Below are 115343 nucleotides of genomic sequence, written 5' to 3'. Positions count from 1 at the left end.
ACCCGCAACGGCCTGTACGGCATCTACGCGTTCTCCGCCCAGAACGGTGTCATCGAGCACTCGTACGCGTCGGGAGGCGCCGACTCGGGGATCTACGTCGGCCAGTGCAAGCCCTGCACCATCGTGGTACGGGACAACGTCGCCGAACTCAACGCGGTCGGTTACGAAGGCACCAACGCCAGCGAGGACATGTACGTGGTCGGCAACCGCCTGGCCGGCAACCGGGTCGGACTCACCACCAACTCCGACCACCAGGAGAAACTGCTCCCGCAGAAGGGCTCCGTCGTCGCGGGCAACCTGATCGCCGCCAACCAGCAGACGGCCACCCCGGAGCAGGCCGACGGCGGATGGGGCACCGGCGCCGGCATCGACGGCGGCAGCGGCAACCGGTTCGTCCGCAACCGCATCGCCGGCAACAGCACCGCCGGGCTGGTGATCACCGCGACCGCCGACATCCCTCCGGTCGGCAACCAGATCGTCGACAACACGTTCACCGGCAACGGCGTCGACGTCGGCTGGACGTTCCCCACCGCCACGCGGGGACGCGGCAACTGCCTGCGGGGCAACGAGCTGCGCACCACCGTGCCCGCCCGGCTCGCGACGAGCGCGGCCTGCCCGGCACCGGCCGCGTCGTCCTCGCCGGCCGGCAGGTGGGCGGCGCCGACGGCACCCGGTGGCATCCCCTTCACCGAGGTCGCGCCGCCCGCTCCGCAGCCGCAGTTCCCCGACGCCGCCACCGCGGGCGCCACCGTCGTCCCGCCCGTCCCGGCTCTGCCGAGGACGGAGGACATCCGGGTGCCGCCGGCCGACCTGCTCGCCGCGAACGCCCGGGTGCGGACGTCCTGAACGGTCACCGGGCCGGGGTGATCCCGGGTACCGGCTCGACCGGAACGTACCGGTGGGTGCCGAACTCGATCACCACCGGCTCCGGCTGCGAACCCACCTTGACGCGGACCCGGTACATGGTGCCGTCGGAGCCGATCCAGTAGCGCACGTTGCCCGTCGTACCCGAACGGCCGGGCGCGGACGGCCCGGTCATGACGTCCACCCGGCGCCCGTCCACCTCTTCCCGCCCCCACCAGGCGGCACCGTTCTGCGGCAGCAGTTCGGCGTTGTCCGGCCGGTCGCCGCCGAGACCGAGCGTGATGGACAGGGAGGTGTCCAGCGTGCTGCCGGACGACAGCAGCGGACGGTCGTACCAGCCCGAACGGGGCGGCGACGCGGGTGCGTGCGCGGGGGCGTCCGGCATCGGGCGGACGTGCACCGAGGTGGGCGTCCACTGGATCAGCCCGTCGCTGGATCTGTCGCGCCCGGTGCCGTGCACCACGCCGTACCCCACCTTGCGCCGGTAGTCGACGGACCCGGTGACGGTCAGGCCGCCGGCCGTGCCCGGCACGGTGATCGTCACGGCGCGGCCCCGCGCCTGGTAGTTGCGGAATCGTGTGATCGCGAGCCGGCTCGCCTCATCCGTCGTCAGCGAGCGCGGACCGCCGGCGCCGGAGCCGCCGCCGGCGATCAGGAACGCGACCGCGGCGGCCACGGCGGCGGCCGCGATGCCCATCACGGCCGCTCCCCGGCGCGAGCGCGGCCATCGGCGCCCGTCGGCCGGACGGCCCGATGGAGCCGGCCGGGTCCTCACGTTCCGCACGCGGTTCGACGCTGACACTGTCCGGTTCATCCTTTCGCTCACCCACCATCGGGCCGTCGCGGGCTTGGGAGGGCACTCGGCAGTCCGGTGCGGACCACGCCAAGGCCGGCCCTCGCGGACCGGCCGAGACGTGTTCCGCTCGTCCGCGCCGTCCGGCTCGCGGACGGGCGGATCACCGTGGTGCGGTTTCGTTCAGTGGTGCCGGGCGCGACGGTTCCGGGTCACGAACGCGATGACCAGGCCCGCACCCACCAGCAGACCGACGATGCCGATCATCTCCGCCAGCCCGGTCGTACCGGTGTCCGCCATCGAACCTCCGCCTCCACCGGCCGGGGCCGGGTGGTTGGGCAAGGGCCCGGACGACGGCGGCGTGGAGGCCCCGGGCGGCGTCGGAGTCGGCGCCGGTGTGTGAGTCGGCGTCGATGTGGGAGTCGGGGTCGGCGTCGGGGTCGGCGTCTCCTTCGGGATGTACACCCCGGCGTCGATCGTGTGATCGACGCCGCCCGGCCTGTCCGGCGCCGTGACGGGCGCGTAGCCGTTGCACAGCGGTCCGGTGGTCGGCGGGGTCACGTTGGAGTCGTGCGCGCGGTCGGCACCGGCCCGCGGGAGCGTGAACCTCAGTGCGCTCGCCGGGGGCTGCTCGGGCACCTGGCTCGTGTCCGCGGTGCACACGTCGAACTGCACCGTGTACTTCGCGCCCGGCGTGAGCTCGTACGCGGCGCCGACACCACCGAAGTAGTACTCGCCGGCGGCATCGGTCCTGGTCGTGGCGACCTGTTTGCCGTCCGCGTCGAGCAGGTTGACCGTCGCCCCCGGCAGCAGCACGTGCCCCGGGTCCTGGATGCCGTTGTGGTCGCCGTCGAACCACACGACGTTGCCGATCTGGATCGGCGCGTTCGCCGCGGCGTACGCGATGTCACCGAGCCCGCCGGCCTTGCCGAAGCCGCCTTGCGCCTGGCTGACGAACTGGAAACCGTTGGCGGTCGGGTTGTTGCCCGGGCCTTCACCGGTCGTGATGTCGTGGTACCCGGTCCCCGAGGTCGCGACGTTGACGACCGGGTCGAACTCCGTGCTGACGACCCACTGCTGCTGCGGGATGTAGGCCACCGACCCGAGCGCGGTCTCCTGGTGCACGTTGGCGTAGGAGTCGCCCGGGAAGTATTCGACGACATCGGCGGGCTGACCGCCGTTGTTGCCGGGGGTGGCGTGGTTGGGGCAGCTCCCGGTGCCTTCCCACTGGTACTCACCGGTGGGGGTGGCGCAGACCATGGTGATGTCACCGCCGGACATGCCGTTCTCCGCCGTGTCGTTCCCCGGGCGGGGGTCCAGCCCGCCCCAGCTGAGGACGTCCATGAACCGGTCGCGGAAACCGAGGACCATCGAGCCGTCGCGGCCGAAGGCGAGGGAGGACAGCTCCGGCTGCGGATCGATGAAGACGTTGCCCGCCTTCCGGTCGTCCCACGTGTCCAGGCCGGTGTTCCACGGGTTCCAGTGGATGGCCTTGTCGCCGGAGGAACCGAAGACGCTGCCGCGTTCGTACGTGAGCGGGTGGCTCAGTACCGTGGTGAACCGCTTGCCGTCGTAGGTGGAGACGAAGACCTTCAGATCCGCGCGCTGCTGCGTGCTCTCCGCGCTGCACACGCCGCCCACGTACAGCGTGTTGTCGTGGAACTGGAGACCGAACGGCCGCCAGTCGTCGGGGCTCGCGCACCCCGGGTCCGGGATGGGGACCGTCGACTTGGGCGCCGCGGCGGTGGCCCCGGTGGCGTCGAAGCTCACCAGGCTGCGGGTCTTCAGGTTCACCGCGTACAGCGTGGAGCCGTCCTCCGACAGGGCGAGGCCACCGATGCTCTCCTTGCCCGGGGCGTCGGTGAACCCGGCGTCCTTGACCATGTTCGCGGTGTCGTGCCGCGTCACCGTGGCGTCGGGTACCCGCGCGAACAGCGCCGGCGCACCCGAGCCGTTGACGGACACCGTGTAGATCGCGCCTCCGCCCTGCGGCCCGTACGCGGCGTACCGGCGGGCGAACGCGCTCTGGAAGAGCCGGGCCCGCTGCGTGTCGTACGCCAGCCCGAACGTGGTGCCCACCTGGTCCTGCGTGGCGAGCGTGGCCGGGCACGCCACATCGGTGGGACACGTGCCCCGGGTCTTCGTCCCGAACGCCACCAACGCGCGGGTGTCGGTGCTGTTGGGGCCGCTGTGGACCGGCACGAAGTACCGCGTGTCCGGCAGCGCGTAGTCGGCCGGATCCCACACCCCGGTCACCACCGAGGCGTTCTTCCCGTCCGACACGTCCACGAACGAGGTGAAGCTGTCGAAGTGGTTCTCCGCCGTCGACGCGGGCGCCGCCCGCAGATGGCCGTCGTACGGCGCCGGGATGCCGACGTCGACGCGGTACCGGCCGCCGTCCAGCACGGTCGACGGTGACACCACGACCTTCCCGGTGGCGTCCGTGACGCCGGTGACCACGTGTCCCGCGGGGTCGGAGATCTCCACCTTCATGCCCCGCTGCGGCACGTCCATCGTCGTGTTGATCACGCCGGTGCCGAAGAAGTCGCGCAGCACCTCGACGGTGAGCGTGCCGTCGGCGTTCGAGGCGGCGGCGGGCCCGGCCGTTGCTCCCACGGCGCCGCCTGCCAGTAAGAGAACGGATAACGCGATACGCGCCGGCGGCTCCGCGAGCCTCCAGGGTAACCGGCGCGAATCTCTGCCGATTCGGTTCACGGCATCACACTCCACACTTCTCTCGTCGGAAAAACGAAGGGGACGGCGCGGAAGAAAAAGGGGCCCACTGCTGTCGCGTGGACCGCTTTGCGGTGATCACGCGGAGAGATTGTGGGTGAGTTGTGACCGCCGCGGACCAGGGAGCGCAAACACGCGTTCACGAACTCGGGCAGGGCGGCCCTGAGTTGCGCGTTCTCCCAGCTCGATCACGGTGCCTTCGCCCCCACCCCCCGACCCCTCCGACCGCCCTCCCGTGCGTCGCGCGATATCCTATCCCCGGAGTCTCGGGGCCACCAGCAGAACTCCGGAACCCCGCGCATCCACGGAGACCCGGCCTATTCTCCGAGCACTCGGTAAATCGCGGCCGGAAGAATGTGCGACAGCCACGTAAGGGCTGAAACAGGCCAGACGGCGCGATCCCCGCGCCCGGTGATTGCGGACGACGCACTTTCCCGCGGGCATCCGAATGCGGCCACCGGTACGACGGATCAGGTCATGGAGTGTCGCCGGCCCAGTCGAGGCGGTCCGGGTCGCCGGGACGCGGGTCGTACAGCGCTCGGCCACCGGCGCCGAACTGCCCCAGCTCGGTGGCCAGCGCGACGCCGGCGCCGATTTCCTTGCGCGTCCAGCCGGTGATGTCGAGCAGCAGGCCGTCCAGCGGTCCACCGACCAGTTCGGCGTAGCGCCGGTCCGGCCGCGGGCCCGGCTGGTCGGGGTCGGCGCCGTAGACCCGGCGACGTAGCAGCTGCTCCTCGTAACGGTCCATCCGCTCAGCCTCGCATCCGCCACTGACAGCGCGGGTGGCCGGCGTCGGCTGTGGCGGGACCACGGTTCCCGGCCGTCGCTCCGGGTCAGGGGCGGCAAGAGGCCGGGCGCGCGCTCATGCGGTGGTGTCGTCGCTGTGCATGACCAGCCTGCGCACGTACTCGCGGGTCCAGCCGGTGATGCGGACGACGGTGGCCTGCGCGCCGCGTTCGTCGGTCGTGCGCAGGTAGGCGACGGCTTCGGCCTGGAGGTCGGTGCGCGCCGCGTCGAGGGCGGCTTCGGCTTCCAGGTAGCGCTGAGCGGCGAGTTCCAGTTTGGCGGTGTCCATGGATACGCGTCTGCCCACAATCGGCCGGCCGATGAGACCGGGTCCCTTGACGTACCGATGCGGCGCCGTTCCCGTCTCCCGGCGGCCGGGCCGGTCTCAGCGCCGGCGGTCGGCCGCTGATGTGGCCAGTTCGGCCAGTTGGCCGGCGGCCGGCAGACCGGTGAGTTCGGCGCGTGCTCGTTCGGCGCGGTCGGTCGCCATCCGGGCGGCCTCGGTGAGAGCACCGGTGCGCGTCAGCACGGCGAGGAGGTCCCGGTGTGCGGTGACGGGGTCGGTCCCGCCGCGGAACACGGTGGTCAGGCGGTGCCGGCCGGCCTCGTCGGCGGCTTCGTAGGCGAGCAGGACGGGCAGGGTGGGCTGGAGGTTGGCGACGTCGCTGGTGGCCGTCTTGCCGGTGACCTGGTCCTCGGCGGTGTACGGGAGCAGGTCGTCACGGATCTGGAAGGCCATGCCGAGCTGTTCCCCGTACCTGCGCAGGGCCTGGTGCTGCCGCGGGGTCGCGCCGGCCAGGATCGCCCCGGCCTGGCACGCGGCACCGGTCAGCGCGGCGGTCTTCGCCTCCATGACGTTCAGGGCGGTCGGCACTCCGCAGGTCAGGTCGCCGCGGATCTCGGTCTCGCGCATGATGCCCCGGCACATGTGTCGCAGGGCCTGGACGGTGAGCCGAACCGCGTGCAGTACGCGGTCGGCGGGGCCGGAGCCGAGCAGGGCCGCGATTCCCGCCATCGACAGTCCGTCACCTGCCACGAGGGCTTCGGCGAGGCCGTACTGCTCGGCGGTGGAGGCCCTCCCGCGACGTACCGGATCCTGGTCGACGATGTCGTCGTGGACGAGGCTGGCGACGTGCAGGCACTCGATGCCGGCCGCGAAGGCCAGCACCTGTTCGGCGGTGCCGCCGACGGCCTTGGCCGACTCCATGCACAGGACGGGGCGCAGGAGCTTGCCCGTGGGGAACAGCGCGTCCAGGCAGGCCAGTTCCAGCATGCTGTCGCCGCTGCCCACCCAGCGCAGCAGTTCGGCTTCCAGGAGCGGGAGGTACGTGTCGCCGGTGGAGGTCACGGCAAGGGACATGACGCGTCCTTTCACAGGTCAGCAGGGGATCACGGCGCGCATGACGGGGCGCCAGACGTTGAGCAGCGTGCCCAGGGGCGGCTGCACCGGTCGGGTGAGGACGTCCCGGCCCGCGGCGAGCACCGCGGCGATGACCAGCGCCATGTGCTCATGGTGGGCGTGCCGGAGGGCGCTCACCGGGCCGTGGTCCACTTCGGCGGCCTTGTCCAGCTGCTCGGTGACCCGCCCCGCCTCGAAGGCGATGAGGTCGGCCACGGCCGGTGTCCAGCGTTTGGCCTTGAGGTCCTCGGCGCGCACGCCGAAGCGGTCGAGGTCCTCCAGCGGCAGGTAGAGGCGTCCGTCGTCGAGGTCTTCCGACAGGTCGCGCAGCGCGTCCGTCAGCTGTGCGCACACGGACAACGCGCGGATCGCCGGCTCGTCCGCCGGTCCGGTCACGGCGCCGGTCACCCGGTAGATCATGGCCAGCGAGCCGCCGGTCATCCGCACGCACCACCGGCGCAGTTCCTCGAAGGTGGCGAAGTCACGGAAGTCGAGGTCCCGCCGCATCGCGCCGAACATGTCCTCGACCACCGTCGGCGGCAGACCGAAGGCCCGGTAGGTGTGGACCGTGGCGTGCAGGACGGGGTCGGGGGAGCCGCCGGCGGCGAAGGCCGCCCAGGTGGCGTCCGCGAAGTCGGTGAAGCGGCGCCGGCGTTCTGCGACCGGTCCCCTGTCCACGCAGAGGTCGGCACGGTGGCCGTGCGCCAGCAGTGCCGCCGCGTGCGGTCGAGCGGCCGCGGGGGCGCTGCGCAGGCCGTGCCAGCGGGCGGTCCCTCCGTCCGCGCCGGCCAGCTCCCGTACGCACACCGTGTAGCAGTGCCTGAGGACGGGATCGGTGACACCCGCCGCGTCCAGCCATCGCCCTACCAGCATCTGTGCACTCTTTCTGCTCGACCGGCTCCCGCGGGGGGCCGGGACTCGCTCTGCGACGAGGGCGCGGGGTGTCCCCGTTGCGCGCTCGTGAGCTGTCGCACCGGGACGGTCTGTCAGCGGGACGTCGACGTGGCCCGGGTCGGGCGCACCGGCTGCCGGCGTCCGCGCGGCCAGGGCAGACGGGCGGCTGGTCTTGCGGTCAGGGCGTCCTTGGTGCGGCGGTGGAAGGCGAGCAGGCCCAGGAGGGCGGCGCCGGCGAACCACAGGATCTGGACGGCCAGTTCGCCGGGCAGGGGTGTGCGGGTGAAGCCCGCGGCGGTGGCGGCCTGCATGGTCCCGTAGGTGGGCAGGAGCCGTACGGCCGCGCTTCCGGTGCCGCCGCCGGCCAGGGGGCTTTGCAGTCCGACGTCGACGAGGCTGGTCATGACCAGGGCGAACATGCCCTCCACCTCCCGGCGCAGCAGGGAGCCGAAGACGACGCCCAGGGCCCCGTAGGTCAGGGCTCCGCAGAACAAGGCCGCGGCGAGTCGCACGGGCTGGCGCGGGCTCCAGGCGGTGCAGATCACCGCGGTGGCATAGGCGGCGATGGTGGCGGAGGCCAGGGTGAGCGAGGCGGTCTTGGCGAGGACGAGGTGGGCGCGGGGGTAGCCGGCCATGGCCAGGCGGCGGTCGAAGCGTCCGCCGTTGAACGTGACGGCGAACATCATGAACCCGGTGATCAGCGTGACGGCGTTGATGGCACCGGTGATCTGCGTGATCTGGTTGCCCGCGGGCTCGAGGAGCCGGCCGGTCGCGCGCAGCCTGAAGGGCACGGTCCTGCCGGGGATGACGGCGTGGGCCAGGCTGATCCAGGAGGGGATGAACAGGGCGACCAGGACGGTGGCGAGTCTGTTGCGGGCGTGCTCGATGAGGTCGAAGCGGGCTGCCGTGACGAACAGACGCAGGTGTCGCCTCACGCCGGCACCACCGTCCCGGGGTGCAGGACGCCGTCCTGCAGCCGCCACAGCTCGTCCAGGCGTTCGGCGTCGTAGGCCAGGTGCGAGACGACGAGGACGGAGCGGCCCGCGTCACGCAGGCGTGCCGCCAGGTCCCAGAAGCGCTGGTAGGTGTCCCAGTCGAAACCCTGGTAGGGCTCGTCCAGCAGCAGCACCTGCGGGTCGTGCATCAGGGCCAGGGTCAGGTTCAGCTTCTGCCGGGTCCCGCCGCTGAGCAGGCCGGCACGCTCGTCGGCGTACTCCGTCAGCCGCAGCGCGTCCATGACGTCCCCGGCATGCCGCAGGTCCGGCAGCCCCCGCGCGACGCGGAAGAACTCCAGGTGCTGGCGCACGGTGAGCGCATCGTTGATCACCACGTCCTGCGGGCAGTAGCCGAAGCGGCCTCCATGGCGGAGCGTGCCGTGCTGCGGGCGCAGTTCGCCGGACAGGATCTTCAGCAGCGTCGACTTGCCCGCACCGTTCTCCCCGACGATCCCGGCCAGCACGCCGGGCCGCAGCAGGAGGTCCACGCCTCGCAGGACCTCACGACGGCCGTACGCGTGCCGCACACCGCTGACCTCCACCGCACCCCCCAGCCCGCGGACCGTGCGACACACTCGCTGCCGACTCCCCGCTGTCACACCCAGGTTAGGCATCCCATATGGTCAAAAGCACAGCCAGGACGGCTGGTTAGCTCGCACGGGTGAACGCGTCGTCGTAAACGCGGCCACTGAGGGTCGCGGTCGCCGGGCGTCACCGCCCCGTCGGCAGGTCCTCGTCACGCGGTGGGTGCGGGCGGAGGGAGGGGAGCGTGAGCTGCCACCAGTCCGTCAGGCGGTCGGCGAGGACGGCCGTGCCTTCCAGCGCCTCGGTGAGGGCGCAGAGGCCGAAGAACGCGCGCACCAGGGTCCGGGCCGTGCGGGCGGGGCGGATGTGCGCGTGCAGGTGGCCGGCGAGCCGGGCCTGCGCGAGCAGTCGCGTGGCGGCGGCGGTCCACAGCGCGAAGGGGTCGGGAAGGGGGGCGCCGATGGTGGCGCGCTCGGCCCACAGGCGGGCGCCGGCCCGCGTCACCGGGTCCTCGGCGAGGGCACGGGCGATGTCGTAGCTGAGGGCGACGAGCCGTTCGACCGGGGGGACCGCCTCGTCCGCGTAGCGTGCGGAGAGCTGTGACCACGAGGCGAACCGGTCCTGGACGACGGCGACGGCGATGCCCTCCTTGCCTGCGTAGTGGAAGTAGACGGCGCCGCTGGTGCGGCCCGACCGGGCGCTCATGTCGTTGACGCTGGTGGCCGCGTACCCCTGTTCGGCGAAGAGCTGGGCAGCCGCTTCCAGCAGTGATCTACGGGTTGCCTTGGCCCGTTCCTGCAACGTACCGTCCGCCCTCGCTCGGTTTCTTCCGCCGGCCATGAATTTAGTGCGCCAGCGTACGCCTGGCGCAAAACAGGTCACACGCGTGCGGTAAATTCCGCATTTCTTTCGAGAGGGAATGCGGTCGAGTGGTAAAGGGCGCCGGTCCGTGCCGGGTGCGGCGCGGCCACGTGTGTGTGCCAACTGGTGCGCGGTGGAACCAGTGTTGACGCTCCCCGATCGCCGGCCGCACGCTGTCGCCGCCGCGCGGCCATACGCCGGGTTCCGGGTGCCGTCGAGTCACTGAATAGTGTCATTGCCCGAGATGACGTGACGGAAATAACGTAGCCGCCACTATCTTTCCCGTTTCCTGCGGATGGCCGTGAATGTCGTATGCCATGCGTACGGACGCGTAGGAGGCCCTCGTGAACACTACGGCCCACGATCTTCTCGAATGGTCACCCGAAGCCGTCGTCTTCGACTGTGACGGCACCCTGATGGACAGCGAGCGCCACTGGCGGGAGGCCCGCAACCGCGCCTTCCGGGAGTACGGGCTCCAGCCACCGCCCGGATTCGCGGAGCAGGCCGCGGGCCTGCACTACGAGGACTGCGGCCGGCTGATGGCGCGGTCGGTGCACAAGCCGGAACTGGCGGAAGGCCTGACGGCCGCGCTCCTCGACCACTTCCTGGAGCTCGTCACCGACGACCCGGTGACGATGCCGGGGGCAGTCCGGATCGTCCGGCTGCTCTCCGCCCGGCTGCCGCTGGCGGTGGCCAGCAACTGCCCGAGAGTGGTGGTGGAAGGCAGCCTGCAACGGGCCGGGCTGCGCACGCACTTCCGGCACATCGTCGCGCCAGACACCGGGGACCGCCTGCGTCCGAAGCCGCACCCGGACCTCTACGCCGAGGCGGCCCGGCTCTGCGGTGTCCGCCCGCACCGGGCGCTGGCCGTCGAGGACTCCCTGACCGGCGTGGAGGCGGCCCGCCGCGCCGGACTGCGGGTCCTGGGCGTCGGCCCCCGGCCACCGGGCGACGGCGCCGTCCGGGCCGACCTGTGGTTACCGGCACTGGACGCCCCCGAACTGCTGGCCTGGGCCCACTCCCCCGGCATCCCGGGTCCGGCGCCGGAGCCCTAGGGAGGGCGCCGCCGTGGGGATGGCCCTTCGTGCGCTTTGGGGTCAGTGACCGTGCACCGGGGAGCAATCTTTCCGGCCCGCTGCCGATTAGCCTGGCGAACACGTTTCCGAGTGTGGCAGGCGTCGGCACCGGAAGCTCCCCGTACCGCACATCGCGCCCGTCCTCAGGGCAGGAGAGGCCGCTCTCGATCATGGTGAACTCCGGTCACGCTTCCCAGGAATTAACCACGGTGGCACCCGACCACCGCACCGCGGAACGTTTCAGTGACATCTGCCGGTCGGTCTTCGTGCAGTCCGGCATCTGTATCGCCCATCTCGATCCACAACTGCGCATCGCGGCGGCGAACGGCCCGTTCTGCGGTCACATCGGCGCGTCACCCGCCGACGTCCTCGGCCGGGACGTCCTGGACTACCTGCACCCGGGTGTGCGGGAGAGGTTCCGCCGCGAGTTCGCCCGGCTCGCCGACGGACGGAGTGCGCGCTTCGCGGACGAGGTGATCGTCGTGGACGCCGGGGGCAAGCCGTTCCAGGCCGAGTTGACCGGCGTCGCCGTGCGCGGCAGCGCCAGCGATCGGGTGGAGGTCATCGTGGTACTCCTGCGGCCCGACGGCACCCGGAGACCCGACGTGGCCTCCGCGCGGCAGAAGCTGTTCAGCCCGGTGCACGCCCGTGTCCTCGAGGGCGTCGCCGCCGGCGATTCGACCGTCCAGCTGGCCGCGCGGCTCTTCCTCAGCCGCGGCGGCGTCGAGTACCACGTCGCGTCCCTCCTGCGGAAGATGAAGGTGTCCAACCGGCCCGCCCTCATCTCCAAGGGCTACGCCCTCGGAGTCTTCGCGGTCGGCGAGTGGCCCCCTCGCGTACAGCCCGAGTTCATCGCCTCCTGACCGCCCGGGGATACGGCCGGGCCCCCACGGGCCCGGCTCCACCGGTCCGGCTCCACGGGCCCGGCCCCACCGGCGAGGCGTGGTGGCGCGTCGCCCCGGTCGCCGGGCGAGGACCGGCCGGCCCGAAACGCACCGGTCCTCGTCTTCCGGCCGCCCTCGTCGTTCCGGCCCGCCCTCGTTGCTCCGGCCGTCCCCGGGGACGTGCCGGCCGGTCAGTCGCGCGTGCCGCCGCCGGCCGCCGGCCGCCCGGCGCCCAGCCGGTGCCGGATGCCCTCCAGCAGGGTGCGGGCGCGCAGGGACAGCAGGCTGAAGGAGCCGGCGTCGCCGAGTCCATGGGTGTTCTCGCACAGCCCGTTCAGGAACAGCGGCGGCAGCGCGCCGGCTCCCGGCCGGGGCGGCACGAAGTAGTCCCGCTCCACTCGCAGCACACCGGTGTCGTCCAGGGCCAGCCCGTCGGCCACCGGGCCGAGGATCTCCGGGTACGGCTCGTCGTGTTCGGCGGGGCCGAGGTCGCGGTAGCCGGTGGCGAGGACCACCAGGTCGGCCGTGACCTCCTTCACCTTTCGGGTGTGGCGCTCGCGCAGGGCCAGGCGGACCGGGCCCTCACCGGTCTCGACGCCGGTGACCTCGTGGTTGCGGTGGAGCACGATGCGCTCCTCGCCGTCGACAGCGTCCTCGTAGCGCCGTACGTAGAGGCTCTCCAGCACGTCCTGGTCGACGGAGGAGTAGTTGCTGGGGCGCAGTTGGGCGCTCAGGTCGGCCCTGGCCTCCCGGGAGGCGTTGAAGTAGTAGTCGGTGAACTCGGGGAAGTAAGCCTCCTCCGAGAAGGGGCTGGTGTCCTTCAGCCGGTAGCCGAAGCCGCGCATGACGGCGTGGACCCGGTCGCCCGAGGCGGCGGAGTGCAGGTCGAGCGCGATCTCCGCCGCGCTCTGGCTGGCCCCGACGACCGCGACGTCGAGCGGGCCGCCCTCGGCCGCCCGCCGCTTCTCCAGCCGCCAGGTGTACTCGCTGCTGTGGCAGACGCGGTCGCCGAGGTGGGGCCGGAAGTCCGCGGGGACGTACGGGGTCCGGCCGGTGCCGACGACCAGGGCGCGTCCCCGGTACGTCCGGCCGCACGCGGTGCCCACGACGTAGTGCGGGACCGGGTCGGACGCGATGGAGACGGTGGTGGCCCTGCGGTCGTACTCGACGGACGAGGACAGCTGTTCGGCCACCCAGCGCACGTAGCGGGCGTAGTCGCGGCGCAGCGGGAAGTGTGCCGGGACGTTGAGGAAGGCCAGCAGCCGGCCGGTCTCGTGCAGGTAGTTCAGGAAGGTGTAGCGGCTGCGCGGGTTGCGCAGGGTGGCGAGGTCGCGGCTGGGGTGGTGCTGGGTGTCTGAGCCGCGCAGCAGCATGCCCGGCTGCCAGGCGGCCTCACCGCGGCTCTCCAGGAAGAGGCAGTCGATGTCGGGTGCCTCCTCCTCCAGGGCGGCGGCCAGCGCGATGCCGCCCGGGCCGAACCCGACGCCGATGACGTCGTGGAGCGTGTCCTGCGCCGTGCGGCCGTTGTCGATGGTCACAGTTGGTCCTCGTCTGTGTCGTGTGCGTGCGTGGGGGGGTGACCGGCCGTCAGGCGGCCCGGTGGACGGCCGTGTCGACGGTCTTGACGACGACGTCGCCGATGGTGAGCGCCACCTCCTCCCAGTCGGCGACGGGCATCGTCAGCGGCGGCAGGAACTTCAGTACCCGCCCCTCCCCCGCGCTCTCGGCGATGATCCCGGCCTGGAACAGCGCGCGGCGCACGTCCTCGACCGGCTCGGGCCCGGTGAAGCGCAGCCCGCTCATCGCGCCGCGTCCGGCGACCTGGGCGGCGCCCTCGGGAAGCCGCGCGACGATGTCCCGGAGCGAGGCGCGGATCGCCTCCGTGAGCCGGGTCACCTGGCCGGTGAACCGCGGGTCGGACCAGTACTCCAGCGCCACCGTGCCCGCCACGAAGGCGAGGTTGTGACCGCGGAACGTGCCGTTGTGCTCGCCCGGTTCCCAGACGTCCTTGTCCCGGCTGATCAGCAGGGCCGCCATGGGCAGGCCCATCCCGCCGAGCGACTTCGACAGGCACACCAGGTCGGGCCGCAGCCCGGGGACGTGCTCGAAGCTGAAGAAGGTGCCGGTACGGCCGCAGCCGGCCTGGATGTCGTCGACGATGACGAGTGCGCCGGCGTCGTCCGCCAGTTCCCGCACCCGGGCCAGCCACGCGGGGCTCGCCACGTTCAGGCCGCCTTCGCCCTGCACGGTCTCCAGCAGCACGGCGGCCGGTGCCCGCGTGCCGGGGGCGGGCCGCAGCGCACGCTCCAGCGCGTCGAGGGAGGTCTGCCGGTCGCGCTCGTCGTCGCGGGGCAGGATCGTCACGTCGTGCAGCGTGGTGCCGGCCGCGGACCGCAGCAGCGGTGAGGAGGTGGCGGCCAGGGAGCCCAGGGAGACGCCGTGGAACCCGTCCCGGAAGGCGATGACCCGTGAGCGTCCGGTCACCTTGCGGGCCAGCTTCAGGGCCGCCTCGACGGCGAGGGTGCCCGCCGGGCCGGGGAACTGCACGACGTAGTCGTCCATACCGCGCGGTGCCAGTACCGACTCGGCGAGCCGGGTGAGGAACTCGGCCTTCGCGGTGGTGTGCAGGTCCAGGGACTGGACGGGTCCGCCGCCCGCGAGGTGGTCGATCACCCGGGCGACCATGTCCGGCGGGTTGTGACCGTAGTTGAGCGCGCCGGCGCCGCACAGCAGGTCGGTGTAGCGCCGTCCCTCGACGTCCCACAGGTGGTGCCCCGACGCGCGCTCGAACACGGCCGGGAAGCCGCGGCAGTAGCTGCGCACACGGGACTCGTGACGGGTGAACACGGTGGTCGGGTCGGGCTCGGTCATGCTCGGCACTCCCTGTCCTTCGCTTTCGTCGCTCACTTCACCAGCACGTTTCCGTCGGCCGGGCGGTGGTCCCGGGACCGGCGCAGATCGGTGAAGGCGAAGGTCCGCTGGAGCCAGCGGTCCCCTCCGTCGAAGCGCGGGACGAAGGAGGACCGGCCGTGCAGGGTGACGCGGTTGTCCACGACGGCCAGGTCCCCGGCGCGCAGCCGCACACCGTCGTAGCTGGTCCGGATCACCGCGCTCAGCTCCTGGAGCGCGGCGCGGCCGGCGGGGGTCAGGGCCCGGGTGGCCGACTCGTCGTAGCAGAGGTCGGGGTCCTGCGGGTCGCCGGTGAGGACACCGTGCAGGCTTCCGGTGCCGCCCCCGCCGAAGGAGGGCGGGGGGTCGGTGACGAACTCGGGGCGGGCCAGCGCCTCGCGGGTGCGGTCCGTCAGCCGGGGCAGCACCCGGCGCGAGCAGCAGGTGCGCAGTTCCGCCTGCCCCTCGTGGTCGGTGCGCAGGCAGAGCAGCAGGACGTAGTCCGGCCGGTGCGGGTGAAAGGCGTTCTCGGTGTGGAACGTCAGCTCCACCGAGCCCGCGTTGCCCTGGAACTCCTCCTGGCCGGGCACGGGGACGACGTCCTGCACCAGGGCGCCGTTCTTCTCCGCGGCGAACGAGGCGGGGTCGCCCAGTCCGTGGGCGAGCAGCAGGAGCAGCGCCGCGGGCAGCGCGGGGGTCCGCTGCGCCGAGCCCATGACCGTGGGGGTGCCGGGCAGCCGCTCGGGGCGGATCGGCAGTCCGCTGAGCAGCAGTCTGCCGTCGGCGCCCGAGTCCCGGCGGAACTCTCGTACGCGTCCGCGCAGCCGGCCGGGGGTCTCCTCCCAGGCGCGGCGGGCGTCGGCGACCCAGGCCGGGTCGTCGACCCGGTCCGGTGCCCGGTCCAGCAGGCTCTGTGCGATCCGCGCGAGGTCCGCCAGCTCGGGGCCGGTCAGCTCCGCCGCGCGCTGTTCGGTAGCCGTCACCTCGGTCCTCCCGCCCGGTGTCGACGCGCTGTCATGCGCCCATCGCCTCGATCAGGCTCTGGGGGCGCATGTCGGTCCACTCCCGCTCGATGTACGCGAGGCACTCCGTGCGGCCGTCGGGGCCGAACCGCGGCTCCCAGCCGTCGGGCACGGCCGCGAACTCGGGCCACAGCGAGTGCTGGCCCTCGTCGTTGACCAGGACCAGGTAGGTGGCGTCGGGGTCCTCGAAGGGGTTGGTCATGGGGGTGTCTCCTGTTCCGTGGGGAGGTGGTGCCGGGGTGGTGCGGTCGCCGGCCGGTGTGTGCGGTGCGGCCTGGGCGGCGGTCAGGCGACGAGCCGCACGGGCAGCGAGCTGAAGCCGCTGAGCATGGAGGAGTAGATGGGCTCGGGTCTTCCGGTGAGTTCGATCCGGGCGACCTGTTCGCGCAGGGCCCTGAGCAGGCCGGCGATCTCCGCCCGGCCGAGGTAGGCGCCGACGCAGTAGTGCGGTCCGTGTCCGAAGGACAGGTGCTTGTTGGGTGTGCGGGCGAGGTCGAAGCGGTCGGGTTCGGTGAAGGCCGCCTCGTCCCGGTTGGCCGACGCGTTCCACACGGTGACGATGTCGCCGGCGGCGATGGGGACGCCGTTCAGCCGGGTGTCGGCGGTCGCGGTGCGGCCGAAGTGGAGGGCCGGTGTCGTCCACCGCAGCACCTCGTCGACCGCGGCGTCGAGGGACACCTCGCCGTTCTTGAACGCCCGCCACTGGGCGGGGTGTTCGACGAACGCGAGCGCGGCACCGATCATGGACAGCCGGCTGGTCTCGTCGCCGCCCAGGATGAGGCTGTAGCAGTTGGCGACGACCTCGTCCATGGTCAGCGGCCGGCCGTCGGTCTCCGCGGTGGCCAGGACGCTGACGGCGTCGGTGCCCGGTCGCTCCCGGCGGCTCGCGGCCAGCTCGCCGAAGTAGGCGAGGATGTCGTTGCGGGCCTGCCAGACGTCGAAGGGCGACTGGTCGGGCGCGTCCGAGCTGAGCGCGGTCCTGGTGAGGCGCAGGAGGAAGGCGCGGTCCTGTTCCGGGACGTCCAGCAGGTCGCAGATGGCCTTCAGGGGCAGGCGCCCGGCGACGTCCTCGGCGAAGTCGCACTCGGGGCGGCCGACGGCCGCGGCGACCAGGTCGTGGCCGGCCCGCTCCACCTTCTCCACCACCGCGCTCAGGGCGCGCGGCGAGAACGCCCTGAGCAGCACGCTCCGCAGTTCGCGGTGGCGCGGCCCGTCGGTGACGGCGGCCATCACCCCGGAGGCCGAGTCGCCGCCCTGGAGGAGCGAGGCGAGGACGTTGCCCCGTGCGGAGGTGAAGCGGTCGGGGGCGCGGTAGACCTCGGTGGCGTCCGCGAACCGCGTCACCACCCAGAAGGCGGGGCCGCCCCCGGCCGGCCGGTGCCGGTGGACCGGGTCCTCGGCGCGGAGCGTGCGCCAGATCTCGGACAGGTCGTGGCGGGCGTGGGTCGCGGGGTCCGCGAGGTCGAGGCCGGGCAGCGCCGACGGCGGCAGCGGGGTGCGGACGGGTGTCGTCACGGGGGTCATGACGCGTGCTCCTCCTTTCCTGCGGCGTCGAGGGCGCCGAGGACGTCGGCGAGCAGCCGGCCGACGGCCGCGGCGGGGCGCTCGGTGAGCATGGTGTTGTGGGTGGCCTGCACGTCGTGGACCTCGATCCGGCCGGTGACGTGCGGGGCCCAGAGGGCGGGCCGGCGGCGCGATTCGCCCTCCTCCAGGTCGGTCGCGGCGCAGAACACGACGTCGCCGTGGAAGGTGCGGGGCGCGTGCAGGCCCGCGATCGCGCTGTTGTTCAGGAACACCGCTTTCAGGTGGGTGAGCTGGTCCTCCGTGAAGGCGGCGAGCAGCTCGTCGGGGACCTGCACTCCTTCGAGCACCTCCTCGGGTGTCGGCTGGGCGGCGCCGAGGTCCCGGGGGAAGGCGTCGAGCAGCATCAGCAGTTCGACCTCCTCGCCGGCGTCCTGGAGCTGGACGGCCATCTCCTGGGCGACCAGCCCGCCGAAGGACCAGCCGAGCAGCCGGTAGGGGCCGTTCGGCCGCACCTCGCGCAGCCGGGTGAGGTAGCCGGCGGCCATCTCGGCGACGGCGGACGGCAGGGGCGCGGGTTCGTCGAAGCCGGCCGCCTGGAGTCCGTACACCGGATGGCGGCCGTCCAGGTGCGGGATCAGCGCCCGGTAGGCCCAGCCCAGGCCGCCCAGCGGGTGGACGCAGAACAACGGGGTGCCCGGGCCGCCGGTGCGCAGCGGCAGCAGCACACCGGTGGCTCCGGCGGTGTCGCCGGTGTGCAGGGCCTCGGCGAGCGCGGCGGGGGTCGGGGCCTCGAAGAGGGTGCGGACCGAGACCTGGTGGCCCAGTTCGGCGCGGATCCGGCCGGCCAGCCTCGCCGCCATCAGGGAGTGTCCGCCGAGGGCGAAGAAGTCGTCGTCGATGCCCACCTCGGTGACGCCGAGCAGTTCGGCGAAGAGGCGGCAGAGGGCGCGTTCCTCCTCGGTGCGCGGGGCCCGCGGGGCCGGCCGGGCGGAGTCCCGGGGCGCGGGCAGGGCCGCGCGGTCGAGCTTGCCGCTGGTGGTCAGCGGGAACTCGGCCAGGACGACCACCGAGCGCGGCACGAGGTGCCCGGGGAGGCGGGAGGCCAGCCGTCGGTGGAGTTCGCCGGGGGTGGCGTCGCCGGTGACGTAGGCGACCAGCGCCTCGTCGCGCAGGACGACGGCGGCGCGGGTGACCGCGGGGTGTTCGGTCAGGACGGCCTCGATCTCGGCGGGCTCGACCCGGACGCCGCGCACCTTGAGCTGGTGGTCGGAGCGGCCGACGAAGTGAAGCCGGCCGGCCCTGTCCCAGCGCACCAGGTCGCCCGTGCGGTACATCCGCCCGCCGGGGGTGAACGGGTCGGCCACGAACCGCTCGGCGGTCAGTGCGGGGCGGCCGGCGTAGCCGCGGGCGACCTGGTCGCCGGCGACGTACAGCTCGCCGGGGACGCCGGGCGGGACGGGCCGCAGCGCCGCGTCCAGCACGTGGACGCGGGTGTTGTGCAGGGGCACGCCGATCGTCACGGCGGGCCGGGCGCCCGGATCGGTCCGCGGGTCCCACACGGTGGCGTCGCAGGTGACCTCGGTGGAGCCGTACTTGTAGTGCAGCGGTACCCCGGACGCGGCGGTGAACCGCTCGTACAGGTCGCGGGTGAGTCCCTCGCCGCCGACGAAGATCCGGCGCAGCCCGGCCAGCTGGGACGGGTCCGCCTCGGCCAGGAGCACTTCGAGCATGGAGGGCACGAAGTGGACGGTGGTGATGCCGTGTGTGGTGAACATGCGGGTGAGGTAGTCGGGGTCGCGGTGGCCGCCGGGCTCGGCGACCACCGTGCAGGCGCCGGTCTGCAGGGGCCAGAACAGCTCCCAGACCGACACGGTGAACCCGATGGGTGTCTTCTGCAGGACGCGGTCGTCCGGGGTCAGCCGGTAGGTGTCCTGGAGCCAGCCCAGGTGGTTGACGACGGAACGCTGGGAGACCACCACGCCCTTGGGGCGGCCGGTCGAGCCGGAGGTGAACATGACGTACGCGGGGTGGTCCGGCAGCAGCGGGGCGGTGCGGTCGCGGTCGGCGGGATCGGTGTCGGGCCGGTCCGCGAGCGCGGTCACGGTGTCCGGGTCGTCCAGGAGCAGCGCGGGCAGCGCCGCGGGCAGCCGGTCACGGTACCCGGTCGTGCTGACGGCGAGCGCCACGGCGGCGTCCTCGCAGACGCGGGCGGTCCGCTCGGCGGGGTCGTCGGGGTCGACGGGGGTGTAGGCGGCGCCCGCCTTGGTGACGGCGTGCGCGGCGACGATGAGGTCGAGGGAGCGGGGCAGGGCGAGCGCCACCACCGACTCCGGGCCGCAGCCGAGGCCGATGAGCAGGTGCGCCAGCCGGTTGGCGCGGGCGTTCAGCTCGCGGTAGGTCAGGTGCGTGCCGTCGGCGCGGACGGCCACGGCGTCGGGGGTGGCCCGCACCGCCTGTTCGAACAGGTCGGCGAGGGTGGCCGTCCGGCGCTCGCGCCGGGTGCCGTTCCACTCGTGGAGCAGCCGCTGCCGCTCGCCCGGCAGCAGGACGTCCAGCGCGCTCAGCGGCCGGTCGGGGTCGTCGCAGGCCTGGTCGAGGAGGAGCAGGAGCCGCTGGGCGAGGGCGCGCACGGTCTCCTCGTCGAAGAGCGCGGAGGCGTACTGCACCTCGCCGCGCACCCCGTCGGGCTCGCCGGCCGGTCCGAACCCCTCGGTGAGGCTGAAGGACAGGTCGAACTTCGCGGCGGGGAGCTGGGCCTGGACCGGTTCGGCGGTGAGGGACGGCAGCGACAGGTCCGTCCGGGCGTTGTTGCGGAACGACAGCATCACCTGGAACAGCGGGTGGCGGGCGGGTGAGCGGGCCGGGTTGAGCGCCTCCACGAGCCGTTCGAACGGCACCGCCTGGTGCTCGTAGGCGTCCAGGTCGGTGCGGCGGACCCGGGCGAGCAGCTCGCGGAACGTCGGATCGCCGGAGGTGTCGGTGCGCAGCACCAGGGTGTTGAGGAAGAACCCGACCAGGCCGTCGAGCGCCTCGTCGGCCCGGCCGGCGACCGGCGCGCCGATCGGCAGGTCGGTGCCGGCGCCGAGCCGGGTCAGCAGCGCGGCGAGGGCCGTGTGGAGCACCATGAACACGGTGGCACCCTCGGCCTCGCCCAGTGCGGCGAGGCGGCGGTGGAGGCCGGCGGGAAGGTCGAGGGGGACCGCGGCGCCCGCGCCGGAGGGCCGGGCGGGCCGGGGCCGGTCGGTGGGGAGCTCCAGCTCCTCGGGGGCGCCGGCGAGGACGGTCAGCCAGTGGGCGAGCTGTGCGCCGCCGGGGCCGGACGGGTCGTCGAGGTCGCCGAGGACGTGCCGCTGCCAGACGGCGTAGTCCGCGTACTGCACGGTCAGCGGTGTCCACTGCGGGGACTCGCCGAACAGCCGGGCCCGGTAGGCGGTGGACAGGTCGTCCGCGAGCGGGCCCATCGACTCGGCGTCCCCGGCGATGTGGTGCATGAGCAGCAGCAGCACCGCTTCCTGGGGGCCCTGCCGGAAGACCTCGGCGCGCAGCGGGATCTCGGCGGTGAGGTCGAAGGCGTGTGCGACGGCGCGCTCCAGCCGCTCCGGGACCTCGGCGGCGGTCACGTCCGTCACCGTCAGTGCGGGCACGGCCGCCGCCTCGGGCAGCACCACCTGGTACGAGCCGTCGCCGTCCTCGGCGAACACCGTGCGCAGCGACTCGTGCCGGCCGGCCAGGTCCCGCAGCGCGGCGCGGAGGGCGTCGGTGTCCAGGGGGCCGTGGAGCCGGAGGGCGAGCGGGATGTTGTACGTCGCCGAGGGGCCCTCGAAGCGGTGCAGGAACCACAGCCGTTCCTGCGCGAAGGAGAGCGGGAGGCGGTCGGGCCGCGGCAGCACCCGCAGCGCGGGGGGCGCGTCGGCGGCCCGGTCGAGCCGGGCGGCCAGGCCCGCCGGTGTCGGGGCCTCGAACACGTCGCGCACCGGCAGTTGCACGCCGAGCACCGAGCGGACCCGGCTGACCAGGCGGGTCACGCGCAGTGAGTGGCCGCCCAGTTCGAAGAAGCCGTCGTCGATCGAGACCGACGGCACGCCGAGGATCTCGGCGAACAGCCGGCACAGGATCTCCTCCTGGGGCCGGCGCGGGCGGCGGCCGCGGGGGTGCGCGGCCCGTTCGGGGGCGGGCAGCGCGCGCTGGTCGACCTTGCCGTTGGGGGTGAGCGGCAGTTCGTCGAGGACGACGATGCCCGCCGGGACCATGTAGCCGGGCACGGCGGACTCCAGCAGGGTCCGCAGCTCCTCCCGCTCCGGCCGCCGGTGCCTGGGTGCCGGTACGACGTAGGCGTACAGGGCGCGTTCGCCCCGGGCGTCCTCACGGACGGCGGCGACGGCGCGGCCGACGCCGGGGTGGCCCGTGAGGACGGCCTCGATCTCCCCCCGTTCGATGCGGAAGCCGCGGATCTTCACCTGGCCGTCGGCACGGGCGGTGAACTCCAGTTGCCCGTCGCGGGTGTGGCGGACGATGTCCCCGGTGCGGTACATCCGGCTGCCCGGGGCGCCGAACGGGTCGGCGACGAACCGCTCGGCGGTGGCGGCCGGCGCGCCGGTGTACCCGCGGGCCAGGCCCAGCCCGGCGAGGTACAGCTCGCCCGGGGCGCCGGGCGGCACCGGGGTCAGTGCCGCGTCGAGGACGTAGGCCCGCATGCCGCTCAGGGCGCGGCCGATGGGGACGGTGCCGGGCAGCGCGTACGGGCGGGGCACGCGGTAGGCGGTGGCGAAGGTGGTGGTCTCGGTCGGCCCGTAGACGTGCACGAAGCCGGTGTCCGGGCAGGCCGTGACGGCGCGGCGGAACGCGGCCGGGGAGGCCTGCTCACCGCCGGTCCACACCTCGCGCAGGGTGGCGAGGCACCGCGGGTCCTCGTCCGCGATGACGTTGAACAGCGCGGTGGTGAGGAAGACGGAGGTCACCTCCTCGGCCGTGAGCAGGGTGCGCAGCGCGTCGAGGCTGAGGTCGCCGGGCGGGGCGACGACGACCCGGCCGCCGGTCAGCAGCGGTACCCACAGCTCGTAGGTGGAGGCGTCGAAGGCGTGCGGCGAGCGCATCAGCACCCGCCGGTGCGCGCCGCCCTCCCAGCAGGGGTCGAGTGCCAGGGAGACCACGTCGCGGTGGGTGACGGCGATGCCCTTGGGGGTGCCGGTGGACCCGGAGGTGTACATGACGTATGCGAGCCGTTCCGGGTGGGCCGCGCCGGCCGGTGCGGCGGTGCCGTCCGCCTCGTCCGGTGCGCCGTCGCCCGGCCCCGGGTCGTCGACGTCGATCAGGGGCAGGCCGTGGTCGAGGCCGAGCCGTGCCGCCCGGGAGTGCGTCAGCACGGCGGCGGCGCCGGTGGCGGTGAGGATCCGCTCCAGCCGGGAGGCGGGGTACCGGGTGTCGAGCGGTACGTAGACGCCGCCCGCCTTGAGCACGGCCAGTGTCGCCACCACGAGCGCCAGGGAACGCTCCAGGTGCAGGGCGACGGGCGTCTCGGGTCCGACCCCGAGGGCGCGCAGCCTGCGGGCCAGCCGTTCGGCGCGCGCGTCGAGGTCGGCGTAGGTCGTCGCGGTGCCGTCCGCCACCACGGCCACGGCCCGCGGGGTGCTGCGGACGTGCCGGGCGAAGAGGGTGGTGATCGTGTCGGCCGGGGCCTGGCGCGGGCTGCCGTTCCAGGTGTCGAGCACGTGGCGCCGGTCGGTGCCGGAGAGGACGTCGATGCGGCTGAGCGGCCGGCCGGCCGAGCCGTGGGCGACGGCGGTCAGCAGGCGGAGCAGCCGGGCGGTCAGCTCGGTGACGGTGTCCTCGTCGAACAGGTCGACCGCGTACTCCAGACCGCCGTCCAGGCCGCCGTCGGCCGCCTCCGCGAACGACAGCGAGAGGTCGAACTTGGCGGCGGGCGCGACCGGTTCCTCCGCCCGCACGGCGACGCCGGGCAGGTCGAGGGTGACGGGCCGGGCGGTGTTGTTCAGCATGATCGTCGCCTGCACCAGTGGCTGGTGGGCGGTGGAGCGCACCGGGTTGAGCGCCTCCACCACGCGTTCGAACGGCACGTCCTGGTGGGCGTAGGCGTCCAGGTCGACGGCGCGGACCCGGTCGAGCAGTGCGCGGAAGGTGGGGTCGCCGCCCAGCGGGGTGCGCAGCACCAGGGTGTTGACGAAGGAACCGACGAGATCGTGGGCGGCCTCGTCGGTCCGGCCGGCCACCGGGGTGCCGAGCACGACGTCGTCGCCGGCGCCGTGCTTGGCCAGCAGCGCGGCGAACGCGGCGTGCAGCACCATGAACAGGGTCGTACCGGTGTCGCGGGCGAGTCCGGTGAGCGCTTCGTGCAGCGCCCGGGGGACCGGGAACCGTACGGTGCCGCCGCGGTGGGAGGCGACGGCCGGCCGGGGCCGGTCGGTGGGCAGGGCGATCAGTTCCGGAGCACCGGCGAGCGTGGTGGTCCAGTGGCGGAGCTGGCGGGAGATCTCGCTGTCCGGCTCCTGGTCGGATCCGAGCACCCGGCGCTGCCACAGGCTGAAGTCGGCGTACTGGACGGTCAGCGGCTCCCAGTCGGGGGCGTGACCGGCGTGCCGGGCCCGGTAGGCCGTGGCGAGGTCGCGGGCGAGGGGTGCCATGGAGACGGCGTCGGCGGCGATGTGGTGCGCGACCAGCACGAAGACGGCCTCGTCGGGCGCGGTGCGCAGCAGCCGGGCGTGGAGCGGGAGTTCGCGGGCGAGGTCGAAGTGGTGGCGCACCGTCTCGCTCACCGCCGCCGGCAGGGTGTCCTCGTCCACGTCGGTGACGGCGGGCCCGGGCAGGCCGTGCCCGGGCGGCAGGATGACCTGGTGGCTGCCGCGGGCGTCGGTCGCGTAGACCGTGCGCAGGATCTCGTGCCGTCGGACGAGGTCACCCAGGGCGGCGCGCAGTGCCGCCGGGTCGAGGGCGCCCGACAGCCGCAGCACGACGGGGATGTTGTAGGTGTCGGACGGGCCGTCGAGGGTGTGCAGGAACCACAGCCGTTCCTGGCCGTAGGACAGGGGGAGCCGGTCGGGGCGCGGGGCCGGGGTGAAGCGCTCGGCCGTGCCGCCCGGGGTGAGGCCGGCGGCGAGCCCGGCCACCGTCGGGGTGTCGAACAGGTCACCGAGCCGGATCGGTGCGCCGAGCGCGTTCCGGGCGCGGTTCACCAGCTGGGTGGCGAGCAGCGAGTGGCCGCCGAGCAGGAAGAAGTCGTCGTCGATCGACACGTCGGCGATGCCGAGCACCTCGGCGAAGAGCGCGCAAAGGATCTCCTCGGCGGGCGTGCGCGGGGCCCGGCCGCCGGGGACGGCTCCGGTGGTGTCCGGGGCGGGCAGGGCGCGCCGGTCCAGCTTGCCGTTGGGGGTGAGCGGGAGGCGGTCGAGGACCACGAAGGCGGACGGGATCAGGTGCGCGGGCAGGGTCGCGGCGAGCGCCGGGCGGGGGTCGCCGACCGGCACGCCGGGGCCGGCGGCGACGAGGTAGGCGACCAGGCGCGGGTCGCCGGGGCGGTCCTCGCGGGCCACGACCGCCGCCTCGGCGACGGTGTCCAGGGCCAGCAGCGCCGCCTCGGTCTCGCCGGGCTCGACGCGGAAGCCGCGGATCTTGACCTGGTCGTCGGCCCGGCCGCCGTACTCCAGGAGGCCGGAGGCGTTCCAGCGGGCCCGGTCGCCCACCCGGTACATCCTGCTCCCGGCGGGGCCGAAGGGGTCGGCGACGAACCGTTCCGCGGTCTGGCCGGGCCGTCCGGCGTAGCCGCGGGCCACCTGGTCGCCCGCGAGGTAGAGCTCTCCCCAGACGCCGTCGGGCACGGGCTGGAGGAACGCGTCGAGGACGTACACCCGTGCGCCGCCGGTGGGGCGGCCGATGGGGACGGGTCCGTCGGCGAGCGGGTCGCCGGGTTCGACGCGGTGCACGACGACGCCGACGGTCGTCTCGGTGGGCCCGTACTCGTTGGTCACCACGGCGTCCGGGTGGCGGGCGCGCCAGCGCCTGAGCGGCTCGGCGTCGAGCGCCTCCCCGCCGATGACGAGGTCCGAGGCGGCACCGGCCCGGTCGGGCAGCGTCTCCAGCAGCCGCAGGTGGCTCGGGGTGATCTTGAGCAGGCCGGGGCGCGGGGTGTCCTCGTCCAGCGCGGCGAACCGGACCCGGCCGCCGGTGACGAGCGGGGTGAACAGCACGGTGACCGGCATGTCGAAGGCGATCGAGGAGTGGACCAGCGCCTCGTCGGCGGCGGCGGGGTACAGGGCGGTCGCCTCGTCCAGGTACGCCGCCAGCGCGGCGTGCTCGACGACGACGCCCTTGGGGCGTCCGGTCGATCCGGAGGTGTAGACGAGGTAGGCGGCGTCGCGCGGGTGCGGCCGGACGCCGAGCGGTGTGCCGGGATGGTCGTCCAGGCCGGCCGGGAAGGTGTCCGGGGTGAGCGTCACCCGTGCGCCGGCGTCCTGGACCAGGAGGTCGACGCGGCCGGCGGGGTAGGTGTCGTCGACCGGCAGGTAGGCCGCTCCGGTCTTGAGGACCGCCAGCAGGGCCACGAGCAGGTCGGGGGTGCGCGGCAGCACGACGGCGACGACCGATCCGCGGCCGGCGCCCCGGCCGGCCAGGTGCCGGGCCAGCCGGTTGGCCCGCGCGTCGAGTTCGGCGTAGGTGAGCGTCGTGGACGAGGAGACGACCGCGACGGCGTCCGGGGTGCGGGCGGCCTGCGCCTCGAACCTCTCCGGCAGCGAAAGGCCGGGGTCCCGGCGGGGGCTGGCGTTGCGGGTGACGAGCAGTTCGGTCCGCTCGGCGGCGGTCAGCAGCGGCAGGGCGTGGACGGGCCGGGCCGGGTCGTCCGTGACCGCGGCGAGCAGCCGCAGGTAGCGGTCGGCGAAGGACCGGACGGTGGCGCGGTCGAAGAGGTCGGTGGCGTACTCCAGGACCGCGGCCCACTGCCCGCCGTGCTCCGACACGGTCAGGGACAGGTCGAACTTGGCCGCGCCGGAGGGGGCCCGGCCCAGCCGCACGGTCAGACCGGGCAGGACCGGCGGCGCCGTCTCGGCGTTCAGGGTGAGCATCACCTGGAACAGCGGGTGCCGGGACCGCGAGCGCGCCGGGTTGAGCGCCTCGACCAGTTGCTCGAAGGGCACGTCGGCGTGCGCGTAGGCGTCGACGTCGAACCGCCGTACCCGGGCGAGGAGTTCCTCGAAGGTGGGGTCGCCGGAGACGTCGGTGCGCAGCACCAGGGTGTTGGCGAAGAGGCCGACGAGTCCTTCCAGCGCGGCCTCGGGCCGCCCCTCCACCGGGCTGCCGATGACGATGTCGTCGCCCGCCCCGAGGCGGCTGAGCAGGAGCGCGAGGACGGCCTGGAGCACCATGAAGGGGCTCGCGTCGCGTGCGCGTCCCAGCCGCTCCACGCGGGCGCGCAGGTCGGCGGGCACGGTGAAGGCGACGGTGTCGCCGCGCGGGGACAGGACCGCTGGCCGTGGCCGGTCGGTGGGCAGGTCGGTCTGTTCGGGGATGCCGGCGAGCGCCGTGGTCCAGAACGGGAGCCGGTCCCCGGGCAGTTCGCGCTGCCACAGGGCGTAGTCCGCGTACTGCACGGGCAGCGGCGCGAGTCCGGAGCCGGTGCCGGCCAGCCGCCCGGCGTAGGCCGTGGCGAGGTCGGCCGCCAGGGGGCCCATCGAGCCGCCGTCTCCGGCGATGTGGTGCAGGACCACCAGCAGGGTGTACGTGCCGCCGCCGGTGTCGAACAGGGTGGCGCGGACCGGCAGTTCGCGGTCGAGGGCGAAGGGGGCCGCGGCGGCGCGGGCGATCTCCCCGTCCAGCCGGCCGGCCGGGCAGGCGGTGACGGTGAACGGGGCCGGGCCGTCGACGACGACCTGGTGCGCACCCTCGGCGTCCTCGGCGATCAGGGTGCGCAGCGACTCGTGCCGGTCCACCACGTCGGCGAAGGCCGCCCGCAGCGCGTCGGTGTCGAGGTCGCCGGTCAGCCGCAGCACGATCGGGATGGTGTACGTGTCGGACGGCCCTTGGAGCCGGTCGAGGATCCACATCCGCTGCTGGGCCGTGGACAGCGGCACGCGCTCGGGGCGTTCCCGGGCCACGAGCGGCGGCCGGGCGGCCCGGGCGGCTCCGAGCAGCCGGGCGATCCCCGCGACGGTGGGGTTCTCGAACACGTCCCGGATGGACAGTTCGACGCCGGACTCCGTGCGGATCCGGTTCACCAGCCGTGCGACGAGCAGGGAGTGCCCGCCGAGCAGGAAGAAGTTGTCCTCGGCCCCGGCCTCGGGTACGCCGAGCACCTCGGCGAAGAGCGCCGCGACCCGCTCCTCGGCCGGGTCCGTCGCCGTTCCGGCCGCCGCGTCCGGGGCGGCCGGGCCGGCGGGCGGGAGGCTCCGGTCCGGTGCGGGCAGTGCCTTGCGGTCCAGCTTGCCGTTGCCGGTCAGCGGCAGTTCACCGAGGACGACGAGCGCGGCCGGGACCATGTGGTCGGGCAGGGTGCGGGCCACGCCGGCGCGCAGCGCCCCGGTGTCGGCCCGCGCTCCCGGCTCGGGCACGACATAGGCGACGAGCCGCCTGTCGCCGGGCTGGTCCTCGCGGACCACCACCGCGGCCCGGGCGATCTCCGGTGCCGCCGCGAGCGCGGCCTCGACCTCGCCGAGTTCGATACGGAACCCGCGGATCTTCACCTGGTCGTCGACCCGGCCGACGAACTCCAGTAGCCCCGCCCTGGTCCAGCGGGCCAGGTCTCCGGTGCGGTACATCCGGGAGCCCGCGGGTCCGTAGGGGTTCGCCACGAAGCGGCCGGCGGTGAGGCCGGGCCGGTCGTGGTAGCCGCGGGTGACCAGGTCGCCGGCGACGTACAGCTCTCCGGGCGTGCCGACCGGGGCGGGGCGCAGCCGGCCGTCGAGCACGTACACCTGGGTGTTCCACACCGGGGTGCCGATGGTGATGACGCCCGGGGGCAGGCTGTCGCCCGGTCCGATGCGGAAGACGGTGCAGCCGACCGTGGTCTCGGTCGGGCCGTACTCGTTGAGCACGCTCACCCCGGGGTGGCCGGCCCGCCAGGTGTCGAGGGCCTCCCCCAGCAGCGACTCCCCGCCGAGGACGAGCTGTCCGCTCGGGGAGTAGCTGTCGGCGACCGCGCCGAGCAGGGTGAGGTGGCTCGGGGTGGCCTTGACGAAGTCGGGACGGGTGACGCCGTACTCGGTGTCGGGCCCGGCGGCGTTCCAGCGCACGAGCTCCACGCAGCCGCCCGTGACGAGCGGTCCCCACAGGCCGGTGACGGTGAGGTCGAAGGCGATCGGGGAGTGTACCAGGGCACGGCCGCGCAGGCTCCGGTAGGTGTCGGTGGCCCAGGCCAGGTAGGCGGTCAGCGAGCGGTGTTCGACGACGACGGCCTTGGGCCTGCCGGTGGAGCCGGAGGTGAAGATGACGAACGCGGCGTGGCCGGGCAGGGCCTGCACCCCGGTGACCGCGGTGGCCGGCTGCGCGGTCACGGCCGGGTCGTAGGGCAGCACGGCGGGGACCGCGCCGAGCCGGCCGGCCCGGCCGGGTGTGGTCACCACGGCGACGGGGGCGATGTCGCCGAGCATGAACGCGATCCGCTCCTCGGGCAGTGCGGGGTCGAGCGGCAGGTAGGCCGCCCCCGACTTGAGCACGGCGAGCAGGGTGACGGGGACCTGTTCGGAGGTGGGCAGCAGGACGCCGACGAACCGCTCGGGGCCGGCGCCGAGTTCGATGAGCCGGCGGGCCAGCCGGTTGGCGCGGGCGTCGAGTTCGGCGTACGTCAGCCCGGTGGCGCCGAAGACGACCGCGAGGGCGTCCGGGGTGCGGGCCGCCTGGGCCTCGACGAGCGCGGTGAGCGTGGTCGCGGGCAGCTCGCGGGCGGTGGCGTTCCACTCGGTGAGCAGCTGCCTGCGCTCGGCCGGGCCGACGATGTCGAGGTCGCCGATGGGTGTGCCGGGCGCGGTGACGGCGGCGGTGAGCAGGTCGACGAACCGTTCCGTGATGCGCTGGGCGGTCTCCCGGTCGAACAGGTCCGTGGCGAACTCCAGGAAGCCCGTCAGCCCGCCCCCGCGCCGCTCGTTCACGAAGAACGCCAGGTCGAACTTGGCGGTCGGCGAGGTGAGCGGGAGCACTCGGCCGTCGAGACCGGGGAGGTGTCCGGCGAGGTCCTCGACCTCTTCCAGTTCGGCGTCCACCCAGTTCAGGTTGGTCTGGAACAACGGGTGCCGGGCCGTGGAGCGGGCCGGGTTCAGCGCCTCGACGAGCCGCTCGAAGGGCACGTCCTGGTGGGCGTAGGCGGCCAGGTCGGTCGACCGGACCCGGGCGAGGACCTCCGCGAAGGAGGGGTTGCCCGACAGGTCGGTGCGCAGGACGAGGTTGTTGACGAAGAACCCGACCAGTGCGCCCAGGGCCTCGTCCGGGCGGCCGGCGACCGGCGAGCCGATGACGATGTCGTCGCCGGCGCCGAGCCGGTGCAGCAGGGTGACCAGGGCGGCCTGGACCGTCATGAACGGTGTCACGTGGTGCTCGCGGGCGAGCGCCGTCAGGGCCGTGTGCACCTCGGCCGGCACGGTGAAGGCGACGGTGTCCCCGCGGTGGCTGGCCACGGCGGGCCGGGGCCGGTCGGTGGGCAGGTCCAGCTGTTCCGGGAGTCCGGCGAGGGCCTCGGTCCAGAAGCGGAGCTGGCGGGAGATCTCGCTGTCCGGGTCGTCGGCCGAGCCCAGCACCGCGCGCTGCCACACCGCGTAGTCGGCGTACTGGATCTCCAGCGGTGTCCGGTGCGGGGCGCGGCCCTCGCGGCGCGCGGTGTAGGCGGTGATCAGGTCCTCGGCGAGCGGGGCCATCGAGAAGGCGTCACCGGCGATGTGGTGCAGCACCACCAGCAGGACGTGGTCGCCGGAGCCGAGGTCGAACAGGGTGGAGCGCATGGGGGGTTCGGCGGCCAGGTCGAAGGGGACCTGGACGGCCTGCGCGAGCCGGCCGTCGAGCCCGGCCGCGTCGGTGGCGAGGACGGCGAGCGGCGGCACGGAGTCCCCCACGACCTGGTACGGGCCCTGCTCGTCCTCGGCGAAGACGGTGCGCAGCGCCTCGTGCCGGGCGGCGACGTCGCCGAGGGCGGCGTCGAGGGCCGCGATGTCGAGGTCACCGGTGAGCCGCAGCGCGACGGGCAGGTTGTAGGTGGCGGACGGGCCCTCGTAGCGGTGCAGGAACCACAGGCGTTCCTGGGCGTAGGACAGCGGCAGGCGCTCGCCGCGCGGCCGGGCCGTGACGGCGGGCCGGCGCGGCGCGGCGCCGTCGAGGCGGTCGGCGATCCGCGCGGGCGTGGTGGCCTCGAACAGGGTGACCAGCTCGATGTCGGCGCCGAGCACGGTGCGGATGCGGTTGGCGAGACGGGCCACGGACAGCGAATGGCCGCCGAGGGCGAAGAAGTCGTCGTCGACGAAGACCTCGGGTACCCCGGTCACCTCGGCGAACAGCCCGCACAGCAGCTCCTCGCGCGGGGTGCGCGGCGCGCGTCCCGCGACCGGTGCGAAGTCGGGCACGGGCAGCGCCTGCCGGTCCAGCTTGCCGCTGGTCAGCTGCGGGAACCGGTCGAGTTCCAGGAACACGGGCGGGACCATGTACTCGGGCAGCTCGGCCGTGAGCCGGGCCCGCAGTTCCTCGTGGTCGACGGGTGCGGACGTGATGAGGTAGCCGACCAGCCGCTGGTCGTGGACGGCGGCGGCGGCCTGGGCCACGCCGGGGTGCGCCCGCATCGCGGACTCGATCTCGCCCAGTTCGATGCGCTGGCCGCGCAGCTTGACCTGGTCGTCGGCGCGGCCGAAGTATTCCAGTTCGCCGCCGCGGGTCCAGCGCACCAGGTCGCCGGTGCGGTAGATCCGGCTGCCGGGCGTGCCGTAGGGGTTGGCCACGAACCGTTCGGCGGTGAGGGCGGGGCGGTCGAGGTAGCCGCGGGCGAGCTGGACGCCGCCGAGGTAGAGCTCTCCCGTCACGCCCGGCGGGACGGGGCGCAGGGTGCGGTCGAGCACGTAGGCCTGGGTGTTGAGCACCGGACCGCCGATGAGCACGGTCCCGGGGTCCTTGGGGGTCGGCCACCGGGTGACGTCCACCGCGGCCTCGGTCGGGCCGTAGGCGTTGGTGAGGACCGGGTCCGGGTGGCGGGAGACCTGGTGGAAGCGGCGGATCAGCTCGGCCGGCATGATCTCGTCACCGGACTCGATCGCGCGGACCGAGGCGGGCAGTTCGGCCTCGGCGAGGAACGCGGCGAGCCGGGAGGCGCCGAGGTGCAGCACGGTGACGGACTCGTCGTGCATGAGCCGGGAGAGGTAGACGGGGTCGCGGTGGCCGCCGGGCCGGGGTACCACCAGGGCGGCGCCGCGGGACAGCGTCCAGAACACCTCCCACACCGAGACGTCGAATCCGGTCGGCGTGGCCTGGAGCACCCGGTCCCCGGGGCCGAGGTGCAGGTCCTGCTGCATCCACCAGAACCGGTTGGTCATGCCCTCGTAGGTGTTGAGGGTGCCCTTGGGGCGGCCGGTGGAGCCCGAGGTGTAGATGATGTACGAGGTGTTTCCGCCGTGTGCCGTGATCCCGGGGTTGCCGGCGGACTCGTCCCCGGCGTCGACCGGTATCCGTTCGAATCCCTCGACGTCGTGCTCGGCCAGGATCAGCCGGGCGCCGGAGTCGCGGAGGATGTAGGCGATCCGGTCGGCCGGGTACCCGGTGTCGATCGGCACGTACGCGGCACCGGCCTTGATGACGGCCCAGAGCGCCACGACGAGGTCCACCGAGTAGGGCAGCATGACGGCGACCCGGGTCTCGGGGCCGACACCGCGCCGGCGCAGGGCGCGGGCGAGCCGGTTGACGCGCGCGTTGAAGGCGCCGTAGGTGACGCGCTCCCCTTCGAAGACCACGGCGGGCAGTTCCGGGTCCTGGGACTCCATCAGCTCGACGACGGACGCCGAGTCCATCGTGCTCGCGGTGTCGTTCCAGCCGTGGAGGATGAGCGCGCGTTCCTCGTCGTCCAGCAGGTCGACCTCGGAGATCCGCCGCGCGGGGTCGCCCGTGACGGCGTCGAGCACGCGCAGGAAGCGGGTGACGAAGGCCTCGGCGGTCTCCCGGTCGTACAGGTCGGTGGCGTACTCCAGCCGGCAGTCGAGGCCGCCGGACCGGGCGTCGACGACGCAGTCGAAGTGCACGTCGAACTTGGAGGTGCCGCTGAGGACCGGGGCCGTGCCGGCGCCGACCCCGGGCAGGGTGAGCCGGGCCTCGGAGAAGTCCAGCCAGGCGACCATGACCTGGAAGAAGGGGTGGCGGGCGCGGGACCGCTCCGGGGCGAGGTCCTCCACCAGCCGCTCGAACGGCACGTCCTGGTGGGCGTAGGCGGCCAATCCGGTGTCGCGCACGCGGGCGAGGAGTTCGGTGAAGGCGGGGTCGCCGGAGGTGTCGAAGCGGTAGACGAGCGTGTTGATGAAGACGCCGACGACCCCGTCCAGTGCCGAGTCCGGCCGGCCGGCGATCGCTCCGCCCAGGGGGATGTCCTCGCCGGCGCCGTGGGCGGTGAGCAGCAGCGCGACGGCGGCCTGGAGCACCATGAACGGCGTGGTCCGGGTGCGGCGGGCGAGGTCCAGCATCCGGTCGTACAGTTCCCGCTCCACGCGGAACTCGACGTGGTCGCCGCGGTGGGCGGCGACCGCGGGCCGGGGCCGGTCGGCCGGGAAGGTGACCTCCTGGGGCAGTCCGGCGAGCGCCTCGGTCCAGTAGGCGATCTGCCGTGGCAGTTCGCCGGCGAGCGTGTCGCGCTGCCAGAGGGCGAAGTCGGCGTACTCCACGGCCGGCGTCGGCAGGGCGGCCGTCTCGCCGGTGAGGCGGGCGGTGTACGCGGCGGAGAGGTATGCGGCGAGCGGCTGCATGGAGGAGCCGTCGGTGGCGATGTGGTGCACGACGAGCAGCAGGGCGTACTCGTCCGCGCCGAGGTCGAAGAGGGTGGCGCGCAGCGGGAGTTCGGTGGTGAGGTCGAAGGGGCGGGCGGCCCGGGCCGTCAGGTCGGGGGCGGGGTCGTGGATCACCTCCAGGGCGAAGCCCGTGCTGCCCGGCGCCAGGACGACCTGGTGCGGGCCGTGTGCGTCCTCGGGGTAGACGGTGCGCAGGGCCTCGTACCGGTCGACGAGATCGGTGAGCGCGGCCTCCAGCGCCGTGATGTCGAGCGGTCCGCTGAGCCGGATGTCGAGCGGGATGTTGTAGGTGCCGCTGCCGCCCTGGAGGCGCTGGAGGAACCACATGCGTTCCTGCGTGAAGGACAGCGGTATCCGCTCGGGCCGCTCGCGCGGCACGATCGTGGAGGAGGCCGAGGAGCCGTCCGCCAGGAGGGCGGCGAGGCCCGCCACGGTCGGCGCGGCGAACACCTCGCGCAGGGAGAGGCCGACGCCGAACTCGTCGCGGACCCGGTGCACCAGCCGGATCATGAGGATGGAGGTGCCGCCGAGGGCGAAGAACTCGTCGTTCACGGCGATGTCGTCCAGGCCGAGGACCTCGGCGACGACCGCGCGCAGACGGTCCTCCGCACCGGTGCGCGGTGCCGTCGTGGCGGCGGGAGCGGTGGTGGCGCCGCGCCGGACGGCCGGCTCCGCGGCGCGGTCGCCGCCGGTCACCGCGTGCCGGTCCTCGGGTGTGACCACGGCGAGGTCACCGGCCGGCCGTCCGAGGTCCTCGGCGGCGAGGGCGGCGAGCCGGGCCAGCCGGCCGGCCAGGACCGCCAGGGCGCCGGCGGTGAACGCCCCGGTGCGGTAGGAGAAGCGCAGCCGCAGGGCGGAGCCGGGGAAGACGGCGACCGACAGCGGGTAGTGGGAGTGCAGGAGGAGGTCGGCGCCGGCGATCCGCAGCCCGCCGGCCTCCGTGCCGCTGTCCATCGGGTAGTTCTCGAAGGCGAGCACGGTGTCGAACAGCTCGTCCACGCCGGCGGAACGGGTGAGGTCGGCGAGGCCGGCGTCCGCGTGCCCGGCCAGGACGGCCTGCCGGGCCTGCACCGAGGCCAGCAGCTCGGCCAGCGGCGCGCCGGGGTCGATACGCACCCGCACCGGCAGCGTGTTGATGAACAGCCCGATCATCGACTCGGCGCCGGGCAGGTCGGCGGGGCGGGTGGAGATTGTCGCGCCGAAGACGACGTCGTCGCGGCCGGTGAACTCGCGCAGCAGCAGCGCCCACAGGCCCTGCACGACGGTGTTGAGGGTGAGTCCGCGGCGGCGCGCCGCCGCGGTCAGGGCCGCGGTGACGGTCTCGTCGAGGACGAGTTCGTGTTCGGCGTGGCCGTCCGGGGTCCGCCGCGCCGGCGCGAGCAGGGTGGGGCCGGGCAGGCCCGCCAGTTCCTCCTGCCACACGGCGGTGGACGCGGCGCGGTCGCGCCCGGCGAGCCAGGCGGGGTAGGCGCGGTGGGGGGCGGGCGAGGGCAGGTCGGCGCCGCCGTACAGCTCGAACAGCTCCCGGACCAGCAGGGGCAGGGACCAGCCGTCCAGCAGCAGGTGGTGGTGGGTCACCACGAGCCGGGTGCCGAGCGCGGTGAAGCGCAGCAGCGGCGGGCGCAGCACGCTGAAGCCGCGGGCGCGGTCGCGGGCGAGGAACGCGGCCGGCTCCTCGTCCCGTTCCTCCCAGGGCACGGTGGTCTCGGCGGGCACGACCTGCACGGGCGCGCCGGCGGAGCGGCTGCGGAAGCCGGCGCGCAGCAGCGGGTGGCGGTGCAGCAGGGCGGCGGCGGCCTCGCGCATGCGGGCCGGGTCGAAGCCGCCCTCGATGTCGAGGACGAGCTGGCCGACGTAGGGGTCGTGGTCCTCGTACAGGGCGAGGAAGAGCAGACCTTCCTGGAGCGGGGAGAGCGGCAGTACGTCCTGGGCGCCGGGGTAGCGGTCGAGTTCTCGCTGGTCGATGGCGACGAGGGGGACGTCCGCCGGGGTCAGGCGGGCGCTCGGGCTCGCCGTGCGTGCGACCGGTGTCCCGGGGGCGGCCGGGACCGCCTCGGCGAGGGCCGCGAGGGCTTCGACGGTGGGGTGGGCGAAGACGTCCTGCGGGGTGAGGCCGATTCCGGCGGCGCGGGCACGGGCGGCCAGCCGCAGGGCGTGGATGCTGTCCATGCCCATGGCGAACAGCTGGTCGTCGGCGCCGAGTTCGGGCCGTTCGATCAGTTCGGCGGCCAGGTCGCGCAGGATCCGCTCGGTCTCGGTGCGCGGCGCCCGGCCGGGTGCCGGCGCCGCGGGTTCGGGCAGCGCCTTGCGGTCGACCTTCCCGTTGGGGGTGAGCGGGATCTCCGCGAGGGTGAGCACCGCGGCGGGCACGAGGAAGGCGGGCAGCCGGGCGGCGAGCCACGCCCGCAGATCGGTCGCGGGTTCGCCGGTGACGTACGCGACGAGCTGGTGGGCGCCGCCGCGGGTGCGCCGGGCCACGACGACGCTCTGCCGGACGCCGGGCGCGCCGTCGAGCAGCGCCTCGACCTCGCCGGGTTCGGCGCGCTGTCCGGCGATCTTCACCTGGTCGTCGACCCGGCCGGCGTACTCCAGGGTGCCGTCCGGGCGGAGCCGGGCGAGGTCGCCGGTGCGGTACATCCGGGAGCCGCGGGGGCCGTGGGTGTCGGCGGTGAAGCGTTCGGCGGTCAGCGCGGGGCGGCCGTGGTAGCCGCGGGCGAGCTGGACGCCCGCCAGGTAGAGTTCGCCGGTCGTGCCGGCCGGTACGGGGTTGAGTCCCGAGTCGAGCACGTAGGCGCGGGTGTGGGCGCCCGGCCGTCCGATCGGCACCGTCTCGTCGTCCGGTCCGGTGGCGTACGAGGTGACCTCGATGGCGGCCTCGGTGGGGCCGTAGAGGTTCCACAGCTCGGCGTCGACGCGCTGGTGGAACCGGCGGACCAGCTCGGGCGGCAGGGCCTCGCCGGTGCAGGCGACGAGCCGTACGGAGGGGCCGAACCCGGCCTCGGCGAGGAAGGCGGCGAGCATCGACGGCACGAAGTGGACGATGGTGACGCGCTGTTCGCGGATCAGCTCGGCGAGGTAGGCCGGGTCGCGGTGACCCTCGGGGCGTGCCACGACGAGGGTCGCGCCCTGGACGAGGGGCCAGAAGAACTCCCACACGGAGATGTCGAAGCCGATCGGCGTCTTCTGCACGATGCGGTCGTCCGGGGTCATCCGGTGGTCGCGCTGGAGCCACGACAGGCGGTTGAGCAGGCCCTCGTGCGGGACGACGACGCCCTTGGGGCGGCCGGTGGAGCCGGAGGTGTACATCACGTAGGCGGCGTTGTCGCCGCGCACCCGGACGCCGGGACGGCCGGCCGGCTCGTCGGCGCCCGCGTCGGGGGCGATCCGCTCGAAGCCGGGTACGTCGTCGGCGGCGATCACCAGCTCGGCGCCGGAGTCGGCGAGGATGTGGGCGATCCGCTCGGCGGGGTAGCCCGTCTCGACGGGGACGAAGGCGGCGCCCGCCTTGAGGACGGCGAGGAGGGCGACGACGAGGTCGACGGAGCGCGGCAGCAGGACGGCGATCCGGGACTCGGCGCCGGCGCCGCGGCGGCGCAGGGCGTGGGCGAGGCGGTTGGCCCGTGCGTCGAGTTCGCCGTAGCTGACGCTGCGGCCCTCGAAGACCACGGCCTCGGCGGCCGGGTCCTGGGCCTCGATCCGTTCCACCAGCGAGCGGGTGTCGAGGGGCCCGGCGGTGTCGTCCGAGCCGGCCAGGATGCTGGGGTCGTCCGGGCCGAGGAGGCCGAGGGTGCCGATGGGTGCTTCGGGCGTCTCGGCGGCGGCCGCGAGGAGCCGGGTGTACCGGTCCCGGTGGGCCGTCACGTCGGCCGGGGTGAACCGGTCGGGGTGGGCGCCCAGGGTGAGCCGGATGCCGTCGGAGGCGGTGTCGTCGGCGACGGTGTTGAGCGTGAGGTCGCGGACCGGGCCGGAGGCCACCTGGTGCGCGGTGGCCTCGGCGCCGCCGACCCGGAGCCGGCCGGGTGCGAAGGAGAGCACGTTGACGGTGGGGCCGGCCAGGGCGCCCTGGCCCTCGGCGCCGAGTTCGCGGCGGATGCGGTCGCCGGGGAAGCGCTGGTGGCGGACGGCCTCGGCCAGCCGGGCGCGGACCTGTTCGACGAGTTCGGTGAAGGTGGCCGAGGGGCGGACGGTCAGCCGCAGGGGCAGGTCGTTGACGAGCATCGCCGGTGTGGCGAGGGCGTCCGGGGTCGTGCGTGCCGCCAGGAAGACCCGCAGGACGACGTCCGTCGCACCGGTCGTGCGGTGCGTGTACGCGGCCAGGGCGGCGATCACCGGCAGGGACCAGCGGGCGCCGGGCAGGGCGCGCAGCCGCTCTGCGGTGCCGGCGGGCACCAGTCCCGTCACCGGCGGCAGGGCGCGGGCCAGGGTCGAGGGTCCGCTGCCCAGCTCGGTGGAGTCGGGCAGGTCCGCGAACCGGGGCAGCCAGTAGGCGTGGTCCCGTTCGCAGCGCGCGGAGCCGGTGTAGGCGTCCTCCTCGGCGACGATGTCGGCGAGCGGCGCGAAGGCGGCGGCTGCCGGGCGGTCGCCCGCGGCGAGCGCGTCGTAGACGTCCAGCAGCCTGCGCACGTACAGCGTCTGGCCGTAGGCGTCGAGCAGGATGTGGTGGTAGCGGAAGTACAGCCGGTCGTGGCCGGGGCCGAGCCGGAGCAGGGTGTGGGAGAAGAGCGGACCGTCGGTGAGCGCGGGCGGGGTCTCCGTCTGGCGGGCCTCGGTCCAGGCGTCCGCGGCGGCCCGTGGATCCGGTTCGCCGCTCAGGTCGACGACGGTGAGCGCGCCCTCGATCGCCGGGTCGACGTGCTGGCGTACCGTGCGTCCGTCGTCGGTGAAGCGGGCCCGCAGTGCCTCGGTCTCCGTCACCGCCTGCCGGATCGCCCGGTCCAGCAGCCGGGGGTCGAGGGGGACGGTGGTGTCGACGTGGACCCCGCAGACGAACATGGGGGAGTCCGGTTCGAGTTGCTGGGCGACCCAGACGCCGTGCTGGGCGGCCGTCAGGGCGAGGCCCGCGCTGTCGGCGGTTGCTGCCATCTCCACGGTCAGGCCTTCTCCTCGATGAGGGCGGTGATCGCCACGCCGAGCCGGTCGATGCTGGGGTGGTCCCAGGTCGTCTCGGGCGGCAGTACGAGGCCGAACTCGTCCTCGATGTCGGCGGAGACGGCGAGCGCGGTCAGCGAGTCCAGCCCGTACTCCGACAGGGGCACGGTGGTGTCGATCTCCTCGGGCGTGCGGCGCAGATAGGTCGCCACCCGCCCGGTCAGCCAGGCGCGGACGTCTTGGGTGCCAGAACTCATCGTGTGTTCTCTTCTCGGGGGAGCAGCGGGCGGGCGGCGAGGCCGAAGGAGCGGTGATCGCGGTGCCGGGCGAGGAGTTCGTCGAGGAGCGCGGCCTCGACCGGACCGGGGAGCGGGGAGGGCGTGCGGCTGCGGTGGCCGGCCGCCAGCACCCAGGCGGGGTCGGCCAGGAAGGGGTCGCCGGTGTGGCGCTGGACCTGGAGGCAGCAGATGCGGGTGAGCAGCGTGCTGTACCGGTCGGCCAGGTCGTAGGTGGCGGGAGAGGCGTCGACGCTCCATTCCGACACGGGCAGCGCGGCGCAGGCCCGGGCGAGTCCGCCGAGTTCGGCCAGGTCCGCCTCGCAGGCCGCCCGCAGGGGCCGGGCGGCGCCGTCCCAGGGTCCGTCCAGCGCCGCCGCCAGCGAGGCCGCGAGGGGGTCGCGGCCCCCGGCGTGCAGGGCCAGCCGGTCGTGGCGCAGCGCCGGCAGCTCCGCGTCCAGGGCGAACAGCGTGTCCGGGGCGGGGGCGCCGTCGGTCCACGAGCGTCGGGCGAGCAGCGGGAGCTGGGGCAGCAGGCTCATCTGGCAGGCGGCCCGGGCGATGTGCCCGAAGCCGACCGGCGCCAGGTCGCGCAGCAGCTTCTGGAAGATCGCGCTCGGCCCCTCGCGCAGGTAGAAGTGGGCGCCGAGCAGTTCGGCGAGCCGGTCCACGGCGTCCAGCAGCAGCTTGGACACGGTGTACTTGACCACCGCCGAGTAGACGCTCGCGGACCGCGGCGTCAGGTGCAGGGCGCGGGTGCCGACCGCGCCGACCGCCTCGGCCCGCAGCAGGTCGGCCAGGACACCGGCCAGTACGGAGCGGACGTGCGGGATGCCGATGGCGGGGCCGCCGTACAGGGTGCGGGACGACAGGTGGTCGACGGCGGTGCGCAGGGCGGTGTCCAGGACCCCGGAGGCCATGGCGGGCAGGGTGGTGCGGGTGATCTGGAGGGCCTTCAGGGCGGTCTCCAGTCCGCTGCCTGCCGGTCCGAGGACCGCCGAGCGGGGCACGCGGACGGCGTCGAACTCCAGACCGCCGAGCTGGAGGCCGCGCATGCCGGTGGTGCCGAACCGGGGCAGGTCGCGGATGCCGTCGCCGGGCAGGGCGGTGCGGTCGACCAGCACTAGGGAGTGGCTGCGGGGGCCCGGCCGGGGGTCGGTCCGGGCGAGGACGACCAGGGCCTGTGCCCGGCTGATGTTGGTGACGACCTCCTTGCGCCCGCTCAGCCGCAGGTGGTCGCCGTCGTCCGCCGCGGTGAACTCGGTGCCGGCCATGTCGTTGCCGTGGGCGAGTTCGTGGAACGCCACCGCGACCTTGTGGCCGCCGAGCAGCAGGTCCGCGACCCGCGTGGCCTGTCCGGTGTCCCCGGCGGTCCAGACGTTGACCCCGGCGATGAACGAGCTGGCGCCGTAGCCGAGTCCGAGGACGGGGTCGCGGCGGTAGACGGTGCGCATCACCTCGACGAGATGGTCGGCCCGGGTGAACCGGCCGCCGTACTCGGGCGGCACGAACTCCGCGTTGAGGCCGTAGGCGTCGAGGGCGTGCTCGCCGGCCTTCAGCGTCTGCCCGCGTTCGTCCGCTTCGAGGACCGCGCGGGTCCCGACGGGGTTGGCGGGGTCCGCGGGGTCGCCGAGGAGACGGTCCAGAGCCGCGGTGCGCTCGGGGACGAGAGGGGTCACAGGGCACCGTCCAGGAGGCTGAAGCCGGGGCCGGCCCAGTCGGTGAGGGTCTGGGCCAGCTCGTCGTAGGCCGGGTGGTCCGGCAGGTCGAGGAGGTGGGCGAGGCAGGCGCGCAGCCGGTGGGCGTCCTCGTCGGGGGCCCCGGCGCCGTGGCCGGCCCGGTGGAGGAAGAGGTGGAGGCAGGCGGCGGCCGCGTACAGGCGCTCGTAGCGTTCGGCGAGGGTGAAGGCGGTGCTGGGGAGTCCGCCGCCGACCGGTACGAAGCCGGCGAGGTCGGCCGCCAGTTCGCGGCCGCGTTCCCGCACGGCCTCGGCGAGCGCGGTCAGGCGTGGGTTGCCTCGCGCGCGGATCTCCTCGACGGCCGCGGGCAGGCTCTGTACGACGCTGCATCCGGTGGCCGAGACGAGGGTGAGCCGGGCCGGGTCGAACGGGGCCGGCGGGCCGGCGGGGCCGGCCGCGGCGCGCACTCCCGCGGTGTCGGCGGTGCCCCGCCGCAGCAGCCGCCCCAGCCGGGGCATCTGGGTGAGCAGCGCCGTGCGGTTGACGACCGTGCTGCCGTCGAATACGGCGCAGATGCGGTGGTCGCGCTCCAGCTTGGCGAAGCCGCCGCCGGGCGGCGAGGTGAGGAAGCCGCGGACGCCGAGGACCTCGGCGAGCCGGCCGAGCGTGTTCTGGACGGTGGTGGGCACGTACGCCTTGGCGATGGCGGAGGTGACGGAGAGCTCACCGGGCAGGGCGTGCACCGAGCGGGTGGCCAGGATGCTCACGGCCTCCGCGGTGAGCACGGCGGCGGCGGCCCGGCCGAGTGTCCGGCGGACGTGCGGGAGGGAGGCGAGCGGGCGTCCGTAGAGTGCACGGCCGGTGGTGAAGTCCCGGACGAGCCGCAGGGCGTGGTCGGCGGCGCCCAGCGACAGCCCGACGCAGGCGGTGCGGGTGAGCTGGAGGGACTTCAGGACGATGGTGATGCCGTCGCCGGGCCGGCCGATCAGCGCGTCGGCGGGGACCCGGGCGTCGCGCAGCACGAAGCCGCTGATGTCGGCGCCCCGGATGCCGTGCGTGCGGACCTTGGGGAGCACCTGCCAGGCGTCGGGCGGCAGGTGCGCGCGGTCGACGAGGAAGAGGCTGAAACCGCGGCCGCCGCCGGCGGGGTCGGTGCGGGCGAGCACACAGCCGAACCGGGCCCGGCCGGCGTTGTTGATCAGCCACTTCTCGCCGTCGAGCCGCCAGCCGCCGTTCGCCGTCGCGGTGGCGGCGAGTTCTCCCGCCAGGAGGTCGCTGCCGTGGTCGCGTTCGGTCAGCCCCCAGCACACGGGGTCCCCCGCGCTGACCCGCTCCGCGAGCTTCCGGGTCTGCCGGGGCGAGCCGGCGATCCACACGGGTACGGACCCGAGGAACGTCTTGCCGTGCGCGATGGCCACCGTGAGATCGCGCCGGGCGACGGTCCGGATCAGTCCGACGAGCGCGGGGAAGTCGCTGTCCGGGGTGAGGACGTAGCCGGCGGGCAGCCCGGCGGCGTCGAGCACCGCGACGGCGTCGGCGGGGAACTCCTCGCGGGCGTCCAGCGCTTCCAGCGCCTCGGCGGACCAGGCGCCCGGCGCGTGCCCGGCGAGGAGCCGTTCGAGTGCGGCCGCCCCGATCACCGCACCTCCTCGGGGGCGCGTGCGTCCAGGGCCGCGGTCAGGTGGGGGTCCTCGCTGACCAGCAGGGGGTCGAGGGCGCGTTCCAGATAGCGTGCGCGCATCGCGGAGCGCTCCACCTTGCCGCTGGTGGTACGGCGGATGCCGCCGGGCCTGAGCAGTACGACCGCGGCGACCGGCACGCCGAACTCCCGGGCCACGGTCAGTTTCACGGCCGCGGCCAGCTCGGTCATCCGCGCGGTGCCCCAGTGCCCCCTGATCTCGTGCAGGACGGCGACCGACTCCCGGGGGCCGGTGCCGTCGTCCCATCCGACGGTGAAGGCGGCACCGTGCAGCCCGCGCAGTTCCTCGTGCTGGGCGCGGAGTTCGGCCTCGATGTCCTGCGGGTGGATGTTGCGGCCGTGCAGGACCAGGACGTCCTTGCGGCGGCCGGTGACGAACAGGTCGCCGTCCAGCACTCCGCCGAGGTCGCCGGTGCGCAGGAAGGGGCCCTGTCCGTCGGAGGTGACGGCGCCGAACACGGCCTCGGTGGCCTCGGCGTTGCCCCAGTAGCCGGCGGTCACGCTCGGCCCGCGCAGCCAGATCTCCCCGACGGAGCCGTCGGGCAGCACCTCGCCGGTGTCCGGGTCCACGACGCGGACCTGCGGGCCGATGCTCGTGCCGCAGCCCACCAGGCGCCGGGCGGGAACGCCGGGTGCGGCACGGCGCAGGACGTTGCCCTCCAGCGCGGCCGTGTCCACGCCGGCCACGAGCGGCGGACGGCCGCCGCTGCCGGCGACCAGCAGCGTCGACTCGGCGAGCCCGTACATGGGGACGAGCGCGTCGGACGGGAACCCGGCGGCGGCGAAGCGTGCCGCGAAGCCGGTCACGGTGTCGGCGCGGACCGGTTCGGAGCCGTCGACGGCGGCGTGCACCCGGCTCAGGTCGAGGCCGGCGAGCTGTTCGCCGGTGACCCGGCGCAGGCACAGGTCGTAGCCGAAGTCGGGCGCGGCGGTGCCGTTGACGTCGTAGGCGTCCATCATCACCAGCCACTGGTGCGGGCGGCGCAGGAAGGTCATGGGGTCCATCTGGACGTAGCCGGCGCAGCGCAGGACGCCGGGCAGCATCAGGCCGATCAGGCCCATGTCGTGGTAGAGGGGTATCCAGCCGCCGAGGCGGTGGCCGGGCCGCAGTCCGAGCGAGCGCACCACGGCGTCGACGTTGGTCAGCAGGTCGCGGTGGCGGACCATGACGCCCTTGGGGCTGCCGGTGGAGCCGGAGGTGTACTGGAGCAGCGCGAGGGCGCCGGGGTCGGCGGGCACCCGGGGACGCCAGTCGCCGGGGGCGCCGTCCGTCTCGCCGGTCGCGTGCGGGAGCAGGTGGGTGAGGCCTTCGTCGGCGGCCCACTTCTCCACCTCCGGCAGGCCGCGCCGGTCGCTCAGCACCACGGTGGCCCGCGCGTCCCGGGCGATCCGGGCCAGTCGCCGGCGCTCGTGCCGGTAGCGTCCGGGCAGCGGGCCGGGGACCGCGACCAGCCCGGCGTACAGGCACCCGAAGAACGCGGCGGTGAACTCGGCGCCCGGCGGGTACAGCAGCAGGACCCGGTCGCCGGGCTCCGTACGCCCCGCCAGCCACACCGCGGTCCCGCGGGCCCGTGCGTCCAGTTCCGTGAAGGAGAGGGACTCGTGGTCCCGGGCCTGCGGGTCCCGCACGAAGGTGACCGCATCCCGGTCCGGGGCGTTCCCCGCGCGTTCCCTGAGAACGGACACGAGGTCGGCACCGGACACCAGACCGCCATTCACGCGAAAAGCACCACCCTGATGTTCGGAAAGGTCCACTGACCGTGCCGGCACCCGGAATCACACCGGCCCCCGGCGACTGGAGACTATGCAGATAGGAACTAGGGAAATCACTAGTCTCCGCCGCACGTGACCCGGCATCACCTGCAGGTTGCACCTTCCGGAAGGAACCTGCTACGTTCCGGCCGCACCACGTTTCTGCACGCAAGGACCAGAAAACGAGTGGGTCTCCCGTGAATCCCAAAGAAGACGGGCCGACGGTTGTCGTCGAGGGAATACAAAGAAGGCTTAAAGACATCTGGGCTTTACGGGACGTCAGCCTTCACATATCCGCGGGCGAAATCCTCGCCCTGCTCGGCCCCAACGGAGCCGGCAAGACGACCCTCGTCCGTATCCTCAGCACCCTGCTGCGCCCCGACGCCGGCCACGCGAGAGTGGCCGGCTGGGACGTCGTGGCGCACCCCGCGCGGGTGCGTGCCGCGACCGGGCTGGCCGGGCAGTACTCGAGCGTCGACGGCTTGCTGACGGGGGCCGAGAACCTGTCCCTGGTCGCCCGGCTGCGCGGCATGGACCGGCGCGCGGCCCGGCGGACGGCCGGGGAGCTGCTCGACCGGTTCCGGCTCGCGGACAGCGCCGGCCGGCTGGTGAACACGTACTCCGGCGGTATGCGCCGGCGGCTGGACCTCGCCGCCTCCCTGGTGGCCTCCCCCCCGCTGATCATCCTGGACGAGCCGACGACCGGGCTGGACCCCGAGAGCAGGCTCGACACCTGGGACGCGGTCGGCGAACTGGCGGCGGGCGGCACCACCGTGCTGCTCACCACCCAGTACCTGGAGGAGGCCGACCGGCTCGCGGACCGGATCACGGTGATCGACCACGGCAGGGTCGTGGCGGCCGGGACCAGCGACACGCTGAAGTCCGCCGCCGGGAGCCGGCTCGTCATCGTGGTCGCCGAGGACCACGAGGTGCCGGCGGCCGTACGGGCCGCGGCCGCCTGCGGTGGCCCGCCCTCGGTCGACCGCCGCTCCCGCCGGGTCGAGACGGCCGTCACGGGCGGGCAGTCCGCCCTGGCGCGGGCCCTGTCCGTCCTCGCGGACGAGGGGGTGGAGGCGCTGGAGGTGGGGCTGGGCCGTGCCACGCTCGACGACGTGTTCCTGGCCCTGACCGCCCGGCGCGACCCGGCGGTCACGCGGTGAACGCGCTGATCCGCGTCGGCCGCGAGGGCACCGACCTCGCCTGGCGCAACCTCCTCCATCTGCGCCGCACCCCGACCGCCCTGATGGGCAACCTGGTCGAGCCGGTCATGTTCGCGCTGCTCATCGGGTACGTCTTCGGCAACAGCCTGGGCGGGGCGGCGTACCGCGAGTACATGGTGGCGGGGCTGCTCGCGCAGACGGTGACCTTCAGCACCGCCGTCACGGCCCTCGGGCTGGCCAAGGACCTCCAGGAGGGCATGGTCGACCGGTTCCGGGCGCTGCCCATCTCCCGCGCGTCCCTGCTGCTCGGCCGGACCGTCGCCGACCTCGCCACGTGCTTCGCCGGCGTGCTGGTGACCTCCCTGTGCGGGCTCGCGCTGGGCTGGCGGCCGCACAGCGGGGTGCCGCACGCCCTGGCGGGCTACGCGCTGCTCGACCTCTTCGCCTTCGCCATGTCCTGGGTGGGTGCCTTCATCGGCGTCGTCGCGCCCAACGTCCAGGTCGCCGCGAGCCTCGGTCTGGTCTGGATGTTCCCGGCGAGCTTCGTCTCCTCCGGTTACGTCTCGACCGCCAGCCTGCCGGGACCGCTGGCCGCGGTCGCCGCGTGGAGTCCCATCACGGCGCTGTCGAACGCGCTGCGGGAGCAGTTCGGCACCCCCGTCCCGGCCGGGTTCTCCCGGCCGCACGGCTGGCCCGTGGACCACCCCGCCCCCTATCTGCTGCTGTGGTCCGCCGCGCTGATCGCGGTCTTCACGACCCTGGCGACCTCACGCTTTCGCAACAAGACGAGAGCGTGACGGTCATCCGCGGCCGACTCTCCGGTGAATTCCACGTTAATTCCACCCCTCAATTCCGCACGCCTCCTGCCCCGTCCGACCCGCCACTTCGGAAAGCGATCCACCGTGCCCCCAGAAGACCGACGCCCCACACTCGTCTGCCTGCCGTTCGCCGGAGCGGGCGCCTCCTTCTTCCGTCCCTGGTCGCAGTTGAACGACTCGCTGGAAATACTTCCGCTGCAACTTCCCGGACGCGAGCGCCTCATCGACGTTGCCCCCTACCGGGAAGCCGGAGAAGCGACCGAAGGGCTTTTCCGGGCCCTGGTCGAGCAGCTCGGCGAGACACGCCGGCTGGCTCTTTTCGGCCACAGTCTCGGCGCGGTCCTCGCCTACGAACTCGCCCACCGCGTGGCCGCCGCACCGGATCTGGAGCTCCTGCGGCTGTTCGTCAGCGGCTCCCCCGAGCCCGGCACCCAGCGGCCGCGCCGGGCGACCGGGCTGCCCGACGACGCGTTCCTGGCCCGGGTCGGCGAGTTCGCCGGTTACAGCCACGAGGCGCTGGACGACCCGGAGATGCGGGAGATGATCCTGCCGACCCTGCGGGCCGACGTCGAACTGCACGAGAGCTACACGCCGAGCACGCACCGGCCGCTGGACGCCCCCGTCACCTCGATCCGCGGCACCGAGGACACCCTGGTCGGCTCCGACGACGCCGCCGGCTGGGCCAAGGTGGCCGGCCGGGACTTCGAGTACGTCGAGATCCCCGGCGGCCACATGTACCTGACCGACCGCGCGCCGGCCCTGCTGCGGCTCATCGCCGGCAGTCTCTGAGGAGCGCCATGCGTCTGACCGGCAAGACCGCCGTCATCACCGGGGCCGCCCGCGGGCTCGGCCGGGCCACCGCGCTGGCCTGCGCCAGGGAGGGCGCCGACCTGGTCCTGCTCGACATCTGCGCCGACCTGCCCGGCGTGCCCTATCCGCTGGGCAGTCCCGGACAGCTCGAACACACCGCGGCCCTGTGCCGCGCCGAGGGCTCCGCCGTCCTGACGTACGCCGCCGACATCCGGGACACGGACGCGGTACGGAGGGCGGTGGCGGCCGCGCACGAACGGTTCGGCCGGATCGACGTCGTGGTCAACAACGCGGGTATCGCGGCACCGTCCGGCAAGCGGGTCGACGAGATCAGCGAGGAGGAGTGGGCGCTGATGATCGACGTCGACCTCTCCGGGGCCTGGCGGGTGATCCGCGAGACCGGCCGGGCCCTGTGCGCGCAGCGCTCGGGCAGCATCGTCAACGTCGCCTCCACCGCCGGGCTGGTCGGCTACCGGCACTTCGCCGGGTACGTCGCGGCCAAGCACGGCCTCATCGGCCTCACCAAGGCCGCCGCGCTGGACTACGCGCCGATGAAGGTGCGGGTCAACGCCGTCTGCCCCGGTTCGGTCCGGGACGAGGCGTCGGCCGAGGGCCGCATGCTCGCCGAGATCGCCCGGGCGCTGGACGTCGCGCCCGGCGAGCACGAGCAGGCGTTCACGGAGGCGCAGCCCATGAACGCGCTGATCGAACCGGAGGACGTCGCCGCCGCCGTCGTCCACCTCGCCTCCGACGACACCCGGCAGGTGACCGGGTCCGTGCTCACCGTCGACGGCGGCTTCACCGCCCGCTGAGGCAGAAGGGACTTGCCGTGCAAGGCAACAGGGACTCAGGGCCCGGGACGGGGGCGCGGTGCCACGCCGTCCTGGTCCCGATCGACGAACCGGTGGACACCTCCGCGCTCGGCGCGCGGCTGGCCGGCGTCCACGGCACCCGGCTGTGGGTGGAGGACCTGCCCGTGCCCTCCACCGGTCCTCTGGCGGAGCGCCGCCGCTCGCTGGAACTGGGCAGGGCCGCCGACACCGTACGCGGGGTGCTGCTGCGCTGGTCGGACGGCGTCGCCGAACTGGTCCTGGTGGCGCGGCGGGATCTGCTCGACCGCGCGGCACTGCTGCGGCTGTCCACCGGGGCGGACCCCGGGCAGCCCGCCCAGCCCCCGCCGGCGGACGTGGCCGTGGCCGTCTCCGGCCCCCCGTGGGGCCTGGGCGAGGAGGGTCCGGCGGATCCGGCGGCCTTCCGCATCGCCCTCACCGGCGACGCGCCCGGCGACGAGCGCGGCTGGCTGACCGCGCTCGCCGTCACCCTGCACCACTACGACCCCGGGCAGGCCCCGGTGATCGGTACGCTCCGGGGCGCGGTGACCGCGTCCCCGGACGGACCGCTGCGTTCCGTGGAGACCCTGCCGACGGACCGGCCCGCCTTCGCGGGGCTGCTGTTCGACGACGCGCCGGGCCCGGGGACGTACGTGCCGTGCCTGGCGCCGCCGTTCCCGCTGACCGTGTCGGTCTTCGAGGACGGCGGCGGCCGGTGGCTGCGCTGTGATCACCTGCCCGGCCGCGTCGCCCCCCGGATGGCGCGGCAGTTCGTCCGGCATCTGGCCGAGGTGCACCGGCAGGTGCTGCGCGCCCCGGACCTGACGGTGGCGCGGACGGAGCTGCTGGACGAGGCGGAACGGGCCAGGGTGGTCGCGCTGGGGCGCCCGGCCGCCGGTCTGGTCACCACCGCGCGGACGCTGCACGCGGCGTTCCGCCGGATCGCGGCCGCGGCCCCGGACGCGGAGGCCGTCTGCGACGGGACCGTGCGGCTGACCTACCGCCGGCTGGACGAGCGCTCGGACCGGCTGGCGTCCGGGCTGCGGGCACGCGGTGTACGGGACGGCGACCGGGTCGGGGTGTGCCTGGGGCGCACGGCCGACCTCGTGGTGACCCTGCTCGGCGTGCTCAAGGCGGGTGCCGCCTACGTGCCGGCCGACCCGGCCTACCCCGCCGAGCGGCTGCTGCACACCGTGCGGGACGCGGGCCTCGGTGTCGTCGTCACCGACCTCGCGGAGTTCCCCGCGGGTTCCGGGGCCGAGGCCGTCTCCCCGGACGAGCTGGTGGCGGCCGGCGAGGGCGGGGCGCCGCGGTCGGCGGTGACGCCGGACGATCCGGCGTACGTCATCTACACCTCGGGGTCCACGGGCCGGCCCAAGGGGGTCGTGGTCCCGCACCGCAGCCCCGTGGCGCTGCTCGACGCCACCCGTGAGGGGTTCGCGCTGGGCCCGTCGGACGTGTGGACGTTCTTCCACTCCGCCGCGTTCGACTTCTCCGTCTGGGAGATCTGGGGCGCCCTGCTGACCGGCGGCCGGATCGTCGTCGTCCCGTACGACGTCTCCCGGGAGCCGGACCGGTTCCGTGACCTGCTGGCGGCGGAGGGCGTCACCGTGCTCAGCCAGACGCCCTCCGCCTTCGCCCAGCTGCTGGACGTGGACCACACGGACCTGGCCGTCCGGCTCGTGGTCCTCGGCGGGGAACCGCTGGACGCGCGGATGCTGCTGCCGTGGTTCGACCGGCACCCGGAGTCCCGCTGCCGGGTGGTCAACATGTTCGGGATCACCGAGACGACCGTCCACGTCACCGCGCAGCCCCTCACCCGCCGGCTGGCCCTGGCCGCCACCCGTTCCGTCGGCACGGCGCTGCCCGGCTGGCACCTGTACGTGACCGGCCCGGACGGACGGCTGCTGCCGCCGGGGGTCGCCGGCGAGATCCGCGTCGGCGGCGCCGGGGTCGCCCTGGGCTACCTGGGCCAGGAGGAGCTGACCGCCCGGAGGTTCGTGCCCGACCCGTTCACCGGGGGCAGGATGTACCTCAGCGGCGACCTCGGGCGGTTGCGGCCGGACGGCACCCTGGACCACCTCGGCCGGCTGGACAACCAGGTCAAGGTGCGCGGTTTCCGGATCGAGCTGGACGAGATCCGCTCGGTGCTCCTGGAGGACCCGGGGGTCCGGGCAGCCGCCGTGGTGGTCCGCCGCGACGACCCGGCCGACGCGGCCACCGCGCGGATCGACGCGTACGTGGTGCTCACCGAGGACGGCGACACCTCCGCCCTCCAGGCGCGCGCCGCCGGCGTACTGCCCGCGTACATGGTGCCGGCGACGGTGACGGCGCTGCCCGCGCTGCCGCTGACCGCGAACGGCAAGCTCGACGCGTCCCGCCTGCCGGAGCCCGTCCTGACGCGGTCCGCCCGGCCGGACGCCCCGCCGCCGGCCGACGAGGGCCTCGCCGCCCGGCTGAGCGCGGTGTGGAGCAAGGTGCTGGGCGTGCCCGTCGGCCCCGACGACGACTTCTTCGAGCTCGGCGGCAACTCGCTGTTCGCCATCCGCATCGGCACGGCGATGCGCGCGGAGGGGCTGCCCGCCGTACGGCTGAGGGACCTGTACCGCCGGCCGACCGTCAGGGCGTTGCTCACGGAACTGGCCGCCGGGGAGGGGTCCGGCTGATCCGGGCCCGCCGGGTCCCCCCGGCGGAACGGCCGGAGGGGGACCCGCCTGTGCGAGCGGTGCCCGGTGGAATGTCAGGATAGGGGCATGACGACCAAGGTCTACTTCGATATCACCATCAACGACGAGCCCGCCGGGCGGATCGTCTTCAACCTGTTCGACGACGTGGTTCCCAAGACGGCGGAGAACTTCCGCGCCCTGGCGACCGGCGAGAAGGGCTTCGGTTACGCGGGCTCCTCGTTCCACCGTGTCATCCCCGCCTTCATGCTCCAGGGCGGTGACTTCACCCGGGGCGACGGCACCGGCGGCAAGAGCATCTACGGCGAGAAGTTCGCCGACGAGAACTTCACCCTCAAGCACGACCGGCCGGGCCTGCTGTCCATGGCCAACGCGGGCCCGAACACCAACGGCTCGCAGTTCTTCGTCACGACCATCGTGACCGACTGGCTCGACGGCAAGCACGTGGTGTTCGGCGAGGTGGCCGACACCCAGAGCATGGAGCTCGTCAAGCGGATCGAGTCCCTCGGCTCCTCCAGCGGCCGTACCTCCGCGAAGATCACCATCGCCGAGTCCGGCCAGCTCTGACCCGTCCGCCGCCGGGGTTGCCGAGGGTCGCTCACGCGACACGTCCTCGGCGGCCCCGGCGGGCCCGTATCCGCGCGTGCCGGGCGCCGAGCGGGGTCGGCGCGACCCCGGGAACCCCGGGAAACGGGACCGGCCTCAGAGCGCGGTGACGGGGTCCGCGTCCGCAGCGGGCGCCACGCCGGGGGCCGGGAAGTGCGGCAGCACCGTTTCAGCGAGTTCCCGCAGGACCTCCTCGACGGGACGGTCGCCGGGGCGCAGGTTGAAGGAGACGTGGCCGACCCCGAGGCCGCCCATCTCCCGCAGGTGCTCGATCAGGGCCTCGCGCCCGGTGCGCAGCCCGAGCCGGATCGCCGTCGCGGCGACCGCCGGGTCCTCGGTGAGGTCCAGTTGCATGGGGGTCAGGTACGGCTTGGGGGCCCCGGCGGTGAGCTGCCGCCACTCGCGGGTCTTCAGCCGCAGGGCTCCCAGGGGGCGGGGGTAGTTGAGGGAGGCGTCGGCGTTCCGCGCGATCCATTCCGCGGACTGCTGCGCATGACCCGCGATGGCGACCGGAACGGAGCGGCCCGTCGGCTTGGGCAGCACCTCCAGACGGCGCTCCGCGCCGAGTCCGAGGTCCGGCAGGCTCATGCCCTGCCCGCCCGCACGGGTGGCCCAGGCCTCGCGGAGGATTTCCACGCCTTGGCGGAACGCGGCGCCGCGGGCCTCGAAGTCCTCGCCGAACAAGGGGTACTCCACCGGCCGGTCGCCGCTGGCCAGCCCGAGGACGAACCGGCCGCCGGACAGGACGTCCACGGTGGCCGCCGCCTTCGCGACGAGCAGCGGCTGCCTCAGCGGCAGCACGATGGCTCCGGTGCCGAGCACGGCCCGCTCGGTGACGGCCGCGAGATTACCCAGATGGGTGAACGCCTCGAAGACGGAGCCGGCGTCGCCGAACTGCTCGGGGTCGTACAGGGGCACGTCCCGCACCCACAGGGCCGCGAAGCCCAGGGTGTCGGCGAGGCGCGCCAGTTCGGTGTGACGGGTCAGGTCGGGGACGCCGAAGGGACGGCCGGCCGCCCGGTCGGCGCGCAGACGGGTGTGGCCCCAGTCATTGTCGAGGGGGAGTTCGAGACCCAGGGTCGGCAGGCCGGCGGGGTTCACGAGCCGCTCGAGTGCGGTGGGAGTGGGAGACATCAGATGGTCACCTAGTTGCATACGCTCGATACTAGCTAACGCAGCATACCTGCGATTGCAATATACGCTGTGTGCAAGTATCGTACGACGCCTCGATCGCTGTCGCCGCCTGAAGGGAACACGTCCGTTCATGAAAGCCATGGCACTGCGCCGGTACGGTCGTAGCGAAGACCTCGAATGGATGGAGCTGCCGGACCCGAAAGTGGCACCCGGCGAGGTCCTCGTCCGCGTGAAGGCGGCCGGGGTCAACCCGGTCGACTGGAAGCTGGCCGAAGGCCGGCTCGACGCCGTCATGGAGACGGGCTTCCCGCTGGTTCCCGGCTGGGACGTGGCCGGGGTCGTGGAGCGAGTGGGTTTCGACGTCACCGAGTTCGCCCCCGGCGACGAGGTCTTCGGCTACGTCCGCAAGGACTGGGCCCAGCTCGGCGCCTACGCCGAGCTGGTCTCCGCGCACGTACGCCTGCTGGCCCCCAAGCCCGCCTCGCTCACCTGGGAGGAGGCGGCGGGCGTCCCCCTCGCGGGGCTCACCGCCTACCAGGCCGTCCGGCGGGTCGGCCTCCAGCCGCACGAGACCGTGCTCGTGCACGGCGCGGCCGGGGGTGTCGGCTCGTTCGGGGTCCAGATCGCCACCGCCCTCGGGGCCCGGGTCGTCGCGACGGCGAGCGAGCGCAACCACGAGTTCGTCCGCTCCCTGGGCGCCGTCCCCGTGGCCTACGGGCCCGGTCTGCGTGAGCGTGTCCGTGAGCTGGCCCCCCAAGGGGTGGACGCCGCCGTGGACTTCGCCGGGCACGACGCGGTGGACGTCTCGCTCGACCTGCTCGACGACCCCGGCCGGCTGGCCTCCGTCGTCGATCCGGAAGCCGCCGCCAAGGGCGGGCACTACGTGTGGGTGCGGCCGGACCGGACCGATCTCGACGCCCTCGCCGCCCTGGCCGACGAGAGCCGGCTGACCGTCCATGTCGACCGTGTCCTGCCCCTGCCCGAAGCGGCGGAAGCGTGGCGCGTCAGCCAGGGCGGTCACACCAGGGGAAAGCTCGTCCTGTCGGTCCCCGGGCGCTGAACGGCCCCTGCCCCTGTGCGAAGGAGCACGTCATGACACCACCCACCCCATCGGTTCACCGTCGTCCGCAGGAGGTGTTCGCCGACCACGGTGCGCGTCTGGGCACGGGGGATCTCGACCGCGTCGCCGCCAACTACGCCGAGGACGCCGTCTTCATCACACCGTCCGCCACCCTGCACGGCCGCGAAGGGGTCAAGGAGGCGCTCGGCAAGCTGCTGGCGGATCTCCCGGACGCCGACTGGGAACTGAAGCCGCGGTTCGCCGGTGACGTCCTGTTCCTCGAATGGACGGCGGCCAGCCCGGCCGGGCGCCGCGTGGAGGACGGCGTCGACACCTTCGTCTTCCGCGACGGGCTCATCCAGGCGCAGACCGTCCGCTACACACTCCTCACCGATCACTGACCGGCCCGCGCTCCACGCCCGGCGTTCGCGGCGCGGCGCCGCTCAGCGCAGGAACGCCAGCACGTCCCGCGCGAACTCCACGTGGTGCTGGAAGAGGAAGCCGTGGCCCGAGTCCGGGTACGTCTTCAGCCGCGCGTTCGGCAGCAGCCCCGCCAGCAGGCGGGACGTCCGCGGGGGCACCACCAGGTCGCTGTCGCCGCCGGCCACGAACACGGGGTGGTCGACAGCCGCGAGCCGCTGGAGGGCCGCGGGGTCGGGTACGCCCCACTCCACGACGGCCTCGTACTGCGCCGCCAGGACCGCAGCGGTGACCGGCAGGTCCCGGCCTCGCTCGCGTTCCAGCCAGCGGCCGATGAACTCCAGGCCGCTGCGCTGGCTCGTGCCGGTGTGGCCGAAGAAGACGTAGAGGTAGTCCTGTACGCCGAACCGCTCGAAGCCGGCGTGGGCCAGCACGTCGTCCGGGGTAACCGTGGATCCCGGGGCCTCCCCGGGGGGCGGTGGCGGCGAGCACCAGGCGGCGGACCGCGCGAGGACGGAGCAGAGTCAGCTCCTGCGCGGTGAAGCCGCCGAGCGAATGGCCCAGCACGTCCGCCTGCCGCAGGCCGAGCGCCTCCAGGAAGGCGAGCGTGTCCGCCGCCAGCTCCCGTACGGTGCGGCACACCTGACCGGTGGCGAGGCCCACTCCGGCGCTGTCGAAGGCGATGACGTCGCGTTCGGCGGCCAGGGCGTCGACCAGCGCCGGGTCCCAGCTGTCCAGCCTGCCTCGGAAGTGCGGGAGCAGCACGAGCGGCGGGGAGTCGGCGGGGCCACAGCGGCGGTATGCGTACCGCACACCGTTGGCGGCATCGACCACCTGGTTGGGGGCGTCGACGTACATCTCGGTTCCTCGTCATGGGGTGCGTGAAGACCACGGACGTCGTCGAGTGTGCCGCCCCGTTCCGCCGGGGCCATAGGCCATTTGACCGTAGACCGCCCGGCGCCGGCGCCGACAGGCCTGTCCGACCCTAGGCGATCTCGTCGACGTGGTCCTCCACCCAGTTCCGCAGCTGGGCGAGCGGCTGGGCCACGCTGCGTCCCAGGTCCGTGAGCGCGTATTCGACGTGCAGGGGCACCGCGGGGTAGATGGTCCGGTCCACGAACCCCTTCTCCTCCACGTGTTCCGATGGGCAGGCGCCTGGAGGACTCCTTCCTGGCCGAGGTCGCCCTGTTGCCGCCGGCGACACGGCACGCCCTCCTCGTCGCCGCCGCGGCGGAGGATTCCAGCAGCTACGAAGTGCTCGCGGCGGCCCGCAACCTCGGCCTGGACCAGGGCGACTTCGCGCCGGCCGAGAGGTTCGGGCTGATCACCCTCACCGCCGGCACGTGCAAGTTCCGCCACCCGTTGGTGGGTTCGGCCGTGTACGACAACGCCGACTTCGGCGCGCGGTCGCGCGTGCACACCGAACTCGCCGCGGTCGTCGTCGAACCCGCACGCGCCGTCCAGCACCGGGCCGCGGCCGTCGCCGGCTGGGACGAGGACGTCGTCGCCGAACTCGAAGTACTCGCCGTGACGGCCGGCCGACGGGGTGCGCGGACCGAAGCCGCCGCCGTCTGGCGGCGCGCCGCAGCGCTCACCTCAGGGGGGCCAGCCAGCGCGCCTGGGCGGGTGCGGGGCGTGCCGGTCGGTGGACAGCCGAGCGACCGCTGACGTCGCTCCGGGTGCCACCGGCTCCCGCCCACGCGCGGGCGCAGGAGCGGCAAGCGGCCGGTGCCTGCCACCCGCCGGCCGAACGGCGAGACCGCCGTCGACCGCCTCGGGGCGACCAGCGGGATGTCCGCCCGCTGGTCGAGCACGGCCGGACATCAGCCAGCGCGCCCGGGGGGATGTGACCGAGACGCGGTCCGCGGCACCCGACGGTCCACAGGAAGCCGGGAGAGCGCGCGCACGCCGGTCGGTGGGCAGCCGAGGAACGCCGGTGTCGGTCCGCGCTACCGGCCTCCGCCCTTGCGCAGGCGTCTGGCGACGTGCGCGGGCATCAGCGGCGCGTGTTCCCCGAGGGTCTCCAGGAAGGACGAGGTCACCGGGTCCGGGCTGGTGCGGGTGTATCCGGTCAGTTGCCGGCGCAGGGGCGGGTCGGGTCGCAGGAACGCGCCGGCGAAGTGCGGCGGGATGGTGTTGGCGGGCACGAGTGTGGGCCCGAGCCCGGCCGCCGCGTACCCGATGGCCGACGCGGCCTGTTCGGTGCGTACCGCGACCCGGGGCCGGAAACCGGCGGCGCCGCAGGCCCGTTCCAGGATGTCGGACAGGCCGCTGTCGGGGGTGAAGTGCACCCACTCCCGCTCGGCGAGGTCGGCCAGCCGGACGTCCGGCGCGCGGTCGGAGAGGGCCACCGGGTCGTCGGAGCGGGTGACGACCAGGAACTCCTCGGCGCCGATGTGCCGGGCGGTGCCCTCCCAGTCCTCCGGCAGCGGTCCCACGGCGACGTCGGCCTGGCCCGCGGTCATGGCCTGCGCCATCTCGTCGCCCCGCCGGTGTTCGAACAACCGGATGCGCACACCGGGGTGCTTGCGGCGCCACAGCCCCAGGACCGTGGGCAGCACGCCCGCGCTGACCGAGTACAGCGTGGCCAGGTGCAGCTCGCCGGTGGAGACGCCGGCGGCGCGGCGGGCGGAGACGGTGGCCCGGCCGGCCTCGGCCAGCGCGGCCCGGGCGTGGGGCAGCATCGACCGGCCGGCCGGGGTGAGCCGCACGCCGCGCGGCAGCCGCTCCAGCAGCGGCCCGCCGACCTCCCGTTCCAGAGCCTGGAACTGGTGGGAGAGCCCGGGCTGGGTGACGTTGAGGCTTTCGGCGGCGCGGGTGAACGATCCCTCGTCCACGATGGCCACCAGATACTCCAGCTGTCGCAGCGTTGGCATGTGCTCAGCTTATAGAAAGAATGCGGAACAGTTCTTGGACTTATGGGCGGACGCGGGAGCACGATGAACGCGTGCCGGGGGACGGACGGCCTGAAGGGGCCGGACGACTCCGCACGCCCGGTCATACATGGCGGCGTTTCCGCAGCTCAAGCGCACATGTCCAAGGAGTCCTCATGTCACCCTCCCGCTCGGAGCCGACCGTCACCGTGGGCAACGTCGCCCTGTCGTTCCACCGTGCCGCCGCCGCGGTCGCGCGCCGTGTCCTGGAGGCCCACGGACACCGGGTGAACAGCGTGGAGGCACCGCACGAGCAGTTGTTCCGGCTCCAGGAGGAAGGGGGCGTCGACGTCCTGGTCTCCGCGTGGCTGCCCTCCAGCCACGACACGTACCTCTCCCGCTACCGGGACCGGGTCCGGGTGCTGGCGCCGCACTACCGGCCGTACTGCGTGTGGGCGGTGCCGCCCTACGTCCCCGAGGACGCGGTGCGGGAGGTCGCCGACCTGACGCGGCGGGAGGTGGTCGGGCGGATGACGAAGACCATCGACGGCATCAACCCGGGCGCGGGCATCAGCCGCTTCTCCGCCCGGATGGTGGACGCCTACGGTCTGCGCGAGCTCGGCTACTCCTTCGCTCCGGGCACCGAGTCCGGCTTCCTCTCCCGGGTGGAGCGCGGGGTCGCCGCACGGGAGTGGTTCGTCGTCCCGCTGTGGCGCCCGCAGTACCTCGACCGTCTCTAAGGCCTGCGCCCCCTCCAGGAGCCCGAGGGCCTGCTGGGCACCGTGGACGACGCCAGTGCGGTCGTCCGGCTCGACGCGCTGGACCACCTGCACCCCGACGCGGTCGCCCGGCTGGACAGCCTGCATCTGGGCAACGACGGCGTCGAGGAGATCGACACCCTGATCAACGTGGACGGCCTCACCCCGTTGCGGGCCGCCGACCGCTACCTCGCGAAGCACGGCCACGCACTGACGCCGTGACCCGCCCCGCACGGACGCGACGGCGCGCCCGTACACACCCCCTTACCCCTTCGAGCAGCACACGGAAAGCGAAGATCCACCCATGAACAAGACCACCATGCGGGCCGTCGGTTACCGCGAGAGCCTCCCCGTCGGCGACCCGGAGAGCCTGGTCGATGTGGAACTGCCCGTCCCCGAGCCCGGCCCGCACGACCTGCTGGTGAAGGTCGAGGCCGTCGCGGTCAACCCCGTCGACTACAAGATCCGGCAGAGCAACGACCCGGGCGGCGCGATCAAGGTGCTCGGCTGGGACGCCGCGGGCACGGTCGTCGCGGTCGGCGAGAAGGTCGGGACGTTCAAGGCGGGCGACGAGGTGTACTACGCCGGCGCCCTGGACCGGGCCGGCGCGAACGCCGAGTACCACACGGTCGACGAGCGCATCGCGGCCCTCAAGCCCGCCACGTTGTCCTTCACGGAAGCCGCGGCGCTGCCGTTGACCTCGCTGACCGCCTGGGAGGGCCTGTTCGAGCACCTCGGCCTGGAGAACGGCGGACTGCACCGGGAGGGCGCCCTGCTGATCACCGCCGCGGCCGGGGGCGTCGGTTCCATCACGGCCCAGCTGGCCCGCGCCCTGACCAGCCTGACCGTCATCGGCACCGCCTCCCGTCCGGAGACCGTCGAGTTCGCCACCCGCATGGGTGTGCGGCACGTCGTCGACCACCGCCGGCCCCTGGTCCCCCAGCTCGCCGAGGTGGCCCCGGACGGCCTGACACACGTGTTCAGCACCGCCAACACCGACGGCAACCTCGCCGCCTACGCCGAGGCGCTGCGGCCCTTCGGCAGGATCGTCGCCATCGACGACTTCGACTCGCTGCCCATCGGGGTGCTGAAGGCCAAGAGCATCTCCTACCACTGGGAGTTCATGTTCACCCGCTCCCTGTTCCGGACACCCGACCTGGACCGGCAGCGGCACATCCTCACCCAGATCGCCCGCCTGGTGGACGTCGGCGTCCTCACCACCACCGCCGTGAAGGACCTCGGCAGGATCGACGCGGCGAACCTCCGCGAGGCGCACCGCGTCATGGAGTCCGGCACCGCCATCGGCAAGATCACCCTCACCGGCTTCTGAACCGACCGCCGCCCTCCACCCGCGACCCCCACCGGCCGCCGGCCGCGCGAGAGCCGCAACGCTGCCCGCGGGCGCCGATGACGTGCGTCAACGGGCAGCGGCACCGGCGACCACCGGTCCGGCGGCTCCACGGCGACGACAGTTGTTCCGGACCGCGGCCGTCCGTGCACGGCCCCCACGGACATACCCGCCCGTGCGGCGGCCCCCGCGGACACACCCGGCCGTGCGGGGCCCACGCGGGCGTCCACGGCCGCCTCTCCCCCCGGCCCCTTCCAGGGCCACCCCGACGACGTACGGAGAAACCCATGACCCACCCCGAGACCGCACCCATCGTCCTCGTCGCGCGCATGCAGGCGCGTCCCGGCAAGGAGCAGGAACTGCGGGACGCGCTGCCCGCCCTGGTGGCCGCCACCCGGCAGGAGGACGGTTGCCTCACCTACGTGCCGCACCAGGGCCTGGACGACCCCGGGCTGCTGGTGATGCACGAGGTGTGGCAGAGCGAGGAGCACCTGCGCGCCCACGCGGGCAGCGACCACCTGCGGCGGTTCGCGGAGCTCGCGGAGACGCTGACGGTGGGCGGCATCCAGATCGAGCGGCTGACCGAGCTGGCGGTGTAGAGGCGGACGGCAGCCCTGCCCGGTCAGTCCGACTCCGCCGCCCCGGTGCCGGTGCGGAAGACGGCGGTGACCGCCTTGCCGTCGAGCGCCGGGCGGGCGTGCCAGGAGTCGGCGAGGGCGTTGACGAGGTGCAGGCCCCGGCCGGACTCGGCCAGCGGGTCCGCCTCCGTCGCGTGCGGCCAGTTCGCCGTCCCGCCCCGGTCGAAGACCGTCAGCGACGTGGTGTTCCGGTCGTGATGGAGCATCAGGCCCCGGACACCGGCCGTGTGCGAGGCCGCGTTCGCCACCAGCTCGGTGACGACGAGGAGCGCGTCCGGCAACCTCGCTCCGAGGAACTCCGAGCAGGTGTTCCGCACCGCCTCCCTGGCCCGCTGCTCCGCCCGGCCGGAACCGGCGAGGCTGATCACCCGGCAGGCGCCCGCCGAGGGCCGCACCTCCACCGGCACACCTTCCCGGTCTGGACTGAGTGTTCTGTTCACGATCGGTGTCCTCCCACGCCAGGGTCGCTGTTCAGACCAACGGAACCATAAAGTTTGATATTCCAACTAACTCATCTGCCGCATGAGTTGGCCGACGGGCGTGACGGACACGTGGGGTGAGGCAGAAGAGCTGCCCCAACGGCCCGTACCGGTTCCTCCGCAGCCCCGCACACACCCGGCGGCAGCAGGATGAGCGGCGGCGGGTGGCGGACGATCCGCACGGAGGGGACGCGGTAGCGTCCGTTCCCCTCCATCCGCGACACCGATGAGAGGAACGACGATGACGTCCTTGGCCCATGCCGTACACGTCAGTCCGATGCAGCCGCTGGCGCCGGGCGCCCTGCCGCCCCGGCCGGACGGTGGCCCGCTGCTGTGGTCCCCGTTGTCCACGACCCTCGTCTACGGCCCCCGCGAGGACGTCCTGGTCGACCTGGGACTGACCACGGAGCAGGGGGTCGCCGTCGCCGCCTGGGCCGCCGGTTTCGGGCGTACGATCACCGGCGTCTACGTCACGCACGCGCACGGCGACCACTGGTACGCGACGGCGCCCGTGCGTGAGCGGTTCCCGGACCTGAAGGTGTGGGCCACGGCCGAGACGATCGCGGAGATGGAGCGCACCACCCCCGGCGGCCGGCCGAACCCGTGCTGGGGAGCGGCGTTCCCCGGTCTGATCGGCGACACCCCGGTCATCGCCGAGGCCGTCCCGGAAGGCGGCCTGGAGGTGGACGGGCAGCCGCTCGTGCCGCACGCCGCCGGGCACACCGACACCGATCACACGACGTTCCTGCACGTGCCGTCCCTGGGCCTGGTCGTCGGTGGCGACGTCATCTACAACCAGGTGCACCAGTACCTCTCCGAGGCCGGCGCCGACGGCATCGACAGCTGGCTCGGCGCGATCGACGCCGTGGCCGCCCTCGACCCGGCCACCGTCGTGGCCGGGCACAAGCATCCCGAGCGCGACGACCCGGCGTCCGTCATCGACGACACCCGCGACTACCTTCGCGCGGCCGCGGAGGTCTTCACAGGTGCCACCGGCCGGGCCGAGTACTTCGCGGCGATGACGCAGAGGTTCCCGGCGTGGCTGAACCCGGGCATCGCCTGGCTGACCGCGGTGGGGCGCTGGGCGGAGTGAGCCAACGGGACCGCCGTCGTCCGAGTACGCCGCGTACGTAAGCCTTAATGACCAGATGGCCATTAAGGCGCCCGCGTCGTACCCTCCTTAGTGACCACCTGGTCATTGAGGCCAGACGGCGCACCTACTCGTCAGGAGCTGAGACGGCATGTCCGAAGACAGGGAACCCGCGCCTCACCAGGTGGTCGTCGTCGGCGGCGGTCCCGTCGGCCTGTGGACCGCCTGTGAACTGGCCCTCGCGGGCGTACGGCCCCTCGTCCTGGAGCGGGCGGAGCGGCGCAGCCCGCACTCCAAGGCCCTCGGTGTGCATCCCCGCACGATCGAGGTGCTGGCCATGCGCGGGCGTCACGAGGCGTTCCTGGCCGGCGGCCGGCCCCTACCGAACTGGCACTTCGGCATGCTGGACAACCGTCTGGACTTCCGGGCGCTGCCCACGCCCTTCCCATTCATGCTGGCCTTCCCGCAGTCGGCCACCGAGGAACTGCTGGAGCGGTACGCGGTCGAGTCGGGCGCGGAGGTCCGGCGGGGTCACGAGGTGGTCTCCCTGATCCAGGACGACACGTCCGTCACCCTCCGGGTCCGGGGCCCCGCCGGCACCTACGAGGTCGTCGCCGAGTACGTCGTCGGCGCCGACGGCACCCGCAGCACCGTGCGCCGGCAGGCGGGCGTCGACTTCCCCGGGACCGACACCTCCGCGTACGCCTACCTCGGCGAGGTCGTGCTGGACAGTCCGCCGCCGGCCGGTTTCCAGGCCCTGAACGAGGCCGGTCGCCTGCTGGTGGTGCCGCTGCCTGACGGCAGGTACCGCGTCACCGGGTACGACCCGCTCAACCAGCGCCGCGATCCGCTCACGCTGGACGAACTCCGGGACGCCGCACGGCGCATCGCCGGCACCGACTTCGGCATGCGCGACCCGTCCTGGCTGACCCGGTTCGGCAACGCCACGCACCTGGCCGCGTCCTACCGCGCCGGCCGGGTGCTGCTGGCCGGGGACGCCGCGCACAGCCACTTCCCCGCGGGCGGGGTCGGGCTCAACGTCGGGCTCCAGGACGCCATGAACCTCGGCTGGAAACTGGCCGCCGTCGCACAGGGCAGGGCCGGCTCGGAGTTGCTCGACACCTACCACGCGGAACGGCACGCGGTGGGTGAGGAGCTGGCGGAGCACACGCTGGCGCAGAGCGCGCTGATCACGGGTCTCACCCCGGACGTCACCGCACTGCGGTCCCTGCTGAGCGACGCGATCGCCGACGATCCGCACTTCTCCAGGAGGTTGGCGGGCAAGCTGTCGGGACTCGACACGGCCTACCCGCCGGCCGACGCGGGCGCCCACCCCCTCACCGGCGTCCGGGCCTACGACCCCGAGGGCCTGGGCGTCCTCCCGCTGCTGCACGACGGCCGGCCGGTGCTGCTGGCCATGGGCGACGCCCCGGTCCCCGGCGAGGTGGCCGAACGGGCGGCGGCGGCCGGCGTCGCGGTGCACCGCAGCCGGCTGTCCACCACGGGCGGGGACCACTGGGCCGGCGTGACCGCGGCACTGCTGCGGCCCGACGGACACGTGTGGTGGGCGACCGAACGGCCCGCCGCCACCGCCGACTTCGCCGGTGAGACGGTCAAGGCCCTGGACGCCCTGCCCGCGCGGTTCCGAGCGGGCGCGATCGGGGCCCGCGGGGGGCGGTGAGGGCCGGGAATGCATCACGGGGTGACGGTGTTGAGAGCACCGTCTGACATGTTCGAGTCAACGGGCTCGGGCGGTCGACGGAAGGAGTCCCTCATGGCACGCAGCACCACACGCCCCGTCGTCAAGCTCAAGTCGACGGCCGGCACCGGCGTCACCTACGTGACCCGCAAGAACCGTCTGAACGACCCCGACCGGCTGGTCCTGCGCAAGTACGACCCGCTGGCCGGCGCACACGTCCTCTTCCGCGAGGAGCGCTGACCCGCGCGCGTCCTGCCACTCGGCCGTGCGCTCGGCCGTGCGGTGGGTGTCGATGGTGGAGCGGGTGAGCAGCTGGAAGCCTGCCGCGCCGGCACCACGCGCGTCGTGGACGGCGCCGGCCGGGCGGAACGCTTCCGGCGCCGCTACGGCCGCACCGCCACCGACCGCCACTGACGCCGCCACCCACCACCACGCACACCACCACTGATCGTCTCCGACGCCACGCCTCCACGGCCCGGCACCGGCCCCGCGGTGCCGGGCCGTTCCCGTACCCGCGCACACCCGCCCGCACGGAGCCGTGAGTCGTTTGACCGACGCCTGCTGCGCCGTCTCACTGAGGTTGTCATGGATGCGCCGCAGCGGATGGACGAACGCCCACCGGTACGCGGCGGACATGAAGGCTTCGCCGAGGGTGTCGAAGCGGCTCATGCCGCAGGTGAAGAGCAGCGGCAGCAGCTGCGTACCACGGGACGCCCGACGTGGCACTCGTGGGGCCGGTCCGGCGTGTCCCCGGATGCCGGACCGGCCACCCGCCGCGCCCGGGTGTCCGAGGCCGCCGCACCGCGCCGAAACGGGACGGCTCCTCGTCGGCCGGGGCTGCCGAACCCGCAGCCACGGCCGCGGCGGCGAAAACCCGTTGGCGGGCCACGGAGAGCCTTGCTAGTCTCCGCAAGGCCGTGCGAGAGAACGAGGAGGTGGTACCCGTGAACGTATCGACATGGGTGCTCCCCTCCGGGGTCACGGTCGGGCGGTAGGTCGTCCGGGAGCGCCGTTCCAACGCACTCCCGAAAGGCACGACCGTGCACTTCACTTCCGAACAGCGCCTCGAAGACGGCGTCCTCGAGCGCGAATTCCTCCTCGGTCAGATCCCGGGCACCCTGTGGACGCCTGGACCCACACCGGCCCCGCTGGTGCTGATGGCCCACAACAACGGCCTGCCCAAGGCGGACCCCCGGCTGGTGGCCCGGGCCCGCTACACCGCCGCGCGCGGCTACGCGGTGGCCACCATCGACGCCGCCGGGTGCGGTGACCGTCCCCGTTCCGCCGCCGCCAAGCAAGCCCGTGCCGACCTCCGGCGGGCGATGCGGGCCGGCGAGCCGGTCGACGAGATCTTCGAGTCCCTCATCGGCCCGATGGTCGACACCGCGGTCCCGGAGTGGCGGACCACTCTGGACGCCCTCCTCGAACTGCCCGGGATCGACGGCCCGGTCGGGTACTCCGGGGGCTGGACCGCCCTCGGCATCCGGCTGGCGGTGGCCGAACCGCGCATCGCGGCCGCAGGTTTCTTCGCCGGGGGGTACGTGCCCCGTGCCCAGCGGGAGGAGGCCCGGCAGGTCACCGTTCCGCTGCTGTTCCTGCTTCAGTGGGACGACGAAGGGAACCCCCGGCAACGGGCCCTGGACCTGTTCGACGCCTTCGGCAGCAAGGAGAAGACGCTGCACGCCAACCTGGGCGGGCACACCGGCACCCCGTGGTTCGAGCTGGAGGACGGCTGCCGGTTCTTCGACCGGCACCTGAGGTAAGGCGGGCCGTCCGGCGGGCGGGCGGGCGACAGCGGCGGCACGGGCCGGCCGTCACCGTCCCCGGCCCCGCCCGACGGGCGCGTCCTCGGCGCCCGCGTCCCCGTGGAGCAGGGCTTCGAGGGAGGCGGTGAGGTCCGCGGTGAGTTGTTCCGCGGTCATCTCCGCCAGCGCCCCGGCGCGTACGACGTACCGGCTGAACGTGACGCCGACGAGCAAGGCGGCGACGAACGGCAGCCGGTGCCGCAGGTCGTGCTCGTCCAGGAGCCGGCGGTACACCTCGTCGGTACGTTCCTGCATCGCCACGTACAGGGCGGCGGCACTGCCGGTGTCGTCGGCGGCGCTGCGCAGCAATGCCACGAACGTGTCGTTGCCGTCGGCGCTCTCCATGCGGTGCACGTAGCCGCGGGCGATACGGGCCGGCAGTGGCTCCTGGGTGTCCTCGGCCAGGGCGTCGACGTCCCGGGTGCCCGGGACGGCAGCCAGGAACAGGCTCTCCTTGCTGCCGAAATGGCGCAGCACCGAGCCATGGGTGACGCCGGCGCGCCGGGCGATGTCCCGCAGGGTGGCCCGGTGGTAGCCGCGCTCGGCGAAGGCCTGTGACGCGGCCTCCAGGATGGCGCGGCGGTGCAGTTCCGGGTTGCGCGTACGGCGGGGCGGCGCGGGCGGGACGGTGTCGGGTGCGGCCATGGGCCGAGCCTATCGTCGCGGTCGTCGCCGTCACCGGCCGCTCCCCCGCCTGGTCGGTGCTGTTCCGTGCCGGTGATCCGGTGGACAGGCGGGTGGGTACTTGCTGCGTGTCGATGCCGACTGCCTCGGCCTGCTGAACTTCCGGGCCCCGGCCGATCAGGCTCGGCAGGCGGACGCTGCGGGCGACCCGACGGGCTCCGTCGGACTGTTCACCACGGCCCTGGGCCTCTGGCAGGCAGGGGCGGTGCGCGGCGGACCTGGAACCACGAATACGTGTCGGTGGTGTGCGAGGCAGCGGACACGGCGCTGCGCTGCCGGCGTGCCGAGGCGGTGCTGCTGCCTTTGCGGCAGGCGGCGGAGCGCCATCCGCTGGACGAGGTACTGCTGGCGCGCCTGCTGTCGGCGCCGGCTTCGGACGGCAAGCAGGCCGAGGACCTGGTGCTGTACGAGGTGATCTGGCGCGGCGCATGGGGTGGTGGCACGACCGGGCCGCCACCGTGCGGGCCGCCCCGGGGTGCGGCGCGCACGGCCGAGGATGGGGAGGGCATGGCGCAGACCCACCAGGGCTTGGCCGGCGCCCTGCGCCACCTCGGCGGCGCGCCGGCCGGGCCGCCGCATCCCGATGAACGCGGAGAGCACACCCATGGAAACCGACCAGCGCATCCTGCACCGGATCACGGAGATGGCGGACGAGGAACGCAGGCTGCGGGACGCCCTCGCCGGGGGCGGCGCGGACCGCGCGGCGGAGCGTGACCGGCTCGGCGCGCTCGAACGCGAGTTGGACCAGTGCTGGGACCTGTTGCGGCAGCGGCGGGCCAGGGCCGAGTTCGGGGAGGACCCCGACGAGGCCCGTGTGCGGCCGCAGTCCCAGGTGGAGAACTACCGGTCCTGACGGTGGCCGTGGCGCGCGGCAGGACGCGCGAGGCGCACGCGGGCCGCGTGGTACATCCGGAAGTTGGGTCGCTTGAGTCCCTGATTTCCCGTCCGGGCGTCCCCGACGTACGCAATTGCCCGGCATGCCGACGGCGACCGGGAACGTTTCCGGTCGCTGCCGGGCGGCGCACGACGCGGCCGCTCAGTCCGCCCAGGAGGCGAACAGCGCGTTGAGTCCCTCCGCCATGGTCGGGTGCGCGATCATGCCGTCCCGCAGCCGGGTGTACGGCATCCGGGCCCACATGGCCGTCTGCACCACGGACAGCACCTCCGCCGATTCGGGGCCGAGCAGGGCGGCACCCAGGATCTGCTCGGTGTCCCGGTCGACCACCGCCTTCCACAGACCCCGCGTGTCCCGCAGGGTGCGCGCCCTCGGGATGGCCTTGACCGGCAGTTTCGCGACCCTGATGGAACGGCCCGTGGCGCGGGCCTGCTCCTCGGTGAGACCGACGCGGGCGAGTTCCGGGTCGGTGAACAGGTTCCAGGGCACCAGGCGGCCGGCCGTGCTGCGGGAGCCGCCGCCGATGTTGGCCTTGACGATGCGGTAGTCGTCCAGGGACACGTGGGTGAACTGCGGGCTGCCGGCCACGTCGCCCACCGCCCAGGTGTGCGGGGCGTCGGTCGCCAGCCTGTCGTCCACCCGTACGAACCCGCGGTCGTCGGTCCGCACCCCCGCCGCCTCCAGGCCGAGGTCGCGCGTGACGGGGTCCCGGCCGGTCGCCGCGAGGATGTCGTCGGCGGTCAGCGTCCGCCCGTCCCCCAGCAGCACCCGCACCGTCTCCCGCTCCCGGACCACTTCCTTCACCGTGACGTCGGTGATCAGCTCGACGCCGTCCTCCCGGAGGCAGTCCGCCAGGGCCGTGGCGATGTCCCGGTCCTCGCCGCGCAGCAGGTGAGGGCCGCGTTCCAGGACCGTCACCCGGCTGCCGAACGCGGCGAACATGTGCGCGAACTCCAGGCCGACGTAACCGCCGCCGAGGACCAGGAGCCGGTCCGGGACGCGGCGCAGGTCCATGATGCTCTCGCTGGTCAGCGGTTCCGCCTCGGCGAGCCCGGGAAGGGCCGCGATGTGCGGCGTCGTCCCCGTGTTGATCACCACGTCGGTGCCGCGTCCGACACGGCGGCCCCCGTCGTCGAGGTCGATCTCCACCGTCCGCTCCGCCACGAAGCGCGCGGTCCCAGGACGAAGTCCATGCCGCTGTCCAGGAACTGCCGGTGGTTGAGCTCGACCATGTCGGAGACCACGCCGTCCTTGTGCGCGCGCAGCAGTTCCAGGTCCACCCGGGGCGTCCCGAGCCGGATCCCCAGCGACTGCGCGGTGCCGGCCCTGCGGGCCAGCCGGGCGCTGGTCACCAGCGTCTTGGTGGGGATGCAGGCCACGTCGATACAGGTGCCGCCGATCATCCCGCGTTCCACCATGACCACTCTGCCGCCGGCCCGTGCGGTGTCCATGGCGAGCGTCTTGCCGGCCTTGCCGCCACCCACCACCAGCAGGTCCACGTCTTCCACGGCTTCCTCCGCAACGTTCATTCGCTCTTCGTCCTCCTCGGCCGTGCACAAGCGGTGGGCGGGACGGCCGGCGCGTCACACACCGGCCGCCCCGGTCCAGGCTCACCGCTGTCACGGGGGGACGCATCAGTCGAATGACCAGTCCGTCCGCGGCGCGATGCCACACACCCTCCCCGTCCTGCCGTGACGGGGCGCGCGACGGCGGACACGGGGGCGGGGGCGACACGTCCGCCGGGCCGCCCGGGACGCGGGCTTCGGCAGTCGTCACGGGGGTCGCGGCGGGCCCGCCGGCGGGAGGCCGGGGTGCCGTCCAGTGCGGTGAGTCAACCGACTGATGGCCACCGTGCGGCCCGCACCTACTTTTTCGGCGTGGCCGCCGGACGGAGCACCACCCCGTGGAGGGGTACGGCGGTGCGCAGGCGGCGGACCGCTGCCGGGAAACCGTCCGGACGGTGAAAGGAGGACGCCTCGATGCCCGTGACACCGCGTCTACGCATCGGCGAAGTACAGGGGCCGGCACAAGCGGTGCGTTTCACGCTGCTGGGGCCTGTGCGGGCCTGGCGGGCCGAGGAGGAACTCCCGCTCGGCCCGCGCCAGCAACGCCTGCTCCTCGCCGTGCTGTCGACGTAGTGGTGCGCGCCCAGCCGGAGGGCCAGTTCCTCCTTGTCGGCCCCGCGCGCGACCGCGACCACCTGCAGCGCCAGAGCGCGCGCGTACTGCAGGGCCAGGTGTCCGAGACCGCCGATGCCCTGCACGGCCACCAGGTCACCGGCGACCAGGCCGCCCGGCTGCCGGACGTGCTCGACCAGGGCGTTGTACACGGTGAACCCCGCGCACAGCAGCGGCGCCACCCGGGTGGCGCTCATCTCCTCCGGCACGGACACCAGGCCGGTCTGCCGGGCGTACATGTACTCGGCGCAGCCGCCGTCGACGTGCACACCCGTGTACGGCTGGTCGGTGCAGCCGACGAAGTCGCCCAGCCGGCACCGCGCGCACATCCCGCAGTGCCCGCCGAGGAAGCCCACCCCCACCCGGTCGCCCTCGCTCCACCCCGTGACGCCCTCGCCGAGGGCGTCGACGCGGCCGACGGCCTCGTGGCCGGGGACCCGGCCCGGCTCCGCCTCGTCGTGCGGACGCACGGCGACCGAGTCGCTGTGGCAGATGCCGCACGCCTCCACCCGGATGCGTACCTGCCCCGGGCCCGGTGGGACCAGTTCCCGCTCAGTGGGACGCAAGCTCCCGTCGGGGGCGACCTCGACTGCGCGATACGTGGCCATGGGTATCTCCGTGTGAGAGAGGGCGAGTGTGCGCGGAAGGCGTGGTCCGTGTGCGTCACACCGGTCGTCGGCCCCAGCGTCGCGTGCCGGAGTGGAATGTTTGTGGCCCCGCTCTTGACCACGTGCCGACGGGCCGGGGGGGGGCGGGGTGTCGGGGGCTCATGAGCGAGGGGCTTACTTGACTTTCCCAAGACGACAGGGGCTCAGGTCGGTGTCCGGGAACGGCTGGTCGGCAACGCCGAGGACGTCTTCCGCCGCAAGGGGTACACCGGTACGAGCATCCAGGACGTCGCCGTGGAGATCGTCCTGCGCTATGCGCGTGCCGCCGACCACTCGTTGCCGGAGGGCCATGGCCCCGCGATGGAGCGCCTGCGCGGACACCTGACCGCGCAGGCCGAGCGCATCCGCGGCTCCGGGGTCGCGTACGGGTGCCTGCTCGGCACGCTGGCCAGTGACGGTGCCCATGCCGGCGAGAAGGTCCGCGAGGGCGTGCGCGAGGCCCTGGACGGCTGGACGGACGCGATGACCGCCACGATCGCGGAGGGCCAGGCGTCGGGCGAGATCACCGGTGCCTGGTCCGCCGCCGCCCTGGCCGCGTTCCTGCTCGACTTCTTCGAGGGCGCCGCGCTGCGGGCCACGACCACGGCCGATCACGCGCACCTGGGCGATGAGTTGGGCATCGCCCTGCCAGCGCTGAGCCCCTGACGGTCGAGGGAGCACCGGTACGCTCCCGGCCGGGGGCCACCGGGCGGCCCCGCCCCCGGGGTTGGCGCGGGGGACGAACGGTGGGGCCGGTCGGCCCCGTGCACCGGTGGAGCGCGGCGGTCACGCCTTGATGACGGCGAGGCTGCGCCGGACGACGTCGCGCGTGTTCGATCAGCTTTCGCCTGACGCTCACCTGAGGCATAACCTCAATGTGGTCGGTCTGCTTGACAATGCCGGAACCGGGCATTGTTGATATTGACTTATAAGACGACCAGTCATATTTTTTCGGTGGACGTCGGCCTTCCGTCCTCGTCCATCATCACCCCGCCGCCGGGCCCCGGCCACAGCGGTCGCAGAGAGGAAGAACGCCGTGTTCGAACGCATCCTGGTGGCCATCGATCCCAGCGCCGCCCGGAAGACGGCACTCCTGATGGCCGGTGAGCTGGCCCGCCCGGCCAACGCGACGGTCCACGTGCTCCACGTCGTGACGTCCATGGTCGCCGGCGACACCGTCGTGAAGCTGGAGGAAGAGGAGCAGGGCAAGGCGATTCTCGAGGAGGCCCTGGCAACCCTCCGCGGCCTCGGTGTGGAGGCGGAGGGGCACCTGGCGCACAGCCTGACGCAGCAGGTTCCCTCCGTCATCTCCGCCGCGGCCGAGGACTTCAAGGCGGACCTGCTCGTCGTCAGCCCCCACCACCGTGGCGCGGTCGCGGCCCTCTTCAACCCGCGGGTCAGCGACGCCGTCGCGCACACGGGCGGAATCGCCGTGCTGCTGGCCCCCGAGGACACGCGTCCCGGCGAGTAGCAGTGAGCGGCTCCGGCTCCATGAGGAGCCGCCACCTGGCCTGCGACGAGGACGAGCCCGCCTGGGTCTGTGGGGGCGAACACCGCCCCCGCAGGACGCCGTTGGGCGACCGCCCTTCGAACGCAGGGAGCCGGCCGATCGCACGGTTGACGCAGGGAGGTACGGGGATGCGGTGCCGGTTCGCGGGATGGACGGTCGCCGGGGTGGTCGTCCTGGCCGCCTGCGGTACGTCCCCCGGCGGTGGAGCAGCCGGAGGGGCGTCCGGGGACCGCTCGACGGGGCCGGCGAGCAGCACGCCGACGAGCGCGCCGGGTACCGGATGTGTCGCGGGGCGGGCGGAGGTCGCCGTCGCGCCGGGCGATCCGCCGCGGCGGCGGGTGTGCGTGCGCCCCGGGACCGTGGTGTCGCTGGTGCTGCGGCCCCGCACGGATGACAAGCGGTGGACGGCCGTGCGCAGTTCCGCACCGGCCTTCGTCCCGGTGTCCGGATGGCGCGTGGACGCCGACGGCACCGCGCACGCCACGCTGCGGTCCGCGGGCGCCCGGGGCGGCGTCGCCAGGATCACCGCGTCGGCCGAGGCGCCGGACGTGGCGGGAGCGGCACGGGTCGCGTTCGTTCTCGACGTGACGGTCACCCCGTACCCGCGGGAGGGGTGACCCCGGACGACCCGGGGTCACCCCTGCCCTCACCACGCGGTGTGCGTCAGGTGCGGTCGCGCACCTTGATGGCGTAGATGCCGCGGCCGTGGGTGGCCGCGTACAGGGTGCCGCCGTCGGGGCTCAGCTTCAGCTGGAGCACGGCGACGGCCGGGAGGCTGCCGACCCGCTGCCATGTGGTGCGGCCGGGCGCGCGGTAGACGACGCCCAGGTCGGTGGCGACGGCGAGACCGCCGTTCGGCGTGACGATCGCGGAGTTGGCCGGCACGTCGGGCAGGTTCGCCGAGATGTCCTTCCAGGTGGTTCCCGCGTCGGTGGACTCGAAGACGTGGCCGACGCCGGCGCCGGGGCCCTCGGTCCAGTGCCGGGAGAAGCCGTTGACCGCGAGGATGACGTGGTCGGCGTCCTTCGGGTCGACGGCGAAGCCGCTGAGGTAGCGGTTGGGCACGGTCCCGTCCACGGGCAGGCTGATGTCGTGCCAACCGGTGCCTCCCCCGGACTTCGTCCGGGCGGTGCCCCCGGCGTTCCCGACGGAGATGCCGCGGGCGAAACCCTGGTTGTTGCAGGGTCCGCACCAGGCCGCGTACACCGTGCCGCCCGAGGCCGCGACGGCGGTCGCCGTGCGGCCGGCGCCGAGGTCGTACACGCTCTTCCACTCGTCGCCGCTGCGGATGGCGTAGCCGTGGGTCTGCACCCAGATGTGCCGGCCGCCGGCGATCCACGTCGAGCTGTCCTTCGTGTCGGCCGCGAGCGGGGCGATGAAGCGGGCCTCGCCGGTGGCGTTGTCGGCCGGGGCGACGTTGTATGAGGTGGCCTTGCCCGGGTCGGTGACCCAGCTGCCGTCGTTGACCGCGCAGTTCCGGGTCACCTGGACGGCGAGGTAGACGTACTCCTCCGCGATGTGGCAGCCGTCGGCCGGGTCGGTGAGCGTGTCGCCGCCGTCGCCGCCGAAGTTCGAGCCCATGACCTCGTCGTCGCCGCGCAGGACGGACTGGCCGTTGTCCTGGAGGCCGCCGGTGACCGAGAGGCCGCCGTGGTCGAGGTCCTTGCCGACGCCGACCGAGTAGTACTGGAGGGTGTCGATGGTGCCGTCGTTGAGGGAGGTCCAGTCGGTGGCGTGGCCGGAGGCGTCCTGCGAGCCGTTGACCGGGCGCTTGTAGACGCCGCCGTCGTTGCCTACGTACACGAAGCTCTTGCCGTGGTAGCGGCCGATCGCGACGCCGTGCTGGTCGGAGTGGGGGGTCTGGTGGCAGTCGCCGGTCTGCTTGGCCGGGTCGATGCTCCAGCAGGGGAAGGGGAAGTTCCAGTACGGGCCGACGGTTGACCAGGTGCTGCCGCCGTCCTTGGTCTCGTAGACCTCCTCGAGGCCCGCGTAGACGTGCTCGGGGTCGCTCGGGTCGACGGTGAGGAACTGGTTGTACCAGGCCTGTACGCCCGGCATGTACCCGGCGGTGGTCAGCGCGGAGCCGGAGGCCGCCAGCCCCTTGTAGTCGGCGATCTTCGTCCAGGGCCCGGTCGGGGAGCCGGACCTGGAGACGAAGACGCCCTCGAGTCCGCTGTCCGGGTTGGTGTTCAGCTGCTCCGGCGACTGGTCGACGGCGTAGTAGCGCGAGCCGTCGGCGGACCGGGCGAAGGTGACGTTGCCGACGCCGTCCGCGTCGGTCGGCAGGTCACCGAAACCGCTGGTGATACGGGTCCAGGTGCCGTGGACCCTGGTGTAGAAGCCGTTGTAGTCGTCGCCGCTGCGCCAGCCGACCGCGAGCACGACCTTGCCCGGGTCCTTCGGGTCGATCGCGATGTCGTTGGCGATGTTCTTGTACGCGGCGTCGGGGTCGTCGTCCTTCGGACCGCCCGGCAGGTAGTCGGGGTTGGGCGCGTACTCCAGCTTCCAGGCGCCCTTCGGCGTCCTCGTGGAGTGGCTCCACACGCCGGCGCTGGTCGCCGCCCACACCTTGCCGCCGCCGAAGCGCAGTTCGTGGATGGTGGTGGACTCCAGCTCGTCGCCGCCGACCCGGTCACGGGCGGAGAAGGTGCCGTCGTGCGGGTGGGACAGGACGTAGACACCGCTGCCGAGGTAGGCGTCGGCGTTGGTGGTCGCCTCGCCGGTGCCCAGCCACAGCCGTCCGGCGCCGTCGAGCGCGAGCGCGCCGGTGGACTGGGACGGCAGCTCGTCGCTGATCGGCTTCCAGTGGCCGCCGCCCCGCTTGGACCTCCAGACGCCGCCGCCGGCGCTGCCCGCGTACACGTACCCGTCGTCGTCGGCGGCGACCGCGGCCATCCGCCCGGTCACCTCGCCCGATCCACCGCTGGAGTTGGAGTCGATGTCCCGGTAGCGGGAGTCGTCGGAGTCGTACGGCAGGCCGGTGACGTGGCGCCAGCTTCCGCCGGTGCCGGGCAGGTGGGTGAAGCCGGTCCAGGCGGCGCCGTACGCGCCCGGGGCGACGATGCCGGGCGAGGTGCGGGCCTCGGCGTACTGGTCGGCCCCCTCGGCTATCTCGTCGGCCTCGTTGCCGTCGTCGTCCTCGGCCTTCGCCTGCGGGGCGAGGGCCCGTACGGACATGCCGCGTTCGGCGGCGATGCGGGCGAGATCGCGCGCACCGAAGGGTTTCCTGTTCTTGCCGGACGCGGCGCCCGCGGGTGCGGCGACGAGTGCGGCGGACGCGGTGATGGCGCAGATCGTGAGCCATCGTCTCTTGCGGGTCGGTGCTGACACCGGGTCCTCCCAGAACGGGTGGTTGTACAGCCGTCGTGGAGAACCCGACCACCGGCGACGAGGGGTGTCCGGCACTTGGGAAAGCTTTTGACCGGAACCTGCCACCAATACCGGCAGGACGCGGCCGCGGCGGGCGAGCGGGCCGGCCGGCGTCCCGTCGGTCCGGGCCGGGTCGCCGGTCCTTGTCCTCGCGTGCTGACGGGCCGTCGGCGTTTCTACGATCAGTCCGTGAGGGATACTCCGAAGCAGTGGACCGTGCGCCACTTCTCGCAGGCCAACCCCGCCGGCCCCGGCTGCGACAGCGTCCCGACTCTCCTGCGGAGGCCGGCGGATGCCGTCGAGGCGTTGGGCCCGGCCGGGATCCAGGACGTGGTGATCTCGTCGGAGACGACCGAGCACGGCCCCTGGTGGTCGGGAACCGTCTACTCCCATCGGCCCGAGGACGAGGACGAGGACTGACGTCCGGCCTTCACCGGCGCCCGGCTGCGCGGTGAGGGCGTGCCTTCCCGCGGCTCCGGGCGCCCGGCATACGGCTCACCCGCAACGCCGGGCCCGTGTCCAACCCCCGCCCCGGGGACGGTCAGGAGCCGACCCGGTCGCGTCGGCGCCCGCGGACAGCGGGCCGGCCGGTTGCGGTCCCGGTCCCGCCGCCGCGGGCGGCGGCGCGGGCGGGGCCGTCGGGCAGGGTGAAGGTGAAGACCGCCGTCGCCGCCGCGATCGCGGCGAGGGCGAGGTACGCGTGCTGGTACGCGGTGACGGGTGGTGCCGCGCCGGCGTCCGGCGCGGTGCCGAGGACGAGGGCCGTGGTCACCGCGGCCGGCGCGAGCGCGCCGCCGGTCTGGCGGACGACGGTGTTGAGCATGGTGGCCTGCGCGAGGTCCGCCCGGTCGACGGTGGCCAGGGAGGCGACCGTGGTCGGTATGAAGAAGCAGCCGATCGCGGCCCCGAACAGGAACATGTAGCACCGGAAGGTCCACAGGCCGGTGTCCGCGTCGCAGCCGGCGAGGAGCACCAGCACCGCGCCGACTCCGGTCATGCCGCAGCCGACGATCAGGCGCGGACCGACCCTGGCGTACAGGACGCCGACGATCTGCACGGTCAGCAGGACGCCGAACGCCTCGGGGAAGGTGGTCAGTCCGGACTCCAGCGCCGTGCGGCCCTGGGCCTGCTGGAGGAAGAGGGGGCTCAGGTACAGGGCGCCCATGATGGGGACGAGACCGACCAGATTGATCAGGTTGGTGTCCCGGAAGAGCCGGTCGGTGAACAGCCCGAGCCGCAGCAGGGGGTGGGCGGTGCGCAGTTCGACGGCGACGGCGGCGGCCAGCAGCACCGCTCCGAGGACGAGGGAGACCAGGACGGCGGGCGAGGTCCAGCCGCGGTTGGGTCCCTCGCTGACGCCGAACATCGCGGTGCCCAGCGCCCCCGCGCTCAGCAGCAGGCCCGGCAGGTCGAAGCGGCCCGGCCGGCCGCCGCGGTCACCGGCGAGGAACAGCGCGCCGAACAGCACGGCCGGCAGGCCGACCGGCAGATTGACGTAGAAGACCCACCGCCACGACAGGTGGTCCACCAGCAGCCCGCCCAGCACGGGGGCCGCGGCCGGGGCGATCTGCTGCGGAATGATCATGTAGCGGGAGATGCGCACCTGCTCGGCAGAGTCGAAGGTGCCGAACAGCAGCGCGGCGGAGGCCGGGAAGAGGACGCCGGCCGACAGCCCCTGTACGGCACGGTACGCGACGAGCTGGCCGAGCCCGGCCGCCGCCCCGCACAGCAGCGACGAGCCGAGGAAACCGGCCAGGGCGGTCAGCAGGACGCGTTTGCCGCCGAAGCGTTCGACCAGCCAGGCCGAGGCCGGTATGGCCATGGCCAGGCAGACCGGGTAGACGACGACCACCCCGTCCAGCGCGGCGGTGGTCAGCCGGAACTGACGGGCGATCGAGGGCAGGGCCACCGTCGTGATCGCTCCGTCGACGATCGCGATGAACGTCACGCTGACGCACACGACGGGGACGACCAGGCGCTGGCTGATGCGGGCGGGCAGGGCGGACAGCACGGAGTGACGTCGGCGCATATGCTGAGCATACGCACTATGTGCTTACTCAGCATATGGCTTCCATACTGCGGGACAGGGGAGACTGGGCACCATGGCAGTGCAGGGCAGCAGCGACATCCTGATCGACGAGCTGTACGAGACGACGTACCGGCTACGGCAGTTCGTGGAGGCCCGGTTGCGGGAGAAGGGGGCCTCGGTGGCCCGGCTGCGCGCCATGCGCATGCTGGCCCAGGCCCAGAAGCCGCTGCGGATGCGGGACCTGAGCGAGATGGCGGGCATCGCGGCCCGTACCGCCACCACGATCGTGGACAGCCTTGAGCGTGACGGCCTCGTGGAGCGGGTGCGCCACCCGCAGGACCGGCGCGCCTTCCTGGTCCGGCTCACCGAGGAGGGGCTGCGCTGCCACCGCGAGGCGGAGGAGATCGACCGCCTCTCCCTCGCCGAGGCGACCGCCGCCCTGGACGCGGACGACCGGGTACACCTGCGGGCCCTGCTGGGGCGCATCCGCGACCACACCGTCTGACGGCGACGCCCCGGCCGGGTGGGGTCGGCCTACGGGAGGGGGCATTCCGGTGGCGGTGGTGGGCCGGGTGCCGTCGGCGGCTGGGCGCGCCGTCAGTGGTGGCGGGGCCGGCCCTGGCCGCCGGTCAGGTGTCGGCTGTCGGCTGTCAGGTGTCAGCTGTCAGCCGGGACTGCCGTGTCGTTCGGGGCGGTCGCGGGTTTCGTGTGGAGGACTTCGCGGGCCTGCTCGGCGGCGCGGGTGATGCTCTCGCTGATGAAGTCGAGGAAGCGGGCGACGTTCTCCAGGCGGTTGGCGGCGGGGGTGTGGGGACCGAGGACGGCGACGCCTCGGCGTGCGGTCTCGACGAGTCGGTCGTTGGCGCGGGCGCTGGCGATCGTCGCCTGGTAGAAGAGCTCGTCGTCGACGACGTAGCGGTCGCGGCGGCGTTCGTCGCGTTCCCGGCGGACCAGGCTCTGGCCCTCCAGGAAGGTGATCGCCTTGGAGACGGACGCCGGGCTGACCTGGAGGCGCCGGGCGAGTTCGGACGCGGTGAGGCTGCCCGCGTCGGTGGTGAACAGGCAGGTCAGCACCCGGGCCGTCATCTTGGGCAGGCCCGAGGCCATGAGGACGGTGGTGAGCGTCTCCTCGTACTCGGCCACGGCCTCGGCGTCGCGTCCGTGCGGCTGGGGGACCGACTGCGGGTCCCGGGAGGAGGCGGGCCCGCGCCGGCGTGCGCGGCGTTCGGTGGCACGGTGGGCCAGCTCGGCGCGGTAGGCGGTGGGGCCGCCGTTGCGCATCACCTCACGGGTGATCGTGGAGGTGGGACGGCCGAGGCGCCTGGCGATCTCGGCGTAGGCGAGGCCGTCGGCCAGGCCCAGCGCGATCTGCCGGCGTTCCTGCTGGGTGAGCCTGCCTCCCGGCAACGGGGCCTCCTCGGGGATGCGTCACGGCGTTCGGTGATCCCCAGCATAGCGTTCACCTCGCGCTCATTGCAACGACATTGGAAGGGGTCGTTGCGTTGTCGGCGAGCTCATTGCAACACTTTAAGTAGTCTGACCTGCTGTACTGCTACTTCTATGCAACAAGTACGTTGCCAGTATCTGGAAAGCAACGTAGCTTTTCCAATGTCGGAAACAACAGCGAACACGGGAGAGCACGATGCAGAAGTTCGACACCCCCGCCCCGGTCTCCGCCGTCGTCGACATCCCGGCCGGGCGCGTCCAGTTCATCGCCTCGGACCGCGCCGACACCACCGTCGAGGTCCTGCCCGCCGACCCCTCCAAGTCCCGGGACACCAAGGCCGCCGAGCAGACCACCGTCGCCTACGCCGACGGCGTCCTGCGGATCACGGCCCCGGCCGGCGGCAAGCAGCTCTTCGGTCCCTCCGGCTCCCTGGAGGTCACCGTCCAGCTGCCCGCCGGCTCCGACGTCGAGGGCAAGGCCGCCGGCGCCGAGTTCCGGGGAGTCGGACGCCTCGGCGACGTCGCCTTCGACGGCGCGTACCGCCGGTTCAAGGTCGACGAGGCCGCGAGCGTCCGCCTCACCGTGGTCGACGGCGACGTGGAGGTCGGCCGGCTGAACGGGTCGGCGGACATCAGCACCGCCAGGGGCGACATCCGGGTCGACGAGGCCGCGAAGGGAACGGTCGTGCTCCGCACCCAGTCCGGCGACATCTCGGTCGCCGCCGCCAACGGCGTCTCGGCGGCCCTGGACGCCGAAACCGGCCTCGGCCGCGTCCACAACGCCCTCAGGAACGACGGCACCACCGCACTGGACATCCGCGCCACCACCTCCCACGGGGACATCTCCGCCCGGAGCCTGTGAGGGAGCGGCCCAGGCGTCGCTAGGTCGTCAGGACCAGCCAGCGGTGGCCGTCGATGAGCTCGCGGGCCGCGTCGAGGTGGCCGGCGTGGCAGGCGGTCTCGGTGATGACGTGCAGCAGGACGTCGCGCAGGGTGTGCAGGTGCGGTTCACCGAACAGGCCGTGGGGCCACCAGGCCGGTCCGGCGTCGGCAGGGGTCACGCTGATCACGGCATCGGCGCGTTCCGTCTCCTGCCGGTACCGGTCGAACACGTCGACGGCCGGCACCCCCGGTCCCACCTTCCACGCTTCGTCCCCGCTCGTCAGACCGCGGATGACCTCCTCGTTCCCGGCGACGACCGCGCGGAACCAGAACCGCTCCACGTCCAGCGTGAGGTGCTGGACCAGCCCCAGGCAGTGCCATCCGGAGGGCAGCACGGGCCGTCGCAGATCCTCGGCGTCGAGCCCTTCGAGGATGCCGAGGACGTGGCGCCGCTGTCCGTCCAGGACGCGGAGCAGTGCGCCGACCTCACCGTCCGGAGTCTTTTCGCTCAAACTTTCGATCACGGTCGCCAGGATCCCCCAATCCGAGCGGTCACGCAGGGAGTTGTCCGAAGTCGCCTTCCGCGCGGTCCGCAGGGCTCGGGCCGCTGCCGGAGGTCCCTCGGGCAGGTCCGGGCGCGCCACGCGAGGGGCGCCCTGCGAGCCCCGCGCACGTGGCCACCGCAATACGAGTGAGACTCGGGCCACGGAGAAGGAGCCGCTGACAGCGCGGGTACGCCGCACCGGTCACCCCGCTCAGGGGGCACGGTGCGGCGTAACCCGGGTGTGAAGCGCCCATTGAGTGGGCGTCGGCATGCGCCAGAGACGAGGCCGGTTCAACTGGCCGAACAGGCTAATCCAGACGGGATACCTGATAGTGGCCGATGGACCAGTCGTCCCCTGTGCGGACGACGAGGACGGAGAGTTTCACGTCCAGCGGGGGCCGGTCCGTGAACGAGAACTCGACGGCGAGGTAGCCGAGGACGAGGTCGTCGGCGTGCCGCCTGGTCTCGAGGATCCGGTATGCCGCCTTCATGCCGAGGGGCTGGGAGTCGTAGTAGTCGGCTACGCCCTGGCGTCCGACGCTGTAGGGGTGCAGCCCCTGGAAGACGGCGTCCTCGGTGAAGAGGGCGGCGACGCGGTCGGGCTGGTGCGCGTCGACCGCGGCCTTCCACTGGTCGAGCACTCCGCTCAGGATCTCCGCGTCGTCGGTCGTGGCGGTCATGTCCACTCCTTGGTCCAGGACTCGGTGTACGGTCAGTGTCCGGCGCTCATGCCGCCGTCGACGTGCAGGATCTCGCCGGTGACGAACGGCGCCGTCTCCAGGAAGAGCACTCCGTCGACGATGTCGCTCACCTCACCCATCCGGCCGACCGGGTGCAGGGCGGCGAGGAACTCGTGGGTCTCCTCGGGGTGCATGGGGGTCTTGATGGTGCCGGGCGACACGGCGTTGACGCGGATGCCCCGGGTGGCGTACTCGATCGCCAGGGACTTGGTCGCGGACTGCAGGCCACCCTTGGTCAGCGAGGCGAGGACGGAGGGGACCCGGGCGTCCGGACTGTCCACCAGGCTGGTGGTGACGCTCACGATGTGCCCGCCGCCCTGGGCGAGCAGGTGCGGGATGGCCTGCTGGGTGAGGTGGAAGAAGCCGGCGACGTTGATGCTGGTCACGCTGGCGTAGTCCTCGGCCGTGTAGTCGGTGAAGGGCTTCGCGACGAAGATGCCCGCGTTGTTGACCACGGTGTCGATACGGCCGAACCGCTCGAGTGCCGCGGTGACGACCCGCTCGGCGGTCGCCGGCTCGGCGATGTCGCCCTGTACGGTCAGGACGTCGGCGTCGTCGGCGGGGGCGATGGTGCGCGAGGTGGCGACGACGCCGTAGCCGAGCTTGCGGTAGCCCTGGACGAGGGCGGCGCCGATGCCCTGCGAGGCGCCGGTGATGATCGCGACCTTCTGGTGCTGTGTGCTCATGCTGACCTTCTCCGAACAGGATGACCGATCACTAGCCGACCGGTCGACTATTTGAAGGTAGGCCGGGCGATTCGGCAGTGGAAGGACCGGGTTCCTACCACCTGGGAGGCACAGCCTCCCACCGCACGTCAGGCGGGGATCGCGTACGGATCGTCGGCGGGCAGCCAGGCGTCCGGAGCGTGGATCCCGAGGTCGCCGACGCCGTCGCACAGGGCGTCGACGGCGGCGAGGACTCCGGGACGGTCCTCGCTCGCGCGCCAGACCAGGGACCAGGTCCAGTAGACCTTCGGCGCGACGATCTCGCGGCGGACCAGGTCGGGCGGGAGCGGAGCGGTCTGCCCCTTGGGTGAGTTGAGGACTGGGCGGGCGCAGCGGCGGACGTGGTCGAAGAAGGCGGGGCCGGTGATGGCACCATCGGAGATGCGCACTACGCGGGCCCCGGTGACCTGCGTCAGTTCCTCGGCGTACACGTTCCAGGACGCCCAGGAGGTGATGTCATCGTCAATCAGTACATCGGTGTCCCGGGCCGCCACATCCGGTGGGTCGCTGGTGTCGCCGCCCTTCTCGACGGCATAGAGGCGGTCGGCGCCGATCAGTCGTGCCCGCAACCCGAGCCGCTCGAGGTCCTCGGCGCGCACCCAGCAGACGGCGAGGTCGAGGCTGCCGTCGGCGACCCGCGCGGCCTGGGTGTGCGAGGGGGCGACCCAGGCGTCCAGGTGCACTCGGGCCACTGCGGCCGTCCGCGAAGTCAGGTCCGGCGGCAGCCAGTTGACGTACCCGAGCCGAACCGACTCCGAGCCCGACAGTCGGCCGGCCTGGCGCTTGAGGTCGTCGGCCCGCTCCAGCAGGGCACGGGTGTGCGGGAGCAGCGCGGCGCCGGCCGGGGTGAGGGAGACCGAGCGGCGGTTACGATCGAACAGCCGGACGCCCAGGTCCCGTTCGAGCGCCTTGATCTGCTGGGAGAGCGAGGGGCCCGCGATGAGCAACCGCTCGGCGGCCCGGCCGAAGTTCAGTTCCTCGGCGACGGCGACGAAATAACGCAGTTGGCGCAGTTCCACGCGCGCCATGCTACGCGCGCCGGGGGCCGCGCCTCTCAGCGGCGAGGCGGCCGGTCATGCCATCGGTGCCGGCCTCGGGCGCACGAATGCCTCACCGGCGACCGCGGGGGTACATCGTGCGAGAGCTCCTGGCCGAGATCACCGTGAGCGTCCCCGACGACACGAGGTTGACCAGCGGCAAGCCGTGCGACGGAACTGCCGGCCATGGCGATCGGGCCCGGCTGCGGCGCCCGGTGGGCGAGTTCCGCGCCATCGGCGTGTGGCGGGCCGACGACGAGGAGGAGTTCCACCAGGGTGCTTCGCATCCGGCCGCTGCGCCCATGGACGACGCTCATCGCCCCTTGTTTGGAGTCCCATGCCGACGACCGGGCCGGGTCGACGGCGTCCGATTGCCGCCCAGGTCCCCTGAGCCCATGCCGCCAGGCCGGCCGCCACGCCCGATCGCGGGAATGGGCGCCGCCCCTTTTCGCCCAGGCCCCGATCCAGCCTGCTGATGCACGCTTGGACAGGGCTGCCCGCGGCTGCCGGCGCTGACCCGGACACTGCCAACTACTCCGGCTGTCTCCTCGGCGCACTCGCGGGCGACCGGCCCGACACAAGCCGCGCCGCCCTCTCCCTCTGATACGGCATCGCCGTCCCGGCCAGCCGTGTGATCAGAACGCCGAGATCAGGACTCCCCCAGGCCCGGCCCGCTTGTCGCGCGCTGTCCAGAGAGGGGCGGGGTGGTGGCGGGGCATCTGCCGGACAAGCCAGTCGGCTTGGGTGTGCACGAGCATCGAACAGGAGCGTGACCGAGGAACCACCATCTCGGAGAGACACGTCAACGATAGCCTGAGACAGCCCTGTTGGCCCGGTCTTCGGCCACCGCGACAGGGGTCGGCACATGACGAGTCGCGTCCCGTCCCTACCCTCGCTCACGGCCCGGTACCGGCCCTGACCCATCGAGCCGTGGACTCTCCCCGCCGGCGCCACCAGGCTGCGCGGGGCTCGCAGAGGGGGTCTCCCGGGTCTGGTCAGTGGGTCCACTCGGGCTCGTCTGCGGCGCTCGCGACGGGGGCGGCGGCCCTGGAAGGTGGGGCGGGCCGTTCCGCCATTCACCTCGTACAGGTGCGGTCCACGCATTCCACGGACGCGAGAACCGAGCTTCGGCTCGCGGGACTTTCGTGACCTGTTGGTCCGCGCCCGGAACCAGCTGGGCGGTCCGATCGTGCTCGTTCGGGACACCGTCCGCATGCAACGGCCACTGTGGCCACGCAAGCATCTGAAACAGCCGGTAACACGTCGTTAACTGACGTCAAGTTAGGTAGATCGCGCTCCCCCCTCACATCCCGGGAGAGAGCGTCGACGTCCATGGGATCGCTCCCATCAGGGAGCTACTGGAAGGAGTCTCGTGGGTACGAGCAGACGAGCCCACCGACGGAGGCTGGCCATACCCCTGCTGGCCTTCGTCCTGGCCGGCGGCGGCACGGTCGCCACCGGTGGTACCGCAACGGCGGCAGCCGACGGGCCGGACACCTCGGTGGGAAGCGGTGTCAGTTCTGGGCTGCGACCCGGCGGAGACCGGGTCGACCTGACCGGGGGCGCAGGCCGGTTCAGACCGCGCCAGACCGGTAAGTCCGAGGCGAACGACAAGCAAAAGCCCTCCGGCCGCACTCCGTACATCGTGCAGCTCGCCGAGGAACCTGTGGCGACGTACACGGGCCGGCTCTCGGGGCTGGCCCGGACCCGCCCGGCACCGGGCGAGCCGCTGGAACCGCAGTCGGGGGCGGCGAAGGCGTACCGGAAGCACCTCGGTACCCAGCGGACGGCCGTGGCCAAAGCAGCCGGCGTCACGGTCGACGAGGTGTACACCACGGCCCTCAACGGATTCTCCGCCACGCTGACCCCCGCGCAGGTCGAGGAGTTGAAGGCGGACAAGCGGGTCCGCTCGGTCACCGAGTCCCAGGTGGTCGGTACCAGCCAGGCGTCTCCTGGTGACACCACGCCGCAGCCGACGACCGGCACGGCGACGGGCACGGCGACGGGCACCGCCGGAACAGCGAGGACCGGGGCGTCCGCCACCGGCGCCCGGGCAGCCGGCTCAACGACGGCCGGCGCGCAGAGGTCCGCCGCGCGGAAGCCGGGCCGAAGCACCGGCGCCGGGGTCGTGATAGGCGTCCTGGACACCGGGATCTGGCCGGAGAGCGCGTCGTTCGCCAAGCGGATACCGACGGCCCCGGCGGGCTGGCACGGCACCTGCCAGACCGGCTACACCTTCGCCGCCCAGCACTGCAACGGCAAGATCCTCGGCGCCCGGTACTTCGCCGACACCTTCCTCGCGGCGTCGGGCGGCACACTGCCCGAGGGTGAGGTGCTCTCCCCCCGGGACATGGTCGGGCACGGTACGCACACGGCGTCCACCGCGGCCGGCCTGCCCGTCGACAACGTCACCATCTCGGGGCGGAACTTCGGTTCGGTCTCCGGTGTGGCCCCGGACGCGCGGATCGCCGTCTACAAGGTCCTCTGGGGCGGCTCGGATACGACGCCGACATCATCGCGGGCATCGACGCTGCGGTCGCCGACGGCGTACAGGTGCTCAACTACTCGATCGGAACGCAGTTCGGGGACAGCGAGCCCAACACCCCGATAGGCCAGGCCTTCCTCAACGCCACGCTGGCCGGAGTCTTCGTCACGGCCGCGGCCGGCAACTCCGGCTTCAGCAGCGCGGTCAGCAACACCCAGCCGTGGGTCACCACAGTCGGCGCGGCGGTGACCCACGTGAACGAGGGAACCGTCCGGCTCGGCGACGGCACCTCGATCACCGGCGCCTCGCTGGACGTGCTCCCCGGCGGCCGATCCCTGCCGCTGGTCTTCGGCGAGCAGGCCGGCACCTTGGAGGAGGGCTCGGCGTACTGCGAGCCCGGCAGCCTGGACCCGGCGAAGGTGAAGGGCAAGGTGGTCGCCTGCGCCCTGGACAGCCCCTACGGCGCGGTGGAGGAGCTCAAAGCCAAGCACGCGGCGGCAATGGTCCTCTTCGACCCCAATGGCAACTTCCGGGTCAACAGCATCTACGACTTCCCGGTGCTCTACCTGAACACCAGGGACCAGGCCGGCAAGATCTTCAACTACCTGATGAGGCACCCGACCGACGGCACCGCACGGCTCACTTCGAGCAGCCACGGCTCCGGTGCCCCAGCTGCGCCGACCATCGCGGACTACTCTTCGACAGGGCCGGACAAGACGCACCCCGGGCTGATGAAGCCCGACCTGGTCGCCCCCGGCAGCGACATCATCGCGGCCGTCTCCCCGCCGGGAAACTTCGGCCGGCAGTACGACGCGTACTCGGGTACCTCGATGGCGACCCCGCACGTGGCCGGTGCGGCCGCGATCCTGCGGGCCGAGCATCCCGGCTGGTCGCCCGGCGCGGTCGCCTCGGCGTTGCACACCACGGCCGGCACCGTCGGCGACACCAGCCCGCTGGCCCAGGGCAGCGGACTGCCGTCGCTGAAGCGGGCCGCCGATCCGGGACTGGTCATCGAGCCGGACGCCAGGAGTCTGACCGCCTTCAGCGAAGCGGCTCAGCCCGACGGCCGCGAGCTGAACCTGCCGTCGATCGGGCTGCGTGACTACGACGGCACCAAACCGGTGGTGCTGACCCGCAAGCTGACCAACGTCGGCGGCAAGCGGGAGACGTACCACGCCTCGACGAGCGGGCTGGAGGGCATGCGGGTGAGCGTCGCACCGGCAACGGTGACGGTGGCACCGGGTGAGACCGCCTCGGTCACCATCACGCTGCGGCGCGGCAGCGCACCGTGGGACCGCTACGTCACCGGCGCGATCACCTGGCGTGGCACCGCTCACCAGGTGAGGATTCCGGTCGCCGCGCGCCCGTGGGGCATCTCGCCCCGGCAGTACGACGACAACCTGGAAGAGTTCGGCCGGCTCGCCGACGGCACCTACGGCATGTTCGAGCCGGGCTTCACCGGCCCGGTCTCCGGCCGGTCGACCGGCTACGCCCCCATGCAGCGGGAGTCGTACTCGATGCGGACCAGGGTCAGCGGCGGGGTCTTCGACCGGAAGGCCCTCGGGGTGCAGGCGCACTCCTTCAAGGTGCCGGCGGGCAGCGCCGGGATCGTCGTGGATACCGCGACCGACGACCCGGACACCAACCTCGACCTCTGGCTGTACAGGGGCGACAAGCTGGTCTACCGGAGCGCCGCCAGTTGGAGCAGCTCCGAGCGGGCCTGGGTCTTCATGCCGGAAGCGGGCACGTACACGGCGTACGTCTTCGCACAGGACTCCCGTAGCCCGGTCGTCGACTACCGGCTCGGCCACGTCGTCCTCGGCCGCGACGGCCACTACGCGCCGGCGACGCTGGGACTGCCGACCGCGGTGGAGCGCGGCACGACACCGCAGTACAAACTGCGGCCGAACGCTCCGCTGAAGCCTGACGTCGAGTACTGGGCGTACACCGAACTGAGCACCAACGGGCGGGTGATCCCGGGTCAGTTGGTGTCCACGAACCAGGACTCCTGGGAGTGACACGGTAATCCCCCGGGGGCCGTGGCTCCCGAGCGAGCCGGTGGGGCGGGGCCGAGCGGCTCCCGCCCCACCGGCGCGCTCACGTCCCGGGCTCCACGGAGCCGGCGTCCCGCTCCTCGGCGCAATGGCACAGCGAGTCGCCCGCCGCAGGCCCCCGCAGCCAGCCGGGCGGGGGCTTCCTCGGGTTGCGCGCGGGCAGCGGAAGCGGCCCTGGCTGTTTCCCTTTCCGTGCGGGCGCCGGTCGGCGCCTGGTCGGGCGGGTCAGGACTGGTCCGGGGCGATGTCGTACCCGAATCCCGAGGGCGTGCGGCCTGGCGCGGTAGCCGAAGGCGTCGAGGACGCTGCCGAGCGCGAGGTGCGTCGTCGCGCGGGTGGTCTCGTACCGGGCGACCACGTCCTCGCCTTGGCGGCCGGCCTCCCGCATGTCCAGCGCGGCCTCGCCACGGTTGCCGCCTGGCGGGAGGCGGGCCGCGGCGGGGTGACGGTGGCTGTCTGTTCGCTGCGCACGGATACGGAGCTTGCCGCTGCCAGGGCGCGCTGCACCACCGATGCCCGGCGGGCCCGCAGTGCCCTGGAGAACACCGAACGGCGCGCCGCCGGGGAACCGTGCCCATGGCCGCTGGAGAGCTGCCAGAGAGCCGTCTGGCGGCGTTGGAGGCCATCGACGCGGGCGGTCGCTGTCCGGGGGTGGCCGGTTGACATATTCCGGACCGGTGTGAGGCTGAAGGAGACACGGTTCCGCCGTCGCGTCACGTAGAGCCTGACGACGCCGCCCACCGGGTCCAGTCACCCACCAGTTCGCGGCGGCGACGGATGAACTTGATTCCTGCTCCGCAGGGGGACAGCTCCGGAACGCGAAGTGAGGCGATCGAATGGACCGGGTTCCCGACGTGGCCGTGGTAGGAGCCGGCATCGTCGGCCTCTGCACCGCCTATGCACTGGCCGAACGCGGAACGACGGCGCGGGTGTACGAAAGCGGCGTTCCAGGCCACGGACAGTCCGGTGGCCAGTCCCGCATCTTCCGCCACGCGCACGACGACGCCCGCCTGGTCGAATTCGCCCGGCAGGGCCGCGCCGTCTGGAACGAGTGGGCCGACCGGCTGGGCGCCGAAATGATCTCCCATGACGGAGTGGTCGCCCTGGGCGGTCCCGTTCCCGGGAGACTGCGCATTCTGCAGGATGCCGGCGGCATACCGGTCCGGACCGTGGACAGCACCGAGCTTCACGCACGCATGCCGCTGCTCGCCGACTACCGCGGTCCCGCGATGTTCGATGAGGACGGTGGCGCCATCCGCACCCGTGTCGCGGTCGAGAGCCTGGCCAACGCGCTGGGTGACTCCGTGGTCACCGACGAGGTCATCTCGCTGCGTCCGACGCGCCGCGGCACGGTGGAAGTGCTCAGTGCCGTCGGCCGCGAAGAGTACGCAACCGCCGTGGTGTGCGCGGGCCTGGGCACGGCGCGGCTGGCGCGCAGCGTGGGGCTCTCGCTGCCCATTCGGCCGGCAGCCCACGTCCGCCTCACCTTCCAGGTCAGGGGAGCGCCCCCGGAACGGGTCGCCTGCCTCCAGGACAGCAGCGGCGACTTCGGCGAGGTCGGCGTCTACGCGACCCCCTACCCCGGCAACAGCCGATACGCGGTGGGCCTCAGCCAAACGGTCGAGGTACGGGAGGACAGCAGCTTCGCGGACCCCGAAGCACTGGTGGCGCTCAACGACCGCGCCCGCGCGTACGTCTCCCGCGCATTGCCCGGCCTCGACCCCGAGCCTGTCGAGTACCTGCACTGCTGGGTGACAGAGCTGCCGTGGAGCGAAGACGGCATGGCGGTCTGGGAAGCCGACAGGATCTTCTTCACCGCCGGGCACAACCTGTTCAAGCAGGCACCTCGGCTGGGACGGGCATTGGCCAGAGCGGCCATGGCCGGAGAACTCGAGGAGAACCTGCGTCCAGCGGCAACACTCGGTCAGCCCCGCTGAACACTCCGACAGAACTCTCGGAAGATCCCGATCACATCAGTGCGGCGGCGGCAGCGGCGGCAGCAGCGGCAGCCGGGCGACGCGCACGGCGCTGCTGGATGAGCCATGGGCCCAACGGGGAATCTGAACGCGCGCCGCAGGAGAATCCCCTTCCGGTCTGAGAGGATGCCGTTCCGATCCGAGATGTATGTCGTGGTGCAGTGGGTGGTCGGAGGTCTTGGCCACCGTTACATCCAGGAGGAAGCCATGGCGGATCCGCGGACGGTCACCCTTCCTTGCGGGGTCGCGGTCCCGGCGCTCGGTCAGGGCACCTGGGGCATGGGGGAGGATCCCGCGCGCCGCGCGGCCGAGGTGTCGGCCCTGCGCGCCGGGCTGGACCTGGGGATGACCCTCGTCGACACCGCGGAGATGTACGGGGACGGCGCGGCGGAGGAAGTGGTGGCCGAGGCGGTGGCCGGACGGCGGGACGAGGTCTTCCTGGTCAGCAAGGTACTCCCCTCCCACGCGGACGCCGGTGGAGTGGCCGAGGCATGCCGGGGAAGCCTGCGTCGTCTGCGCACGGACCGGATCGATCTGTACCTGCTGCACTGGCGTGGAGCCGTGCCGCTGGAGGAGACGGTCGACGCGTTCGAGTCCCTGGTGCGGGAGGGTGCCATCCGCTCCTGGGGGGTGAGCAACCTGGACGTGGATGATCTCGCGGACCTGCCGCCCGGAGCCCGGCCGCAGACCGACCAGGTGCTGTACAACCTCAGCCGTCGAGGGCCTGAGTACAGTCTGCTGCCCAAGTGCCGTGAACTGTCGATCCCCGTCATGGCGTACTCGCCGGTCGAGCAGGGCCGTCTGCTCGGCCACACGACGCTGCGGGACGTGGCAGCCGCCCACGGTGCGACGCCCGCGCAGATCGCCCTGGCCTGGGTCCTGCGGCACGAGGACGTCATCGCGATCCCGAAGGCGTCCTCCCGCGCACACGTCGAGGAGAACAGAGCGGCTCTGGAGGTGGACCTGACCGCCGAGGACCTCGCGACCCTGGACCGGGCGTTCCCGCCGGTGAGGAGCAAACGGCCGCTGGAAATGCTGTGACACCCCTGCGGCGCGCCCGAGGGGGCTCCCCCGACTCCGGCAAAAAGGACGGAAGCATCCGCGCGGACGCCGACCCCGGCGACTTCCTCCAGCTCACCGGAGCACTGTGGCGAGCCGCGTCCGGCCCCGAGGACCGGTCGCCCCGCATGCTCGCGCTCATCCTCGACGGGCTCCGCACACAGCCGCAGCGGTAGAGGACGATCGAGAAGAGGATCTCAATGTGGTTGGTCCAGGAGGCATGGACGGGGTGTGGACCATGACCGCGTTCGGAACGCGCTGGTCAGGCGGGTGATGGCCTTTCGGCCGCGACGGGATGAGCCGTTGTCGACGACCCCGTGGACGCGCTTGGCGCTGGCGTGGGGCTCGGTGCTCATGACCTGGGCGACCAGGTGCATGAAGGGGACGATGCCGGTCCTGGGTTCGCAGCGGCCGAAGACCTTCGCGCGGTGGACGTCGTAGGCGGCCAGGTGGGCCGGCGCGCCGCCGCGGCCGTACTCGTGGTTGACGCGCATCGCCCGGGCCTGGCCCGGAGCCAGGGTCGGGTGGCAGCGACAGCGGGGGCGGATGGAGGTCTTCTCGTCGCTGGAGATGACGTACTCGTCCTCGCCGAGGGGTTCGCCGTCGCCGTCGAAGGTGCGTGCGTACAGGTCCAGCACGCGGGCGGCCTTGGCCTGGAAGTCCGCGTCGCGGATGAAGATCCAGGACCGGTACTCGCAGGGCTTGACCGCGTCGGCCTTGGGCCAGCGGCGCACAGTGGAGGCCGACACGGCCGGGGCGATGGTCCGGGCGACCGCCTCGCGGGCCAGTTCCGGGCACGACCGGCGTGACAGCGGGGTCCCGGTCTCGGCGGGTAACTGACAGGCCAGGGCCTTGACTTCGGCGACCTGCAGCGGGGTGAACGAGGGCGGTCCCCCCGAGCGCCCGGGGTCGGACAGGGCGGGCAGGCCGCCAGCGGCGAACCGGCTCCGCCAGGTGGGCACCGTGTCCACGTGCATCCGTGTCCACGTGCATCCGTGTCTGAGCGGCTATCCGGGCGTGGGGCATCCTCGGGCCGCCACGTCTGTCGCAGATGCCACCGACCGGTGGGTTCGGTTCGGTGGCCTGCAGTTGTCGGTGAGGGCGTTTCAGGTTTCGGGATGGGCCAGGCGGCCGAGCAGGGCTACCGCGTCGTCGAGGGGCACCGGCTGGAAGAACCGCGCGTCGGCGCGCTCAACGGCGGCCATCGCGCGTGGGGCCAGGTCGGCGCCGGTGTCGGTAACGCGCAGTCGTTTGGCGCGGGTGTCGGCCGGGTCGACTTCACGCTCGATGAGTCCTTTGCGTTCCAGGATGCGGAGTACCTGGGAGGTCATCTTGACGTCGGTGCCGGCTTGGCGGGCGAGGGCCAGCTGGTTGGGATGCTCGCCCTGGGTGTTGAGCCACCAGGTGCAGGCGAGCAGCACGAACTGCACGTGGGTGAGATCGAGCGGGGCCAGGGCTGCGGCGATGTCGCGCTGCCACCGCAGGGTGGCGTGCCACAGCAGGAATCCGGGGCTGTCGCCGGGGCTGAGGGGCATCAGCGAAGCGCCAGCTCGGCCAGCGAGGCCATGGTCTCGGGCCAGTCGGCGGTGATGCCCGGGCCGATCTGCGGGCCGGCCTCGTCGGCGCCGGTGCCGGTGATCTCCATCCGGTACGCCACGCGGATCCGCTTCTGGTCGATCCGGTCGATCCGGTGGATGGTACGCAGCAGCAGGCAGTCGAAGCGCGCCTCGTCGACGAATCGTTCGTTTTCGACCGCCTCGGCGATGCGCAGCAGTACCGGGTCGTCCCCGGGCGGCGTCATCGTGATCCGCGTGCCCGCCGCGAACGGGCCGTCCATCTCGATCTTCTCGATCTCGGCGTTCCAGATGCCCCAGTTCTCAACGTCCGCCCACAGCCGCCAGATCGCCTCGGGGGTGGCGCTGGTATCGATGCTGTGCTCGTACTTCCACATGAGTGGTCTCCTCCGCTAGATGATCTATTCAGAGATTATCTGCGCAGAGACTATCTGTCCAATGCTGCACGGACCCCATCCCGCGGCGCCGCGGTCGCCCACCCGAACCACTGCCCGCGCCCGCGCCACCGAGGGGGTCCTACCCCACGCATGCGAGTTCCGCCTCACTGCCCAGGCATCCGCCCGGCCCTCCGGCACGGCACCCACTGCCGCGGCAGCCCCCGAAGGATCGCGAGAGTTGACCGCTTGACTGCGGTGCACCGAGTGCGGGTCCACGGTGAGGAGCTGCAGGGCCGCCTCGTGAGGGGAGTCCGGCTCTGCGTGGCAGAACTTCAGGATGTTGCCGTCCTGCAGATCTGCGGACTGGTACATCAGCTCCAGTTCGCGGCGGGACAGCGTTCACCGATCGAGTCGCGACTTCCGAGTGGCGGTCGAGTCGTCGCGGGGCTCCGGGCGGCCAAGTGTCTTGAGCCATCGAAGCGGCTCATCACCTGGAGCCATACCCGGAGCCCCCAGGCGCAGGCCCTAGTAGCCCACGGCCACTTCCATCCACTGTGGCTTGTCCATGCTGGCGTACGCGGCCTGCCCGGCGACGTCGTCGTACGGGAAGCCGTAGGCCAGGTGGTTGATGCCGTGGTCGTGCCAGTACTTGGCGTACCAGTTGGCCGGGTCACCGGAGTAGAACTTCGACGGGTCCTGCTGCTGGCTTGCGGGCAGGTTCGCCGTGTGCCGGTTCAGCGCCGCGCACAGGCTCGCGTTCGCGGCGAGGGAACCGGCGCACCCGAAGATGTTCGACGTCGACTCGTTGACGCCGACCGAGTTCGCGTATGAGGTGAAGTAGTTGGCGTTCGCGCCGCCCGCGCGGAAGCTCGGGTCGCTGCCCGGAGCGATGATCCGGTAGGGAGCCTGCGTCTGGGCCAGCACCTTGAACGGCTGCGGTACGGAGTCCCGGAAGTTCTGGAACACCTGGTCGCGGCTCATGGTGAACAGGTCCTGGGTGTCGCCGAGCTGGATCTCCTGGCCGCTGTGCGAGTGCAGTCGAACGGCCAGCGGCAGACCCCAGGCGTCCACGCGGGTGGTGTTCCCGTTGAAGCTGGACGTTCCGGTGGTGAACTCGATGAAGTCGTAGTACTGGCCCTTGGGGGCGCCGACGTAGAAGTACATGCGCTGGGCGGGTCCGGCGACGATGTCGACGTAGGGCCGCTCGGCGATGGAGTGCACCTCGCCGTTGTAGTCCCAGTACACCTGGCTGTCGGGATAGGCGCCGTTGGTCCGGTTGAGCACCTTCACCTTCATGACGGCCGACGACGCCGGGATGTCGTCGGTCGTCCCCCAGAAGTCGCCCGAGGGGTCGGATCCGCCGCCCCCGCTGCCGTAGACCTGGAACTCCCAGAGCGAGTAGCCGTACTGAGTGGCGCGCTGGGTGGCGTACATCCGGACGTAGCGGCCCGTGGCGTTGACGTTCAGGTTTTGTACGCCGCCTGCGCCCGTGGTGGTCGAATAGACGGTCGTCCAGGGACCGTTCTCACTCGTGGCGGTCTGCACGGCGAAGGCCTTGGCGTAGGCGGCCTCCCACTGCAGGGTCACCTGGGTGATGGTCTTCTGGGCCCCGAGGTCCACCTGTATCCACTGCGGGTCCGTGAACGCGCTGGACCAGCGGGTCTGTTCGTTCCCGTCCACGGCTTGCGAGGCACTGAAGGCGGCGTTCTCGGTGGAGGAGGCGGTCGCGGGCCTGCCCTGGGAGAGAAGGGTGCCGGCCGCGTGGGCGGATGGCTGCGCCATGACGGTGAGGCCGAGGGCGGCGACCAGGGCCATCAGGAGCGCGAGGGTGAGGGAGGGGCGGCGCCGAAGACGGCTGTACGAGCGATGAGTCGATTCCATGGCTGACACAGATGAACTCCTCGTCCGGGTGGGGGTCGTGGCGGAGCCACGCGCGGATTGTCCGGGAGCTTCGGTAGCTAGGTGATGCTCGCAAGCAGCCATTCGACAGTCAATAGGTTGTTCAACAACCAATCCATCGAGCGGCTTGGCGTTCGGAGGATGAACGCATGACGACGGGACGGTGGCCGTGGGCAGGGCGCCTCCTCCGATGTGGCGGGCCTGCCTGGATGCCGGTCTGCCGGCGGCGGGGCGCAGGGTTCTTCCCGTGGTGCCGACAGGCCCCGAGCGCCGGCGGCGGCGCTTGGGCCTGCCACTCCCCCGCGCTGGGCGGCACCGGTCCGTGCCCGGCTCAGGGTTCCGGCACCACCCTGCCGAACACCTCCCCCGCGTCCATCGCGCGGTGCGCCCGCGCCGCCTGGTCCAGGGGCAGCACCTCGTGCACGACCGTGCGCAGCTCCCCGTGCGCGGCATCGGCGAACTGGGACGACCGCACGGCCTGCCGGTCGGGGCCGAGCACGGTGCCGGAGCTGCACATGGCGAACGTCAACGAACTGCACCGCTACACGGCAGGACTCGACCACGGCGACGCCGATCTGCTCACCTCGTCACCGACCGAGGACGCCTGGTCGACCTGACACCGGCCACGAGCAAGATCGGTCTCGGCTTTCCCCGCGCTCAAGCCGCGCGACACCGTCGTGGGAGCGCTCATCCCGGCGGTCGGCCCGCTCGGTACCAGCCACGTGATCGGCGCACGACGCGTGGCAGTCGACCGGCATCGAGCATCGTCCGGCCGAGCTTCTTGCGCAGTCGGCCGCCGGGACCGGGTCGCTCAGTTCGGGCAGTATCCGGGCCGCGCTGTGGGAGGGGTCGATGGCGGCCATCCACGAAAACGGCGGACGTTTCGTCACCCCTTCTGGGCGAGCTGCTGCCGCACGCTGCCGGCCTTCGCCATCACGCCCGTCTGCTGAACGCCGCGGCACGGCTGGCTGGACGGACCGCGGGGCCCCGCTGCTGTCAGCGGGGCCCGCCGGGGTTGCGGCGTCATCGGTGCCGGTCAGACGGGTGCCGGCCGGGATCGGTCGCCCGCGGGTTCGAGGCGGACGACGATGCCCTTGGACGTGGGCTGGTTGCTTACGTCGGCGACGCTGTCGAGCGGCACCAGGACGTTCGTCTCCGGGTAGTAGGCGGCGGCCGAACCCTTGGCCGCCGGGTAGGACACGACCACGAAGTTCCCGGCCCGGCGCTCGGTGCCGTCCTCCCAGACGCTCACCAGGTCCACGCGATCGCCCTGGGCGAGGCCGAGTTCGGACAGGTCGGCCGGGTTGACGAGGATCACGTGGCGGCTGCCGTGGATGCCGCGGTAGCGGTCGTTGTTGGTGTACGGGACAGTGTTCCACTGGTCGTGCGAGCGCAGGGTCTGCAGCAGCAGGTGACCCTCGGGGGCCCGGGGGACCACTCGCTCGTTGCAGGTGAACCGGGCCTTGCCGGTCTCGGTCCTGAACACGCCCTCGTTGACCGGGTTGGGTAGCCGGAAGCCTCCCGGACGGGTCACCCGGGCGTTGAAGTCGTGGAAGCCCGGCACGATCCGGGAGATGCTGTCGCGGATGGTGTTGTAGTCGCCCTCGAACTTGGCCCAGGGGATGTCCTTCTCGCCGTCGACGCTCAGCCGGGCGAGCCGGCACAGGATGGCGACCTCGCTCAGCAGCACGCGCGAGGCCGGTTCGAGTCGTCCCTGGGAGGTGTGCACCTCGCTCATGGAGTTCTCGACGGTGACGAACTGCTCGCCGTCGGCCTGGACATCACGCTCGGTGCGCCCCAGCGTCGGCAGGATCAGGGCGGTGTCGCCGCAGACGGTGTGCGAGCGGTTGAGCTTGGTGGAGATGTGGGCGGTCAGCCGGCACGAACGCATCGCCTTCTCGGTGACCTCGCTGTCGGGCGCCGCGCGCACGAAGTTCCCGGCCAGGGCGAGGAAGACCTTGACGCGGCCCTCCAGCATCGCCTTGATCGAGTTCACCGAGTCCAAGCCGTGCGGGCGCGGCGGATCGAAGCCGAACTCTTCCTGAAGGGCGTCCAGGAAGGTGTCCGGCATCTGCTCCCAGATGCCCATGGTGCGGTCGCCCTGGACGTTGCTGTGGCCGCGCACCGGGCAGGCGCCCGTGCCGGCGCGCCCGAGATTGCCGCGCAGCATCAGGAAGTTGACGATCTCCCGGATGGTGGGTACGCCGTGCTTGTGCTGGGTGATGCCCATCGCCCAGCACACGATGACGCGTTCGCTCCGCAGGACCTCGTCGCGGACCTTCTCGATCTCCTCGCGGGTCAGTCCCGTCGCCGCGCGCACGTCGTCCCAGTCGACGGTGCGGGCGTGCCGGGCGAACTCCTCGAAACCGGAGGTGTGGGCGTTGATGAAGTCGTGGTCCAGGACGGTGCCGGGACGCGCGTCCTCCGCCTCCAGCAACAGCCGGTTCAGTGCCTGGAACAGGGCGAGGTCTCCGCCCGGCTTGATGTGCAGGAAGCGGTCGGCGATCTGGGTGCCCCGCCCTACGACACCACGCGGCTTCTGCGGGTTCTTGAAGCGTCGCAGCCCCGCCTCCGGCAAGGGGTTCACCGCCACGATGCGGCCGCCGTTGCGCTTGGCCTCCTCCAGGGCCGAAAGCTGCCGCGGGTGATTGCTGCCCGGGTTCTGCCCCACCAGGAAGATCAGGTCCGCGTGGTGGAGGTCGTCGAGACTCACGGTGCCCTTGCCGACGCCCAGCGTCTCGTTCAGGGCGAAGCCGCTGGACTCGTGGCACATGTTGCTGCAGTCGGGCAGGTTGTTGGTGCCGTAGGCGCGGGCGAAGAGCTGGAAGACGAAGGCGGCCTCGTTGCTGGCCCGGCCGGAGGTGTAGAAGACCGCCTCGTCAGGCGAGTCCAGCCCCTTGAGTTCCTGCGCCAGGACGCCCAGGGCGTCGTTCCAGCCGATGGGCTCGTAGTGGTCCGACCCGGGCCGTTTGATCATCGGCTCGGTGAGCCGGCCCTGCTGGTTGAGCCACATGTCGGAGCGGGCGGCCAGATCGGACACGCTGTGCTCGCGGAAGAAGTCGGCCGTGATCCGGCGCGTCGTGGCCTCGTCGTTGATGTGCTTGGCGCCGTTCTCGCAGTACTCGTTGCGATGGCGCCGGCCCGGAGCGGGGTCCGCCCACGCGCAGCCGGGGCAGTCGACCCCGCCCACTTGGTTCATGGTGAGCAGGTCGACCCCGGTCTTGCGCGGGGAGGTCTGCTCCAGGGAGTACTCCAGCGCGTGCACGACGGCGGGTACCCCGGCCGCCCACTTCTTCGGTGGTGTCACGGAGAGGGAGGTCTCCGGCTCCTCACCGGGCGGGTTCTGCATCGCTTGGCCTTTCTCTTGCCGTGTGTGGTACGCGGATCAGCCGACGGGCCACTGGGCGACACGGCTCCTGGGCGGTTCCGGGGTGTCGTGCTGAACCCGGCCGTTGCGGATGGTGCCGCGCCAGGCACCGCCCTCCTGACCGAGCCCTTCGATGAAGTGCTTGAAGCTCACCAGTTCCCCGCGCACCAGTCGCGCGGTCAGCCCCACGAGCCTGGACGAGCGGGTGAGGATCTTCGCGGCCCCCTGCGGTTGGAGGAACATCCGGACCGTGATCGCGGTGCCACCGGACTCCGTCGGCCTGAACTCGACCTCGCCCTGGTGGGTGGGGTGCTGCTCCAGGCCACGCCAGGCCAGGTAGGCGTCAGGGTCCTGTTCCACGATCTCGACCGCGAAACGGTGACGCAGGGGGCCGTAGCCGATGGTCCAGGCGGTGACGGTAGGCCTGATCTGCTCGACGTCGCGCACCACGGTCGAGAAGCGCGGGAACGTCTTGAACTGCGTCCACTGGTTGTAGGCCGTGCGCACCGGCACCGCGACATCGACCGTCTCCTCGACGTGCCGCTCGCGCAGCGGACGGCGGCGTGTGACGCCGTCGCCGTCGGAGCGCATGCCCGGGGTGTTCGGCACGGCCTGCCCACCGTCGTCTTCGTGCGCCATCATGGTCCTTCTTCCGGTGAGGGAGCCGGGCGTCCTGAGACCCGGCCCTCCCCTTATGGGTCAGGGCATCTCTTCCGGTTCCCCGATCCCGGGTTTCGAGTCACCCGACCGCGCAGGCGTCCCGGGCGGCCCCGAGCGCGAGGTCCCGCGCGGCCCCGAGCGCGAGAAGGGGCCGGGCCCGGCGCGCAGGAGGGGCGCCGAGCCCGGGGCGTCGTAGGGGGGCGTTGGTCGCGGGCTTCTCCAGGTGGCCGACGGTCACCTCCGGCTTCACCCCGGGCACGGCCACCCGCCGCTCACCGTGACCCGGCAGACCGTGACCCGGCAGGTGGCCGGCGACCGCGCCCCGGTTGCCGCTTCGCCGTCGCCGCGGCGCCCCGCCGGTCGAGGGAGTCGCCCATGGGCTTGCGACCTGCTCCTGGACTGCGCCGACCACATCCTGGCCAACTACCACCGCCAGCCCGGCGCACACCTGCGCGGCACACCTGCGCGGCACCCCTCACGCGCCACTCGACCCCGGCCTGGCCGACACCCTCGAGGAACGGCTCACCGTCCTCACCCGCGTGCCGACCGCCGGCACCCTGCGCCCTCGCATGACGCACCTGGGCCTGAGTCCGCCGCAGGGCGGGGGCGCAGCGGATGAGCTGGGAGGGAGAAGCGGGGGGGATGTCCGAGGACACCCTCCTCGACGCGATCGGCGGCGAGCGGGACGGCCGTCACTTGCCCCTGCCCGAACCCGCGCCCGACCGGATCGGACGCCCCGCCCCCGAACCACCCGCAGACGATCCCCGACCACCACACCGGGGCCGCGGCGGCGCAGCGCGTTCGCGGCGAGGCGGGCCCGGCGGCCAGTTCTCGATGCGGTCCGTTCCCTACGGCGCGAACGCCACCATCGGCAGCAGCAGGCAAGCAATGATGACCACGGTGTCGGGCCCTCTCCCGGAAGACACCCCGGTACAAGTGTCGGTCCGCATGCGGCTACGGGCCTTCTCGCGTGGCAGCCCCGTGCGTCTTGCCCGCCTGCCCTTGTCACAGGGGGCGGCGTCCGGCGACCGCGCCGCCGGGATCGTCCAGCAGGGCTATGCGGATGGTGAGACGGTGATGCGCTTGCCGACCGGCTCGCGCTGCGCTTCGAAAGCCTGCGCGACGGCCATGACGGTCTCCAGGCCGTGCTGCCCGCCCCGGTCGGCGTCCAAGGCCCGAGCGAGGGGGCACCGGGTCGGAGTCCCAGACCACGACCTCGACCGTGTCCCCGGTGATTCACAGGTAGGACCGGGCCGGGAGCGTACTTGCAGGCGTTGGTGACCAGCTCGCTGACCACCAGCCGGGTCAGGTCCATGGCGCGCTGAGAGACCGGCAGGCCGCGGTCGGCCTGCACGCGGGGTGGAAGTCGGCGGCCAGGTGACGGGCCTGGGCGACCTGGGCGATGACCGTGCCGTCCCCTTTCAGGGCCACGGTGGCCTGCGGGGCCCGCTCGCTGCGCGGTCTGGAGGGGCCGTCACCGCGCACCGCGGTCCGCCGTTCACCCACGGAGCGGCGTCGCGGATCGCCCGCCGGCTCCTTCGAGAGGCGGAGCAGAAAGAGGACGGGATGGGGATGTCCTCGTACGGGGTAGGCGAGCGGGACGACGCGGGGCGGTCCGGCGCGCTGCTTGAGGGAGGTCGACGTATGCAATTCGACGACGATGCTGCTCTGGACACGTCCGAGGTCGAGGACGGTCGGGGAGGTGCGCTGGGCGGGATCCCGGGCGGCGGGAAGACCATCGGCGGGGGACTGGTCGGGCTCGTGGTGCTGGTCGCGGCCGTGCTCTTGGGTGTCGACCCGGGCGTGTTCGGCTCGGGCAGCAGCGACACGTCCTCGCCCGGCAAGTCAGCCGCGGACCTCGCGGCCGACTGCCGGACCGGTGCTGACGCCAACCGCAAGGAGGAGTGCCGGATCGTCGCCGTGGTCGACAGCGTGCAGGCATTCTGGAAGCAGACGGAGACAGCCGCCGGCAAGCCCTACCAGCAGGCCCCGACGTTCCTGTTCACCGGCAGTGTGAACACCGGTTGCGGGAACGCGACTTCAGACGTCGGCCCCTTCTACTGCTCGGCCGATGACAAGGTCTATCTCGACCTCGGCTTCTTCAACGATCTGAGCAGCAAGTTCGGCGCCAAAGGCGGCCCGTTCGCCGAGGCCTACGTCATCGCGCACGAATACGGCCACCACTTCCAGGACCTCAGCGGAACGATCTCCCACGGCAGCGGAAAGGGCCAGAACAGCGGCTCGGTGAAACTCGAGTTGCAGGCGGACTGCTACGCCGGAGTGTGGGCCCACCACGCCACCACCACCCCTGACCCCAAGAGCGGTAAGCCACTGATCACCGACCTGACGAAGGACGACATCAACCGCGGGCTGGACGCGGCCGCCGCCGTCGGAGACGACCGTATCCAGCAGCGCTACCAGGGCAAGGTCACACCCGACACCTGGACCCACGGCTCCGCGAGCCAGCGTCAGCAATGGTTTTCCACCGGCTACCGCTCCGGCCGCGTCGCCAGCTGCGACACGTTCAGCTGACCACACTGACAAACACGGTCTGCCTCGACCGGTGACTGCTTCCAGGACCGTGCCGTCGCCGCGCAGCCAGAGCAGGCCGTGACCGAGGGCAGCACGGTCGTGCTGGGCCAGGTACCGGCCGGCATGGGCGGGGCAGGCAAGACCCAGCTGGCGGCCAACCACGCCCGCGCGACATGGGACAGCGACGAAGTGGCCGGTCCGGGCACGGCGGTGCCGCAGGGCGTGGCGACGGGGGGGCATCGCTCAGGGCGTCATATCAGCGACGGCCGCACGCCGCTCCCCGGCCGGCTTGCCTCCAGCCGGCCATCCGGCTGTTGAAGCGGGCCATCGCCCGGGAGATGTTCCGCTGCCTGACCACCACGGTCACCGTCCCCGGCATCGCCGGCCTGCCCCCCTGCGCCCCTGCGCCTCCCCTGGGCCCCTGGACCGCTGGACCCCTGGGCCAAGCACATCACGCTCACCGCCACCGCCCGCCACTTCGGAGTCCGGCCGGCCACCATCTCCGCCCTCGAACGAGGAATCCGCCGGGACGACACCCTTGCCCACACCTTCCGGGACTGGCTCAACGCCGCTTGATGAAGCGCGAGGTCATACAACGTCCCGCGCATCCGGCCACGGCCGACCGCCGACGGAGACACCAGAGGGCCGGCCGGCGCGAAGGAAGTCGCCGTACTCGTCCTGGACAACGTTCTCGTTGACCCACCGGCCTCGCACGGCTCCCGTGCGCTCTTCGGCAACGACCAGCGCGCCCAGCGGGTCCTCGGCCCTGCCCAGAAGCTGACCGAACTCGCTGGCCTCATCATTGATCGAACGGCGGGAACTCACCCGGGTCCAGGAAGCCCTCGCTGCCGACGTCCTCGTCCGTGTGGAGGTAGACCTCAAAGGGGCCCTTCGTCGCACGAACCTCGACATAGCGCACACCAGGCCGCTCTGCCGAGCCGCACGGCCCAAGGAACTGCTCGACCGAACGGCCACGCCGCAAGGCCCCGACAATGAACGACTCCGCCAAGTACCGCACCCGGCGACGATACGGCGCCCATCCCGCCCGCAGGACTTGACGATCAAGAGGAGTATCAACCGCGGTCGGGGACCGTGTCGCGCTAGTTGGCGCCGATCATGACCGTGAGGACGGGCGAGGCGGCAAAGGGCTGACTCTGACCGATGTCCTCGTACCCCCACGACCGATAGAGCCTCGCGTGCCCCTGGGGTGCGCACTGACCCAGCCGTGGGGGCTCACTTCTTCGCCGAGGAGCACGGCGTCAGCGGTCACGTGATTCATTTCGTGGCAAGGTCGGGATCAACTGAAACACCCTCCGCCATCGCAGCCATCACCCCGTCCTCCGGTGTCAGACCCACGACTTAGCATCCGCTCGTGAACCCCGAATCTCGTCTGCCCCACGGCACAGCACTGCCGCCCGGCCACATGATCACCTCGGAGATAGGCGACGCCGGCGCGCAGCCGCTGTGGCTGAGCGATGCCCCCGCCGCACCCGATCTGTGGCCGAGGCTGCGGGCCGAACATGCCACTTCAGGACTCTGGCCGCTCTTGCTCGACGCTCTGGACCCGCATCATGCGGACTTCCGCCCCTGGGGCTGTGGCGAACTGTGGCCCGAGCGCATGTCGTCGCCCGCAGACCACAGCGCCAAGGACCTCCTTGCCCGTTGGTGGCAGGACTACAGCACCGTTGACGAAGATGACGACCAGCTCACCGCCGACGAACGCTTGGCCGTCACCGCCCCCTTCGGCCAGGCTTGGCCCGGCCAAGCACCCGCACCGACACCCTCGCCGCATGCCGATGAGATCGCCGACCAGTACGCGCGAGCCTTCCTGACACAGAATCCGCACGCACGCCTCGGACTCGTCGCCGCACCCCGCGGCGCCGACGCCCTGGCCACGGCCGGCTGGATGGGGCCCGCCAACTACGACAACGACACCGGGACCTTCGCCGCCGTCGTCCGCGACTGGGAAGACCGATTCGGTGTGCGTGTCGTCGGCGTCGGATTCAGCACCCTGCACCTCAGCGTCGCCACACCCCCGAGCCGACTCGAAGACGCCCTGGCCGTCGCCGCCGAGCACTTCGCCTTCTGCCCGGACAACATCTGGCAGGGCCGACACCCGGACCTGGCCTCCTACGCAGAGGGCCTCATCGACCTCAACTCCTGGGATTTCTGGTGGGACTGAACCCGCAGGACGAGGGCGGGCCTGGGAGCGATCATCTCCTCGACGGGCAGCGATCATTTCGAATGCGGCCGGGACGGCGGCGGCGAGCGGCGCGGTCCTGCTGGTGCGGGGCCGTCGTGCAGGCAGAGGTCTCATGGCATCCGCCTGTCCAGGCGGAACGGTACGCCATTCCGCTGCGCGCCGATGTCTTGGCAGCCTGACGCACCGCGAGCTGACCGCGACCCTCGAACAACTGGGCATGCCGCCGGTCCCTGAGGACGCCGCTGGTGCATCCCGAAGCCTGCGACCAGCTACGGACCGACATGCACCTCGACGGCTGGCACGACGAAAACGAGCTTGAGCACTTCCTGACCCACCTGGGCGGCGGGGCGAGCGCCCTGCTCTTCCGCTGCACCGTCTACGGCCCCATCTCACCTACGCCGACGCGTCCTGGAAGTCGCTTGCTCGGGCGAGTGGGCGGTATCAGGTGAGTGAGCGGGCCAGGCGAGGCTGCCGGCACAGCGCGGCCAGTAGCGGTGCGGGCAGGACCGGCGATCAGGCCCAGACCCGCAGCCCGGAAGCCGGGGCCCGGCCGCCGGCCTCAACCACAACAGCGGCGGGCAGGACCTGGGCGATCCCTCGGCGGCAGGGGCCGGGCCGAGTGTCGCGCGGACCCACTGGTACAGGCCGGCGACCCGCTCGGGCGGGCAGGCTGCCAGCACGAGGACGGCCGGCCGGGCGCCTTCCGGCGTCGGGCGGCCGGCCAGCAACCGCCTCCTGGCCTCGACCGCCCGGTCGTCAAGCACCGCTTGCGAGGCGGAGAGAACGCCTTCTGCATCCTGGCCCGCTCCGCGGCCTGCGGGCTCCCGCTGAAGGACTGACCCGCCAAGGGTCTCGTAGGGTCGCGGTGGTCCCGCGGCAAGGGCGGCCCGTGTGAGGGCAGGAAGGGACCACCACTGGCCAGTGAGTTCGAACTGCGCAACCGTCTGACCCACTTCGGCGTCAGCGACGCGGCCGTCGCGGTCGAGGCATGGGCCGTTCCCGTCCTGGACGAACCTGCTGCTGACCTTCATCGACGAGGAACTGCCGGGGTGACAATCCGCAGGCCGTAGGGCGGTCGCCACCTGCTCTGAGCCGTGACGGTCCTACCTGGCGCGGGTAAGGATCGTCCAGGGGCGTCCAGTTGAACCAGGGCTGTGACATAGGGCCGGGGCACGGTGGCTGACGGATCTCGCAGGTGCTGTCGGTCTGAGCGCGGCGTACCTCGCCGTGCTCAGACCGCTTCGGACGCGCGGGAGCAGACAACCCGGACCAGTACGCTGGGATTCGAGGGGCAGGGGCCGGCCGCAGTGGATCAGCTTGCGGAATCCTCTTCGGGCCGCAGCATCGCCGAGATTGCCGCGGCCACTTCCTCGGGACGTGACAGTGGCGAGACATGACTGCTGGGGAGTTCGGTGTCCCCTCGGTGTCTCCGCCTGCGGGCCGATCCCGGGCGCCGTGGGGTCGGCCCGTCGTCGGAGTCCGGCAACTCGCGGGCGGCGACCGCGCCCTGTTCGCCGTCCTGTTCGCCGTCCTGTCTCCACCAGTTACGAAGCCGGCGTCGGCGTCACGTCCGCGCAGGGGCGGATACCTCGCCGGCCTCGGAGGTACGGCCGGGGTCGGACGCAGGTGCCGGACGGACCATGAGCAGTACGGCCACGGCGCCGACGGCTGCGGCCAGGGCCGAGAGGAGGAAGACGCGGTCCAGCCCAGCGGCGAAGGCCTGGTGGGCGAGGTCGGCCGCCGCCTTGCGGTGCCCGGCCGGTGCGGAGGCGATCACCTCGTTCGCCTGGCCCGAGGCCAGAGCGTCGGCGGCCTCGGCGGCGTACGGCAGCTCGCCGTCTGTCAGCGTGGTGGCGGCAGTGCTCGCGAAGACGGCCCCGAGGACCGCGATGGCCAGGGTCATGCCCAGTTGGCGCGCGGTGTTGATGGCTCCGCCCGCCATGCCTGCGCGCTGCCGCGGCACGGCGGAGGCGGCGGCGGAGACAAGGACGGGCGTGGCCAGGCCCACCCCGAGACCGGTGACGACCATCCCCCAGGTGAGTGACGTCGCGCTCGCGTCCCCCGTCATACCGGCGCGCAGCAGGAGCATGCCCGCCGCCACCAGCAGCAGACCGAGCCCGATGGGCAGGCGCGGGGAGAGCCGCTGGATGTGCCTGCCGGACACAGCCGAGACGAGGAACGACGCGGCCGCGAGCGGAGTCAGAGCGAGTCCCGCCCCGATGGGAGCGAGTCCGGCCAGGGACTGCAGCCACAGCGACACGAGCGCGAGGCAGCCGAAGGCGCTGGCCTGCAGGAGAAGCGCGCCGGTCAACAGCCCGGTGAAGGAGGCGTTGCGCAGCAGCGCCAAGTCCAGCATCGGGGTTTCGCCCCGGCGGGCGGTGCGGTGTTCCACCACCACGAAGGCCACCAGGGCGAGCGCGGCGACAGCATAGGAGACGAGTGTGCCGGGCGAGCCCCAGCTGTCGTCGGACCCGCGGATGAGCCCGTAAACGAGGGCGCCGGCGGCCACGCTGAAGGTCGCGGCCCCCGAGACGTCGATGCGGTTCTTCCGGCCGGCCGCGACCGGCCGGTCGGCAGCCATGAAGCGCCGGGTCAGAATGATGGCTATGACCGCGACGGGCAGGTTGATCCAGAAGATCACGGGCCAGCTGATGTGCTGTGTCAGCACGCCGCCCAGCAGCGGACCCGCCGCCGCTGCGGCCCCGTTGGTCGCACCCCACAGCCCGAAGGCCGTACCGCGGTCCCTTCCGTGGTAAGAGGTGAGCAGCAGAGCGGGAGCGGTGGCGAACATGGCGGCTCCGCCGATGCCCTGCACAGCCCGGGCCGAGATGAGTACCTCGGCATCGGGAGCGAAGCCGCAGACGAGCGAGGCCGCGGCGAACAGTGCGAGCCCACCCGCATAGGCTCGCCGGTGTCCATAGCGGTCGGCGAAAGCGCCGGCAGCGAGCAGCAGCGCCGCCAGAGCCAGCGCGTAGGCGTCGATGACCCACTGCAGCGACGCGAATGACGCGCCGAGGTCACGGGCCATGCTGGGCAGCGCCACGTTCACGATGGTGACGTCCACCAGCAGGATGCACGCGCCGAGACAGACCGCGATGAGCGGCCCCCACTTACGCATGTCGTCATCTCCGTTCAGGAATCGGGGAACGGACCGAAACCCGGTCCTCGGCAACTGTCGACGGCGTGTACGCGATCGCATAACTCGCACGGCCAAATCTGCGCGTTTTCCCTAGAATTGGTGCTGTGAAGACGTATCTCGACAGTCCCGACCATGCGGGGCATCACCTCACCGATGAAGACCTGGCCCTGGCCCACGCCCTCCAACTCAACGGCCGTGCCTCCTTCACCGAGATCGCGGCCGCGCTCGGTGTCTCCGACCAGACCGCGGCTCGTCGCTACACCCGCCTGCGCACCACTGGGAAGCTGCGCGTACTGGGTCTGACCGACCCGTTCCGGCTGGGGGACCTGTCATGGTTCGTGCGCGTGCGGTGTACACCGGACGCATCCGCCTCCATCGGTTCCGCGCTGGCCCGGCGCACGGACACCACCTGGGTCAACCTCACCTCGGGGGGAACGGAGACGATGGCCGCGGTGCGCTCCCGCGGGCCTGGCCTGGAGGAGCCCTTCCTGGTGCAGAAGCTGCCCCGTATCCCCCGGGTGGTCGACGTCTCCGCGCACTGCGTCCTGCATGTGTTCTTCGGCCAGGACCTCGGCTTCATCAACAAGACCGGGCCGCTGACCGACGCGCAGGTCGCCGCACTGACCCCGCGGCTGACGGACGGAGGGCGGACAGCCCGCTCCGAACCCGTCGCGCTGGACGACCGCGACCGACTGCTGCTCGACCTGCTGGCCCGCGACGGAAGGGCCCCGGTGGGCGAACTCGCCGCGGCCACCAGGCTGTCCGAGTCCACAGTGCGCCGGCGCATCAACGATCTACGTGCCGAAGGCGTGCTGTACTTCGACGTGGACTACCACCCCGACGTCCTGCACCGGAAGCTCAGGGTCGCGCTCTGGCTGGAGATCGACCCCGCGCGGCTGGGCGAGGCGGGCGAGGCCCTGGCGGCACATCCCGAGGTGTCCTTCGCCGCGGCGGTGACCGGCGCGGCGAACCTGTACGCGAGCATCCAGGTGGACTCGGCGCAACTCCTGTACCGCTACCTGACCCAGACTGTATCCGGACTGCCCGGACTGCGGCACACAGTGACCACGCCAATCCACCGAACCCTCAAGGGCCCGGGCCCCTACCCGCTGTCACTCTGACCGAACGTGTTGTGATGGTCTGGCCGGACGACCGTCTACTCCTGCTCGGCCGTGCGCAGCCGGGCACTACCCGCTCGCGACCGGGCCAGTTCCTGGGCCGCGCTCACACTGCCGTCGCGGCCCTCGGGCACGGCCTGGGCCTCGTTCTTGCGCACCACGTCCGCAGCGAATCCGCGTCCACAGCGAATCCGCGGTGATGCCGAGATCTGCGGCCACCGCCGCGTACGTCCGCTTCCCGCCCGCAGCGCGAATTGAGCGCGACCGCGTCCTTCCTGAACTCGTTCGGATTTACGGAGACTTGCGTCCCACCCGCAACACCCTTCCTGGACACCCGTCACCGCCATCCTCCCCACCCCATGACCACACCCGTGCCGACCGGCCCGGACACACTCGCCCCCGCCCCTCCTCGGACCGGGACAGTCGCCACCGGCCGGGGTCGACGCCGGCACCCCCCGGCCCCGGCCGCGCCCCGCACCGCCCGTCCACGGCGGCGAACCAGGAACGGACCGGAAGCGGACCAGTGCACGGGTGAAATCCGCGTCTCTTCTCGTACGTGCGCTTCCCGCCCCGCCCGCTTTCGTGGCGGCCCGGCCTCCGGGACGGCGAGCAGGCGGTGGGCGGCACGCGGGCGGTGTCGGCCGGGTCGCCGCCAGGACGCCTCACCGTTCGGCGTAAGCACCCGGACGGCCAGGACCGGCGCGGCGCGGCGCGGTGGACGGGACGGCGGACCGCCGACGGACGGCCGGGGGCCGGGCGCGGACGGCCAGGGGGCGCGGACAGGGCCACGGCGGCCGGACGGCGGGAGGCGGCCTCAGTGCACGGCGCCGCGCGGCCGCAGAACGGCGGGCGGCAGGCGGAGGCAGGCCCGGGAGGCGGAGGCAGGCCCGGGAGGCGGAGGCAGGCCCGGGAGGCGGCAGAGGCGGCGCAGCTCGGCGCCGGCTGCTGGACGGCCAGGTGGAGGCGTGGCGGCTTCGGCGCGGCCGGGCGGTCCGACGCGGGGGGGCGCGGCCCGGCCAGGGCGGGAGGCACGGCACCGGCGCGGCCGGGCGTCGGGGCGATCGGGAGGCCGGCGCGCGGTCGCAGCGGTGCGGCCGGCTTGCCGGCAGCTCGCCGGCCCGGGGCGCAGGGCGGGCAGCGGCTCGGCGCAGCCGAGGACCGTGAGCGGCGGGGCGGCGGCGACAGGCGGCATGCGCGCGCGGCGGCAGGAAGCCGGCGGTAGGTACGGGCGAACAGTGGCGAGCGTCTGGACGCCGACGGCCATCCGGTCGACATCAAGCTCGGGACGTTCGTGGACAACACCCGCCGCCGAGCCGACCAACTCACCCCCGAACGACGCGCCGAGCGAGACCGGCTCGGCATGCGCTGGTAGCCGGACCAGCCGCGGCCCCACTCTGGCGTGTCCCGTACAGAGACGCGACGGTTGTCCGCGCTGGCCACGATCAGCTCGACGACCGTGCGCTCGCGGCTCAGGCGCCGGGCGAGGGACAGGCCGCTCTCGTCCGGCAGGTAGGACGGCGGGCGCGGTTCACCACGGGCACCGTTGTCACGCAGTGGGCGTCACGGGTGCCGCGTCTTCCCCCGGGCGCTCGGCGGGGTCGTGGACGAAGGCGTGCGCGGCCGCCAACTCGGCGCGGCCCGCGGCCTCGACCGCCTCCAGGAAGTCGTAGGCGTCCGCGCCGATCGGTACGCGCAGTGGTGCCGTGGGCGACGCCACCAGGCGCAGGACGTGGTGGGCGAAAACTTCGGGCCGGCTCAGCTCGGGGTTGCCGGGCATGCCCCGCAGGCCTGCCTCGACGTCTCCCGTGCTCTGCGCGTAGTCCTGGATGCGGCCGGCGGCCTCGGCCAGCGAGGTGCCGTAGCGGGTGGCGAAACCGCCGGGCTCGACAGCGTGCACCCGGATACCGAAGGGCGCGACTTCCGCCGCCAGGGCCTGACTCATCCCTTCCAGCGCGTACTTGCCCGTCACATAGGCGGACAGACCCGGCAGCCCCATCCGTCCGGCGATCGAGGAGACGTTGACCACGTGCCCGAAGCCCTGACGGCGCATCAGGGGAAGCACCAAGCGAGTGAGTCGCCACGGCGCGACAGTCAACACCTCAAGTTGGGCGCGAAGTTCGTCGTCGGACACCTCTTCGACCGCGCCGAACAGCCCTGCCCCGGCGTTGTTCACCAGCACGTCGACACCGCCGAAGCGATCGACCGCGTGGGCGACCGCGGCTTCGCACTGCCCGGCGTCGCACACGTCCAAAGCCACCGCCGACACCCGGTCCGGGTACCGGTCAGCCAGGTCATTCATGGTGGCGGGCCTGCGGGCGGTGGCGATCACCAGGTCGCCGGCCTGGGCGGCAGCGCCTGCCAGCGCCCGCCCGAGCCCTGAAGAGCACCCTGTCACCAGCCATCGCCGCGTCATGCGTCCCCCGTCGCCGTGTCCGTGGCCGCGACCGTGAGCCGCGCAGGGCGATGGTGGCAGCTTCATGCTTCGGCCAGTAGGGGCGCGCGGAAGCACAAGCGGCGCATCCCACCTCGTCGGGGAGTCCCGCGTGCCGTAACGTGCGCCCCGCGTCGGGCGCGCCGCGTCGGGCGCGCCGCGTCGGGCGCGCCGCGTCGGGCGCAGGAACGGGTGCCGCCGTCGGAACGGGCTGCCGCGCCGGAGGGTGTTCCAGACCCGGGGCCAGACACCGCGTCGCGGGCGTCCAGGCGGGCCGGTCGGGGGATGGCGGAGTGGGCCTCGAAGGCCAGCTGTGGTTCCGGCTCGGCGGAGCGCCGCACATGACGTGTGGCGAAGAGACGACGAGCATGGTGAACAGGCGGGAGGCTACCGCGTCACCGTGGGGGCCGTCAGCACCGGCTCAAGACAGGCGTCCGGCGGGCTCGCCGGGAAGGTCGTGGTGGCCGCCCAGCAGCGCGTACGCCACATGGACGGCTGGTCGGGCAGGTCCTCGCGCAGGGCGGCCACGATCCGGCCGCGGCTCCGGGGCGGGCAGCAGCCGAGGATCAGGGCCGCTGCAGTTTCCGTGATCGGGTCATGGCGAAGCTCAGCGAGCAGCAGGCGACCCGCCGGTCGCCTGCGACTCCTTAGCCGGCTTCCAGCCACCTCGCCAAGCCGTCGCCGCGCCGCGCGGCTGGCGTCCACCAGCTGGCACGAAATGCGCCTGGGCTGGGTGGGCCACGCGGGCGGGGCGCTGTCCGTGACGGGGCGCATCTAAGACTTATCTGTCCGCGTCAGGAGTGGGCTGATGCGGCACGCGGTCAGGCACCGTCACAGTGCGGCAAAGGGGCGTGGCACCAGCCAGCACAATGAGGGCGGCCCGCCGGGATCACGGCGCGGTGGCCGGGCTCCCGTGTCCCGGTGGAGGGACGGCGTGTGAGCGCCCCGGGCTGAGGGCCCTCTGGGATGCGGGCAGGCGCATCACCCCGGCCGGCTCGTGGTGTATGCGGTCAGCATCACCGCGCACAGGGCAGGGACGTCGCCTCGCTCGACGGCGAGGCGGCTGTGTCGTCCAGGAACGGCTCCGGCGTTTCAGTGGTCGCCGTGCTCGCCTCGCCGTGAACGCTGGTCAGTGCAGGATGCTCACGGCTCGTGCGATCACCAGGAGGGAGGTCAAGAGGGCGGAGACGCTCTGCACGCTCATCATGACTTTGGCGCGGGTCGACAGCGGCATGGTGTCGGTCGGACTGAAGGCCGTGGAGTTGGTGACCGACACATACAGGTAGTCCACCAAGGTGGGAACCCAGTCCGAGGCGCCGCTGGCGCCGTCGGCGACTTCTTGGACGGCGTCGTCGTTCTCGTCCTGTGAGAAGCGGAAGTCCGCCAGGGGCAACGCGGAGCGGGGCACCTGGGTGCGGCTGACCGGGCCGCCCCGGTCCAGCTCCCAGTAGGCCAGACCGAAGACGATGATGTTGGTGAGCCAGACCTGCAGTGCAGCCACCAGCAGTGAACGGCCATCCTTCACGCCGGCGTACACCAGCTCGTGGACCAAGATGGTCAGCGCCACGAGATTGCTGAGGGCGATGACGGCCACAAGCGTCAGCGAGAGCACCCGGAAGGCCCTCGTCTGCCGGGTCAGACGTTTCGGGTTGATCGCGATGAGCGGAACGAGCAGCAAACATTCCAGGGCGGGGAGCACATAACGAGGAGCGATCAGCAACCGCTGCGGCAGGAACAGGTACAGGGCGATCGCGGCAAGCGTCGCCACCACTGCCGGCAGCCGCGCCTCGCCCCTGCGCTCATGGCGAGGATGCCTCGTCCTTGCATCCGCACGCGTACGCGCCATACGACCTGCCCCTTCCGGTTGCTGCCACGACAACGTCACCGCACCCACGCATCCGTCAACAACGCAGGTCGCCGCACATCTCCAGCATCTACCCCGATCCATGGCGTTGGATCAACGCGGACAGGCACCCAAGGGGGGCCTGCCCGCGGGGCCGCCGGCAAACTGGAGGGCCGTTCCGGCAACAGACGAAGGGCTGTAAGGGCCCTCCACCGCTCGCCAGCTCCCTTGAACAGTCCGGCTCCGCCGATACGAACCGATGCCACGACCTGGTCGTCCTTCCACATCCCGCCCGTGTCACCCTGTTCGCGTGACACCGAACGAAGACCGCGGGTTTCCTGCCGCGCTGGCCGCCGCCATGGCGGTCAGGTTTGACTACGCCGACGGTGACGGCGTCGACTTCGAACCCTTCGCGGCTTTTCTGCCCGCAGATGAGACAACCGACTGGTTCCGGCTGTGGACCGGCAACAGCGAGGTGGACGGCGACGCCTTCCGTGTGTTCGGCCAGGACGGCACCGGCGGATACGCCGCCTTCTGGCTGGTCCGGCCAGGCCGGGCACTGGTCGAGCAGCCTGTCGTTTTCCTCGGCTCCGAAGGGGAGACCGGCGTCGTCGCGCGCAGTCTGGGCGACTTCCTGTGGCTGTTGGCCGACGGCTTCGGCCCCTGGGAGGCTGCTACCTCGTACGAGCCCGGCTGGGTGCCACATCCCCATCGCGAACTGACGGCCATCGCGGAACGCTTCGCCCCAGACCACCGCACCCCAGGATCCGTCGTGATCGAGCAGGCCGCGCAAGAGTTCTCCGACTTCGACGACTCCATCATGAAGCTCTGTCGCTGAAGCCGACGGCCTGAGACCGGAGGCGAAGCAGACCAGATCACTCGATGATGCAGAACCATGCCGGTGGAGACGGAACCTCTCCACACCCCCGCGATGGCACCCCTGCCGGGTGTCACCGCGGTGCGCTGTGGCGCGAGGCCCGGGCGGGCCGGCGGAACTGGACGACGCAGCGGCGGCGGTGCGCCATCCTGCGTTGCTGCATTCCAGCGCTCGGTCAGCTCGTCCTTCCACCCCTTCGGCGGCGGGCGACGTGGTGGACGGTGGCCGACCGTGCGGACGGGGCCCAGGGTGGCGGCGGCAACCGCTGCGGCCCGGCACGAGGCGGCCGACGGGGGTGGACCGCCGGCCGGGACCGCCCGGCGAGGGCTCAGCGGCGAGGAATGGGGCAGGAGCGGCCGTGGCGGACGGGGCGATGGGACGGCCGGACATCAGGCCGGCGACGAAGGTGGCTAGGCAGGCCGCCCGGCGGGGCTGCCGGGCGGAGACGGGCGGCGAGCGGCGGCGCGGGCAACCGGGCAGTAGAGGCGCCAGGGCGGGCAGAGACTCCGGGCACCAAGCGCAGGGGCAGTGCACGACCGCTTGAGGCGGCCGACTGTTGCGGGCGCGGCGTGGGACCCAGGGGTGCGATACAGCCGGGTAGCGCGCGGCTCGCGGCGGATGGCGGGCGGCGGGCGGCGGGCGGCGGGCGGCGGATAAGGGGTAGCGGGCAGCGGGCGGCGATGAGCTGGGGCGGCGCGCGGCGGGCGACCCGCGGGCGGTGCGGGACCGAGGCAAGACGGTCCACCGGGCAGAGCGCCGGGGAACGCGGGGCGTACGGCAACCGCGCGGAGCCGGCGGTGCGCGGGCCGGGCGAGACGGCACGCGGCACGGGGCCCGCAGAGCGTGACGGCCAGTTGAGCGGACGGCGGCACCGGGTCGGCAGCCGAGCCGGAGGGCGGACGGCCTCACGGCGGGGGCCGGGCGACGACACGGGGACGACCGCAGGCAGTGGGCCGGAGGACGGACGAGCCCGACGGCACAAGGCCCGGGGCCTCTATGACTCGCCGCAGGGCCGACAAGCTCACCCCCTGACGGCGGGCGGAGCTGGACCGGCTCGGGACGCGCTGATGGCCAAGGCGCGAGCGGCAGTGGGTACAGGGTGGCTGACCCGAAGCACGGCGCCGAGGCGCTCGCTGGGACGTCCGCACCGGACCCTCGTATCAGGCGTTGCTGCCCAGCGAGTCGAGGGCGGGGCTGCCGCTCACCACGGCGAGGGGGAGCCGGTCGTAAGCGAGCAGATCGCGGGGCAGGGTGAGTCCGAAATGCCTCTCGATCACGCCCAGGGCCATGGCGATCCGGTGCTGGTGCCGCTCGGCACTCACGCGTAGGCAAGCCCCGGTCGGCAGGATGATGCCCGCCGCCGTCAGGTCGTCCTGCAGCAGATCCGGCCGGGTCCCCCACCGTCGCCGCTCCTCACCGAGACCGAACGAACACAGCAGTTCGCCGTCCGCGGCGTAGGAGAAGAACGGAGGCGGATGACACGCCTGAGGGTCGAGATTCACGGCCTCCACGCCGTCGCGAGAGATACCCGTGAGGATGTCGTGCCGGGCGCCGCGGCTTTCCCCGTACTCGGCGGCGAACGCCCATCCCCCCGCCTGTCCGATCCGGGCGACGCCGACGTCGGGATCGCTCAGGAGAGCGACCGCTTCCTGCGCCGTGGCCGTCGCACGCGCGGCACCGGGACTGGCCCCCAGGCGTACGGCCAACTCGTCCGGTGTGATGCCACGGGCGAAGGTGACGCTGTAATACCACTCGGACTCCGCCAGCCAGCGCACGCCTCGATTCGCCATGACCACATCCTGCCGTACGGTCGCGGCGCTGGGCCGTACCCTGGACGGGACGGTGGACGCCGCGGTGCTGGAGCCGGCTTCGTTCACTTCTTGCAACTCGTGACCAACGCCGTGCTGCCGGAGATGCGGGTTGGTTTTTCCTGGTCAGGTGGGGTGGCAGGTGAGGCGGGTAGTGACCTGTGCCTGTCTCGTCCCAGGACGCCCGGCGTTCGCGGACGCGTGCTTCCGTTGGTGTCGCTGTGCGCCTGGGCGCAGTCGGTGTGCGGCGGTACGCCTGAAGCATGCCGACGCGACGCCCGTATGCGAGTGGTCTGTCCGATGCCCGCTGGGAATTGATCGAGCCGGTGCTCTCTGCCTGGAGGCTTGAGCGCCACGGCAGGGCCCCGGACTTCGGCCGGCCGCCGGGACATGACCTGCGCGACATCATGGACGCGATCCTGTATGTGAACCGCACCGGGGTCCGGTGACGCTGCCTCCCGCACGACTCCCCCACTGCAACGCTGTCTACGGCTACTTCGCCGAATCGACCCGTGTGAGGACCGGTAGTTGGCACTGCGTCCATCTCCAACCCGGCAGCGCCGGCATGGCTTTGCCGGATCTCTGGGGATAACGCTGGTGTGGACTTTGCCGGGCCGGACTCGTCAGATCCGACAGTTAGATCGGACGTGGCGGAACGGTCGGTGGTGTTCGAGGGGAGACGAGAGGGGCGGCGCCGTGGCGGCGTTGGCGTCGGCTGTATTCGGTGATGGCCTGCCACAGGTCACGCCGGTCTACGTCGGGCCAGTAGTCGGGGGTGAAGTACAGCTCGGCGTAGGTGGCGTGCCAGGGCAGGAAGTTCGAGGTGCGCTGTTCGTTGCCGGTGCGCCATAGCAGGTCGACGTCTGGCATGTCGGGGTGGGGCAGATGGTGGGCGAAGTCGTCTTCACTGATGAGGTGGGGGTCGATGTCGCCTGCTTGGGCTGCCTGGGCGAGGGCTGCGGCGGTCCGGGTGATTTCGTCGCGGCCGCCGTAGTTGATGCACACGGTGAGGGTCAGTCCGGTGCGGTTGCGGGTGCGGCGCTCCTCGCGCAGGAAGGCTTGGACGAGCTCTTCGGGCAGTCTGTCGGGGTGGCCGGACCAGCGCTGGCGTACGTCGAGGTCACGGATGGGGCCTTCATCGAGATCGTGTCGTATCGCTTCCAGGATGGTGGTGATCTCCTCGGTGTCGCGTTTCCAGTTCTCTGTGGAGAACACGTAGAGGGTCAGGTGGCGCAGGCCGATCTCCAGGGCGCCGTAGACCATCTCGTGGGCGGCAACGGTGCCGGCGCGGTGGCCTTCCGGGCGGGGCAGACCTCGCTGCTGGGCCCAGCGGCCGTTCCCGTCCATGATGATCGCCACGTGCGAGGGCATCTGGTCTGCGGCGATCTGCGGGGGCCGGGCGCCGTCGGGATGCGGTGGCGGGAGCCTCAGGGCGGTATCTTCGGCCGCCGGGTTCGGATCGCCTGCGATCGCCGCACGTCCTCGGGGTCCGGGCACGGTCAGGGACGTCAGGCTCCAGGCCAGGTTCGAGCGGATGCGGGCCGGGGCGAGGATGCGCGTGCGCGATATGAGAGAGGGCCGCGGGGCGCGCTTGAGCAGGGCGGCGCCGGCTGCGTCGACTGCATCCAGTTGGGCCCGCAGCAGGCGTGCCGCCGTGTCGAGCACGGTGGCGGCGCCCGGGTGCATGCCTCTTGTCAGGGCGGGCCTGGTCACCCATCGGCGAGCCAGAGCGGTCAGCTCTCCGGTCAAAGCCGCTGTTGCCGGGCTCCAGCGCCCCTGCCGCAGATCGTCTTCCGCGCCGGGGTAGGCGTCCAGCGCCTCCTGCGGCAGGAACAGGCAGCCTTGGACGAGGTCCGAGCCCAGGTCGGTGAGGATGTCGGTGAGCTGGGCACCGTCGATGAACTGCGCGTAGTCGCCTTGCCGATCCAGCCTCGGCGTCATCGGGGCTCCGGCCTGTTCGAACAGGTGTCGTACCTGGTCGACCCAGGGCGCGATTTCCCCGTTGGACCAGGCCCGCCACGCGGCCCAGTCGGGGAAGTGCCGGATGCCGGTGTCGTCCCGTGTGCTGGTCATGGCACCTTGCAGACTGGACAGGTCCAGACGCCACCGCGTGGCGGTGTCGACCAGGGCATGCCGGACCGGATCCGTGCTGGTTCCGGCCGCCAGGTCGCGTCGCAGGGCTTCTGTCCACGCTTCGACGCGGGCCGCACGCTCGGCTGGCGCGGCATCCTGCTGGTCGGCCAGGTCGTCCAGGACGCTCGCTGCCGCCCACAGGGCCCACCCGGCTGGGCGCAGCACGGCAGGCATCAGCAGGATGAGGGTGTGGATCGCGGGATCGTGGACTCGTGTGGTGCGGCGGCACAGTTGGTACGCCGCCCGCAGGGCTGGGTCGTCACCGGTGAGCGAACGGCCGGTGGGTCGCCCCCGCCGTGTTCGCGGGGCCGCATCGAGGTCTGCCGTCATGGACTGTGATGTGGGGCGCATGTGGGGTAGCGGGGCCTCAGTGGGCTTCTGTGTCGGATACGGCTGGTGAGGGGGCGGCGGCCTCGCGGGGCGCGGGAAGGCCGGCCGTGTCGCTTCCTGGCACGGGCGGCGGGATCCGGGCGGTCAGCGGCAGGCAGTTGCGGGTGCTTCGGCGGAAGCCCACCAGCGCGATCAGGGAGGCTGCCGTGAACCAGGCGAGCTGGACGGCCAGGTAGCCGGGCACCGCGCTGGTGGAGAATCCCGCTGCTGTGCTGGCCTGCATGGCCCCGTAGGAAGGCAGGTAGCGCATGACCGGGTTGTCGGCGCCGGAACTGGTGATCGGGTTTTGCAGCGCGAGGTCGATGATGCTGGTCATCACGATGGCGAACATGCCCTCGACTTCCCGGCGCAGCAGGGAGCCGAAGCCGACACCGAGCGCACCGTAGGTGAGTCCGGCGCAGAACAGTGCGGCGGCGAGCAGGAGAGGCTGGCGGGGCGACCAGGCCAGGCAGGTGACCCCAGTGGCGTAGGCGGCGACTGCCGCCGAGACCAGAGCCAGAGCGGTGACCTTGGCCAGGACCAGGTGGGTGCGGGGGTAGCCGGCCATGGCCAGCCTGCGGTCGAAGCCGCTGCCCGAGAACGTGGCGGCGAACATCATGAACCCGGTGATCAGCGTGACGGCGTTGAGCGCGCCACTGATCTCGGTCAGTTCATTGCCGTGTGGCGTCAGACTCTCTCCGGTGGCGCGAAGCCGCATCCGGGCCGGGGTGTCGGGCATCGCCAGGTACGCCAGGGTCGTCCACACCGGGACGAACAGGCCCACCAGGATCATGGCGAACCGGTTGCGACCGTGCTCGGTCAGCGTGAACCGGGTGGCGACAGCG

The 115343-nt window shown here is 72.7% G+C and carries 86 protein-coding genes and 8 pseudogenes (2 of these 94 cut by a window edge); 38 read left to right on the top strand and 56 right to left on the bottom strand.

What is annotated here, in order from left to right:
* Positions 1–846, top strand: partial view of a right-handed parallel beta-helix repeat-containing protein gene (locus AB0947_RS23300; RefSeq protein ID WP_366752254.1) — the 3' portion only. The gene continues 492 nt to the left of window position 1, outside the view; the window shows 846 of its 1338 coding nt (coding positions 493–1338); its start codon lies off the left edge, out of view; its stop codon occupies positions 844–846.
* Between the two features lie 4 nt (positions 847–850).
* On the opposite strand, the gene AB0947_RS23295 is transcribed toward AB0947_RS23300, so the two are convergent.
* From AB0947_RS23295 to AB0947_RS23255, 9 genes are all read right to left on the bottom strand, one after another.
* Positions 851–1561 carry a hypothetical protein gene (locus tag AB0947_RS23295; protein WP_366752253.1) on the bottom strand — a complete coding sequence of 237 codons (711 nt, stop codon included), beginning with the start codon at positions 1559–1561 and terminating at the stop codon, positions 851–853.
* A gap of 279 nt (positions 1562–1840) precedes the next feature.
* A complete protein-coding gene (locus AB0947_RS23290) occupies positions 1841–4273 on the bottom strand; it encodes an SdrD B-like domain-containing protein (protein WP_366752252.1) in 2433 nt (810 codons plus the stop codon).
* Between the two features lie 592 nt (positions 4274–4865).
* Positions 4866–5138, bottom strand: coding sequence for a hypothetical protein (locus AB0947_RS23285; protein ID WP_366752251.1), 273 nt, complete (start codon positions 5136–5138; stop codon positions 4866–4868).
* Positions 5139–5252: 114 nt separating this feature from the next.
* Positions 5253–5465, bottom strand: a complete 213-nt coding sequence (locus AB0947_RS23280; RefSeq protein WP_366752250.1) for a hypothetical protein — start codon at positions 5463–5465, stop codon at positions 5253–5255.
* 96 nt (positions 5466–5561) lie between these two features.
* Positions 5562–6536, bottom strand: a complete 975-nt coding sequence (locus AB0947_RS23275) for a polyprenyl synthetase family protein (protein ID WP_366752249.1) — start codon at positions 6534–6536, stop codon at positions 5562–5564.
* 18 nt (positions 6537–6554) lie between these two features.
* Entirely contained in the window at positions 6555–7448 is an 894-nt protein-coding gene (locus AB0947_RS23270; RefSeq protein ID WP_366752248.1) for a squalene/phytoene synthase family protein, read from the bottom strand.
* 113 nt (positions 7449–7561) lie between these two features.
* On the bottom strand, positions 7562–8404 hold the full coding sequence (locus AB0947_RS23265) for an ABC transporter permease (protein WP_366752247.1): 843 nt from the start codon (positions 8402–8404) through the stop codon (positions 7562–7564).
* Complete coding sequence (locus AB0947_RS23260) at positions 8401–9006, bottom strand: ABC transporter ATP-binding protein (protein ID WP_366752348.1); 606 nt, start codon at positions 9004–9006, stop codon at positions 8401–8403. The genes AB0947_RS23265 and AB0947_RS23260 overlap by 4 nt, the downstream gene beginning before the upstream one ends.
* A gap of 169 nt (positions 9007–9175) precedes the next feature.
* Positions 9176–9829 carry a ScbR family autoregulator-binding transcription factor gene (locus AB0947_RS23255; protein ID WP_366752246.1) on the bottom strand — a complete coding sequence of 218 codons (654 nt, stop codon included), beginning with the start codon at positions 9827–9829 and terminating at the stop codon, positions 9176–9178.
* A gap of 365 nt (positions 9830–10194) precedes the next feature.
* On the opposite strand from AB0947_RS23255, the gene AB0947_RS23250 reads away from it, so the two are divergent.
* Together AB0947_RS23250 and AB0947_RS23245 are read left to right on the top strand one after the other, a co-directional pair.
* Positions 10195–10905: an HAD family phosphatase gene (locus AB0947_RS23250; RefSeq protein ID WP_366752245.1), complete on the top strand. Its 711-nt coding sequence runs from the start codon at positions 10195–10197 to the stop codon at positions 10903–10905.
* Positions 10906–11135: 230 nt separating this feature from the next.
* Positions 11136–11789 carry a PAS domain-containing protein gene (locus AB0947_RS23245; RefSeq protein WP_366752244.1) on the top strand — a complete coding sequence of 218 codons (654 nt, stop codon included), beginning with the start codon at positions 11136–11138 and terminating at the stop codon, positions 11787–11789.
* Between the two features lie 212 nt (positions 11790–12001).
* Here AB0947_RS23245 and AB0947_RS23240 read toward each other — a convergent pair whose 3' ends face one another.
* From AB0947_RS23240 to AB0947_RS23195, 10 genes are all read right to left on the bottom strand, one after another.
* Positions 12002–13348 carry a SidA/IucD/PvdA family monooxygenase gene (locus AB0947_RS23240; protein WP_366752243.1) on the bottom strand — a complete coding sequence of 449 codons (1347 nt, stop codon included), beginning with the start codon at positions 13346–13348 and terminating at the stop codon, positions 12002–12004.
* Between the two features lie 49 nt (positions 13349–13397).
* Positions 13398–14681 carry a diaminobutyrate--2-oxoglutarate transaminase gene (locus AB0947_RS23235; RefSeq protein WP_366752242.1) on the bottom strand — a complete coding sequence of 428 codons (1284 nt, stop codon included), beginning with the start codon at positions 14679–14681 and terminating at the stop codon, positions 13398–13400.
* A gap of 32 nt (positions 14682–14713) precedes the next feature.
* On the bottom strand, positions 14714–15682 hold the full coding sequence (locus tag AB0947_RS23230; RefSeq protein WP_366752241.1) for a TauD/TfdA family dioxygenase: 969 nt from the start codon (positions 15680–15682) through the stop codon (positions 14714–14716).
* A 31-nt stretch (positions 15683–15713) separates the two neighbouring features.
* Positions 15714–15923 (bottom strand): MbtH family protein, encoded by a 210-nt coding sequence (locus tag AB0947_RS23225; RefSeq protein WP_366752240.1) that lies wholly within the window; start codon positions 15921–15923, stop codon positions 15714–15716.
* Between the two features lie 83 nt (positions 15924–16006).
* Positions 16007–17245, bottom strand: coding sequence for a cytochrome P450 (locus tag AB0947_RS23220; RefSeq protein WP_366752239.1), 1239 nt, complete (start codon positions 17243–17245; stop codon positions 16007–16009).
* Positions 17242–38286, bottom strand: coding sequence for a non-ribosomal peptide synthase/polyketide synthase (locus tag AB0947_RS23215; protein WP_366752347.1), 21045 nt, complete (start codon positions 38284–38286; stop codon positions 17242–17244). Before AB0947_RS23215 ends, AB0947_RS23220 begins: the two co-directional genes overlap by 4 nt.
* An 8-nt stretch (positions 38287–38294) precedes the next feature.
* Positions 38295–38549 carry an acyl carrier protein gene (locus AB0947_RS23210; RefSeq protein ID WP_366752238.1) on the bottom strand — a complete coding sequence of 85 codons (255 nt, stop codon included), beginning with the start codon at positions 38547–38549 and terminating at the stop codon, positions 38295–38297.
* A complete protein-coding gene (locus AB0947_RS23205) occupies positions 38546–40246 on the bottom strand; it encodes an acyl-CoA dehydrogenase (protein WP_366752237.1) in 1701 nt (566 codons plus the stop codon). Before AB0947_RS23205 ends, AB0947_RS23210 begins: the two co-directional genes overlap by 4 nt.
* Positions 40243–41886 (bottom strand): acyl-CoA dehydrogenase, encoded by a 1644-nt coding sequence (locus AB0947_RS23200; protein WP_366752236.1) that lies wholly within the window; start codon positions 41884–41886, stop codon positions 40243–40245. The genes AB0947_RS23205 and AB0947_RS23200 overlap by 4 nt, the downstream gene beginning before the upstream one ends.
* On the bottom strand, positions 41883–43664 hold the full coding sequence (locus AB0947_RS23195; RefSeq protein WP_366752235.1) for a fatty acyl-AMP ligase: 1782 nt from the start codon (positions 43662–43664) through the stop codon (positions 41883–41885). Before AB0947_RS23195 ends, AB0947_RS23200 begins: the two co-directional genes overlap by 4 nt.
* Positions 43665–43894: 230 nt before the next feature.
* On the opposite strand from AB0947_RS23195, the gene AB0947_RS23190 reads away from it, so the two are divergent.
* The 6 genes from AB0947_RS23190 to AB0947_RS23165 all read left to right on the top strand — a co-directional run bounded on the left by AB0947_RS23190 (position 43895) and on the right by AB0947_RS23165 (position 50566).
* Positions 43895–44857: an ATP-binding cassette domain-containing protein gene (locus AB0947_RS23190; protein ID WP_366752234.1), complete on the top strand. Its 963-nt coding sequence runs from the start codon at positions 43895–43897 to the stop codon at positions 44855–44857.
* Positions 44854–45654 (top strand): ABC transporter permease, encoded by an 801-nt coding sequence (locus AB0947_RS23185; RefSeq protein ID WP_366752233.1) that lies wholly within the window; start codon positions 44854–44856, stop codon positions 45652–45654. Before AB0947_RS23190 ends, AB0947_RS23185 begins: the two co-directional genes overlap by 4 nt.
* A gap of 105 nt (positions 45655–45759) precedes the next feature.
* The gene (locus AB0947_RS23180; RefSeq protein WP_366752232.1) at positions 45760–46464 is read left to right on the top strand and encodes an alpha/beta fold hydrolase; all 705 of its coding nucleotides are present in this window, start codon (positions 45760–45762) and stop codon (positions 46462–46464) included.
* 8 nt (positions 46465–46472) lie between these two features.
* Positions 46473–47297, top strand: a complete 825-nt coding sequence (locus tag AB0947_RS23175; RefSeq protein WP_366752231.1) for an SDR family oxidoreductase — start codon at positions 46473–46475, stop codon at positions 47295–47297.
* Positions 47298–47389: 92 nt separating this feature from the next.
* A complete protein-coding gene (locus AB0947_RS23170) occupies positions 47390–49981 on the top strand; it encodes a non-ribosomal peptide synthetase (protein ID WP_366752346.1) in 2592 nt (863 codons plus the stop codon).
* 87 nt (positions 49982–50068) lie between these two features.
* Positions 50069–50566 carry a peptidylprolyl isomerase gene (locus AB0947_RS23165; protein ID WP_366752230.1) on the top strand — a complete coding sequence of 166 codons (498 nt, stop codon included), beginning with the start codon at positions 50069–50071 and terminating at the stop codon, positions 50564–50566.
* A 135-nt stretch (positions 50567–50701) separates the two neighbouring features.
* Here the strand turns inward: AB0947_RS23165 and AB0947_RS23160 are convergent, their stop codons facing one another.
* Complete coding sequence (locus tag AB0947_RS23160) at positions 50702–51739, bottom strand: TIGR03571 family LLM class oxidoreductase (protein WP_366752229.1); 1038 nt, start codon at positions 51737–51739, stop codon at positions 50702–50704.
* A 130-nt stretch (positions 51740–51869) separates the two neighbouring features.
* On the opposite strand from AB0947_RS23160, the gene AB0947_RS23155 reads away from it, so the two are divergent.
* Both AB0947_RS23155 and AB0947_RS23150 read left to right on the top strand, forming a co-directional pair.
* Positions 51870–52799 (top strand): NADP-dependent oxidoreductase, encoded by a 930-nt coding sequence (locus AB0947_RS23155; protein ID WP_366752228.1) that lies wholly within the window; start codon positions 51870–51872, stop codon positions 52797–52799.
* A 32-nt stretch (positions 52800–52831) separates the two neighbouring features.
* Positions 52832–53200 carry a nuclear transport factor 2 family protein gene (locus AB0947_RS23150; RefSeq protein WP_366752227.1) on the top strand — a complete coding sequence of 123 codons (369 nt, stop codon included), beginning with the start codon at positions 52832–52834 and terminating at the stop codon, positions 53198–53200.
* 42 nt (positions 53201–53242) lie between these two features.
* On the opposite strand, the gene AB0947_RS23145 is transcribed toward AB0947_RS23150, so the two are convergent.
* From AB0947_RS23145 to AB0947_RS23135, 3 genes and pseudogenes are all read right to left on the bottom strand, one after another.
* Positions 53243–53653: an alpha/beta hydrolase gene (locus AB0947_RS23145; protein ID WP_366752226.1), complete on the bottom strand. Its 411-nt coding sequence runs from the start codon at positions 53651–53653 to the stop codon at positions 53243–53245.
* Positions 53654–53738: 85 nt separating this feature from the next.
* A pseudogene (locus tag AB0947_RS23140) lies at positions 53739–54077 on the bottom strand (alpha/beta fold hydrolase); the annotation flags it as partial.
* Between the two features lie 127 nt (positions 54078–54204).
* Positions 54205–54336, bottom strand: coding sequence for a winged helix-turn-helix transcriptional regulator (locus tag AB0947_RS23135; protein WP_366752225.1), 132 nt, complete (start codon positions 54334–54336; stop codon positions 54205–54207).
* A 26-nt stretch (positions 54337–54362) separates the two neighbouring features.
* Between AB0947_RS23135 and AB0947_RS23130 the strand changes: the two genes are divergently transcribed.
* A complete protein-coding gene (locus tag AB0947_RS23130; RefSeq protein WP_366752224.1) occupies positions 54363–54887 on the top strand; it encodes a hypothetical protein in 525 nt (174 codons plus the stop codon).
* 281 nt (positions 54888–55168) lie between these two features.
* Here the strand turns inward: AB0947_RS23130 and AB0947_RS23125 are convergent, their stop codons facing one another.
* On the bottom strand, positions 55169–56095 hold the full coding sequence (locus tag AB0947_RS23125) for a LysR family transcriptional regulator (protein WP_366752223.1): 927 nt from the start codon (positions 56093–56095) through the stop codon (positions 55169–55171).
* A gap of 20 nt (positions 56096–56115) precedes the next feature.
* Between AB0947_RS23125 and AB0947_RS23120 the strand changes: the two are divergent.
* The 3 genes and pseudogenes from AB0947_RS23120 (at position 56116) to AB0947_RS23110 (ending at position 58797) form a co-directional block, all read left to right on the top strand.
* Positions 56116–57072: pseudogene (locus AB0947_RS23120) on the top strand (glycine betaine ABC transporter substrate-binding protein).
* A gap of 82 nt (positions 57073–57154) precedes the next feature.
* Positions 57155–58180 carry a zinc-binding alcohol dehydrogenase family protein gene (locus tag AB0947_RS23115; RefSeq protein ID WP_366752222.1) on the top strand — a complete coding sequence of 342 codons (1026 nt, stop codon included), beginning with the start codon at positions 57155–57157 and terminating at the stop codon, positions 58178–58180.
* A 305-nt stretch (positions 58181–58485) separates the two neighbouring features.
* Positions 58486–58797, top strand: a complete 312-nt coding sequence (locus AB0947_RS23110) for a putative quinol monooxygenase (RefSeq protein ID WP_366752221.1) — start codon at positions 58486–58488, stop codon at positions 58795–58797.
* A gap of 23 nt (positions 58798–58820) precedes the next feature.
* Here the strand turns inward: AB0947_RS23110 and AB0947_RS23105 are convergent, their stop codons facing one another.
* Positions 58821–59276 (bottom strand): ATP-binding protein, encoded by a 456-nt coding sequence (locus tag AB0947_RS23105; protein WP_366752220.1) that lies wholly within the window; start codon positions 59274–59276, stop codon positions 58821–58823.
* Positions 59277–59556: 280 nt separating this feature from the next.
* On the opposite strand from AB0947_RS23105, the gene AB0947_RS23100 reads away from it, so the two are divergent.
* The 3 genes from AB0947_RS23100 to rpmG all read left to right on the top strand — a co-directional run bounded on the left by AB0947_RS23100 (position 59557) and on the right by rpmG (position 62344).
* Positions 59557–60408, top strand: coding sequence for an MBL fold metallo-hydrolase (locus AB0947_RS23100; protein ID WP_366752219.1), 852 nt, complete (start codon positions 59557–59559; stop codon positions 60406–60408).
* A gap of 148 nt (positions 60409–60556) precedes the next feature.
* Positions 60557–62086, top strand: coding sequence for an FAD-dependent monooxygenase (locus AB0947_RS23095; protein ID WP_366752218.1), 1530 nt, complete (start codon positions 60557–60559; stop codon positions 62084–62086).
* A gap of 93 nt (positions 62087–62179) precedes the next feature.
* Positions 62180–62344 (top strand): 50S ribosomal protein L33, encoded by a 165-nt coding sequence (rpmG, locus tag AB0947_RS23090; protein ID WP_366752217.1) that lies wholly within the window; start codon positions 62180–62182, stop codon positions 62342–62344.
* 384 nt (positions 62345–62728) lie between these two features.
* Here the strand turns inward: rpmG and AB0947_RS23085 are convergent.
* Positions 62729–62773 (bottom strand): annotated as a pseudogene (locus AB0947_RS23085) (hypothetical protein); the annotation flags it as partial.
* Positions 62774–63144: 371 nt separating this feature from the next.
* Here AB0947_RS23085 and AB0947_RS23080 point away from each other — a divergent pair.
* On the top strand, positions 63145–63867 hold the full coding sequence (locus AB0947_RS23080) for an alpha/beta hydrolase (protein ID WP_366752216.1): 723 nt from the start codon (positions 63145–63147) through the stop codon (positions 63865–63867).
* A gap of 51 nt (positions 63868–63918) precedes the next feature.
* On the opposite strand, the gene AB0947_RS23075 is transcribed toward AB0947_RS23080, so the two are convergent.
* Positions 63919–64554, bottom strand: a complete 636-nt coding sequence (locus AB0947_RS23075) for a TetR family transcriptional regulator (RefSeq protein WP_366752215.1) — start codon at positions 64552–64554, stop codon at positions 63919–63921.
* Here AB0947_RS23075 and AB0947_RS23070 point away from each other — a divergent pair.
* Positions 64492–65307, top strand: a complete 816-nt coding sequence (locus AB0947_RS23070; RefSeq protein WP_366752214.1) for a BTAD domain-containing putative transcriptional regulator — start codon at positions 64492–64494, stop codon at positions 65305–65307. The genes AB0947_RS23075 and AB0947_RS23070 overlap by 63 nt on opposite strands.
* Entirely contained in the window at positions 65198–65446 is a 249-nt protein-coding gene (locus tag AB0947_RS23065; protein ID WP_366752213.1) for a DUF2630 family protein, read from the top strand. Before AB0947_RS23070 ends, AB0947_RS23065 begins: the two co-directional genes overlap by 110 nt.
* A gap of 183 nt (positions 65447–65629) precedes the next feature.
* On the opposite strand, the gene AB0947_RS23060 is transcribed toward AB0947_RS23065, so the two are convergent.
* The 3 genes from AB0947_RS23060 to AB0947_RS23050 form a co-directional block, all read right to left on the bottom strand.
* Entirely contained in the window at positions 65630–66652 is a 1023-nt protein-coding gene (locus AB0947_RS23060; RefSeq protein ID WP_366752212.1) for an FAD-dependent oxidoreductase, read from the bottom strand.
* The gene (locus AB0947_RS23055; protein WP_366752211.1) at positions 66580–67017 is read right to left on the bottom strand and encodes an FAD-dependent oxidoreductase; all 438 of its coding nucleotides are present in this window, start codon (positions 67015–67017) and stop codon (positions 66580–66582) included. The genes AB0947_RS23060 and AB0947_RS23055 overlap by 73 nt, the downstream gene beginning before the upstream one ends.
* Before the next feature lie 335 nt (positions 67018–67352).
* A complete protein-coding gene (locus AB0947_RS23050) occupies positions 67353–68273 on the bottom strand; it encodes an alcohol dehydrogenase catalytic domain-containing protein (protein WP_366752210.1) in 921 nt (306 codons plus the stop codon).
* 294 nt (positions 68274–68567) lie between these two features.
* On the opposite strand from AB0947_RS23050, the gene AB0947_RS23045 reads away from it, so the two are divergent.
* From AB0947_RS23045 to AB0947_RS23035, 3 genes are all read left to right on the top strand, one after another.
* On the top strand, positions 68568–68978 hold the full coding sequence (locus AB0947_RS23045; RefSeq protein WP_366752209.1) for a TetR family transcriptional regulator C-terminal domain-containing protein: 411 nt from the start codon (positions 68568–68570) through the stop codon (positions 68976–68978).
* A gap of 370 nt (positions 68979–69348) precedes the next feature.
* Positions 69349–69783: a universal stress protein gene (locus tag AB0947_RS23040; RefSeq protein WP_366752208.1), complete on the top strand. Its 435-nt coding sequence runs from the start codon at positions 69349–69351 to the stop codon at positions 69781–69783.
* 383 nt (positions 69784–70166) lie between these two features.
* Complete coding sequence (locus AB0947_RS23035) at positions 70167–70439, top strand: acetyl-CoA synthetase (protein WP_366752207.1); 273 nt, start codon at positions 70167–70169, stop codon at positions 70437–70439.
* Positions 70440–70485: 46 nt separating this feature from the next.
* Here the strand turns inward: AB0947_RS23035 and AB0947_RS23030 are convergent, their stop codons facing one another.
* Positions 70486–73152, bottom strand: coding sequence for a glycosyl hydrolase (locus AB0947_RS23030; RefSeq protein WP_366752206.1), 2667 nt, complete (start codon positions 73150–73152; stop codon positions 70486–70488).
* A 228-nt stretch (positions 73153–73380) separates the two neighbouring features.
* Between AB0947_RS23030 and AB0947_RS23025 the strand changes: the two genes are divergently transcribed.
* The gene (locus AB0947_RS23025; RefSeq protein WP_366752205.1) at positions 73381–73611 is read left to right on the top strand and encodes a hypothetical protein; all 231 of its coding nucleotides are present in this window, start codon (positions 73381–73383) and stop codon (positions 73609–73611) included.
* A gap of 121 nt (positions 73612–73732) precedes the next feature.
* Here the strand turns inward: AB0947_RS23025 and AB0947_RS23020 are convergent, their stop codons facing one another.
* Entirely contained in the window at positions 73733–75202 is a 1470-nt protein-coding gene (locus AB0947_RS23020) for a DHA2 family efflux MFS transporter permease subunit (protein WP_366752345.1), read from the bottom strand.
* A gap of 91 nt (positions 75203–75293) precedes the next feature.
* On the opposite strand from AB0947_RS23020, the gene AB0947_RS23015 reads away from it, so the two are divergent.
* Positions 75294–75725: a MarR family transcriptional regulator gene (locus AB0947_RS23015; RefSeq protein ID WP_366752204.1), complete on the top strand. Its 432-nt coding sequence runs from the start codon at positions 75294–75296 to the stop codon at positions 75723–75725.
* A gap of 152 nt (positions 75726–75877) precedes the next feature.
* Here the strand turns inward: AB0947_RS23015 and AB0947_RS23010 are convergent, their stop codons facing one another.
* Positions 75878–76627: a helix-turn-helix domain-containing protein gene (locus AB0947_RS23010; protein ID WP_366752203.1), complete on the bottom strand. Its 750-nt coding sequence runs from the start codon at positions 76625–76627 to the stop codon at positions 75878–75880.
* A gap of 235 nt (positions 76628–76862) precedes the next feature.
* Here AB0947_RS23010 and AB0947_RS23005 point away from each other — a divergent pair, with 235 nt between their 5' ends.
* Positions 76863–77528 (top strand): DUF4097 family beta strand repeat-containing protein, encoded by a 666-nt coding sequence (locus tag AB0947_RS23005; protein ID WP_366752202.1) that lies wholly within the window; start codon positions 76863–76865, stop codon positions 77526–77528.
* A 19-nt stretch (positions 77529–77547) separates the two neighbouring features.
* On the opposite strand, the gene AB0947_RS23000 is transcribed toward AB0947_RS23005, so the two are convergent.
* The 4 genes from AB0947_RS23000 to AB0947_RS22985 form a co-directional block, all read right to left on the bottom strand.
* Complete coding sequence (locus tag AB0947_RS23000; RefSeq protein ID WP_366752201.1) at positions 77548–78072, bottom strand: DinB family protein; 525 nt, start codon at positions 78070–78072, stop codon at positions 77548–77550.
* A 328-nt stretch (positions 78073–78400) separates the two neighbouring features.
* Complete coding sequence (locus AB0947_RS22995; protein ID WP_030651808.1) at positions 78401–78772, bottom strand: nuclear transport factor 2 family protein; 372 nt, start codon at positions 78770–78772, stop codon at positions 78401–78403.
* Positions 78773–78804: 32 nt separating this feature from the next.
* Positions 78805–79518, bottom strand: a complete 714-nt coding sequence (locus AB0947_RS22990) for an SDR family oxidoreductase (protein WP_366752200.1) — start codon at positions 79516–79518, stop codon at positions 78805–78807.
* Between the two features lie 128 nt (positions 79519–79646).
* A complete protein-coding gene (locus AB0947_RS22985; protein ID WP_366752199.1) occupies positions 79647–80585 on the bottom strand; it encodes a LysR family transcriptional regulator in 939 nt (312 codons plus the stop codon).
* A 1381-nt stretch (positions 80586–81966) separates the two neighbouring features.
* On the opposite strand from AB0947_RS22985, the pseudogene AB0947_RS22980 reads away from it, so the two are divergent.
* The 5 genes and pseudogenes from AB0947_RS22980 to AB0947_RS22960 form a co-directional block, all read left to right on the top strand.
* Positions 81967–83984 (top strand): annotated as a pseudogene (locus AB0947_RS22980) (S8 family serine peptidase); the annotation flags it as partial.
* Between the two features lie 216 nt (positions 83985–84200).
* Entirely contained in the window at positions 84201–85097 is an 897-nt protein-coding gene (locus AB0947_RS22975; RefSeq protein ID WP_366752344.1) for a hypothetical protein, read from the top strand.
* Between the two features lie 872 nt (positions 85098–85969).
* Positions 85970–87070, top strand: a complete 1101-nt coding sequence (locus AB0947_RS22970) for an FAD-dependent oxidoreductase (RefSeq protein ID WP_366752198.1) — start codon at positions 85970–85972, stop codon at positions 87068–87070.
* Positions 87071–87316: 246 nt separating this feature from the next.
* Positions 87317–88150 (top strand): aldo/keto reductase, encoded by an 834-nt coding sequence (locus AB0947_RS22965; RefSeq protein ID WP_366752197.1) that lies wholly within the window; start codon positions 87317–87319, stop codon positions 88148–88150.
* Positions 88147–88344 carry a hypothetical protein gene (locus AB0947_RS22960; RefSeq protein ID WP_366752196.1) on the top strand — a complete coding sequence of 66 codons (198 nt, stop codon included), beginning with the start codon at positions 88147–88149 and terminating at the stop codon, positions 88342–88344. The genes AB0947_RS22965 and AB0947_RS22960 overlap by 4 nt, the downstream gene beginning before the upstream one ends.
* A 21-nt stretch (positions 88345–88365) precedes the next feature.
* Here AB0947_RS22960 and AB0947_RS22955 read toward each other — a convergent pair whose 3' ends face one another.
* The 9 genes and pseudogenes from AB0947_RS22955 to AB0947_RS22915 all read right to left on the bottom strand — a co-directional run bounded on the left by AB0947_RS22955 (position 88366) and on the right by AB0947_RS22915 (position 97476).
* A complete protein-coding gene (locus AB0947_RS22955; RefSeq protein ID WP_366752195.1) occupies positions 88366–89139 on the bottom strand; it encodes a helix-turn-helix domain-containing protein in 774 nt (257 codons plus the stop codon).
* A 135-nt stretch (positions 89140–89274) separates the two neighbouring features.
* A complete protein-coding gene (locus tag AB0947_RS22950; protein WP_366752194.1) occupies positions 89275–89703 on the bottom strand; it encodes a MarR family winged helix-turn-helix transcriptional regulator in 429 nt (142 codons plus the stop codon).
* Complete coding sequence (locus AB0947_RS22945) at positions 89703–90119, bottom strand: polyketide cyclase (protein WP_366752193.1); 417 nt, start codon at positions 90117–90119, stop codon at positions 89703–89705. The genes AB0947_RS22950 and AB0947_RS22945 overlap by 1 nt, the downstream gene beginning before the upstream one ends.
* A gap of 525 nt (positions 90120–90644) precedes the next feature.
* The gene (locus AB0947_RS22940; protein WP_366752192.1) at positions 90645–92000 is read right to left on the bottom strand and encodes a beta-1,3-glucanase family protein; all 1356 of its coding nucleotides are present in this window, start codon (positions 91998–92000) and stop codon (positions 90645–90647) included.
* A gap of 349 nt (positions 92001–92349) precedes the next feature.
* A pseudogene (locus tag AB0947_RS22935) lies at positions 92350–92550 on the bottom strand (zinc-binding dehydrogenase); the annotation flags it as partial.
* Positions 92551–93054: 504 nt separating this feature from the next.
* Entirely contained in the window at positions 93055–95367 is a 2313-nt protein-coding gene (locus AB0947_RS22930; protein WP_366752191.1) for an FdhF/YdeP family oxidoreductase, read from the bottom strand.
* Positions 95368–95403: 36 nt separating this feature from the next.
* Entirely contained in the window at positions 95404–96024 is a 621-nt protein-coding gene (locus AB0947_RS22925; protein ID WP_366752343.1) for an SRPBCC family protein, read from the bottom strand.
* Between the two features lie 100 nt (positions 96025–96124).
* Entirely contained in the window at positions 96125–96310 is a 186-nt protein-coding gene (locus tag AB0947_RS22920) for a hypothetical protein (protein WP_366752190.1), read from the bottom strand.
* 740 nt (positions 96311–97050) lie between these two features.
* Positions 97051–97476, bottom strand: a pseudogene (locus AB0947_RS22915) (ATP-binding protein).
* 213 nt (positions 97477–97689) lie between these two features.
* Here AB0947_RS22915 and AB0947_RS22910 point away from each other — a divergent pair.
* Together AB0947_RS22910 and AB0947_RS22905 are read left to right on the top strand one after the other, a co-directional pair.
* The gene (locus AB0947_RS22910; RefSeq protein WP_366752189.1) at positions 97690–98577 is read left to right on the top strand and encodes a neutral zinc metallopeptidase; all 888 of its coding nucleotides are present in this window, start codon (positions 97690–97692) and stop codon (positions 98575–98577) included.
* Positions 98578–98655: 78 nt separating this feature from the next.
* Positions 98656–98895: a hypothetical protein gene (locus tag AB0947_RS22905; RefSeq protein ID WP_366752188.1), complete on the top strand. Its 240-nt coding sequence runs from the start codon at positions 98656–98658 to the stop codon at positions 98893–98895.
* A 481-nt stretch (positions 98896–99376) separates the two neighbouring features.
* On the opposite strand, the gene AB0947_RS22900 is transcribed toward AB0947_RS22905, so the two are convergent.
* Positions 99377–99595 carry a hypothetical protein gene (locus tag AB0947_RS22900; RefSeq protein WP_366752187.1) on the bottom strand — a complete coding sequence of 73 codons (219 nt, stop codon included), beginning with the start codon at positions 99593–99595 and terminating at the stop codon, positions 99377–99379.
* Between the two features lie 82 nt (positions 99596–99677).
* Positions 99678–99776, bottom strand: a pseudogene (locus tag AB0947_RS22895) (GNAT family N-acetyltransferase); the annotation flags it as partial.
* Between the two features lie 173 nt (positions 99777–99949).
* Between AB0947_RS22895 and AB0947_RS22890 the strand changes: the two are divergent.
* Positions 99950–100759, top strand: a complete 810-nt coding sequence (locus tag AB0947_RS22890) for a DUF4253 domain-containing protein (RefSeq protein ID WP_366752186.1) — start codon at positions 99950–99952, stop codon at positions 100757–100759.
* A 1585-nt stretch (positions 100760–102344) separates the two neighbouring features.
* On the opposite strand, the gene AB0947_RS22885 is transcribed toward AB0947_RS22890, so the two are convergent.
* A complete protein-coding gene (locus tag AB0947_RS22885; RefSeq protein WP_366752185.1) occupies positions 102345–103898 on the bottom strand; it encodes an MFS transporter in 1554 nt (517 codons plus the stop codon).
* Positions 103899–104023: 125 nt separating this feature from the next.
* Here AB0947_RS22885 and AB0947_RS22880 point away from each other — a divergent pair, with 125 nt between their 5' ends.
* Entirely contained in the window at positions 104024–105040 is a 1017-nt protein-coding gene (locus AB0947_RS22880; RefSeq protein WP_366752184.1) for an Lrp/AsnC family transcriptional regulator, read from the top strand.
* A 35-nt stretch (positions 105041–105075) separates the two neighbouring features.
* Here AB0947_RS22880 and AB0947_RS22875 read toward each other — a convergent pair whose 3' ends face one another.
* From AB0947_RS22875 to AB0947_RS22860, 4 genes are all read right to left on the bottom strand, one after another.
* A complete protein-coding gene (locus AB0947_RS22875; protein ID WP_366752183.1) occupies positions 105076–105198 on the bottom strand; it encodes a hypothetical protein in 123 nt (40 codons plus the stop codon).
* A 1385-nt stretch (positions 105199–106583) separates the two neighbouring features.
* Entirely contained in the window at positions 106584–107450 is an 867-nt protein-coding gene (locus AB0947_RS22870) for an SDR family oxidoreductase (protein WP_366752182.1), read from the bottom strand.
* A gap of 405 nt (positions 107451–107855) precedes the next feature.
* Positions 107856–107996: a hypothetical protein gene (locus AB0947_RS22865; RefSeq protein ID WP_366752181.1), complete on the bottom strand. Its 141-nt coding sequence runs from the start codon at positions 107994–107996 to the stop codon at positions 107856–107858.
* A 601-nt stretch (positions 107997–108597) separates the two neighbouring features.
* The gene (locus tag AB0947_RS22860) at positions 108598–109314 is read right to left on the bottom strand and encodes a hypothetical protein (protein WP_366752180.1); all 717 of its coding nucleotides are present in this window, start codon (positions 109312–109314) and stop codon (positions 108598–108600) included.
* 307 nt (positions 109315–109621) lie between these two features.
* Between AB0947_RS22860 and AB0947_RS22855 the strand changes: the two genes are divergently transcribed.
* Entirely contained in the window at positions 109622–110149 is a 528-nt protein-coding gene (locus AB0947_RS22855) for an SMI1/KNR4 family protein (protein WP_366752179.1), read from the top strand.
* Positions 110150–111348: 1199 nt separating this feature from the next.
* Here the strand turns inward: AB0947_RS22855 and AB0947_RS22850 are convergent.
* Entirely contained in the window at positions 111349–111963 is a 615-nt protein-coding gene (locus AB0947_RS22850) for a DUF6461 domain-containing protein (protein ID WP_366752178.1), read from the bottom strand.
* Between the two features lie 296 nt (positions 111964–112259).
* Between AB0947_RS22850 and AB0947_RS22845 the strand changes: the two are divergent.
* Positions 112260–112442, top strand: a pseudogene (locus AB0947_RS22845) (transposase); the annotation flags it as partial.
* Between the two features lie 190 nt (positions 112443–112632).
* Here the strand turns inward: AB0947_RS22845 and uppS are convergent.
* The gene (uppS, locus tag AB0947_RS22840) at positions 112633–114459 is read right to left on the bottom strand and encodes a polyprenyl diphosphate synthase (protein WP_366752177.1); all 1827 of its coding nucleotides are present in this window, start codon (positions 114457–114459) and stop codon (positions 112633–112635) included.
* Positions 114460–114496: 37 nt separating this feature from the next.
* Positions 114497–115343, bottom strand: partial view of an ABC transporter permease gene (locus tag AB0947_RS22835; protein WP_366752176.1) — the 3' portion only. The gene runs 23 nt beyond the window's last position; the window shows 847 of its 870 coding nt (coding positions 24–870); the start codon falls outside the window, past its right edge — the gene reads right to left on this strand; its stop codon occupies positions 114497–114499.

Source organism: Streptomyces sp. NPDC047841 (assembly GCF_040704085.1).
Lineage (GTDB): Bacteria > Actinomycetota > Actinomycetes > Streptomycetales > Streptomycetaceae > Streptomyces > Streptomyces argyrophylli.
Note: the sequence above shows the minus strand (reverse complement) of the source record. Positions and strands in the feature narration are given on the sequence as shown.

Bases quoted from the DNA above. Each gene is read 5' to 3' on its own strand.
- AB0947_RS23110 (WP_366752221.1), top strand. From the start codon at position 58,486: ATGACCCACCCCGAGACCGCACCCATCGTCCTCGTCGCGCGCATGCAG.
- AB0947_RS22940 (WP_366752192.1), bottom strand. From the start codon at position 92,000: ATGGAATCGACTCATCGCTCGTACAGCCGTCTTCGGCGCCGCCCCTCC.
- AB0947_RS23100 (WP_366752219.1), top strand. From the start codon at position 59,557: ATGACGTCCTTGGCCCATGCCGTACACGTCAGTCCGATGCAGCCGCTG.
- AB0947_RS23130 (WP_366752224.1), top strand. From the start codon at position 54,363: ATGGGCAGGCGCCTGGAGGACTCCTTCCTGGCCGAGGTCGCCCTGTTG.
- AB0947_RS22945 (WP_366752193.1), bottom strand. From the start codon at position 90,119: ATGTGGAAGTACGAGCACAGCATCGATACCAGCGCCACCCCCGAGGCG.
- AB0947_RS23115 (WP_366752222.1), top strand. From the start codon at position 57,155: ATGAACAAGACCACCATGCGGGCCGTCGGTTACCGCGAGAGCCTCCCC.
- AB0947_RS23220 (WP_366752239.1), bottom strand. From the start codon at position 17,245: ATGACCCCCGTGACGACACCCGTCCGCACCCCGCTGCCGCCGTCGGCG.
- AB0947_RS23255 (WP_366752246.1), bottom strand. From the start codon at position 9,829: ATGGCCGGCGGAAGAAACCGAGCGAGGGCGGACGGTACGTTGCAGGAA.
- AB0947_RS22965 (WP_366752197.1), top strand. From the start codon at position 87,317: ATGGCGGATCCGCGGACGGTCACCCTTCCTTGCGGGGTCGCGGTCCCG.
- AB0947_RS23155 (WP_366752228.1), top strand. From the start codon at position 51,870: ATGAAAGCCATGGCACTGCGCCGGTACGGTCGTAGCGAAGACCTCGAA.
- rpmG (WP_366752217.1), top strand. From the start codon at position 62,180: ATGGCACGCAGCACCACACGCCCCGTCGTCAAGCTCAAGTCGACGGCC.
- AB0947_RS23160 (WP_366752229.1), bottom strand. From the start codon at position 51,739: ATGTCTCCCACTCCCACCGCACTCGAGCGGCTCGTGAACCCCGCCGGC.
- AB0947_RS23280 (WP_366752250.1), bottom strand. From the start codon at position 5,465: ATGGACACCGCCAAACTGGAACTCGCCGCTCAGCGCTACCTGGAAGCC.
- AB0947_RS23075 (WP_366752215.1), bottom strand. From the start codon at position 64,554: ATGGCCGCACCCGACACCGTCCCGCCCGCGCCGCCCCGCCGTACGCGC.
- AB0947_RS23055 (WP_366752211.1), bottom strand. From the start codon at position 67,017: ATGAACGTTGCGGAGGAAGCCGTGGAAGACGTGGACCTGCTGGTGGTG.
- uppS (WP_366752177.1), bottom strand. From the start codon at position 114,459: ATGACGGCAGACCTCGATGCGGCCCCGCGAACACGGCGGGGGCGACCC.
- AB0947_RS23235 (WP_366752242.1), bottom strand. From the start codon at position 14,681: ATGACCGAGCCCGACCCGACCACCGTGTTCACCCGTCACGAGTCCCGT.
- AB0947_RS23295 (WP_366752253.1), bottom strand. From the start codon at position 1,561: ATGGGCATCGCGGCCGCCGCCGTGGCCGCCGCGGTCGCGTTCCTGATC.
- AB0947_RS23285 (WP_366752251.1), bottom strand. From the start codon at position 5,138: ATGGACCGTTACGAGGAGCAGCTGCTACGTCGCCGGGTCTACGGCGCC.
- AB0947_RS23165 (WP_366752230.1), top strand. From the start codon at position 50,069: ATGACGACCAAGGTCTACTTCGATATCACCATCAACGACGAGCCCGCC.
- AB0947_RS22925 (WP_366752343.1), bottom strand. From the start codon at position 96,024: ATGGCGCACGAAGACGACGGTGGGCAGGCCGTGCCGAACACCCCGGGC.
- AB0947_RS22970 (WP_366752198.1), top strand. From the start codon at position 85,970: ATGGACCGGGTTCCCGACGTGGCCGTGGTAGGAGCCGGCATCGTCGGC.
- AB0947_RS22950 (WP_366752194.1), bottom strand. From the start codon at position 89,703: ATGCCCCTCAGCCCCGGCGACAGCCCCGGATTCCTGCTGTGGCACGCC.
- AB0947_RS23005 (WP_366752202.1), top strand. From the start codon at position 76,863: ATGCAGAAGTTCGACACCCCCGCCCCGGTCTCCGCCGTCGTCGACATC.
- AB0947_RS23125 (WP_366752223.1), bottom strand. From the start codon at position 56,095: ATGCCAACGCTGCGACAGCTGGAGTATCTGGTGGCCATCGTGGACGAG.
- AB0947_RS23215 (WP_366752347.1), bottom strand. From the start codon at position 38,286: ATGGCAGCAACCGCCGACAGCGCGGGCCTCGCCCTGACGGCCGCCCAG.
- AB0947_RS22985 (WP_366752199.1), bottom strand. From the start codon at position 80,585: ATGGCGCGCGTGGAACTGCGCCAACTGCGTTATTTCGTCGCCGTCGCC.
- AB0947_RS23210 (WP_366752238.1), bottom strand. From the start codon at position 38,549: ATGAGTTCTGGCACCCAAGACGTCCGCGCCTGGCTGACCGGGCGGGTG.
- AB0947_RS23150 (WP_366752227.1), top strand. From the start codon at position 52,832: ATGACACCACCCACCCCATCGGTTCACCGTCGTCCGCAGGAGGTGTTC.
- AB0947_RS22860 (WP_366752180.1), bottom strand. From the start codon at position 109,314: ATGGCGCGTACGCGTGCGGATGCAAGGACGAGGCATCCTCGCCATGAG.
- AB0947_RS22995 (WP_030651808.1), bottom strand. From the start codon at position 78,772: ATGACCGCCACGACCGACGACGCGGAGATCCTGAGCGGAGTGCTCGAC.
- AB0947_RS23065 (WP_366752213.1), top strand. From the start codon at position 65,198: ATGGAAACCGACCAGCGCATCCTGCACCGGATCACGGAGATGGCGGAC.
- AB0947_RS22870 (WP_366752182.1), bottom strand. From the start codon at position 107,450: ATGACGCGGCGATGGCTGGTGACAGGGTGCTCTTCAGGGCTCGGGCGG.
- AB0947_RS23225 (WP_366752240.1), bottom strand. From the start codon at position 15,923: ATGACCAACCCCTTCGAGGACCCCGACGCCACCTACCTGGTCCTGGTC.
- AB0947_RS23275 (WP_366752249.1), bottom strand. From the start codon at position 6,536: ATGTCCCTTGCCGTGACCTCCACCGGCGACACGTACCTCCCGCTCCTG.
- AB0947_RS23095 (WP_366752218.1), top strand. From the start codon at position 60,557: ATGTCCGAAGACAGGGAACCCGCGCCTCACCAGGTGGTCGTCGTCGGC.
- AB0947_RS22910 (WP_366752189.1), top strand. From the start codon at position 97,690: ATGCAATTCGACGACGATGCTGCTCTGGACACGTCCGAGGTCGAGGAC.
- AB0947_RS23015 (WP_366752204.1), top strand. From the start codon at position 75,294: ATGGCAGTGCAGGGCAGCAGCGACATCCTGATCGACGAGCTGTACGAG.
- AB0947_RS22885 (WP_366752185.1), bottom strand. From the start codon at position 103,898: ATGCGTAAGTGGGGGCCGCTCATCGCGGTCTGTCTCGGCGCGTGCATC.
- AB0947_RS22990 (WP_366752200.1), bottom strand. From the start codon at position 79,518: ATGAGCACACAGCACCAGAAGGTCGCGATCATCACCGGCGCCTCGCAG.
- AB0947_RS23050 (WP_366752210.1), bottom strand. From the start codon at position 68,273: ATGGCCACGTATCGCGCAGTCGAGGTCGCCCCCGACGGGAGCTTGCGT.
- AB0947_RS23175 (WP_366752231.1), top strand. From the start codon at position 46,473: ATGCGTCTGACCGGCAAGACCGCCGTCATCACCGGGGCCGCCCGCGGG.
- AB0947_RS22930 (WP_366752191.1), bottom strand. From the start codon at position 95,367: ATGCAGAACCCGCCCGGTGAGGAGCCGGAGACCTCCCTCTCCGTGACA.
- AB0947_RS23270 (WP_366752248.1), bottom strand. From the start codon at position 7,448: ATGCTGGTAGGGCGATGGCTGGACGCGGCGGGTGTCACCGATCCCGTC.